General features: G+C 59.7%; 94 protein-coding genes, 1 tRNA gene and 2 pseudogenes (1 of these 97 cut by a window edge). 50 read left to right on the plus strand and 47 right to left on the minus strand.

The features are described 5' to 3' along the window. Nucleotides 1–106: 106 nt before the first annotated feature. A complete protein-coding gene (locus tag IHQ43_RS13580; protein ID WP_192564779.1) occupies nucleotides 107–481 on the minus strand; it encodes a response regulator transcription factor in 375 nt (124 codons plus the stop codon). Nucleotides 482–629: 148 nt separating this feature from the next. Further along, complete coding sequence (locus tag IHQ43_RS13585) at nucleotides 630–1,649, minus strand: GlxA family transcriptional regulator (protein ID WP_192564780.1); 1,020 nt, start codon at nucleotides 1,647–1,649, stop codon at nucleotides 630–632. 266 nt (nucleotides 1,650–1,915) lie between these two features. Here IHQ43_RS13585 and IHQ43_RS13590 point away from each other — a divergent pair, with 266 nt between their 5' ends. Beyond that, complete coding sequence (locus IHQ43_RS13590) at nucleotides 1,916–2,866, plus strand: MBL fold metallo-hydrolase (protein WP_192564781.1); 951 nt, start codon at nucleotides 1,916–1,918, stop codon at nucleotides 2,864–2,866. Nucleotides 2,867–3,013: 147 nt separating this feature from the next. On the opposite strand, the gene IHQ43_RS13595 is transcribed toward IHQ43_RS13590, so the two are convergent. From IHQ43_RS13595 to IHQ43_RS13615, 5 genes are all read right to left on the minus strand, one after another. Continuing rightward, nucleotides 3,014–3,388 carry a response regulator gene (locus IHQ43_RS13595; protein ID WP_192564782.1) on the minus strand — a complete coding sequence of 125 codons (375 nt, stop codon included), beginning with the start codon at nucleotides 3,386–3,388 and terminating at the stop codon, nucleotides 3,014–3,016. A gap of 127 nt (nucleotides 3,389–3,515) precedes the next feature. After that, the gene (locus IHQ43_RS13600; protein ID WP_192564783.1) at nucleotides 3,516–4,040 is read right to left on the minus strand and encodes a hypothetical protein; all 525 of its coding nucleotides are present in this window, start codon (nucleotides 4,038–4,040) and stop codon (nucleotides 3,516–3,518) included. A 15-nt stretch (nucleotides 4,041–4,055) separates the two neighbouring features. Further along, nucleotides 4,056–4,766 carry a DJ-1/PfpI family protein gene (locus tag IHQ43_RS13605; RefSeq protein ID WP_192564784.1) on the minus strand — a complete coding sequence of 237 codons (711 nt, stop codon included), beginning with the start codon at nucleotides 4,764–4,766 and terminating at the stop codon, nucleotides 4,056–4,058. 47 nt (nucleotides 4,767–4,813) lie between these two features. Further along, complete coding sequence (locus IHQ43_RS13610; RefSeq protein ID WP_192564785.1) at nucleotides 4,814–6,274, minus strand: sensor histidine kinase; 1,461 nt, start codon at nucleotides 6,272–6,274, stop codon at nucleotides 4,814–4,816. A 353-nt stretch (nucleotides 6,275–6,627) separates the two neighbouring features. Continuing rightward, complete coding sequence (locus IHQ43_RS13615; RefSeq protein WP_192564786.1) at nucleotides 6,628–7,275, minus strand: response regulator transcription factor; 648 nt, start codon at nucleotides 7,273–7,275, stop codon at nucleotides 6,628–6,630. A 417-nt stretch (nucleotides 7,276–7,692) separates the two neighbouring features. Between IHQ43_RS13615 and IHQ43_RS13620 the strand changes: the two genes are divergently transcribed. After that, a complete protein-coding gene (locus tag IHQ43_RS13620; protein ID WP_085605160.1) occupies nucleotides 7,693–8,667 on the plus strand; it encodes a LysR family transcriptional regulator in 975 nt (324 codons plus the stop codon). A 110-nt stretch (nucleotides 8,668–8,777) separates the two neighbouring features. Here the strand turns inward: IHQ43_RS13620 and IHQ43_RS13625 are convergent, their stop codons facing one another. Beyond that, complete coding sequence (locus IHQ43_RS13625) at nucleotides 8,778–9,596, minus strand: alpha/beta fold hydrolase (protein ID WP_208492438.1); 819 nt, start codon at nucleotides 9,594–9,596, stop codon at nucleotides 8,778–8,780. A 620-nt stretch (nucleotides 9,597–10,216) separates the two neighbouring features. On the opposite strand from IHQ43_RS13625, the gene IHQ43_RS13630 reads away from it, so the two are divergent. The 4 genes from IHQ43_RS13630 to IHQ43_RS13645 are packed head-to-tail and all read left to right on the plus strand — an operon-like array spanning nucleotide 10,217 to nucleotide 13,995. Next, nucleotides 10,217–11,200 carry a hypothetical protein gene (locus IHQ43_RS13630; RefSeq protein WP_192564788.1) on the plus strand — a complete coding sequence of 328 codons (984 nt, stop codon included), beginning with the start codon at nucleotides 10,217–10,219 and terminating at the stop codon, nucleotides 11,198–11,200. Nucleotides 11,201–11,202: 2 nt separating this feature from the next. Continuing rightward, on the plus strand, nucleotides 11,203–11,835 hold the full coding sequence (locus IHQ43_RS13635) for a DUF2997 domain-containing protein (RefSeq protein WP_192564789.1): 633 nt from the start codon (nucleotides 11,203–11,205) through the stop codon (nucleotides 11,833–11,835). After that, nucleotides 11,836–12,357: a 4Fe-4S single cluster domain-containing protein gene (locus tag IHQ43_RS13640; RefSeq protein ID WP_192564790.1), complete on the plus strand. Its 522-nt coding sequence runs from the start codon at nucleotides 11,836–11,838 to the stop codon at nucleotides 12,355–12,357. A gap of 27 nt (nucleotides 12,358–12,384) precedes the next feature. After that, a complete protein-coding gene (locus IHQ43_RS13645; protein ID WP_192564791.1) occupies nucleotides 12,385–13,995 on the plus strand; it encodes an AAA family ATPase in 1,611 nt (536 codons plus the stop codon). Nucleotides 13,996–14,074: 79 nt separating this feature from the next. On the opposite strand, the gene IHQ43_RS13650 is transcribed toward IHQ43_RS13645, so the two are convergent. From IHQ43_RS13650 to IHQ43_RS13665, 4 genes are all read right to left on the minus strand, one after another. After that, on the minus strand, nucleotides 14,075–15,427 hold the full coding sequence (locus tag IHQ43_RS13650; RefSeq protein WP_192564792.1) for a cytochrome c: 1,353 nt from the start codon (nucleotides 15,425–15,427) through the stop codon (nucleotides 14,075–14,077). 17 nt (nucleotides 15,428–15,444) lie between these two features. Further along, nucleotides 15,445–17,694, minus strand: coding sequence for a xanthine dehydrogenase family protein molybdopterin-binding subunit (locus tag IHQ43_RS13655; protein WP_192564793.1), 2,250 nt, complete (start codon nucleotides 17,692–17,694; stop codon nucleotides 15,445–15,447). Beyond that, nucleotides 17,694–18,149, minus strand: a complete 456-nt coding sequence (locus IHQ43_RS13660) for a (2Fe-2S)-binding protein (protein WP_192564794.1) — start codon at nucleotides 18,147–18,149, stop codon at nucleotides 17,694–17,696. The genes IHQ43_RS13655 and IHQ43_RS13660 overlap by 1 nt, the downstream gene beginning before the upstream one ends. A gap of 78 nt (nucleotides 18,150–18,227) precedes the next feature. Then, nucleotides 18,228–19,160, minus strand: a complete 933-nt coding sequence (locus IHQ43_RS13665; protein WP_192564795.1) for an AraC family transcriptional regulator — start codon at nucleotides 19,158–19,160, stop codon at nucleotides 18,228–18,230. Between the two features lie 229 nt (nucleotides 19,161–19,389). On the opposite strand from IHQ43_RS13665, the gene IHQ43_RS13670 reads away from it, so the two are divergent. Further along, nucleotides 19,390–20,598, plus strand: coding sequence for an MFS transporter (locus IHQ43_RS13670; RefSeq protein ID WP_192564796.1), 1,209 nt, complete (start codon nucleotides 19,390–19,392; stop codon nucleotides 20,596–20,598). 193 nt (nucleotides 20,599–20,791) lie between these two features. Here IHQ43_RS13670 and IHQ43_RS13675 read toward each other — a convergent pair whose 3' ends face one another. The 4 genes from IHQ43_RS13675 to IHQ43_RS13690 form a co-directional block, all read right to left on the minus strand. Continuing rightward, nucleotides 20,792–21,790, minus strand: coding sequence for an NADP-dependent oxidoreductase (locus IHQ43_RS13675; RefSeq protein ID WP_192564797.1), 999 nt, complete (start codon nucleotides 21,788–21,790; stop codon nucleotides 20,792–20,794). A gap of 67 nt (nucleotides 21,791–21,857) precedes the next feature. Then, nucleotides 21,858–22,727, minus strand: coding sequence for an alpha/beta fold hydrolase (locus IHQ43_RS13680; RefSeq protein WP_192564798.1), 870 nt, complete (start codon nucleotides 22,725–22,727; stop codon nucleotides 21,858–21,860). 82 nt (nucleotides 22,728–22,809) lie between these two features. After that, nucleotides 22,810–23,598: an SDR family NAD(P)-dependent oxidoreductase gene (locus IHQ43_RS13685; protein WP_192564799.1), complete on the minus strand. Its 789-nt coding sequence runs from the start codon at nucleotides 23,596–23,598 to the stop codon at nucleotides 22,810–22,812. Nucleotides 23,599–23,637: 39 nt separating this feature from the next. After that, the gene (locus tag IHQ43_RS13690) at nucleotides 23,638–24,738 is read right to left on the minus strand and encodes an alkene reductase (RefSeq protein ID WP_192564800.1); all 1,101 of its coding nucleotides are present in this window, start codon (nucleotides 24,736–24,738) and stop codon (nucleotides 23,638–23,640) included. 149 nt (nucleotides 24,739–24,887) lie between these two features. On the opposite strand from IHQ43_RS13690, the gene IHQ43_RS13695 reads away from it, so the two are divergent. Together IHQ43_RS13695 and IHQ43_RS13700 are read left to right on the plus strand one after the other, a co-directional pair. Beyond that, nucleotides 24,888–25,484, plus strand: coding sequence for a TetR/AcrR family transcriptional regulator (locus IHQ43_RS13695; protein WP_192564994.1), 597 nt, complete (start codon nucleotides 24,888–24,890; stop codon nucleotides 25,482–25,484). A 123-nt stretch (nucleotides 25,485–25,607) separates the two neighbouring features. Then, nucleotides 25,608–26,228, plus strand: a complete 621-nt coding sequence (locus tag IHQ43_RS13700; RefSeq protein WP_192564801.1) for a TetR/AcrR family transcriptional regulator — start codon at nucleotides 25,608–25,610, stop codon at nucleotides 26,226–26,228. 72 nt (nucleotides 26,229–26,300) lie between these two features. Here the strand turns inward: IHQ43_RS13700 and IHQ43_RS13705 are convergent, their stop codons facing one another. Further along, nucleotides 26,301–27,758 (minus strand): efflux transporter outer membrane subunit, encoded by a 1,458-nt coding sequence (locus IHQ43_RS13705; RefSeq protein ID WP_192564802.1) that lies wholly within the window; start codon nucleotides 27,756–27,758, stop codon nucleotides 26,301–26,303. A gap of 213 nt (nucleotides 27,759–27,971) precedes the next feature. Here IHQ43_RS13705 and IHQ43_RS13710 point away from each other — a divergent pair, with 213 nt between their 5' ends. Together IHQ43_RS13710 and IHQ43_RS13715 are read left to right on the plus strand one after the other, a co-directional pair. After that, nucleotides 27,972–29,081 carry an efflux RND transporter periplasmic adaptor subunit gene (locus IHQ43_RS13710; protein WP_192564803.1) on the plus strand — a complete coding sequence of 370 codons (1,110 nt, stop codon included), beginning with the start codon at nucleotides 27,972–27,974 and terminating at the stop codon, nucleotides 29,079–29,081. Beyond that, on the plus strand, nucleotides 29,078–32,167 hold the full coding sequence (locus IHQ43_RS13715; RefSeq protein ID WP_192564804.1) for an efflux RND transporter permease subunit: 3,090 nt from the start codon (nucleotides 29,078–29,080) through the stop codon (nucleotides 32,165–32,167). The genes IHQ43_RS13710 and IHQ43_RS13715 overlap by 4 nt, the downstream gene beginning before the upstream one ends. A 152-nt stretch (nucleotides 32,168–32,319) precedes the next feature. Here the strand turns inward: IHQ43_RS13715 and IHQ43_RS13720 are convergent, their stop codons facing one another. Next, nucleotides 32,320–32,787: a hypothetical protein gene (locus IHQ43_RS13720; RefSeq protein WP_192564805.1), complete on the minus strand. Its 468-nt coding sequence runs from the start codon at nucleotides 32,785–32,787 to the stop codon at nucleotides 32,320–32,322. 180 nt (nucleotides 32,788–32,967) lie between these two features. Here IHQ43_RS13720 and IHQ43_RS13725 point away from each other — a divergent pair. Next, a pseudogene (locus tag IHQ43_RS13725) lies at nucleotides 32,968–33,066 on the plus strand (phage holin family protein); the annotation flags it as partial. Between the two features lie 487 nt (nucleotides 33,067–33,553). Beyond that, a pseudogene (locus tag IHQ43_RS29580) lies at nucleotides 33,554–33,691 on the plus strand (terminase small subunit); the annotation flags it as partial. Nucleotides 33,692–33,770: 79 nt separating this feature from the next. Here the strand turns inward: IHQ43_RS29580 and IHQ43_RS13730 are convergent. Beyond that, nucleotides 33,771–34,151, minus strand: coding sequence for a type 1 fimbrial protein (locus tag IHQ43_RS13730; RefSeq protein WP_192564806.1), 381 nt, complete (start codon nucleotides 34,149–34,151; stop codon nucleotides 33,771–33,773). 212 nt (nucleotides 34,152–34,363) lie between these two features. On the opposite strand from IHQ43_RS13730, the gene IHQ43_RS13735 reads away from it, so the two are divergent. The 8 genes from IHQ43_RS13735 to IHQ43_RS13770 all read left to right on the plus strand — a co-directional run bounded on the left by IHQ43_RS13735 (nucleotide 34,364) and on the right by IHQ43_RS13770 (nucleotide 47,514). Next, the gene (locus IHQ43_RS13735) at nucleotides 34,364–35,341 is read left to right on the plus strand and encodes a fimbrial protein (RefSeq protein ID WP_244142268.1); all 978 of its coding nucleotides are present in this window, start codon (nucleotides 34,364–34,366) and stop codon (nucleotides 35,339–35,341) included. 54 nt (nucleotides 35,342–35,395) lie between these two features. Then, nucleotides 35,396–38,218 carry an ATP-binding protein gene (locus IHQ43_RS13740; RefSeq protein WP_192564807.1) on the plus strand — a complete coding sequence of 941 codons (2,823 nt, stop codon included), beginning with the start codon at nucleotides 35,396–35,398 and terminating at the stop codon, nucleotides 38,216–38,218. Then, on the plus strand, nucleotides 38,205–39,392 hold the full coding sequence (pvrR, locus tag IHQ43_RS13745) for a response regulator cyclic di-GMP phosphodiesterase PvrR (RefSeq protein WP_192564808.1): 1,188 nt from the start codon (nucleotides 38,205–38,207) through the stop codon (nucleotides 39,390–39,392). The genes IHQ43_RS13740 and pvrR overlap by 14 nt, the downstream gene beginning before the upstream one ends. Nucleotides 39,393–39,466: 74 nt before the next feature. Continuing rightward, the gene (locus IHQ43_RS13750; RefSeq protein WP_192564809.1) at nucleotides 39,467–42,676 is read left to right on the plus strand and encodes a hybrid sensor histidine kinase/response regulator; all 3,210 of its coding nucleotides are present in this window, start codon (nucleotides 39,467–39,469) and stop codon (nucleotides 42,674–42,676) included. A gap of 26 nt (nucleotides 42,677–42,702) precedes the next feature. Next, complete coding sequence (locus IHQ43_RS13755; protein ID WP_192564810.1) at nucleotides 42,703–43,350, plus strand: response regulator; 648 nt, start codon at nucleotides 42,703–42,705, stop codon at nucleotides 43,348–43,350. Between the two features lie 121 nt (nucleotides 43,351–43,471). Then, on the plus strand, nucleotides 43,472–44,056 hold the full coding sequence (locus IHQ43_RS13760; protein WP_244142269.1) for a fimbrial protein: 585 nt from the start codon (nucleotides 43,472–43,474) through the stop codon (nucleotides 44,054–44,056). A 72-nt stretch (nucleotides 44,057–44,128) separates the two neighbouring features. After that, nucleotides 44,129–44,878, plus strand: coding sequence for a fimbrial biogenesis chaperone (locus IHQ43_RS13765; protein ID WP_192564811.1), 750 nt, complete (start codon nucleotides 44,129–44,131; stop codon nucleotides 44,876–44,878). A 197-nt stretch (nucleotides 44,879–45,075) separates the two neighbouring features. Further along, nucleotides 45,076–47,514, plus strand: a complete 2,439-nt coding sequence (locus IHQ43_RS13770) for a fimbria/pilus outer membrane usher protein (protein ID WP_244142290.1) — start codon at nucleotides 45,076–45,078, stop codon at nucleotides 47,512–47,514. Between the two features lie 906 nt (nucleotides 47,515–48,420). Here the strand turns inward: IHQ43_RS13770 and IHQ43_RS13775 are convergent. Further along, on the minus strand, nucleotides 48,421–49,314 hold the full coding sequence (locus tag IHQ43_RS13775; RefSeq protein WP_192564813.1) for a LysR substrate-binding domain-containing protein: 894 nt from the start codon (nucleotides 49,312–49,314) through the stop codon (nucleotides 48,421–48,423). A 94-nt stretch (nucleotides 49,315–49,408) separates the two neighbouring features. Between IHQ43_RS13775 and IHQ43_RS13780 the strand changes: the two genes are divergently transcribed. After that, a complete protein-coding gene (locus IHQ43_RS13780) occupies nucleotides 49,409–50,575 on the plus strand; it encodes an MFS transporter (protein ID WP_192564814.1) in 1,167 nt (388 codons plus the stop codon). A 285-nt stretch (nucleotides 50,576–50,860) separates the two neighbouring features. Here IHQ43_RS13780 and IHQ43_RS13785 read toward each other — a convergent pair. Further along, nucleotides 50,861–50,948: transfer RNA gene (locus IHQ43_RS13785), tRNA-Ser, on the minus strand. Between the two features lie 122 nt (nucleotides 50,949–51,070). Here IHQ43_RS13785 and IHQ43_RS13790 point away from each other — a divergent pair. Beyond that, the gene (locus IHQ43_RS13790) at nucleotides 51,071–51,742 is read left to right on the plus strand and encodes a Bax inhibitor-1/YccA family protein (RefSeq protein WP_007955123.1); all 672 of its coding nucleotides are present in this window, start codon (nucleotides 51,071–51,073) and stop codon (nucleotides 51,740–51,742) included. 72 nt (nucleotides 51,743–51,814) lie between these two features. Here the strand turns inward: IHQ43_RS13790 and IHQ43_RS13795 are convergent, their stop codons facing one another. Then, the gene (locus IHQ43_RS13795) at nucleotides 51,815–52,141 is read right to left on the minus strand and encodes a YceK/YidQ family lipoprotein (protein WP_192564815.1); all 327 of its coding nucleotides are present in this window, start codon (nucleotides 52,139–52,141) and stop codon (nucleotides 51,815–51,817) included. A 40-nt stretch (nucleotides 52,142–52,181) separates the two neighbouring features. Then, nucleotides 52,182–52,619, minus strand: a complete 438-nt coding sequence (locus tag IHQ43_RS13800; protein WP_064381847.1) for an Lrp/AsnC family transcriptional regulator — start codon at nucleotides 52,617–52,619, stop codon at nucleotides 52,182–52,184. A gap of 138 nt (nucleotides 52,620–52,757) precedes the next feature. On the opposite strand from IHQ43_RS13800, the gene IHQ43_RS13805 reads away from it, so the two are divergent. Continuing rightward, on the plus strand, nucleotides 52,758–53,651 hold the full coding sequence (locus IHQ43_RS13805) for a DMT family transporter (protein ID WP_192564816.1): 894 nt from the start codon (nucleotides 52,758–52,760) through the stop codon (nucleotides 53,649–53,651). Between the two features lie 3 nt (nucleotides 53,652–53,654). On the opposite strand, the gene IHQ43_RS13810 is transcribed toward IHQ43_RS13805, so the two are convergent. Both IHQ43_RS13810 and IHQ43_RS13815 read right to left on the minus strand, forming a co-directional pair. Beyond that, complete coding sequence (locus IHQ43_RS13810; RefSeq protein WP_192564997.1) at nucleotides 53,655–54,695, minus strand: FUSC family protein; 1,041 nt, start codon at nucleotides 54,693–54,695, stop codon at nucleotides 53,655–53,657. A 46-nt stretch (nucleotides 54,696–54,741) separates the two neighbouring features. Beyond that, a complete protein-coding gene (locus IHQ43_RS13815; RefSeq protein WP_192564817.1) occupies nucleotides 54,742–56,367 on the minus strand; it encodes an NADP-dependent glyceraldehyde-3-phosphate dehydrogenase in 1,626 nt (541 codons plus the stop codon). A 395-nt stretch (nucleotides 56,368–56,762) separates the two neighbouring features. On the opposite strand from IHQ43_RS13815, the gene IHQ43_RS13820 reads away from it, so the two are divergent. From IHQ43_RS13820 to IHQ43_RS13885, 14 genes are all read left to right on the plus strand, one after another. Next, nucleotides 56,763–57,116 (plus strand): c-type cytochrome, encoded by a 354-nt coding sequence (locus IHQ43_RS13820; protein WP_192564818.1) that lies wholly within the window; start codon nucleotides 56,763–56,765, stop codon nucleotides 57,114–57,116. 76 nt (nucleotides 57,117–57,192) lie between these two features. After that, a complete protein-coding gene (locus IHQ43_RS13825) occupies nucleotides 57,193–58,521 on the plus strand; it encodes a D-arabinono-1,4-lactone oxidase (protein ID WP_192564998.1) in 1,329 nt (442 codons plus the stop codon). 74 nt (nucleotides 58,522–58,595) lie between these two features. Next, nucleotides 58,596–59,804 carry a DSD1 family PLP-dependent enzyme gene (locus tag IHQ43_RS13830; RefSeq protein ID WP_192564999.1) on the plus strand — a complete coding sequence of 403 codons (1,209 nt, stop codon included), beginning with the start codon at nucleotides 58,596–58,598 and terminating at the stop codon, nucleotides 59,802–59,804. Between the two features lie 172 nt (nucleotides 59,805–59,976). After that, on the plus strand, nucleotides 59,977–60,375 hold the full coding sequence (locus tag IHQ43_RS13835; RefSeq protein ID WP_192564819.1) for a hypothetical protein: 399 nt from the start codon (nucleotides 59,977–59,979) through the stop codon (nucleotides 60,373–60,375). A 213-nt stretch (nucleotides 60,376–60,588) separates the two neighbouring features. Beyond that, nucleotides 60,589–61,200, plus strand: a complete 612-nt coding sequence (locus tag IHQ43_RS13840; protein ID WP_080511013.1) for a transposase — start codon at nucleotides 60,589–60,591, stop codon at nucleotides 61,198–61,200. A 71-nt stretch (nucleotides 61,201–61,271) separates the two neighbouring features. Beyond that, on the plus strand, nucleotides 61,272–62,867 hold the full coding sequence (locus tag IHQ43_RS13845; RefSeq protein WP_192564820.1) for a ShlB/FhaC/HecB family hemolysin secretion/activation protein: 1,596 nt from the start codon (nucleotides 61,272–61,274) through the stop codon (nucleotides 62,865–62,867). A 14-nt stretch (nucleotides 62,868–62,881) separates the two neighbouring features. Continuing rightward, on the plus strand, nucleotides 62,882–64,681 hold the full coding sequence (locus IHQ43_RS13850) for a DUF2341 domain-containing protein (protein ID WP_192564821.1): 1,800 nt from the start codon (nucleotides 62,882–62,884) through the stop codon (nucleotides 64,679–64,681). A gap of 11 nt (nucleotides 64,682–64,692) precedes the next feature. Beyond that, nucleotides 64,693–65,118, plus strand: coding sequence for an ExbD/TolR family protein (locus IHQ43_RS13855; RefSeq protein WP_007955109.1), 426 nt, complete (start codon nucleotides 64,693–64,695; stop codon nucleotides 65,116–65,118). A 3-nt stretch (nucleotides 65,119–65,121) separates the two neighbouring features. Beyond that, nucleotides 65,122–65,826 carry an energy transducer TonB family protein gene (locus IHQ43_RS13860; RefSeq protein ID WP_103386885.1) on the plus strand — a complete coding sequence of 235 codons (705 nt, stop codon included), beginning with the start codon at nucleotides 65,122–65,124 and terminating at the stop codon, nucleotides 65,824–65,826. Between the two features lie 39 nt (nucleotides 65,827–65,865). Then, a complete protein-coding gene (locus IHQ43_RS13865) occupies nucleotides 65,866–67,563 on the plus strand; it encodes a putative porin (protein WP_007955107.1) in 1,698 nt (565 codons plus the stop codon). A gap of 17 nt (nucleotides 67,564–67,580) precedes the next feature. Then, a complete protein-coding gene (locus IHQ43_RS13870) occupies nucleotides 67,581–68,210 on the plus strand; it encodes a DNA repair protein (protein WP_192564822.1) in 630 nt (209 codons plus the stop codon). Between the two features lie 29 nt (nucleotides 68,211–68,239). Beyond that, nucleotides 68,240–68,707 carry a YbjN domain-containing protein gene (locus IHQ43_RS13875; RefSeq protein WP_085683839.1) on the plus strand — a complete coding sequence of 156 codons (468 nt, stop codon included), beginning with the start codon at nucleotides 68,240–68,242 and terminating at the stop codon, nucleotides 68,705–68,707. A gap of 11 nt (nucleotides 68,708–68,718) precedes the next feature. Continuing rightward, entirely contained in the window at nucleotides 68,719–69,651 is a 933-nt protein-coding gene (locus IHQ43_RS13880; RefSeq protein WP_425220304.1) for a peptidylprolyl isomerase, read from the plus strand. A gap of 227 nt (nucleotides 69,652–69,878) precedes the next feature. Beyond that, nucleotides 69,879–70,856, plus strand: coding sequence for a LysR family transcriptional regulator (locus IHQ43_RS13885; protein ID WP_192564824.1), 978 nt, complete (start codon nucleotides 69,879–69,881; stop codon nucleotides 70,854–70,856). A 109-nt stretch (nucleotides 70,857–70,965) separates the two neighbouring features. Here the strand turns inward: IHQ43_RS13885 and IHQ43_RS13890 are convergent, their stop codons facing one another. Beyond that, complete coding sequence (locus IHQ43_RS13890) at nucleotides 70,966–72,783, minus strand: hypothetical protein (RefSeq protein WP_192564825.1); 1,818 nt, start codon at nucleotides 72,781–72,783, stop codon at nucleotides 70,966–70,968. 183 nt (nucleotides 72,784–72,966) lie between these two features. Beyond that, complete coding sequence (locus tag IHQ43_RS13895; RefSeq protein WP_192564826.1) at nucleotides 72,967–73,338, minus strand: DUF6124 family protein; 372 nt, start codon at nucleotides 73,336–73,338, stop codon at nucleotides 72,967–72,969. 409 nt (nucleotides 73,339–73,747) lie between these two features. Here IHQ43_RS13895 and IHQ43_RS13900 point away from each other — a divergent pair, with 409 nt between their 5' ends. Beyond that, nucleotides 73,748–74,263 carry a GNAT family N-acetyltransferase gene (locus tag IHQ43_RS13900; protein ID WP_192564827.1) on the plus strand — a complete coding sequence of 172 codons (516 nt, stop codon included), beginning with the start codon at nucleotides 73,748–73,750 and terminating at the stop codon, nucleotides 74,261–74,263. On the opposite strand, the gene IHQ43_RS13905 is transcribed toward IHQ43_RS13900, so the two are convergent. From IHQ43_RS13905 to IHQ43_RS13915, 3 genes are all read right to left on the minus strand, one after another. Continuing rightward, the gene (locus tag IHQ43_RS13905) at nucleotides 74,253–75,209 is read right to left on the minus strand and encodes a halovibrin HvnC (RefSeq protein WP_244142270.1); all 957 of its coding nucleotides are present in this window, start codon (nucleotides 75,207–75,209) and stop codon (nucleotides 74,253–74,255) included. The genes IHQ43_RS13900 and IHQ43_RS13905 overlap by 11 nt on opposite strands. 20 nt (nucleotides 75,210–75,229) lie before the next feature. After that, the gene (locus IHQ43_RS13910; protein ID WP_192564828.1) at nucleotides 75,230–75,676 is read right to left on the minus strand and encodes a DUF2599 domain-containing protein; all 447 of its coding nucleotides are present in this window, start codon (nucleotides 75,674–75,676) and stop codon (nucleotides 75,230–75,232) included. Nucleotides 75,677–75,740: 64 nt separating this feature from the next. Then, the gene (locus IHQ43_RS13915; protein ID WP_192564829.1) at nucleotides 75,741–77,120 is read right to left on the minus strand and encodes a hypothetical protein; all 1,380 of its coding nucleotides are present in this window, start codon (nucleotides 77,118–77,120) and stop codon (nucleotides 75,741–75,743) included. A 238-nt stretch (nucleotides 77,121–77,358) separates the two neighbouring features. Here IHQ43_RS13915 and IHQ43_RS13920 point away from each other — a divergent pair, with 238 nt between their 5' ends. Then, nucleotides 77,359–77,850, plus strand: coding sequence for a hypothetical protein (locus tag IHQ43_RS13920; RefSeq protein WP_192564830.1), 492 nt, complete (start codon nucleotides 77,359–77,361; stop codon nucleotides 77,848–77,850). A gap of 152 nt (nucleotides 77,851–78,002) precedes the next feature. On the opposite strand, the gene IHQ43_RS13925 is transcribed toward IHQ43_RS13920, so the two are convergent. Beyond that, on the minus strand, nucleotides 78,003–78,224 hold the full coding sequence (locus IHQ43_RS13925) for a cbb3-type cytochrome c oxidase subunit 3 (RefSeq protein WP_192564831.1): 222 nt from the start codon (nucleotides 78,222–78,224) through the stop codon (nucleotides 78,003–78,005). 15 nt (nucleotides 78,225–78,239) lie between these two features. Beyond that, nucleotides 78,240–79,667 carry a cytochrome-c oxidase, cbb3-type subunit I gene (gene ccoN / locus IHQ43_RS13930; RefSeq protein WP_192564832.1) on the minus strand — a complete coding sequence of 476 codons (1,428 nt, stop codon included), beginning with the start codon at nucleotides 79,665–79,667 and terminating at the stop codon, nucleotides 78,240–78,242. A gap of 342 nt (nucleotides 79,668–80,009) precedes the next feature. Between ccoN and IHQ43_RS13935 the strand changes: the two genes are divergently transcribed. The 3 genes from IHQ43_RS13935 (at nucleotide 80,010) to IHQ43_RS13945 (ending at nucleotide 83,263) form a co-directional block, all read left to right on the plus strand. Beyond that, nucleotides 80,010–81,683, plus strand: a complete 1,674-nt coding sequence (locus tag IHQ43_RS13935; RefSeq protein WP_192564833.1) for a nitrite/sulfite reductase — start codon at nucleotides 80,010–80,012, stop codon at nucleotides 81,681–81,683. Beyond that, entirely contained in the window at nucleotides 81,680–82,159 is a 480-nt protein-coding gene (locus tag IHQ43_RS13940; RefSeq protein WP_192564834.1) for a DUF934 domain-containing protein, read from the plus strand. The genes IHQ43_RS13935 and IHQ43_RS13940 overlap by 4 nt, the downstream gene beginning before the upstream one ends. Before the next feature lie 129 nt (nucleotides 82,160–82,288). Further along, nucleotides 82,289–83,263, plus strand: coding sequence for a hypothetical protein (locus IHQ43_RS13945; protein ID WP_064381826.1), 975 nt, complete (start codon nucleotides 82,289–82,291; stop codon nucleotides 83,261–83,263). A gap of 42 nt (nucleotides 83,264–83,305) precedes the next feature. Here the strand turns inward: IHQ43_RS13945 and IHQ43_RS13950 are convergent, their stop codons facing one another. Beyond that, nucleotides 83,306–85,663 carry a tetratricopeptide repeat protein gene (locus IHQ43_RS13950; protein ID WP_192564835.1) on the minus strand — a complete coding sequence of 786 codons (2,358 nt, stop codon included), beginning with the start codon at nucleotides 85,661–85,663 and terminating at the stop codon, nucleotides 83,306–83,308. Between the two features lie 201 nt (nucleotides 85,664–85,864). On the opposite strand from IHQ43_RS13950, the gene IHQ43_RS13955 reads away from it, so the two are divergent. Then, nucleotides 85,865–86,536, plus strand: a complete 672-nt coding sequence (locus tag IHQ43_RS13955; RefSeq protein WP_085604143.1) for a DUF3313 domain-containing protein — start codon at nucleotides 85,865–85,867, stop codon at nucleotides 86,534–86,536. Nucleotides 86,537–86,582: 46 nt separating this feature from the next. Here IHQ43_RS13955 and IHQ43_RS13960 read toward each other — a convergent pair whose 3' ends face one another. From IHQ43_RS13960 to IHQ43_RS14025, 14 genes are all read right to left on the minus strand, one after another. Next, the gene (locus tag IHQ43_RS13960; RefSeq protein WP_192564836.1) at nucleotides 86,583–87,578 is read right to left on the minus strand and encodes a DUF3829 domain-containing protein; all 996 of its coding nucleotides are present in this window, start codon (nucleotides 87,576–87,578) and stop codon (nucleotides 86,583–86,585) included. Beyond that, a complete protein-coding gene (locus tag IHQ43_RS13965; RefSeq protein ID WP_192564837.1) occupies nucleotides 87,575–89,209 on the minus strand; it encodes a J domain-containing protein in 1,635 nt (544 codons plus the stop codon). Before IHQ43_RS13965 ends, IHQ43_RS13960 begins: the two co-directional genes overlap by 4 nt. Nucleotides 89,210–89,308: 99 nt before the next feature. Beyond that, nucleotides 89,309–91,813: a fused MFS/spermidine synthase gene (locus IHQ43_RS13970; protein WP_192564838.1), complete on the minus strand. Its 2,505-nt coding sequence runs from the start codon at nucleotides 91,811–91,813 to the stop codon at nucleotides 89,309–89,311. Between the two features lie 209 nt (nucleotides 91,814–92,022). Next, nucleotides 92,023–93,597 carry an arylsulfatase gene (locus IHQ43_RS13975; RefSeq protein ID WP_192564839.1) on the minus strand — a complete coding sequence of 525 codons (1,575 nt, stop codon included), beginning with the start codon at nucleotides 93,595–93,597 and terminating at the stop codon, nucleotides 92,023–92,025. A gap of 53 nt (nucleotides 93,598–93,650) precedes the next feature. Then, on the minus strand, nucleotides 93,651–94,673 hold the full coding sequence (locus tag IHQ43_RS13980) for an HAD family hydrolase (RefSeq protein WP_192564840.1): 1,023 nt from the start codon (nucleotides 94,671–94,673) through the stop codon (nucleotides 93,651–93,653). Further along, nucleotides 94,670–96,115 (minus strand): BatD family protein, encoded by a 1,446-nt coding sequence (locus IHQ43_RS13985; protein ID WP_192564841.1) that lies wholly within the window; start codon nucleotides 96,113–96,115, stop codon nucleotides 94,670–94,672. The genes IHQ43_RS13980 and IHQ43_RS13985 overlap by 4 nt, the downstream gene beginning before the upstream one ends. Continuing rightward, nucleotides 96,112–97,692 (minus strand): VWA domain-containing protein, encoded by a 1,581-nt coding sequence (locus IHQ43_RS13990; RefSeq protein WP_192564842.1) that lies wholly within the window; start codon nucleotides 97,690–97,692, stop codon nucleotides 96,112–96,114. Before IHQ43_RS13990 ends, IHQ43_RS13985 begins: the two co-directional genes overlap by 4 nt. 1 nt (nucleotide 97,693) lies before the next feature. Next, nucleotides 97,694–98,686: a vWA domain-containing protein gene (locus IHQ43_RS13995; RefSeq protein ID WP_192564843.1), complete on the minus strand. Its 993-nt coding sequence runs from the start codon at nucleotides 98,684–98,686 to the stop codon at nucleotides 97,694–97,696. Continuing rightward, entirely contained in the window at nucleotides 98,673–99,260 is a 588-nt protein-coding gene (locus IHQ43_RS14000; protein WP_192564844.1) for a DUF4381 domain-containing protein, read from the minus strand. The genes IHQ43_RS13995 and IHQ43_RS14000 overlap by 14 nt, the downstream gene beginning before the upstream one ends. Beyond that, nucleotides 99,257–100,195 carry a DUF58 domain-containing protein gene (locus IHQ43_RS14005; protein ID WP_192564845.1) on the minus strand — a complete coding sequence of 313 codons (939 nt, stop codon included), beginning with the start codon at nucleotides 100,193–100,195 and terminating at the stop codon, nucleotides 99,257–99,259. Before IHQ43_RS14005 ends, IHQ43_RS14000 begins: the two co-directional genes overlap by 4 nt. Before the next feature lie 8 nt (nucleotides 100,196–100,203). Next, nucleotides 100,204–101,184 (minus strand): AAA family ATPase, encoded by a 981-nt coding sequence (locus IHQ43_RS14010; RefSeq protein WP_192564846.1) that lies wholly within the window; start codon nucleotides 101,182–101,184, stop codon nucleotides 100,204–100,206. A gap of 62 nt (nucleotides 101,185–101,246) precedes the next feature. Continuing rightward, a complete protein-coding gene (locus IHQ43_RS14015; RefSeq protein WP_192564847.1) occupies nucleotides 101,247–102,197 on the minus strand; it encodes a SphA family protein in 951 nt (316 codons plus the stop codon). A gap of 12 nt (nucleotides 102,198–102,209) precedes the next feature. Next, a complete protein-coding gene (locus IHQ43_RS14020) occupies nucleotides 102,210–103,586 on the minus strand; it encodes a DUF1254 domain-containing protein (RefSeq protein WP_192565001.1) in 1,377 nt (458 codons plus the stop codon). A 315-nt stretch (nucleotides 103,587–103,901) separates the two neighbouring features. Continuing rightward, nucleotides 103,902–104,327: a YciI family protein gene (locus IHQ43_RS14025; protein ID WP_127797992.1), complete on the minus strand. Its 426-nt coding sequence runs from the start codon at nucleotides 104,325–104,327 to the stop codon at nucleotides 103,902–103,904. A 270-nt stretch (nucleotides 104,328–104,597) separates the two neighbouring features. Here IHQ43_RS14025 and tpx point away from each other — a divergent pair, with 270 nt between their 5' ends. From tpx to IHQ43_RS14055, 6 genes are all read left to right on the plus strand, one after another. Beyond that, nucleotides 104,598–105,098, plus strand: a complete 501-nt coding sequence (gene tpx / locus IHQ43_RS14030; protein WP_007955056.1) for a thiol peroxidase — start codon at nucleotides 104,598–104,600, stop codon at nucleotides 105,096–105,098. A gap of 175 nt (nucleotides 105,099–105,273) precedes the next feature. After that, nucleotides 105,274–106,581, plus strand: a complete 1,308-nt coding sequence (locus IHQ43_RS14035) for an MdtA/MuxA family multidrug efflux RND transporter periplasmic adaptor subunit (RefSeq protein WP_102686275.1) — start codon at nucleotides 105,274–105,276, stop codon at nucleotides 106,579–106,581. Beyond that, a complete protein-coding gene (locus tag IHQ43_RS14040; RefSeq protein WP_192564848.1) occupies nucleotides 106,578–109,673 on the plus strand; it encodes an MdtB/MuxB family multidrug efflux RND transporter permease subunit in 3,096 nt (1,031 codons plus the stop codon). Before IHQ43_RS14035 ends, IHQ43_RS14040 begins: the two co-directional genes overlap by 4 nt. 142 nt (nucleotides 109,674–109,815) lie before the next feature. Beyond that, on the plus strand, nucleotides 109,816–112,923 hold the full coding sequence (locus IHQ43_RS14045; RefSeq protein WP_192564849.1) for an efflux RND transporter permease subunit: 3,108 nt from the start codon (nucleotides 109,816–109,818) through the stop codon (nucleotides 112,921–112,923). After that, a complete protein-coding gene (locus tag IHQ43_RS14050; RefSeq protein ID WP_192564850.1) occupies nucleotides 112,920–114,389 on the plus strand; it encodes an efflux transporter outer membrane subunit in 1,470 nt (489 codons plus the stop codon). Before IHQ43_RS14045 ends, IHQ43_RS14050 begins: the two co-directional genes overlap by 4 nt. A 322-nt stretch (nucleotides 114,390–114,711) precedes the next feature. After that, nucleotides 114,712–115,343, plus strand: the 5' portion of a protein-coding gene (locus IHQ43_RS14055; RefSeq protein WP_192564851.1) for a putative bifunctional diguanylate cyclase/phosphodiesterase. Its footprint extends 1,450 nt past the window's final position; the window shows 632 of its 2,082 coding nt (coding positions 1–632); it begins with the start codon at nucleotides 114,712–114,714; its stop codon lies beyond the right edge, outside the window.

Genomic DNA, 115,343 nt, shown 5'->3' on the forward strand with positions numbered 1-115,343 from the left:
GGAGAAGATGCTATCGGGGAAGGCGCGGCGGGACACTTCTACATAGGGTCAGTGCCGATATGCTTAGGTGTGAGGTGGGGTATACACAGGTATAGGAAGAGGGCGGTCAAACGGCGCGATTGAACGCGCTTTCGATGCAGGTGATGAGTTCGCCGCAAGGGAAGGGTTTGGGGAAGTAGGCGAGGGGCTCGGGAAATGCAGCGTCGACCTGTGGCGGTGGCCCTTGGTAGCCGGTGATGAAAATGATCGGGATGCGAATGCCGCGTGCGCACAGCGCGTCGTACATCTGGATGCCGGACAGGCCGGGCATCTGGATGTCCGAGATGATGCAGCCGGGGCGGGGCGACGCAGTCATTGCCAGAAAAGCCTCCGCGTCCGGGTACAACTGCACGGTGTAGCCGTGGGAGCGCAACAGGCTGTCCAGCGCCATGCGCACGGACTCATCATCATCGACAACCGAAACAACAGCGGTGTGGGACATTGCTTTACCAGGGCTGATCTCGGGTAGCCCGTCGAGGACGCCCGCCATTCCCGCACGATACGCCGCTCGGTCCGACGGCGTACTTATACGTGTGTATAGCGACAGTATTTGAACGTCTGCGGGCCCGGTGCCATTGCGCCGCCTGGCGTCAGCGCGAGAACCGGCTGCGGTATTCCCGGGGCGAAACCGACAGGTGACGATAGAAGGTATCGCGCATGCGTTCCTCGTCGCCAAACCCGCACAGCAGAGCGATCTGGTCGATGTTGCGCTGGGAGTCCTCGAGCATCCGTCGCGCGGCCTCCAGGCGAAACAGCTCCAGTGCCTTGGCCGGCGTGCGACCGACCTTGCGTTTGTAGACTCGGGCGAAGTTGCGCGGACTCATCTGCGCCTGCCGGGCCAGGGACTCGACGTTCAGGCGCGTGTCGCCGAGGTTTTCGCTGATCCACAGGTGCAGTTCGTCGAAGGCGCCTCTGTCGTCGATCTGCGCTTGCAGCAACTGGCTGAACTGCGCCTGACCGCCGGGACGCTTGAGAAAAACCACCAGTTCCCGCGCCACCTGCAACGCCACCGCCCGGCCGCAATCGACCTCGACCAGCGCCAGCGCCATGTCGATCCCGGTGGTGACCCCGGCGGAAGTCCAGACCTTGCCTTGCTGGATGTAGATCGCATCGAGGTCGACCTCGACACTCGGAAAACCACCCTTGAGCATCTCGCACATTCCCCAGTGGGTGGTCGCGCGCAATCCGTCGAGCAGCCCGGCCTGGGCCAGCAGAAAGGTGCCGCTGCACACCGAGGCGGTACGTCTGGCCTTGACCGATGCGGCGCGCAGCCAATCCACCAGCGCCACGTTGTCGAGCATGGCCTGCCGGATGTTCGGCGCACCGGGCACGATCAGCGTATCGATAGTGGTTTCGTCAAAGATGTGGAGGGACACGGTGTCGACCGAAAGCCCTTCGGCGGTAGCGATCAATCCGCCGTCGAGGCTTGCGGTGTGCAACGCGTAGCCAGGCAAACCGCGTTCGGCCATGGCTTTGGACGCTGCCCAGAACACGGTCTGTGCGCCGGTCAGATCCAGCAAACCCATTTGCGGATACGCCAGGAACACCAGGGGGCGCGGTTGCGCGAGCAAACAGGTGAGCGGGTCGGGTTTAAGAAGAATCGAATTCATGACTGCTTTGAGGGCTGAGTGACCGCCAGTTTTCGACGATCCGGTGTGCCGTAGTGTCCGCGTTTGCGGGCAGGCGCGCGAATATACATTGGTATGGGGCACAGCCACTTCAGCGCCGGTCGTACTCGCTCAATCCGGCTCAACCCCTATACCCGCGTATGGTGTTGGTCGTCGTGGTCGCGATGCACACTCGATGTCAAGGAGCGCTATTTCGCTCTTGCGGCATTCCTCCGAGAAATCCTGACTCAGCCAAAAGGAAAGCGACCATGTCTACCTATCTGAATCACTCCCAACACACCAGCACAGCCACCAGCCTGCCGTTCACGTCGAACTTCGGTCAGGCCCAGGAGCTGGTGCCTTCACGCTACGCACTGCAGGTCGGCGACATCGACGTGGTGGTGATCAGCGATGGCGTGCTGCCGCTGCCGACCTCGACCATGTCGACCAATGCCGACCCACAGGCTCGCGCCGCGTGGTTCAAGGACATGTTCCTGGGACCGGACGCGTTCGACTGGGCACTCAACGTGCTGGTGGTGCGCAGCGGCGAGCAGATCATTCTGGTCGACGCCGGACTGGGCGGGCAGTTTCCCGGCTTCCCTCGGGCCGGCCAGTTGCCGAAACGGCTGGAAGCGGCGGGCATCGATCTGGCCAGCGTGACCGACATCGTGATCACCCACATGCACATGGACCATGTCGGCGGTCTGCTGGTGGACGAAGTGAAGAGCCGACTGCGTCCGGACGTGCGCATCCACGTGTCGGCTAAAGAGGTCGAGTTCTGGGAAAACCCGGATTTCACCCAGACCGTGATGCCGGCGCCGGTGCCTGACGTTCTGCGCGCGACGGCCAATCAGTTCATCAACGATTACCGCCGCCAGGTGCGTACTTTCGAGGATGAATACGAAGTGGCGCCGGGTGTAGTGGTGAAACTCACCGGCGGCCATACGCCGGGGCACAGTATCGTCTACGTCAATTCGGGCGGCGAACGCCTGACCTTTGCCGGCGACGCCTTGTTTCCGGTGGCCTTCGAGCACCCGGAATGGCACAACGGCTTCGAGCATGACCCTGAAGAATCGGTGCGTGTCCGCGTACGCCTGATGCGAGAGGCGGCGGCGAGTGGTGAGTGGTTTGTCGCGACCCACTTGCCGTTCCCGTCGGTGGGCCGAGTGGCGGTCGAGGGTGAGGCGTTCCGCTGGATTGCGGCGTTCTGGGATTACTGATCGGATATTGGCGGCCCGGCTGCATTCGGCCGGGCTTCATAAAGACAAGGCCCCGCAAGTGATGAACTTGCGGGGCCTTTTTTTGTTTTGAGGTTTATCGCTTGGGCAGAGGCGGCGGCTCTGCATCAAGTTGTTCGAGAGGGCCGCTCAACGTCGGCGCGTCAGCGCCTGCTCGATGCAGGCCAGCAGTGCCTCGGTATGGAACGGTTTGGAAAAATAGCCTTCCGGCGTCTTCACGCGGGCACTGAACTCGGGGGGCAGGCCCGGCTTGCCGGTGATGAAGATCGTCGGTATGTGGATCTCCCTGGCCGCCAGCGCCTCGTACATTTCGACCCCGCACATGCCGGGCATCTGAATGTCCGAGATCAGACACCCGGTCTGCTCTGGCGCGCTCGATTCAAGAAAGGCAAAAGCGCTGGTGAACGTCTTGACTGTATAACCGCAAGACCGTAACAAGCTGTCCAGTGAAACCAGAACAAGTTCGTCATCATCGACAACTGAAATAATAGCTGAGTTGAACATGGGGAAACCTTGCGTGTTTTGCGGGTGGCTGTAGCGCCCGCCATACTTGCAAGATACGCTTTCAAAAATTGTGGAATAGTATACGTGGGTATGTTTGGTTGGTTTTTTTGTTAGTTGCGACAGTTAATCAATATTCATGAAACAAGTGGTTGTTTATTAACGAAAGAAAATAACCGTTATGCCGATTGCAGGCTTCGAAAAGTTGCCGGCTGGCGTAGTCGTTGTTGGCCATTGCGCTGGCGCGACAGTCGCGGAACAAGGCATCGGCGGCCCGTAGCGTTCTGAGGGCGCGATCGATACCTTTCAGGCAGTCGGCGAAACACAAAGGCTCTGCGGCGTCATTCAGGCGATAGAGCGCGTCGCGCTGGGCATGGCCGCCCAGATCCGTGATGACGGTGACGAGAAAGTCGGTGTATCGGGTATTGGCATTCAGCAATCTGCGCAACAGTGTCTGCATCGGTAAAAAGCTGATGGCTTGCAGTGTCTGCTGGCTGTGTCTGAGTCGCGCCAGAATGCTCAGCGTAGCGCCCAGGGTCTGGGTCAATGCGTCGATGATCTCCACGCGCTCAGCGGTGGACAGCGACGTGTGCGTGCCATAGCGGCTGACGCAGGGCGGATGACTGACCAGATACAGTTTGTGCGGTGCGTTCATGACCACCGTCTCCGGCTAGCGCTCGGGCGCGATTGAATATTGCGATTGCAGTAACGGACTCCAGTGTTCGTGGTTGTCCGGGCGTCGGTAGTACACCACCATGCGCCGGGCGACCTGCATGGCCACATCGCGGCCGTTGTCGGCCTCGACCAGCGCCAGCGCCAGATCGATCCCCGCGCTGACGCCGGCAGAAGTCCACACCGAAGCCTGGCGGACGAAGATGGCTTCGCGATCCAGTTCGACCTTGGGGAACAGCCGCTCGAACATGTCGGCCATCAACCAATGGGTCGCCACGCGCAGGCCGTCGAGCAATCCGGCCTGAGCCAGGAAAAAAGCACCGCTGCATACCGACGTGGTACGTCTGGCCGTGGCTGCCGTGACGCGCAACCAGTCCACCAGCGGCGCGTTGTCGAGCATGGCCTGACGAATGGACGCAGAGCCCGGAACGATCAGCGTATTGATCGGCTCGTTGCTTAGCTCATCAAGTCGTCGGGTTTGCACCACCAGGCCTTCGCCGGTCCGCACCGGCCCGCCATGCAGGCTCGCGGTGTGCAGGGCATAACCGGGCAAACCGAGTTGCGCCAGTCTGCAGGTCGCCGCCCAGAACACGGTCTGCGCACCGGTCAGATCCAGCAGGCCCATTTGCGGGTACGCGACGAAAACGACGGTACGGCTTGATTGCGGGGTTTCGGGTCCAGCGCCAGGGTTTGTACTTTCGATAGACAATGCTGATCTCCATATCGCCACGGGGCGACATCAGGGGTGGATGACGGTCATCGATCGTGTTCGAGGGCAGCCAATGGAATTGCAAACACAAACTGCGTGCCGACGCCCTCGGTGCTGTTGACCCAGATGCGCCCGCCGTGGAACTCAATGATCGAGCGGCAAATCGAGAGCCCCATGCCCAGGCCCGTTGGCTTGGTCGTGAAGAACGGATCGAACAGCGAGGGCAGGATGTCTTCGGCAATGCCGATGCCGGAGTCGGCGATTTCAAGCATGGCCTCGTTGTGCAGGATCGAGCTGTTGATCCGCAGCGTCCGGGCCCGGTCATGCACGTTGGCCATGGCCTGGCAGGCGTTGATGATCAGATTGATGATGACCTGCTGCAGCTGCACCCGGTCGCCCTTGATCAGTGCGCCGCGGCTGCCCAGTTGGGCGTACGGGCGAACCTCATGAAAGCAGATGTCATGTTGCATCAGCGTCAGCGAGTCACTGACGATGTCGTCGAACACTTCGACATTGCGCTGCACTTCGCTGTGACGCGACAGGGCCCGAATGCAGGCGATGACGTCGGAGACCCTGACGGAGTTTTGAATGATCCGGTCCAGCGAACGGCGTGCTTCTTCAAGATTGGGCTCCGGACGGTTGATCCAGCGTTTGCAGGATTCGCCGCTGGTGATGACCGCCGCCAGCGGCTGATTGATTTCGTGGGCGATGGAGGCGGCCAGTTCGCCCATGGAGGTCAGGCGCGTGACATGGGCGAGGGTGGCTTGCGAGTGAAACAGTGCCTCTTCGGACTGTTTGCTGAGGGTGATGTCCATGAGCGCCCCGGCGTATTCCGTGCGCCCGCGATACCTGGGCAAGGGGCTGGCGATCATCTGCACATGCTTGATCCGCCCATCGGGCATGAGCAGCCGGTGCTCTGCTTCGATCAGTTCCTGCCGGCGCGCAAATTGGTCCAGCACCTGATCGATCACCGGCAGATCATCGGGATGGGTGCGTGACTTGACCAAGGCGAGTGTCGGGGCGACGTTCGACGGGTACTCGAAAATGCGCGAGGACTCTTCCGACCATGACAAGGACACGCTGACTTTTTTATCGATGATGAAACCGATACTGCCGGTGTGACTGAGCTTCTGTGCGCCGAGAAAGAACGCTTCCTTGCGGCGCAGCGTTTCAGTGGCGCGCTTGCTGCGCAGTGCCAGCAGGGAAATGGTCGTCAGCGCGATCACGCACCTGACGAATCCGGCAATGCCCCGGTGATCGCGGTAGCCTTCGTCGACCAGGAAGTCGGCCGTCAGCAGCGTAAGGCAACCCAGCGCGACGGCGAGGAATACCGGAACCGGGAAGATGTTCGCGGACATGAACACCAGCGTGATGTAGAACAGCGTCGGCGCAACGTCCAGATCAAGGTACGCGTTGGTGATATAGATCATGCTGCCGACCGCAATGGCGGCCAGCCAGGCGAAGGCGTCTGAGCAAAGAAGTTGTGCGCGACGTTTGATGATAGACATTTATTCTTCCAGATTTTTGCTATCGGACGGCAGTTCGTGTTCTCTCGATGAAGCATGCAAACGCTATGAAAGGCGTATTAATGAGGAGGATGAAAAGTCTTGAGTTGTTTTTCAGGCATGACGGTTGTTGGCGACTGTCTGTTATTCACCAATCGTTGTATTGAGAAATGTTTGTTTGAATAAAGATGTTATTCGAAGACTTGTTCTCTGGCACCGCTGCATTGGGTCAATCGAAGTATGACTATGTATGAAAGGGATATACCTAAGTGTTAGTTGTGCCGAGTCTGTCGATGTCTTGCCTGATGGCGCAAACATGCGCCATCAGGCAAGACATTGCGCCCGGTGTCGTGCCGTCACCGATTGACAGGCTGCGCCGCGATGACCTCGGCCATGCGCACCAGGTCGGCAAAGGACCGCGCGCCCATCTTGCGCATGGCCTGGCCCCGGTGGATCTTCACGGTGATTTCACTGAGGCCGATTTCCCCGGCGATCTGCTTGTTCATCAAGCCCGAGGCCGCCAGCGCCATGACCGTCTGCTCACGGGGTGTCAGCGTTCCATGACGCGCGCGCAGTTCATCGGCATGTCGACCGGACTCCCGGCGCTGTTTGTCTCGCGAATGCGCGGCACACACGGCATCGATCAGGTCCTGTTCGCGAAACGGTTTGGTCAGGAAGTCAACTGCGCCGGCTTTCATGGCGCGTACCGTCATGGCGATATCGCCGTGCCCGGTGATGAACACGATCGGCACGTTGATGCCGGCGGTGGCCAGTTCACTCTGGAAATCCAGCCCGCTGCTGCCTTGCAGGCGCACATCGAGTACCAGGCAACTGACGGTGTCGGGACGTTGATACTTCATGAACTCCGCGACCGACCCGAACAGTTCGACCTTCAGGCCAATGGAGCGCAACAGGCTGCCGAGGGATTCGCGCAGCGCTGCATCGTCGTCGACAATGAATACCACCGGCTCGCCGGGGTTGTTGCTGATGGGATTGTTGTTCATTGCTTTTTTCCCAAGAGTTGTGACGGGTCGGGCCACGCCTTGGTACTGGCGAGGCCCCATCAAGAATATGCGAATCCCTCGGCACGGGTGCCTGTGTTTGCCCGTTCGAGTTTATGCCCGACCGAAGGCACGGTCACGCTGCTGGTGTGGGCGGGGGAGCAGATAAACGGTTCAGCATCGTAGTGGCGGAGCACTGCCTCAGCTAGGACAAAAAACCCGAAAAAACGGCCATCGAAGCAGTTGTTTCTCAGCCCGATGCAGGTATCCGGGTGAGGCGGGTTCATACAAAAGTATCAAAACACTCTCCTAACGCATGATCTCGCTGACCCCAAGTACCACAGACGTCCGCCAGGCACGCCCTTAACCTTAATGAGCTCTCCGTCGATCTCAATGGCCGCGTGCCGGGTGGTGAACTTCATGAACAGAAATGATCTCCGTCGTGTCGACATCCATCTGCTGGTGGTCTTCGAGACGCTGATGCATGAGCGCAACGTCAGCCGTGTCGGCGAGAAGCTGTTTCTCGGCCAGCCGACCATCAGTGCGGCGCTGGGGCGTTTGCGCGTGCTGTTCGACGATCCGTTGTTCGTTCGCGCGGGAAGGGTGATGGAGCCGACGGCTCGGGCCGAGGAAATCTTCGCCAACCTGACCCCGGCGCTGGATGGCGTTGTCGCGGCGTTGAGTCGTTGCCAGCCCTTCGAGCCGGGCACCAGCGAGGCGACCTTTCAGGTGGGCCTGTCCGACGATGTCGAATACGCGTTGCTCCCGCGACTGCTGCGTCAGCTGCGTATCGAGGCGCCGAACATTGCCTTGGTAGTGCTGCGGGTCGATCAGCAGCAGATGTCGCAGCGGCTGTTCAATGGCGAGATTTCTCTGGGAATCAGCCCGACGCTCGATCTGCCGGCCAACGCCCGGCGCAAGAGCCTGCGGTCGATCCGGCCGATGCTTTTGCGCTCGGACATGCGCCCGGGTCTGCTGGCGCTTGATGAGTTCTGCGAGCGACCGCACGCCATCGTGTCATCCATGGGCAAGGCCAGGGACGACACCGACCACGCGCTGGACCTGCTCGGGCGTCGGCGCAAAGTGGTGCTGGCGGTGCCGCAATTCAGTGCCTTGCCAAGGTTGTTGGCGCAGAGCGACATGCTTGTCATCGTTCCGGATTACGTGGCCAGGGCCATGGCCTCGGTGGAGGGCATCAGGGCCGAACCGGCCCCTCTGTTGCTGCCATCGCGGGAGCTTTCCATGGTCTGGCGCGCCGCTGCGCATAACGATTGTGCTCAGCGTTGGCTGCGTTCGCGTTGTCAGGCGTTTTTCGGCACGCCGATTGAATTGCAGGTAGTGCCCAAGCTGCGCCCGGCGTTGCCGGTTGATCAGACGTTGATGATGGCTCGGTAGAAAGCCACAACGAGTGTGTGATTCGCCCAATAAAAAAGCTCCGACTTGATCGGAGCTTTTCTTTTTACGGGGTTTTACGCGGCTTGCCGTGGGGGCGCGGACCCGGCACATCACGCATTGATGAACGCCAGAAGGTCCGCATTGATGGTGTCGCCGTTCGTGGTGCACATGCCATGGGGCAGGCCGGGGTAGGTTTTCAGCGTGCCGTGCTTGAGCAGTTTGATGGACAGATGGGCCGAATCCGCGATCGGCACGATCTGATCGTCTTCGCCGTGCAACACCAGGGTCGGCACATCGATGTTTTTCAGGTCATCGGTGAAGTCGGTTTCGGAGAACGCGCTGATGCAGTCGTATTGCGCCTTGATCCCTCCGTTCATGCCCTGACGCCACCAGTTTTCGACGATCGCCTCTGATACTTTCGCGCCGGGGCGGTTGAAGCCGTAGAACGGCCCGCTCGGGAAGTCACGATAGAACTGGCTGCGGTTCTGCGCGAGAGCCTTGCGCAAACCGTCAAACACGTCCATCGGCAGGCCGCCGGGATTTTTTGCGGTGCGCAACATGATCGGCGGCACGGCGCCGATCAGCACGGCTTTGGCCACCCGGCCGCGCCCGTACCGCGCCACGTAGCGCGCCACTTCACCGCCGCCGGTGGAGTGGCCGATGTGCACGGCATTGCGGATGTTCAGGTGCGCCATCAGCTCGGCAACGTCGGCGGCGTAGGTGTCCATTTCGTTGCCCATGGCAGTTTGCGAAGAGCGACCATGGCCACGTCGATCATGGGCAATGACGCGAAAGCCCTTGCTGAGGAAAAACAGCATTTGCGCATCCCAGTCATCACCGGAAAGGGGCCATCCGTGGTGGAAAACGATCGGTTGGCCCTGGCCCCAGTCCTTGTAGAAAATCTGCGTGCCATCCTTGACCGTGAGCATTCCCGAGCGGCTGCCGCTGCCGGCGTTTTTGCTGGCCTCTGACGCGGATGCCGGTGTCTGCTGTGTCGCCAGCGCCGGCAATGCCACTGCCAGGGTTGCGGCCATGGCCCCCGTCGTGATCAAGCCACGACGGGTGGTTCCGTTTTTCTCGTCAGTCATTTTGAACACCCATTGAGTTAGATAAATCGCACAGGCGGCGCAAGGTTGCTGCCCTGGCCGAAGGCAATCTTTGGGCAAAGGAGTACGACTGACCACCAGACATGGGTTTTCGAAATTAACGCTTTGGTATGTAGGGCGAGCCGGTAGGAATGTTGGGGGGATGGCGTATCCCTGCGCCTCCCGGTTGGGTCGATGGCTGTTCGGGTATGTCCATTGCCAGCCTGATGGTCGGCTCGGGCTTATCCCGACGGGCAGGACTTTCAGAACGCCAGAAACGACAAAGCCCCGACTTATCGGGGCTTTGTCGTACTTGGCTGATCGAATTCAGACCCAAACGCACGGCTACTTCAGACCATCTAGTGCGCGTGATAAAGCAAAGGACGTCATGTAGCATAGGGCCATGACTCGTTCTACAGTCATCCCTCACTACGCGCTTGTACACCAACTTGGAAGGTTCGTGAATGATAAAGACTATCCCACTGTGGAAAATGATGGTTGCCACCAAAGGCAAGATAATTGGAATTATAGTACTGGCATTCCTACCTGTTTTTATCGTCGGCGGCGCTTGGATGTTTCTTGAAGGGCTGCAAAGTGGGCAATATCGTCAAGCTGCAATGGGGGCTATCTGTTTTGTTTTTTTTGGTGCGGGCGGTGTGCTGTTTATACCTGCAACAAAATATATCCCCGGTAAAACATTCAAGCTTTACAGGGATAAAAAATTCATTACGCAAAAGGCCGTAAATTATGGTTACGGCATCTGTGTTCTTGTTTTTGCAGGTCTTGCGGCTCTTGCGCCGGAAGATGCGGTGAAATCAATCGGTTATGGATTGATAGCCATCTACGGCCTTTACATTTTTTCAAAAAGCCTGAAATTTCACGAAGATGTCGATTTCTCGACAAATGAATATTTGGCAACCGCTTTGGGGTTCCCGGCGGGGGAGAAAATTCTGGTCAGTTACCAGAACTTTGATTCTGACGACATTAAAACAGGTAGTAACGCTTTTGCCGCAACGGCGACAAAGTTGGTTGTGGCGTCGTTTGATGGGCAAAGTTGGGTAAAGCTGTCGCGGGAACTGAATCAGATCTCGGGTATTGGTATCTGTGGCAGCGAGAGTCAAAGTTACTTTGTCAAGTTGCAGTTTGGTGATGGAGCAGATGTGTTGTTGTGCATTGGCCTATATGAGAAGCTCACCTCCAATCCGATACTTGTAGTCAGAAAGCTGTTGGAAACGATAGATGCAAGCCTTCTTTCGGGTAGTGGAGCGCCACAGCCAGCACAACGACGTCGGGTGGTTGTCAACTCTGGCACACCAGCCTCGATTTCAAAAGATACTGCGCCTGAGGCTGAGATGGCACCTGTGCGCAATCTTGAGGTTGCCCCTGCCGTATTGGCAGCTATCCAGAACGCCGAAGAAGTTGTTCCCGGCCGCCGGCTGGAGCTTTAACAATGTCCCATTGTACAAAGTTTGAATTTTCTTATGCCAATGAAGAAGCTATTGCCAAAGCTTTCGGCAAGATGGGCCTTAGCCCAACAACCGGTTTGGTTTCCATGTTTGCCAGCGACTTCAGTAAAAAGGTTCTGAGCAAAATCGGTTATATGGGCACACAGCAATTTAGAGCGATTTGCGCTGAAACGGCTGATAACTTCAATCTGTTCGTTTGTAAAGTCGAGGAGGGTTCCTACAAACTCCTTATCGAACGGGACACTGTCTCCGCCGGTGATGAAGCGGTAATGGCTGATTTGGCTTTAGGTTTTCAGAAAGCGTATATCAGCGTAGCCGTCGATGAAACCGTCCGGCGCATAGACGCATCAGGTGTTCCATCAAAAGTAAAAGAAACGCTTCAAGGGTTCGAGATTGAGTTTGGACCCCACTACGAATACAGCATTCACGTCACTGTCACGGGCGATGAAATTACGGAAGAAGTGCGTGGCGTAAAAGGTGATATTTGCACACGGCTGACTGAAGAGCTTGAATCTCTGCTATCCAGCCCTACTGCGGAACTTGTGACTGAGTGGAAGCCGGAATATACCGTCGTCCATGAAGAACAAACCCTTAAAATCTTCAGTGCGAATTTCTGAATGCAAATCAACGTACACCATATGGAGTTGAGCAGCGTTAACGGGCCTGGGTTGCGCTTGACATTATGGGTGCAGGGTTGTGCGCTGAATTGCAAGGGATGCTTCAATCAAAGTACCCACGCTCGCAAAGCAAGTACGCTGATGTCGGTTGATGAATTGGCACAGAAGATAAATGCACTGGACGTCGCCGGGGTTACGCTGTCCGGGGGGGAACCACTCGATCAGGCGCTAGCCCTGGAGCAATTAATACATGCCGTCGATGGCGAGAAAAACTGGATACTTTATACCGGCTATACGCCAAAAGAGATATTCCAGAACGAAGCCATGATTCGTGTTGTTAAAGCTGTAGATTTGACGCTGGCGGGTCGGTATCGGCATAACGCGCAACATCCCTATCAGCACAAGCAGATTATTCAAAGCAGCGACAGAGTCGACATGGATTTTTTCCGTGCCAAACGAGTAGTCGAGTTTGTTGTTTCAAATTCTGGCGTTACCAAAACCGGTTTTCCGATTCATCTATAACTCAGTTCAAGCGCAGGGATAACAGGCATGAACCGCACCAAGCAGATCACAGATTACCTCAAGGCGCGTTATGCGATTTTGGTCATTGAGACCTTCGAGGAAGAACGTGCACTCAATGAGATTTCTGAAATTGCCAAGACGCTGAGCCATCGTTTATTCGTCTGGAACTCGACGATGGGCGTCCAGATAAATGGCGTCGTGGCCGGAGATAAAACCTTTGATTTGAAAATGGCCCTGGATTTTTGCGAAGAAAAGGCGAAGGAGGAGGGCAGCAAGAATATTTTTGTTTTTTGTGATGCTCATAACTACCTTGGCTCAAGCTGCAATCCGGTTTATCGCCGCCGACTTCGAGATTTGGCCATCAATATCCGTTCACGTGGGTATCGAAGTAATTGCATTGTCGTAGCGCCCAGCTTTGAAATTGCCAATGATCTTCAAAAGGAAATCACGCTGATTGATTTTCCTTTGCCATCAAGAGACGAGGTCAAGGGTCAGATAAATAACTTTGTCAATTCCTGGCAAGGTAATGACAGCGTCAAGATTGACCTTTCCAGTGAAGTCAACGACAAACTCATTGATGCTGCATTGGGGCTCACGGGATTGGAGATTGACAATAGTCTGTCTCGTTCATTGGTATCCAGTCTGAGTTTGAATGAAAACACCGTAAACGATCTGCTTTCCGAGAAAAAACAAATCATACGAAAGACAGGGATCCTTGAATACATCGACTCAAAGCTGAATCTTGAGGATGTTGGGGGGCTGGCAACGCTCAAGAAGTGGCTCCATTTGCGCAGCCAGTGTTTTGGGCAGCTTGCCAAGGAGTTCGGTGTCGGAACTCCGAAAGGTTTGCTCTTGACTGGCGTTCCTGGTTGCGGCAAGTCGCTGACGGCGAAATGCGTAGCGTCGTCATGGAACATGCCTTTACTGCGATTGGACATGGGCAAGATATTCCAGGGGGTGGTTGGCTCTTCAGAATCCAATATTCGTTCCGCCCTGCGTACCGCAGAAGCTGTTTCCCCCTGCATCCTGTGGATCGATGAAATTGAAAAAGGTCTTTCCGGTTCTTCCGGAGGAGCATCGGACGGTGGCACGGCTACACGGGTATTCGGCACGCTGTTGACCTGGATGCAAGAAAAAACGGCGCCTGTTTTTGTGTTTGCTACCGCCAACAACATCAATAGCCTGCCGCCGGAGTTGTTGAGAAAGGGGCGGTTCGACGAAATATTTTTCGTTGATTTCCCGTCGACACTGGAAAGAAAGAAGATTCTTGAAATACACCTGAAGAAATTGAAGCGTGACCCTGAAAAGTTCGATCTGGATCGATTGTCTGCTTTAGGAGGCGAGTCGAATTTTGGTCAGGACATTGTGCTGTCTGGTGCTGAAATCGAAGCCTGGGTCGGGGATTCGCTGATTGAAGCGTTCTCACGGCGCATGAGTGGTTCTGATGATGCAAGCGATCTGTCGATGGCTGATTTCGAAACGACTATTTCGCGCTTGGTACCCATGAGCAAAATGCGCAAGGACGAGTTTACAAGGCTTCGTGATTGGGCGAATCAAAACGCGATCAGTGCTTCGGCCATGGTTGCCGGCCTGAATGACACGGAAACTCAAATCGGTGGCAGGCAGATCGATTTTTAATGCCGCACGTCAGCAGGCGACTTGCTGGTCTTGCGCCGTGCGCAGGACCAGCAAGTCGATGCTTTCCATCAAGCTCTCCCTAGCGCATCTGCAGGATGATCGGGCTGCTGCTGGCCGGGTCGGTGTGTTCACGCAGTTTGCCGACCGTCTGCGCATCAACGGCGCTGCCCTGATTGCCCCAGGTGCTGCGCATGAACGTCAGCACTTCGGCGATCTGTTGATCCGACAGCTGCTCACGGAAGGCCGGCATGCGATAGGCATCCGGCACGCCGGCCGCCACGACACGCTGCGAACCATTGAGCGTGATGTTGATTGCCGAGGCACTTTCCCTGGCCAGTGCGGAAGTGGCGCCGGCCAGCGGCGGCATCCATTGCGATTGACCCTTGCCGTCCAGGCCGTGGCACGACGCACAGCGCGTCACGTAGGTATGAGCACCTGGCGAGTCCAGGCGTTCGGCTGCCGAAACCGCCTGATACTGCCAGGGTGCGCCATCCCGCTCGCGATCCCCGGGAAGCGACTTCAGGTAGTGGGCAATCGCGGTCAGATCGTCATCGCTCATGAACTGCGTGGAGTTGTTGAACGCCTCGGTCATCGAGCCGTAGACCACCGCGTGTTGGTTGCGCCCGCTCTTGAGGAACTGCACGATCTCCGGCTCGCTCCAGCGGCCCAGGCCGGTGTTGTGGTCATCGCGCAGGCTCGGCGCGTACCAGCCATCGAGCAAGGCGCCGGCAAGGTACGGCTTGCCGGAGTCATCCAGTGCCTTCTCGTTGAACGCCAGGCCGCGGGGCGTATGGCAACTGCCACAGTGCCCGGCGCCCTGAACGAGGTAAGCGCCACGGTTCCACTGTTCATCCTGCGACGGTTTGGTCACGTAAGGTTCGGCGTCGACAAACACGCCGTTCCACAGTGCAATCGGCCAGCGCAGGTTCAGCGGAAACGGAATGGCACTCGGGATGTTCGCCTGTTTCACCGGCGCCACGCCTTTCATGAAGAAGGCATACAGCGCTCGAACATCTTCATCACTGAGCTTGGCGTAGGACGGGTAGGGCATCGCCGGATACAGACGGCGACTGTCCGGCGCCACGCCGTGACGCACGGCACGGTCGAAGTCCGCCAGGCTGTAGTGGCCGATGCCGGTTTCGGTGTCCGGGGTGATATTGGTCGCATGGATTGAGCCCAGCGGCGTGGCCATTTCCAGGCCGCCGGCGAATGGTGCGCCACCCGGCACGCTGTGACAGGCCACGCAATCGCTGAGCCTGGCAACGTATTCGCCACGGGCGACCAGCGCCGGGTCGATATCGGCCGCGGCGATCTGATGGGTTTCCAGGCGCGAGACAGGCTCGCGAGTGACATACCAGGCCAGCAGGCCTGCCGCGACCAGGCACGGCACGGCCAGCCAGCCAGCGGTTCTTGCGAATCGGCTGTTGTTCATAAACGCTCCGGCGCGGATCAAGTGAAGGTGTGTCGGCTCAGGGGCAGGCTGCGTACCCGTTGCCCGGTCAGCGTTGCCACCGCATTGGCGACGGCGGGCGCGACGGCCGGCAACGGCGGTTCACCGATGCCCCCCATTTTTTCCCCGCTCTCGACCACACGCACATGAACCCGGGCCATCCGTGCAGGCGGCAGGATCGGATACAAGTCGTAGTTGCGCGCCCGGGGTTTGCCATCGATCCACACGGCTTCTTCCACCAACGTCTGCGACAGTCCCAGTGCCACGGCGCCATTGACCTGAGCCTCGACAATCGCCGGGTTGACGATGCTGCCGGGGTCAATCGCCTGCCAGATGTCGTGCACCTTGACCTGGCCATTCTCGAGGGAGACCTCGGCGATCACCGCAGTCTCTGTACCGAACGGTGAAGCCATGGCCACGCCGCGGGCACGTCGGCTGCCATCCTCGGCGGTAAACGGGCCACGCTTCCAGCCGCCCGACAGTTCACCCACCGCTTGCAGCAGCGTGGTCAGGCGTTTGTTGTCACGCAGCAAATGCAGGCGCAGGTCGAATGGGTCTTTGCCGCCCTTGTCGGCCAGTTCATCAAGGAACGATTCATAGAAGAAGTCGTTGAGGGAATTGCCCACCGAACGCCAGTAACCCAACATCGCCGGACCTTTGACGTAGATCTGCGCGATGCGCTTGTTGGGGATTGCGTAGGATTTGCCGGACAAACCTTCGAGCGCCGTCGGGTCAAGTTTTTCGCCCTGCTTGCCGGCAAGTGCCTCGGTCGGGCCTTCGGTGGCACTGATCGCTTCGATTGCCAGCGGCCAGCCGTCGGTGTCCAGTGCGGCACGGAAATTCACGGCGGCAACGGGGCGGAGCACGTCGCGCAGGAACTCTTCCTCGCGACTCCAGATCAGTTTGACCGGGCGACCCACCGCTTTGGACAGCGCGATCGCCTGAGGGTAGGGACTGGCCGAGTCATAGAGAAAATGCCGGCCGAAGAACCCGCCCAGCAGCGGCGAATGCAAGGTGATGCGCGACGGATCCAGCCCTGTGCGTTTGGCGATGTCGGCACGAAACATGTCCGGCGCCTGATTCGGCAACCAGACTTCCAGCGAGCCGTCCGGATTGAACCGGGCCAGTGCTGAAGGTGGCTCCAGTTGCCCATGGTTCAGGTACTGGTTGTGGTAAGTGGCGTCGATCCGGGTCTTGGTCTCCTTGAGAATCGAAGCCACATCGCCTTCATGTTCATCATCTTTGGCGGGGCTTTTATCTTCAGCGAGACGCTTGAACCAGGCATCGCTGGAAAAGTCGGCGGGCATCGGCCGCACTTTGCTGTCGGCCGTGGGCTCTTGCCAGTCGACCTGAATCGCCTCGACGGCACGTCTGGCGTGCCACCAGCGCTCGGCGACCACCGCCACGGCCCCCGGCAGACGGTGCACGGAATGCACGCCCTTCATCGCCTTGACCTGGTCTTCGTTGCGCAGGTTGCCGACCGTCATCCCCAGGCGCGGGGCATGTTGAACCGCGGCATGCAGCATGTCGTCGACCTTCAGATCGATGCTGTAAAGCGCCTTGCCCGTGGACTTGTCGTAGGCATCGAGGCGCTTCACCGGTTTGCCGATCCAGCGGAACTGGCTCGGGTCACGCAGTTTCACAGAGGCCGGATCGGGAACCGGCAGATCCATCGCGCGCTCGGCCAGTTCACCGTAGGCCAGCGAGCGGCCCGACTTCGCATGCACCACCTTGCCAGGCTCGGTGCTCAACTCGCTCACCGGCACGCCCAGTTGCTGCGCACCCGCCTGCAGCAGCATGGCGCGGGCGAGGGCACCGAGGCGGCGCATGACCGGGTAACTCATGCGTACCGACATGCTGCCGCCGGTGATGCGCATGCCGTTTTCCAACACCACATAGGCTTCGCCGGGCGGTGCCGCTTCGACCAGAAAGGTCGCCGGGTCGGCATCCAGTTCTTCACCGACGATCTGTGCCATGGCGGTGAAGGTCCCTTGTCCGCCTTCCATGAACGGGCAGAGCAGACGCACGCGGTTGTCCGGGCGGATCTCGAGAAACGCCGGGACTTGGGTGCCGCGCTCGGCCGTCGCTGCAACGGCAGCCTGCACGCGTGTCGCACCGAGCGGCAGACCGAAGCCGAGCACCAGCGCGCCGACGGCGGTGCCGGTCAGAAAACGCCTGCGCGAAACATTGACCGGTTCATGCAGATCCAGTACTGACGCGTGCTGTGAAGGGTCGATACGAACGTTCATCACGCTTCTCCCTTGCCGGCAAGCTCATGCACGGCGGCATGAATGGCGTTGTAAGTACCGCAGCGGCACAGGTTGACCATCGCTGCCTCGATTTGCGCATCACTGGGCTTGGGGTTTTGTTTGAGCAGGGCCGTGGCGGCCATCACTTGCCCGGACTGGCAGTACCCGCACTGGGCGACCTGCAGATCGACCCAGGTCGAGACCACCCGTTTGCCTACGTCATCGGCTTCGATGGCCTCGATTGTGGTGACCTCGCGGCCTACCACACCCGCCACCGGCGTGACGCACGAGCGCACCACATTGCCGTCCACCAGCACCGAGCAGGCGCCGCATTGCGCCAGTCCGCAGCCGTACTTGGTCCCGGTCATGCCCAGATCATCGCGGATCACCCACAGCAAGGGCGTGTCGGCGTCGGCATCGACCTGGTAAGTCTTCTGGTTGATTCGTAGTTCCATGGTTCACCCGCTTGATCATCGGTTGACGTGCATTGTTATGAGCGGTGACACGCGTCGAGGCGCATCACCGGTTTTCGTTCAGTTCGCAATTGTGCCGAGCGCTTCTGCCTCGAATGGCTGTCCGCGCAAAAGGGCTATGTCACGACTCGGCGCGGTGCCGAAGAGCCGGCCGTACTCGCGGCTGAACTGCGAAGGACTTTCATAGCCGACCGCAAACGCCGCGCGCGAAACGTCCAGGCGCTCGACCAGCATCAGTCGGCGGGCTTCGTTCAGCCGCAGCCATTTCTGGTACTGCAACGGACTCATGCCGGTGAGCTGGCGGAAATGATGGTGAAAGGTCGGCGCGCTCATCTGCACCCGCGCGGCCAGATCGTCGATGCGCAGGGCATCGGTGTAGTTGACCTTGAGCCAGTCGATGGCCTTGGCGATGCGATAACCCTGGCCATCGACGGCAGTGATCTGCCGCAGTCGCGGGCCTTGGTCGGTGTGCAGCAGCCGATAGTGGATCTCTCGCAGAATCAGCGGTGCCAGCACGGGGATCGCCTCGGGCTCATCGAGCAACGCCAGCAGGCGATCGAGCGCGTCCTCCAGCGCTGACGACAGGTTGCCAATCGCGGCGCCCGTACCCGTTGATGGCTGACGTTTCGCGGGTAAACCGCTCTTGGTGATGACCTCGGCAAGCATGCTGACATCCAGTTTCAGTACGAGGCCGACACAGGGCTGCTCGGGACTGGCGAGCATCACTTCGGAGTTGGCGGGCAGATCCAGCGAGGTGACCAGAAACCGCGAAGGATCATAGCTGTAGCCCTCACCACCGACCCACAAGCGCTTTTCGCCGCGGCCCACGAGAATCAGGCTGGGTTCGATCATGCACACAACGGGGGGCGCCGGCTGGTCGCGACGAAACAGCGTCAGGCCGGGTATGGCCGTGGAGAAGTCACCCGGTGCGCTCATGCGCGGGTCGATGTGCAAGGCCAAAGGCGATTCCTGGGGCAGGGACGTTGGGATCATGCGGGCTCACTCCTGTTGACCGAACTCTAATCCGCGCGCGAGACGTTTCCTATCCGTCACCCTGCATCGCCAGAGGATCAGGCAAGCATTCAAGAGGAATGCGCTAGGGAAGCCCCGGATTGACCGGGAGAATGTGTCTATCTGTTTCAGGGGCAGTGACCGGACGGGCGACAAACTGCTTGCCCCTGCGCATCACATCCACACGTTTTTCGCACCACAGGTAGTTTTCATGACGTTACCCTCTACAGATCCTTCCAAAAGAGCAGGCGGCTGGAGCGCCGTGCTGGCCATGTCGCTGGCCGCGTTCGCCCTGGTCGCTTCAGAGTTCATGCCCGTCAGCCTGCTGACGCCCATCGCAGCAGACCTGCACATCACCGAAGGCCAGGCAGGACAGGGGATTTCCGTGTCCGGTGCCTTTGCATTGATCACCAGTTTGTTGATTGCTTCAGTCGCTGCTCGCGTCGAACGCAAGAAGCTTCTGCTGGGCCTGACCTTGCTGATGATCGTCTCCGGAACGGTCGTCGCGCTTGCCCCGGGCTACCCGTCATTCATGTTTGGGCGTGCCTTGATCGGGATAGCGATTGGTGGTTTCTGGTCGCTGTCGGCGGCGACTGCAATGCGACTGGTGAAGCCGGCACAGGTTTCCCGTGCGCTGGCTATCGTCAATGGCGGTAATGCTTTGGCTACGGTCATTGCCGCTCCGGCGGGGAGCTTTCTTGGCTCGTTGATCGGCTGGCGTGGCGCATTCTTCTGTGTGGTTCCGGTCGCTGTGCTTGCCGCTGTGTGGCTGCTGGTGAGCCTGCCGTCCTTCAAGGCCGAACGCCAGGCAAGCAGCGGCAATGTCCTGCGGCTGATGAAGCAGTTGCCAGTGGCCTTGGGCATGGTTGCCGTCAGCGCATTTTTCATGGGCCAGTTCATGCTGTTCACCTACCTGCGGCCATTTCTTGAGGGTGTGACTGGCGTCAGTGTCTCAACCTTGTCGTTCATGTTGCTGGGGTTGGGACTGGCAGGTTTTATCGGCACTTTTCTGATCGAACGGTTTATGGGGCGCGGCCTCTATCGCACGCTGACCATCATCCCGCTGATCATGGCGGCCATCGCGCTGGCGTTGGTCAGCTTCGGCAAATCACCGCTGCTGACCGCCGTGCTGCTTGGACTCTGGGGGCTGGTTGCCACGGCCGCGCCGGTCGGCTGGTGGACGTGGCTGGCGCAAACGCTCCCGGATGACGCGGAAGCCGGAGGCGGCTTGCTCGTAGCGATTGTCCAACTGGCAATCGCCGGCGGCGCAATCATTGGTGGTCTGGCCTTTGATCTGAGTGGTTACAAAGCCACTTTCGAGCTGAGTGCCGCTGTCTTGGTCGCCGCGTCTGTGCTGGCCTGGCTGGCCGGGCGCAATGCCACGGAAATTCATCTTGTCGAGTCGATCGCGACGGCCTGACGAGTTCACATACAACCCGTTTCGCCCTAGGGCTCAAGCATCAAACTGCGCCAAACGATAACGGGCGGTTCAACCTGCGCAACATCCGGTTGAGGCACTTGCTGCTCCTCTGGCGAAATCACCTCGGCTGATGTCCGCTCAAGCAATAAAAGCCGTGCAGTTTCTACGGTCGATTCATGAGTCGGCGGCGTGGTCATTTGAGTAAAACAACCACCTTGCCCTTGGCGCGACCCTGCTCAACGTACTTCAATGCCTCGGCCGTTGATTCAAAGGGGAAGGAGCGATCAACCACAGGTTCGATGACCCCTTCCTCAACCAGCGCGGTGATGCGTTGCAGTTGAGCGCCATTGGCCCGCATGAACACGAACGAGTAACTGACGTCCTGCTTGCGCGCTTTGCGACGAATACCAAGGCTCAGCAGGCGCATCACTTGCCGCAATGACCAGGACAATCCTTGCTCCTGCGCGAACTGTGCAGTGGGTGGCCCCGAGATGGAAATGAGCTGGCCACCGGGCTTGAGGACCTTGAGCGATTTTTCCAGCACGTCGCCGCCGAGACTGTTCAGCACCACGTCGTAATCATGCAGCACATTTTCGAAGTGCTGCTGTGTGTAGTCGATCACCAGATCGGCCCCCAGGGCCTTGACCCATTCGACATTGGCGGTGCTGGTGGTTGTGGCAACAAACGCACCAAGGTGTCTGGCAAGCTGAATGGCAACGGTGCCGACGCCGCCGGAACCGGCGTGAATCAGGACTTTCTGGCCCCTTTGCAGCCGAGCGGTTTCGACCAGTACTTGCCAGGCGGTCAGTGCAACCAGGGGCAGGGACGCGGCTTGCGCCATGTTGGTGTTGGCAGGTTTCAGGGCGACCACGTTTTCATTCACGGCGATCAATTGAGCGAACGTCCCGATCCGCGCTTCGGGCGGGCGAGCGTATACCTCGTCTCCCGGTTTGAAGCGTGTCACCTGCGGGCCGACTTCAACCACGACGCCCGCCAGGTCATTGCCCAAAATCAACGGAAAGGAGTAGGGCAGGATCAGCTTGAAGTCGCCTTTGCTGATCTTTGAATCCAGCACGTTGACACTGCTCGCCTGTACCTCGATCAAGACGTCGTTGGCACCGACCGTGGGGGTGGGCACTTCGCCAATGCGTCCGGGATTCTTGCCATAGCCATCAATCAGAAATGCTTTCATCGGGGTGCGGCTCTTGCTGGTTGTACGGAGGGTAGTCGGTGGATTGCAGTGTTGCTGCGCGACGTGGTCACGCATCGAGAAACGCCTGCGCCTTGGCCACAAAATCGGCGTGATGCTGGAAAATCCCGCCGTGTCCGGCGTCCACATAAATCACCAACTGTGCATTGGGGATAAGCCTGGCCAGCTCGAACGAGTTAACGCTGGGCACCATGATGTCGTTGTCGCCGTTGACGATCAGCGTCGGCGTGCGCAAGCGTTCGAGCGCTTGCCGCGGTTGTCTGCCCCACGCCGTGATGGCTTTCAATTGCCGCAGGAAGGCGCGGGGCGTCGGGCCCTTGTCGCGATTGTTCTTGCGTGCCTTGAGGCGTCGTAAATACTGCGAGGCAGACCGTCGCCCATTGGCTGACGACGTGAAGAAAAGGTAGAACTTGGGGTCGCGCAGGGTCAGCAAGCCTTTGAGGATCAATGGCCACGACACTGTGCCGACCTTGTCGATGCCGGTGCCGCCCGCCGGTCCGGTGCCGGTCAGTATCAAACGGCGCACCCGATCAGGTGCCTTCAGGGCGATGTCCTGAGCGACGAAACCGCCGAGGGAGAAACCGAGCACATCAGCGTTTTTCAGCCCCAGCGCCTGGATCAACTGGATGGCATCGTCGGCCATTTCACCCACCGTCAGTGGCGCGGTTCCACCCGAGTTGCCGATGCCGCGATAGTCGGTGGTGATGACGCGTCTGGTTTGCGCCAGGCCATCAATGATCGCAGGGTCGAAGTTATCCAGCACAGCGCCCCAATGGTTGAATACTACGAGGGGCACACCCGTTGCGGGCCCGGTGTCGCGGTAGGCGAAGGGAATGCCGTTGACCGTGATCGACTGGTTTGCCGCGTCGACGAATGACGCCGGCGAACCCGTACGGGAAGTTGTCTGCATTGAATTCATTGTCACTCCGGACAGCGGGCTGGATTCGATGCAGTGCCATGCACCTGCATCGAATCCTGCGCGCATGCTCGCTAGCAAAAAATCACTGTGGCGTCTGGTAGCGCTGGGCAACCGCAGACTGGCGGATTTGCCCCAGCAGCCCCTGACGTGCGCCCTGCAGGTCATCCCAGCGCTCGGCTTCTTGCAGCGGCGGGATGGTCACAGGTTCGCGGCGATCGAAACCGACCAGTGCGGCATCCACCAGATCACCCACTTCCATGATTTCGCTCAAGGTGTTGACGTCGATGCCGGAGCGATCCCAGATCTCCGTGCGAGTGGCGGCGGGCAGCACGGCTTGCACGTAGACGCCCTGAGGCGACAGTTCCAGGCTCAGGCCCTGGGACAGGAACAGCACGAAGGCCTTGGTCGCACCGTAGACCGTCATGCCGAACTCCGGCGCCAGACCCACCACCGAACCGATGTTGATGATCGCTCCTTCACCGGCCTTGGCCAGGCGTGGAGCAATGGCGCTGGCGAGCCGCACCAGCGCCGTGGTGTTGAGGGCGACCAGTTGCGCAACGCTGTCGGTGCTTTGATCGACGAAGTGACCGGACAGTGCGGCGCCGGCGTTATTGACGAGGATGCCGATGCGGGCGTCGTCGCGCAGGCGGCTTTCAATGGTGGTCAGGTCGCCGAGTTGGGTCAGGTCTGCCGGGATGATATCGACGGCGACGTCGTGCTCGCTGCGCAAACGAGTTGCAAGTGTGTCCAGGCGGGCCTTGTCGCGGGCGACCAGTACCAGATCGTGGCCACGTTGCGCGAAGCGTTCGGCGTAGACGGCGCCAATGCCGGTGGAGGCGCCGGTGATGAGAACAGTAGGGCGAGTGCTCATGGGGTATCTCTCTTTCAGGAGGTGAGAAACAGAACGCGCTCAGCTTGCGCTGACGCTCGATTCAGCAAGAGTCGGGTAGTCGATGTAACCCGCCGCGCCGCCGCCATACAGGGTGGCGGGATTGAACGCAGACAGCGGCGCGCCACGCTCGAGGCGCTCCACCAGATCCGGGTTGCCAATGAACGGGCGACCAAAGGCGATCAGGTCGACCTGGTCTTCGGCGAGTCGCGCATTCGCCAGGTCCAGGTCATAGCCGTTGTTGGCGATATAGGTGTTTTTGAAACGCTGGCGCAGGGCGCCGAAATCGAAGGGGGCCACGTCACGCGGGCCGCCGGTCGCGCCTTCGACCACGTGCAGGTAAACCACGTCGAGGGCGTCGAGTTGTTCGACGACGTAATCGTATTGCGCCTGCGGATCGCTGCTGGATACGCCGTTGGCCGGCGACACGGGAGACAGGCGCACACCGGTGCGATCCGCCCCGATCTCATTGACGACAGCCGCCGTCACTTCGAGCAACAGACGCGCACGATTTTCAATCGAGCCGCCGTAGTCATCGGTCCGCAGATTGGCGTTGTCCTTGAGAAACTGATCCAGCAAATAGCCGTTTGCACCGTGAATCTCTACGCCATCGAACCCGGCAGCGACTGCGTTGGCCGCAGCCTGGCGGAAATCGGAGACGATCCCCGGCAGTTCACTGAGTTCCAGCGCTCGGGGTTCGGAAACGTCTTCGAAGCGGTTGTTGACGAACACTTTGGTAGCAGCACGCAGTGCAGAAGGGGCCACCGGTGCGGCGCCGTTTTCTTGCAGGTCTGCGTGTGAGACGCGGCCAACATGCCACAGCTGCAAGAAGATTTTGCCGCCCTTGGCGTGGACGGCATCGGTGACTGTACGCCAACCGTCTATCTGCGCCTGGGTGTAGATCCCGGGGGTGTCCTGATAACCCTGGCCCTGTCGGGAAATCTGAGTAGCTTCGCTGATCAGCAAACCGGCGCTGGCGCGCTGGCTGTAATAGGTCGCCGCGAATTCGCTGGGGACAAAGCCCTGGCCTGCGCGGTTACGTGTGAGCGGTGCGAGAACGACGCGGTTCGACAGCGTGAGACTGCCTAGCGTGTAAGGGGTAAACAGAGTCTGCTTGGTCATCTGATGAATCTTCCGTGCCCATTGATGGAGATCGGTGGGGTGCGAAATTAGGATGATGATCGAAATCTAAACTGTCAACAGTTTTGATTATGGCCAACATCTATGTATCATCGGACGCAGAAATTCCCGCTGAACACGAGGTATTGCACGTGAGAGTGACCAAGGCCCAGGCGCAGGCCAATCGAGAACACATCGTTGAAACGGCCTCAGAGCTGTTCCGTGAACGTGGCTTTGATGGCGTCGGTGTGGCGGATCTCATGGCGGCTGCCGGTTTCACCCATGGAGGCTTCTACAAGCACTTCGGGTCGAAGGCCGACCTGATGGCCGAAGCCTCGGCCTGCAGTCTTGGTAAATCGTTGACAGGTGCCCAGGCGCTTGATGTTCCCGGTTTCATCAACGTCTATGTGAACAGAGAACATCGTGACGGACGCGGCACCGGCTGCACGATGGCCGCGCTGTGTGGCGACGCGGCGCGTCAGACGGACGATGTGAAAGCGACGTTTGCCGAAGGCATTGAACGCACCCTGCAAACCCTGGGGGAAAAATATCCGACAGGGCCGGGTGCCGCGGAGGGTGAGGGGAGACAGAAAATGATCGACTTGCTGTCGCGGGCGGTTGGCGCAATTGTCTTGTCACGCGCCTGCCCGGATGATTCCGCATTGGCGGATGAGATCCTTGAGGTATGCCGCGCCGAAATGTTTGCTTCGTTGCCGGTGTTGCCGGTCGATGAAGTGGAAACGCCGTAGACGGGCCGATCCGCCCTGTTCGATGACTTGAATGTCAGCCCGTTTCAGACAGCCGTTTTTCGTGAATATGTACTCTATTGGTCACGATTTGTAAGACCTCGACAGGGTGAGTAAGCTACGTCCATGAACCAGCCATCCATATCTTCGCCAGGCCCACGTGGCCCAGTCGATCACGACATTCGTGATCAGATTGTCGCGGCAGCCAATGAACACTTCAGCCAATACGGCTATGGCAAAACCACGGTTTCCGACTTGGCCAGGGCCATCGGTTTTTCCAAGGCGTACATCTATAAGTTCTTTGATTCCAAACAGGCGATCGGCGAAGCGATCTGCACAAACTGTCTGGGGCAAATCGTTGCAGCGGTAGAACAGGCTGTTAACGCAGAGGCGATTTCGCCAACCGAGCGTTTGCGCCGACTCGTGAAAACCGTGATAGCTACGGGTGTCGACCTGTTCTTCAATGACCGCAAGCTCTACGACATCGCGGCATTCTCCGCGGGGGAGCGCTGGCCCAGTGCCCAGATGTATGAAGACCAGATCAAGCGCTTTATCTTCGACATCGTGCGTGAAGGGCGGGAGCTCGGAGAGTTCGAGCGCAAGACCCCGCTGGACGAGACCGTCGAGGCGATTCATCTGGCCCTGCGTCCCTTCGTCAACCCGTTGTTGCTGCAGCACAATCTGGATTTTATCGAGGTAGCGCCCACGCTGACCTCCAACCTCATTCTGCGTAGCCTGATGCCCTGAGCCAACCCGGATCACCTGTTCAGGTGAACTGGGCCAGAGCGCCACGTCCCCCAACCAGGTTTCCTGTTCCCGCTATATGCGTGCCGCAACGGATTTCCCGGGTTTCCATCCTCCACCCAGCGACTTGAATACCGCCACCGCTGCACGGGCCGATTCCGTCCGCGCTTGCGCTCTGGCGTCGGATGCCTGCAGCAGTGTTTCGTCGGCGTGCAGGACATCGATCAGGCTGGCCGTACCTTTTTCATAGGCGGTGAACGAGGACTGGCGAGCTTGAGTCAGCGCCGCCTCGCCGCCGGTAAGGGTGGTGGTCTGGGCTTGCCGGTTCACCAGTGAGGACAGCGCGTTCTCTACATCTTCGGTGGCGCGCAGTACCGATTGGCGATACGCGGCCAATGCTTCAGCTTCCTGTCCCTTCGCCTGATCGATTTGGGCATTGATGCGTCCGAAGTCGAATAGCCGCCAGCGCAAACCCAGGACACCGGCCGACTGGCTTGCGCCGCCAGTGAAAAGATTGCCCCCGGACACGGCTGTCGCGCTGCCCAGCAAGGCGCTGAGAGAAAATTTCGGGTAGTACTCGGCAATCGCTTCACCGATGCGCGCGTTGGAGGATGCAAGACGGCGTTCGGCCACGATCAGGTCCGGTCTGCGCCGCAGCAGATCTGCCGGAGTACCCAGTGCAGTCAACGACGGCACATCGGGAATTTCGCCCTCACGTGCCAGTTGCGTGCGGTGAGTGCCGGGAGGCGTGCCGAGCAGCACGTCCATCGCATTCAGGGCCGCCTCCAGACCGCTTTGCAGTACCGGAACGGTTGCCTGGACTTGCGACAATTCCCCCTCGGCCTGACGCACCTGGTAATCCGCGGCCAGACCCTTGCCGTAAAGCAACCGAACTTTCTCCAGCAACCCGCGCCGGGTATCGACTTGCCGGTTGGCGATATCCAGCCGTGCCTGTAATCCGCGCAGAGTGATGTAGACATCGGCCGTTTGCGCGGCGATTGCCAGTCGTGTAGCGGTCAGACCCGCTGCTGAGGCCTGGTACTCAGCCAGTGCTGCCTCACGCCCGCGGCGCAGTCCGCCAAAGACATCGACTTCCCAGCCCGCCTCGAGGTTGGCCTCGTAAGCATTGCCATAACGGTCATGGCCCGGTGTTGAATTCAACACCTGGCCCAGTGGCGTCTCGACGGACTGATAAGCGCGTGCCGCCTGTGCGCTGATGTTCGCCGAGGGCAGCAGTGCTGCATTTGCGGCGCCCAGGCCGGCCCTTGCCTGGGTGACGCGCGCTGACGCCTGCGCCAGGTCCAGATTCTGCTGCAGCGCCTGATTGATGAAGTTGGTCAGCAGCGGATCATTAAAGCTTTCCCACCAGGTGACAAGGCTGTCCGGAGTCGATCCGGACCGCGATTCGACAGCAGACTGGCCCAGGTAATGGTCCGAAAGCGGGGCATCCGGACGGTGGTAATCCGGACCCACTGCACAACCTGCCGTGAGGCTGGCGGTAACCAAAAGAGCAATCGGGCGGAGGGGAGGCATCGGCGTTCCTTAACGAGATTTTCGTGACCATATTACGTAATGGTCACATCGTGTCAATTGAGGATAACTGATCTGATCGAGCCTTATCCCAAAGGAATAACTGCGCGAATGATGAAGAACTGGAGCATCGAATACTTCACGAAAAGTGACTGTTGACGATAACGGTCACGAGCATGAGAATATGATGATCATCCTATTCCAGTAAGGGAACCTATGCGCCGGCTCCGAACTATCCCCATTGCCGCATGCCTGTTGCCACTCGCGCTGGTGGCGTGCGGTGATTCTTCCTCCGTCACCGACCCGCGTACGCAGGCGCCTTTGGTCCGGGCCACCACCGTTCAGGCTGCGGCTGACGGTTCTCGATCCTTTACGGGGGTTGTGACGGCGCGCATTCAGGGCGACCTGGGGTTTCGCGTGTCGGGCAAGGTGCTCGAGCGTCTGGTTGACACGGGGCAAACCGTCAAACGCGGTCAGCCGCTGATGCGGCTTGACCCCATCGACCTGGGACTGCAGGCACGTGCGCAGCAGGAGTCGGTCACCGCCGCCCGGGCCCGCGCCAGGCAGACGGCCGATGACGAAGCCCGCTATCGCACCCTGGTCAGCGCCGGCGCCATTTCCGCATCGGCCTACGATCAGATCAAAGCCGCCGCAGATACTGCCAAGGCGCAACTAAGCGCCGCTGAAGCGCAAGCGGACGTTGCCCGCAATGCTTCCGGTTATGCGGTGCTGGTTGCCGATGCCGACGGCGTTGTGGTGGAAACACTCGCCGAACCCGGACAAGTCGTCAGCCCTGGACAACCGGTGGTTCGACTGGCGCGGGCAGGGCAGCGCGAGGCCATCGTGCACTTGCCCGAGACGTTGCGTCCCTCAGCAGGGTCCACCGCGCAAGCCACGCTCTATGGCGACGCCTCGGGTGCTGTTAAGGCGAAATTGAGATTGCTTTCGGATTCGGCCGACCGCACGACGCGTACGTTCGAGGCGCGCTATGTACTGGAAGGCGCACTGGCCAATGCGCCGATAGGTTCGACAGTCACCCTCAGAATCGCCAAGGGCTCGACACCTGCCGCGTCGTTGCAGGTGCCCGTCGCTGCGGTTTACGACGCAGGTGAAGGCCCTGGGGTGTGGGTCATCGCGGGCTCCCCGCCAACCGTGACCTGGCGACCGGTTCAGGTGCAGGGGTTGAGCGACGATTCTGCGCGAGTGGCTGGCGATCTGCGCGTCGGCGAACAGATTGTGGCGCTGGGCGCTCATCTGTTGCACGAAGGTGAGCCAGTAAGAGTACCCGGGCCTGATGCGGCGACCGTTGCCGGGAGTCGTCCATGAGCGAAGGACGATTCAACATTTCCGCCATCGCCGTTCGCGAGCGCGCGATCACGGTCTTTCTGATTTTTCTGATCGCCGTTGCAGGCATCCTGGCGTTCTTCCAGTTGGGGCGTGCCGAAGATCCTCCGTTCACGGTCAAGCAGTTGACCGTCATCACGGCGTGGCCGGGGGCGACTGCACAAGAGATGCAGGATCAGGTCGCCGAACCCCTGGAAAAACGCCTGCAAGAACTCAAATGGTACGACCGCTCGGAAACCTATACGCGGCCAGGGCTCGCTTTCACGATGGTCTCGTTGCTCGATAGCACGCCGCCTGCGCAAGTGCAGGAGGAGTTCTATCAGGCACGTAAAAAACTCGACGATGAAGCCGTCAAGTTGCCGGCCGGAGTCATCGGGCCGATGGTCAACGACGAGTATTCGGACGTGACCTTTGCGCTGTTCGCCCTGAAAGCCAAAGGCGAGCCCCAGCGTCTTCTGGTCCGCGATGCGGAGTCCATGCGGCAGCGCTTGTTGCATGTGCCGGGGGTGAAGAAGGTCAACATCATCGGCGAACAGGCCGAACGGATATTTGTTTCGTTCTCCCATGACCGGTTGGCGACCTTGGGCTTGTCACCGCTGGACATCTTCGCCGCGCTTAACAGTCAGAACGTACTGACCCCGGCCGGATCAATCGACACCAGCGGGCCACAGGTTTTTCTGCGTCTCGATGGTGCGTTCGACAAGCTGCAGAAAATCCGCGACACCCCTGTGATCGTCCAGGGGCGGGCACTCAAGCTGTCTGATGTGGCGACGGTCGAACGCGGTTACGAAGACCCGGCCACCTATCTTGTGCGCAATAACGGCGAAGATGCGCTGTTGCTCGGCGTTGTGATGCGTGAAGGCTGGAACGGTCTTGATCTGGGCAAGGCGCTGGATGCCGAGACCGCAAGGATCAATGTGGAAATGCCCTTGGGAATGAGCCTCTCGAAGGTCACCGATCAGGCAGTGAATATCGACTCCGCCGTCGGCGAGTTCATGGTCAAGTTCTTTGTCGCGTTGCTGGTGGTCATGCTCGTTTGCTTTCTGAGCATGGGCTGGCGTGTTGGCGTGGTGGTCGCCGCTGCCGTGCCGTTGACCCTGGCGATCGTGTTTGTGGTGATGGCAGCCACCGGCAAGAACTTCGACCGTATTACCCTCGGATCACTGATCCTGGCGCTCGGTTTGCTGGTCGATGACGCGATCATTGCCATTGAAATGATGGTGGTGAAAATGGAGGAGGGCTACGATCGCATCAAGGCGTCTGCCTATGCCTGGAGCCACACGGCGGCGCCGATGCTGTCCGGAACACTGGTCACTGCGATCGGTTTTTTGCCGAACGGTTTCGCTCAGTCAACCGCCGGCGAATACACCAGTAACATGTTCTGGATCGTGGGCATCGCTCTGATCGCTTCGTGGGTCGTCGCCGTGGCGTTCACTCCTTATCTGGGTGTGAAACTGTTGCCGGACATCAAGGCTGTCGAGGGTGGACACGCGGCGATCTACAACACGGCGCGATACAACCGATTCCGCCGGGTTCTGACCCGGGTCATTGCGCGCAAGTGGTGGGTCGCGGGCATGGTTATCGCGCTGTTCTTCGTGGCCGCTGCGGGCATGGGCCTGGTGAAGAAACAGTTCTTCCCGACCTCTGACCGTCCTGAAGTCATGATCGAGGTGCAAATGCCCTACGGCACGTCCATCGAGCAGACCAGCGCCACGGCCGCCAAGGTCGAAGTCTGGCTGCAACAGCAAGACGAGGCAAAAATCGTCACGGCCTATATCGGTCAGGGTGCACCGCGTTTCTTCCTGGCCATGGCGCCGGAACTGCCCGATCCGTCGTTCGCCAAGATCGTGGTGCTGACCGACAGTCAGGAGGCACGGGAAACCCTCAAATTGCGTTTTCGTGAAGCAGTCGCTCAAGGGCTCGCCCCGGAAGCGCGCCTCAGGGCATCGCAAATCGTGTTTGGTCCTTATTCGCCATTCCCGGTGGCCTACCGGGTGATGGGGCCTGATCCTGCGAAGTTGCGCGTGATCGCGGAGCAGGTGCGGGGCGTGATGCAGGACAGCCCGATGATGAGAACCGTGAACACTGATTGGGGCCCGCTGACGCCGTCGTTGCATTTCAACCTGGATCAGGACCGTCTGCAGGCAGTGGGACTGACATCGACTGCCGTTGCACAGCAATTGCAGTTCCTGCTGAGCGGAGTACCGATCACGGCGGTGCGCGAGGATATTCGTTCAGTGCAGGTCATGGGGCGGGCAGCGGGCGATATCCGGCTCGATCCGCAGCAAATCGAAGGCTTCACCTTGGTCGGTGCGTCGGGGCAGCGAATCCCGTTGTCGCAGATAGGCGAAGTCGATGTGCGCATGGAGGATCCGATCCTGCGCCGACGTGATCGCACCCCGACCATCACCGTGCGCGGCGATATCGCCGAAGATTTGCAGCCACCGGATGTTTCCAGTGCGCTGCTGATGCAACTGCAGCCGATCATCGAGAAACTGCCTTCCGGTTACCGGATCGAGCAAGCGGGTGCGATCGAAGAGTCCGGCAAGGCCGGCAAGGCGATCCTGCCGTTGTTGCCGATCATGATCGCCATGACGCTGGTCATCATCATTGTGCAGGTGCGTTCGGTCTCGGCGATGATCATGGTGTTCCTCACCTCACCGTTAGGCTTGATTGGTGTGGTGCCGACACTGCTCATCTTCAATCAGCCGTTTGGCATCAATGCGCTGGTCGGGTTGATTGCACTGTCGGGGATCCTGATGCGTAATACGCTGATTCTGATCGGTCAGATTCATCACAACGCGCAAGAAGGGCTTGATCCGTTTCACGCTGTCGTCGAAGCCACGGTACAACGTGCGCGACCAGTACTGTTGACGGCCCTGGCGGCGATCCTGGCGTTTATTCCCCTGACACACTCGGTGTTCTGGGGGACGCTGGCCTATACCCTGATTGGCGGCACGCTCGTCGGCACCATCATGACGCTGGTGTTCCTGCCCGCGATGTACTCGATCTGGTTCAAGATCGATCCTGAGGCCAGGCCGCCGACTGCAATAGTCAAACCGGTATAGCGATAAATGCTGGAAATCGAGGCCCGCTCTGGCGGGCCTCTTTGCGCGCGCAAGTGAACAGCCTGGCGTGATAGTTTGGGCTGGCATGCGTGGGCAAGGGGCAAAACTTCCGGATCCCGGAAACGTCCGCGTTCAGCCCTTGGTGGCAGAGCTTATGAAATCGTGTACCAATGGAAATGGATGTACTCGTCGTCATACTCCGCGAACAGTGAAACGATGAAATCCGTCTTCATTGAGTACATCAACAACGCTCCGACAAAACCTGTCCGCTCATGCAGCGGTTGCTTGAGCGGAGCAATCAAATCAATCGTCCGATCCACAATCATCTGATTGAAAAAAGCTTCCGGGATTGTCTCGAACTTGGCGTCGGATATGTATTGTGGGAAACGGCTGTCACTTTCAGGTCGCCAATCCAGGTACTCCGCCTGGAGCCAGAATTGCAGTCCGTTTTCACCATGCCGTTTGGGTGCGCGAGTTATTCTGATGGTCTCCTGCGACTCAGAAAATCGAAAGGCGTCGTTTGGATAGGTGACGTAGTAGAGACCGCGACATTCACTTCGTGCAGCACTACAAATCTGCTGTTCACTCGATAGTTGATCGAAATCGCTTCTGTCGAACATGTAATTACCTGAGGTTTACTTCGTGCAATTGGGCTATAGCGCGATAGTAGCAAAATCGTCTTGCTGATTTTTTCAGGAGGTGTCTTCATCCCGATTTGGCCAGGCTCAAAGCAAGTCCTCAGGCTGCATCGTCAAAATGATTTTCCCGACGTTCTCGGAAGACTCCATTCGGCGGTGAGCATTGGCGGTGTGTCGGGCGAGATGTGGCGCGTCGACAAGGGTGGGGCACGAGGCTGGGCGTTACTGCGGCGCCTCGCACTTCGGTCAGGTGCCTGCATTGGGAGGTTTCATGCATGACTTTAGGATCAGTCTGATAGGAAGGATTCCTACGTGCCCTGAAAATCGGGAGTTAAACAATCGTTAACTCGCATGACTAAGGACAAGCATATGAAGTCTCTGCGTGACATTCAGAATTTACAGCTGAGACTGGTTGAGTCCGCGTCGGTGAATGAAAACTGCGCTGCTGACCTGTTAAGCATTCTCCGCAAACTCACCGCTGCGGAGGCCAGCAGCGTCGTCGAAATAATCGGCTTGCTGCAACATGAGGCTGCAATGCTTTGCGAGCTTTCCAGAGACTTAACGGTTCAACGGTATGCGGCAATTTTCGATAAGGCTGCTTGTTGGCCCGGTCATCGAACGAAACACTTGTCGATAGCGACCGCTACTTTCGCTGGGACTGCCAAAAAGCGCCGGGGACCCTGAGGACTTTCAAAGGACACGGGGTCGGAAACCCGCGGGATGTTGTCAGTAGGAGGCCTTCCAGCTTATCGACGTATTGGCCACTGAAGCGCTGATCCGCGATACCGCCGACTCTAGCAAGGCCGCCGTTGCTGCTCGCCACCATCAGGAGCGGCTTCAGCGTGATGTGTACAGCCACGTTTCAGCCCAATCCGAGTCGACTAACCGTTGAGGAAGCGGACTTTGTCGCCATATTTGAGTACATCGGCTGTCGGCTCGGTATTGATCGTTTTCTGCAATTCACTTCAAGGCGAAGTCAACGTAATCAGATAAGCGCCTGAGTTCAGCGGTTTGCCGGCGGCATCAACCAGGGCGTATTGCTGATCGTAGTAACGGCCATCCTTATTCCCGGCCACGACCAACTTCACGTCTACTCGCGAATGATCGAGCGCGCTGACCGAGGGAACCGGTGCAACGCTACGCACACTGACCGAGTCGCCGCTGACCTTGTTCGGGCAACCGGTGAACTCAAACGTCGAACGAGTCCCCACATGGGAGCTACAACCCGATTCGACAATACTGCCGTGAAACTGGATGACGCCCTGGCCTGACGGCGTTGCTGCCAGGCACGCACCGCTCAGCGCGAAGAACAGGCTGATACCGACCGACACACGTTTACCGTTCATGGTGATGCTCCTTAGGGTTGTAAGGACTGCATCGACAGGTCTGGCTGGGATCTTGAGTTTTTAAGGAATGTTTATTTCCTGAAGTTGCCAACGGCGTATCAGGGCTCATCCGTCAGAATGAGGCTGCTGACAAACTAAGAATTGCCTGATGTTCGCCGCTTTTCACGGTCGCTAAGGTACGGGGCCCATTATCTCCAGGTATCGCTGTCAGCATGATTTTTTCTAACAAACAAACACTAATGTGCGCCGTGCTTAAAATCGCTTGTGTGATGGCGTTTGCCTACGGCCCCGGCGCAATGGCTGCGAATTGCAGTTATTGGAGTGGCAAAGCGGTCACCCTGAATTTCGGAGCCCGTTTGACCGCTGACAGCCTGGCGATCCCCCAGGACGCCCCCATAGGTACAGTCATATACGAGGAAACTCTTCAACTAGAAGGAGTTTGGTATAAATGCGAGTCATGGCATCTTTACGGATTTTACATGACGCCAGCGCTCGGTGTACCTTCCGGCAATACTTATCCTCTGGGCAAGACCGGACTCTCTTTCCGTGTAAAGCGAAGTGTCTCTCTCGGGGACTTGTCACCGCCCATCTCTCGCCCCAGCAGTCTCGGTGATCTTTGGTCAACCGGCAGTGGCGCGCACACGCTTCAAATTTTCAAGTCCGCCGAACTGTCATTGCAGAGCAGGGTCGACGCTGGCGAATTGGGCCAATTCAAGGCCGGCGAATTGCTGCTTGTCACGTACAACCTGGTCAATCCAATCAACCTGAATACTGCCTCCTGCCAGACCCCTGCAGTGTCCGTCCAAATGGGCGTGGACTATCAGCTGAACGAGTTCGAAAAGAGTGGCTATACCCCTCGAATGATCAAGTACAACATCGCGTTGAAGGAGTGCCAGCGTGGCATCCAGAAAGTGACCTATCAGCTCAAAGCCAATACACCGGTGATTGATCAGCAAAAGGGCATTGTTTCACTGAGTTCCGGATCATCAGCCAAAGGCATCGGCTTACAGCTGATGAACGAGGCAGGAGAGCCCATCGCCCTGGACACTCCTTACCCGTTCAGCGGTTTCAACCCAACGGGCACAGACTTCAAAATTCCTTTATCCGCCTCTTACATCCGCTTGGCCGATAGCGAACTTGAAGCCGGCACTGCCGATACCGACGTCACGTTCATCATGAATTATCTGTAACAAACTAAGGATCGTCTGATTTTTCCTGCTTTCTGCCCCACCTAAAGTGGCGGTATGAAACTGAAAACGTATCTCCACCAGTTCAATCCGATCCTTTCCACGCCCGACGCGGCGCGGCGATTGCTGCGTATTTTTGCCTTGGTGCTGCTGGTCGGTATCCTCGGCGGCGTTTATAACTTTCTGCTGTTCACCTTCAACAATGAAGTCTCCCAGCGGCGCGGCTATATGAGCAGTGCGATTGCCGAAGCCCATACCTTTTTCACTACCCGTGAAGCGCTGCTCGAAAGCCTCGGCTTGTCAGCCACGCGCTACGACGGGCAGGCCGAAACGGCAGCGTCCGACGAAGAAATTCATCTGCTGCTGGGCGATACGCCCGGCACGCAATGGAGCATCTGGCTAACCCAGCGCATGCGCGATTATTTGAAAGCGCAACAGGTCAACCTGATCTACGTCGGCAGTGATATCGAGACCACGGTGTCGCGCCTTTATAACGCTACGCCGGCAGTTGGGGATTTCTCCGAAACCATGCTGAATGAACTTCAAGTTCTTAAGCGTGACAACGGCCTTGCCCTGCGAGAGTTGTGGCTGACGCATAAGTCGGCAGGGCATTCACAGCTGTACATATTCATTCGTCTGGACGAACGCGATATGAACTCGGGTTGGTTGGGCCTGGAAATGGATGATCGGGAAGTCTCCAGAGCCTTGAGCGATCACAGCGCAGGCGAGTTCACGATGTTCAACGCTCAAGGCATGCCGCTTTTCAGCAACAGCCGCAATCCGCATTCAGGTCAGAATCTGCCAGACCTTCAGCAGCAAGATTTCTTTGGCTTTGTCGGCGACGGCTGGCTGCCCGACCACATCGTGTTGCGCAAGCAGTTGAAGTCTTCAGATCGGCAACTCGCGTACTCCCTCGACTTGCGCGCCGTGCTGTTGGGGCTGTGGCCGCAATTGGGTGCCGCGCTGTTGTTTTGCCTGTTCAGCATCAGCCTGGTGTGGCTGTTGACCTATCGTTTGGAGCGCCGCTTCATCAACCCTGCAATCATGCGGATTCAGGCCCTGATCGAAAGTGAGCGGTTCAGTCGCGACGTTATCCAGACTGCACCGGTAGCACTGTGCGTATTGCGGCGCACCGACGGTCAGGTGGTGCTGGAAAATACGCTGTCCCAACATTGGCTAGGGCAGGGGGGCGAGCGCGAACATTTGTGCCCTGGCTGGATCCGCCAAGCCTTCGATACGCTCGAGCCCAGCCTGAGCGACTACTTCGAAACCAGTGAAGGCAGGCACCTTTATCTGAGTTGCGCGCCCACCCGTTACAAAGGCGAAGACGTCTTGCTCTGTGCCTTCAGCGACATCAGTGCACGCACTGAAATCGAAGTTGCACTGGATGAGGCCCGGCAGTTGGCCGATGCAGCCAACGAAGCCAAGACCTTGTTTCTGGCGACCATGAGCCATGAAATTCGCACTCCGTTATATGGCGTGCTGGGTACCTTGGAATTGCTGGCGCGCACCAATCTGGACGCCCAGCAAAAAAATTATCTCCAGGCCATCGAAGGCTCCTCGGCGACATTGCTGCAGTTGATCTGCGATGTGCTGGATGTGTCGAAAATCGAGGCTGGGCAACTGGCTTTGGAGTTGAGCGAGTTTTCTGCACTGGAACTGGTACGAGAAGTGATTCAGGGATATGCGGCGGCGGCCCAGAGCAAGGGCCTGCAGCTGTATGCCTGCCTGGACCCGCAGTTGCCGGATCGAGTTATCGGTGACGTCAGTCGCATTCGTCAAATCCTCAACAATCTGTTGAGCAACGCCGTCAAGTTCACTGACTCAGGGAGGGTAGTGTTGCGGGTCAAGTTGCTCAGCCGCGATGGCGAACGCGCCAGTCTGCAATGGCAGGTCTCGGACACCGGCAAGGGCATCGCTCATGACGATCAGCCATTCATTTTTGAACCGTTCTACCAGACCGGAGGCAACACCAATGTAATCGCCGGTACAGGCCTTGGCCTGCCTATTTGCCTGCGTTTGACAAACCTGATGAACGGCAATATCCGCTTGGTCAGCGAACTGGGTTTGGGAAGCAGTTTTTCCCTGACCTTGCCACTGGAAGAACCAACGATCGGCTCACTTTCGACAACCATGACAGGTCTGTTGCCCGAAGTGGTTTACGTAGTCTCGCCGATCCGTGAGGTGGCCGAGGCCATCAGCGGCTGGTTGCGGCGCTGGGGTGCCCGCCCGCAAATCGGGTGTCCGGCGCACCAGCATTTTGGTCAGGAGTGCGTGTTGATCGAGCTGCACCCCGGCATCCTCGAACAGCGCTTGGTGCGCGAATGGGGTGGCCCGTTGGTGCTGGCCACCAGCGATGGTTCCAACGAGCCGCAGGCAATGTGCGGTGGCTGGAAGGTCAACTTCAATGATCTGTTCGCGATTTATCAGGCAGTGAGCCGGGCCCAGGGATTGCGTATGGCCAAGCCTCAGGCGCGGATAGACCAGCGCGACCTGCACAAACTTAATCTGCACATCCTGGTAGCCGAAGACAACGTGATCAATCAGCTGATCCTGCGCGACCAACTTGAGGAGCTTGGATGCACCGTGGAGCTGACTTGCGACGGTGAAGAGGCGTTAGCGCTCTGGCGCAGCACACCATTCGACATTGTCCTTAGCGATGTGAACATGCCGAGACTCAACGGTTACGAATTGGCCCGTGAGCTGCGTCGCCAGGGTTGTACTACGCCGATCATTGGCGCGACAGCCAACGCCATGCATGGAGAGGAAGCGTTGTGTCTAGCGGCCGGCATGAATCACTGCCTGGTCAAACCTTTTACGTTGCGAGCCTTGTTTAATTACCTGGCTCCTTATGAACGAGCAGCCCATGAAGCCGTGTAACATTTTGATAGTCGAAGACCATCCCTTCCAGCAGTTGTACTTGCAGCATCTGTTCAGTGAACTGGGGGATTTCTATCTGGAGTCTGCTTGCGACGGCGAAGAAGCGCTGGACTGCTTGAAACGGCGCGATTTCGATCTGGTACTCACCGACCTGCTGATGCCCGGCATGGATGGCGTGCAATTCATTCAGGGGCTGGCGGCGTTACGTTCGCGGCCAGTGCTGGCGATCATGAGTGCAGCTTCGCGCCGAATGCTGATGGGGGCAAGCCTGGTGGCCAGCAACCTGCAAGTGAAGGTCATAGGATTGATCTCTAAACCGGTGAATGCTGTTGCCCTGCGCTGTCTGATCGATCAATTGCAGGGACTACGACAGATCGCTCAGCCTTTGCCCCTGGCCGGTATTGACCGTCAAGCAATCCTTGATGCGTTGGATAACGGTGAATTACAAGCCTGGTTTCAACCCAAGAAAGCCTTGGTCAATGCACGTATCGTCGCTGCTGAAGCGCTGATTCGCTGGGTTCACCCCGAGTACGGCGTGCTCCTGCCGGGGATGTTTCTGCCCGCACTCATTTCGTTTGATCTGGAAGAGCGCCTGTTATGGCTGGTTCTGGAACAGGCAATAGAGGCCCAGGCCCAATGGCGCCAGCAGGGTTATGACATTCCTGTGTCGATCAACTTGCCCACGCACCTGCTCAACAGGCACGACTTGCCTGACCGAATTCTAGAGTTTGTCCTCAGGCATGAAGGCATTCCAGGGAGGATTTGCTTCGAGTTGATGGAGTGCTCGGTCCCAGACGATATAAGCAACTTTTACGCTGGAGCCTGTCGTTTGCGGATCAAAGGCTTTGGTCTGTCACAGGATGATTTTGGTAAGGGCTACAGCTCCTACATGAACTTGGTGTCAGCGCCGTTTACCGAATTGAAGATTGATCGGTCACTCGTACAGGGCTGTAATGACAACGAAGAGCTGGCGCAAGCTTTGACCAGTATTGTCGGCCTGGGGCGACAGTTAGGATTGACCGTGGTGGCTGAGGGTGTCGAAACCGCGCAAGAACTTGCTCTGTTGCGTAAGATCGACTGCACTCAGGTCCAGGGTTTCCTGATCTCCCATGCGGTCTCCCCGGATCAGTTCCAGCAGTTGTTGAGCCATGATGGTCCGGCAAACATGTACTGATCCACCCTAACGTCTCTTGCTTTTGAGGTCATTGTGTCCAACGGCTATAGGCTCGTCGCCGGCGGAGCTGTGCGATGAATCATCCCAACGCTTTACTGGAGAAACTGGCCAGTAGCTCCCTGCGTCTGAACAAGGGGTTCATAGTGCTCGGCGCGCTGGTATTGATTTTAATCGGTATCAGCTACCTGGGCATACAGCGCACGCTGGAAGAGCAGCGCGACACCATGGGCTTTCATTTTGCCCGGTTGATGGAAAACATCCGCGAACAGGAAGCTTTCCTCAAGGCCGTCCAGCGGTACAGCGCCAAAGGCCCTGTCCTGGACGCCCGGGTTTCGCCTTTGTTTCAGCAAAAAAACCTGCCTGATCAAGGACCGGATGTTTATGAAGGTCGGCAGTTTTCGTTTTCGATGCCTTTCAGCGTGAAAATCGCCTCCGATAAAATCGCGGTCGGCGAACAGCCAAAAGTATTTGCCTTGGCCGCACACCTGAGCGATTACTACAGCGCTTTCTGGTCCGCGTCACACTATCAGTCACCGCAGGTTTTTCTGTTCAACGTCCCGGACAACTTCGATATCACGGTACCGGCCACCGGGCACATACGCCGTGATGGGCAGATTCAGGGCGGCATATTTGGCGATGTCGTGGCGCAGGTCAGGAAGCAACTGCATGATCAGTCGCTGGACAATCAGGTTCATTGGAATCTGTACAGTGCAGCAACTGATGATGTGATGGCGCCGACACTCGTTGCCTACATCAATATTGATCTCGCTTCGAGCACGTTGAATATTCAAGGCGCCAGCCCTCGGGTAGCGCTCGCGACCTTGCTGAACCTTTCTCAGGTCAACAACATTGAGCGAATCATGCAGTGGTCGATCTACGACCAATTCACCCTGATTTCGCCGTCCGGTAAGGTATTGGTTGGCGCATTCGACCCGCAACGTATGTTGCAGGACGGCACGAATTTCAACCGTGACGGCCTGGTCTTTAAACTGACCAGCCATGATGAGCATCCATGGACGGCGATCTACACCATCAGCTTCAAAAGTTTTTTGGATTACGCCTTGTGGCCGTTGCTCTGCCTGGCTGCGCTAGTCCTGACCGGACTGGGTTGCGGATGGGCATTCAATCGCTGGTATAAAAGCAGAGTCGTACTCCCTGCACATCAGGCCCACCTGAGCATCGCCGAAAGTGAAGCGTTCAACCGTGCCGTGATCGACACCGCGCCAGCCGGCCTGTATGTGGTGCGCTGCAGCGACCATAAAGTGTTACTGGAAAACCAACGTGCCCAGCAATGGCAAGACACTACCCAAGTGATCAGCGCCCTCAGCCAACAGCACGGGCTCACCGAGCCTGGCCAGGCTGAACTCGAGGTTGATGGGCGCCATTTGCATGTCGCGTTTGTTTCCACTCGTTATCAAGGCCAGGATGCCTGGCTCTGCGTCTTTCATGATGTGACCCGGCATATCGAGGACGCAGCAGCCCTTGAAGAAGCACGCCGGGCGGCCGACTCGGCCAACGAGGCCAAGACACTCTTTTTGGCCACCATGAGCCATGAAATTCGTACACCGCTGTACGGCGTACTCGGCACCCTCGAGTTGCTGGGCCTGACCGAGCTTGAGCCGCGTCAACAGGCTTACCTGCACACGATCCAACGCTCTTCCGCGACTTTGTTCCAATTGATCAGCGACGTGCTGGATGTGTCGAAGATCGAGTCAGGACAGATGATCATCGAGTCTCAGGAGTTCTGCCCACTGGAGCTGACGGAAGACACCCTGCGTACCTACAGCGCATTCGCCCAAACCAAGGGTTTGCAACTCTATGCCTGTATCGACGCAACGCTGCCGAACCGTGTGCGGGGTGATCCGCAACGCATCCGGCAGATTCTCAATAATCTGCTAAGCAACGCCATCAAGTTCACCGACTATGGCCGGGTAGTGCTGCGGGTTCGGGTGCTGCAAACCGATGGCTCACACGTCAGTCTGCAATGGCAAGTCAGCGACACGGGGAGCGGTATCTCCCAGACTCAGCAGGCGCAACTATTCAATCCTTTCTATCAGGTTCGCGATGGCGTCAACGGCTCCGGAGCGGGGTTGGGCCTGGCGATTTGCCGGTGGCTGTGTGAGCTGATGGCAGGGCAGTTGAAAGTGGTCAGCGAACCGGGTCTGGGCAGCAGCTTTTCTTTGCAATTGTCACTTGAGAATGTGCCGGGGGAACTGGCCGATTGTCCTGAGTTCAAGCCGGGAGCGTCGGCTGTGTATGTTCGGGCGCCAGTCCAGGAGTTGACGCACCATCTCTGCGCCTGGCTCAACCGGCTGGGTATAGAGGCGCGCTCACTCAGCCCTGATCTGCTGCATGCGGAGCCGTCGACATTGCTGGTGGACATGCTGCCGTCCGGCAACGAACTACCCTGGCTGGGAGCAAGTATCATTGCCACTGCTGACGGGCATAATCCTCCGGAGTATTTGGGCAGTGGCTGGAACGTCGACGCCTATGATGTTCGTGCTATTGCCTGGAGCATCTACCTGGCGGATCAGGGTGTCGACGAGTCTGACCGGCAGGTGCTGCCGGGAAAAAGCCGAAGCCTGAACTTGCACATTCTGGTGGCCGAAGACAACCCGATCAATTCACAGATCATAAAGGAACAGCTGGAAGCCCTGGGTTGTTCGGTAGTACTTGCGGGTAACGGCGAACAGGCCCTTGCACAGTGGTCGCCCGGTCTGTTCGATCTGGTACTGAGCGACATCAACATGCCCATCATGAATGGCTATGAATTTGCTGCGACCCTGCGCCAACATGATGTGAATCTACCCATTATCGGAGTGACCGCCAACGCTCTGCGCGAGGAGGGTGAACGCTGCGCCGCAGTGGGTATGAACGCCTGGATGGTCAAACCGCTGAATCTGAAAACCTTGCGAACGAAATTGTTGGAATGCTGCGTGAAGCCAGTATCCCCGAATGCCTCGGTCGCCGATGACAGCCTTGCGCATGAGGTCCCCGCTGACTCGGTGCAGCTCTCACCGAAAATGCGCGAGCTGTTCATCTGTACGATGAAACAGGACAGGCAGACTACGCTTGCAGCGCTGGACAGTGGTGACAGCAACACCGTTGCAAGACAACTGCACAGCATGGCCGGGGCTTTGGGCGCCGTACAGGCTGGCTCCATGGCCATTGCCTTTGCCGAACTGGAGTCTCGACTGATGGCGGGCTCGATCACGCCGACCCTGATTCTGGAGGTCAACACTCAACTTGATCGGCTGAATGCTTTGTTGAATAGTCTTGAATAACCTCGATTTTACTGTGGAAAACTGACATGAAAAAATTACACGTTGTCATCGCTGACGATCATCCCATTGTGCTGCTCGGGGTTCGTGAGCTGATTGAACGTGACGAACGCTTTTGTGTGGTGGGGGAGGCCGTCTGCTCCAACGAGCTGATCAACCTGCTTGAACGTCATTCTGTCGATCTGGTGATCACCGATTTCAACATGCCTGCGGACTCTCCTTACGGCGATGGTCTCAAGCTTGTGGAGTATCTGAAACGGCATTTCCCGACAGTGAAAGTCCTGGTCCTGACTATGATCTCCAGCCCCTTGATCCTGACCCGGCTGCATGAACTGGGCGTTGTCGGGGTCATTCAGAAAAGTCAGCTGCACAACGAAATTCAAGTTGCCCTCAAGGCCATCGCCAGAGGCAATCCGTTCCAAAGTGCCCGACCTGTCTCCAGCTCAGTGATGGAGTCCAACGCTGTTTTGGACGATCGGTTCGCCAGCCTGTCCCCTAAAGAACACGAAATATTACGTCTGTTCGTGTCTGGACAAAGTGTCAGTGATATAGCTCGGAACCAGAGTAGAAGTGCCAAGACTATCAGTACGCAAAAAAAGTCTGCGATGCGTAAACTGGAAGTTAACAGTGATCAGGATTTATTGACTTACTGCTTTGAGCGCAAACTTTTCAGCTAGTGCTTATCTGTATTCCACTGTCTGTCCTCCTTTAAGAATCGTCTGATGTTCCTGTATGGGTGGGATCTATATCGTGCTTCTGCACCACTTAGAACCTTCAACCCAAACAATGGTAATCAGAATGAACACGCTACCTCTGGCTCTATTAACCTTGGCATTGTCTGTATCTGCTGGCAGCGCTTTAGCAGCAGAACCGCCAACTAAAGCCGGCACCGGCACCATCAACTTCACTGGCATCATCAACAACGATGCATGCTCCGTTGATGGCGCTGATTTGAACAAGACCATCTCGGTTGCGATGGGTGATGTCTCGATCAAGGATATGGGAACTGCTGCGTCTCCGACGGGCTCTGGCAAACTGAGCGCCGAAAACTTCGGCATGAAAATCAGCTGCAACGCGGGCACCAAAGTGTCGATGATCTTCGAACCTAAAAAGGGTGCCGGTTCTGGCATCGTTGAAGGAACCAAGGTGCTTAATGTGATCGGTGGTCTAGGTGCTGCGAAAAACGTTGGTATTGCGCTGTTCGATGCCAACAACAATCAGATCGATCTAAGCTCTCCCGCCACGGCAAAAATCGAAGATACCCTGCAAGATGGCAGCAGTACGCTGAAATTCTCCGCTGCCTATGTCACCACTGGTGCTGCGGGCACCGCAATCGCCGGTCGCGCTGACGCCACCCTGCCGTTCACCCTGCAATACGAATAATCACCGGGAATTAACGGATCCAGCGTGGGGCTTATCGGCCCTGCGCACCCTTTGAACCAAACGGTACTTTTTATGTTTCGTCGTACATCCCTGTCTTTCGGCCTGGGACTCCTCGGTCTGCTCGTGGCGTCGCAAGCCAGCGCCGGCATCTCACTGAGCGCTACCCGTCTGGTCTTTGACGGAAAACACAAGGAAGCCGGCATCACTGTGCGCAATAGCGGTGAAAACGTGTTGATCCAGTCTTGGGTCGATACAGATACACCCGGCGTTAACTCGGTGCCCTTCGCCGTAACCCCACCGCTGGCACGGGTGATGGGCAAGGAGCAGCAGTTGTTGCGGGTGATCTATGAGGGCGCCGGAATGCCGTCCGACAAGGAGTCGGTGGTCTGGCTCAATGTCCAGGAAATTCCTCAGGCTTCAAAAGAGAAAAACACATTACAGCTCGCTGTGCGCCAACGCATCAAGGTGTTTTTCCGACCGGCCGGACTGAGTTCTGATGCCTATCTGGCGCCAACCCAACTGTTATGGCGCCTGGAGAATCGGGCTGGTAAATCAGTGTTGGTGATGAATAATCCTGGACTCTTTCATGTCTCTATGGCGGACATAAAACTTCAATCCGGAACATTGACCGAACAAATCTTTGATTCAACGATGATCGCTCCGGGTGAAAGCAAAGAGTTCACCATCAAGTCATTTAGCAATGCAACTACACCCCATGTACTCTTTACCAGTATCAACGACTACGGTGCGCAAGATCACTACATCGTAAAGCTCGCCAATGGCACTTCAAGCCAAGCCAGCTTGAACAAGGAATTGCCTTAACGTACCTGCCTGAAAGGCAGTCGTACTTCTTGCCGTATTTATCTTCGCTCCGTTGAGTCGTTCGTATCGGAGGTGATATAGGTTTTTTCATGTCTTTATTTCCAAGCGAAATATCGGGTTTCTTTGCGTGCGCGCGACGCCCGGATGCCAGTACTCTGTCAAGTCCGCTTTTTATCGCTGTTGCCAGCGCGCTCCCCCTGTTTGTCGCAGCGGCGGAAATAGAATCTGATCAACTTGAACAGTTCAATACCTCGTTTCTGCAAGGCGCCCAGTCATCGGTTGATCTGCAGTTGCTGTTGTCCGCAAACAGCGTGCTGCCGGGTAACTATCGGGTCGACCTCTACAGCAACGAAGTGCTGGTGGGGCGTCGTGATATCGACTTCCAACGCAACCCGAAAAACGGCGTGATCGAAGCCTGTCTGAACTTGAGCATGCTGCAGCAATTGGGCATCGACATGAACAAGCTGCAGGCGGCCGGAAAATTCAACCCCAATGAGCCGCAAGCCTGCTATGACCTGCCTGCGCTGATTGATAAGGCCACCTTGCGCTACGACGCCAGTCGTCTGCGGCTGTTGGCCAGTGTGCCGCAGATCGCCATGCAGCGAGGCATGCGCGGTTATGTCGATCCTGCCTTATGGGATAGTGGCGTCTCGGCCGCTTTTATCAATTATCAGCTGAGCAGCAACCGTAACAGCACGGACTCCGCCACCACGCTCTCCAACAATCTGGGTCTGCGTAACGGCCTAAACCTGGGCGGCTGGCGCTTGCGTAATGAATCGAACTTCAGGAGCAGTACTGGTCAGCCCTCTACGTTCAAGAGCAACCGCAGTTATTTGCAACATGACGTGACCGCGTTGAAAGGCCAATTCAGTGCCGGTGATATTTTCTCCGACACTGACCTGTTCGACAGTGTTCGTTATCGCGGTCTGAAACTGGCTTCTGACGAAGGTATGCGCGCTGACAGCGAGCGTGGGTATGCGCCGATCATTCGCGGTGTGGCGCAAACGAGTGCCATAGTGGAGATCCGGCAGAACGATTACATCCTCTACACGGCCAACGTACCGCCAGGCCCGTTTGAAATCAGTGATATCTACCCCAGCGGCTCCAATGGCGACCTGCAAGTGACCATCATCGAAGCTGATGGCCGTCGGCGGGTAACCGTGCAAGCGTTTTCCAGCTTGCCGATCATGGTTCGCGAAGGCCAGGTGAAGTACAGCGTCTCGGCGGGCAAGTACAGCAGCAACAGCGATGGCCTGGCGTTGCCACAGTTTGTCAGCAGTACCCTGGCCTACGGCATCAATAGCAACCTCACCGGGATCGTCGGTGTCCAGGCCTCGGAGAACTTCAAGGCGCTGTCAGTCGGTGCGGGGCGCAACACTTCGATAGGCGCAGTCTCGGTCGACCTGACTCGCTCATCCAGCCTTACTGCGGGTGAGACCGTTCAGGGTAATAGCCTGCGGGCGTTGTATGCCAAGACGTTCACCGGTACCGACACCAACTTCACTTTGGCGGCCTATCGCTATTCGACCGAAGGCTACCGGACCCTGACCAACCACGTCGAGGCGCTCAGCAACAACGGCCAGAAACCCACCGGCAACTCGAAAACCCGTACCGACCTGACCATTAACCAAAGCCTGGGCCGCAACCAGCAATATGGCAGCGTTTACCTGAACGCCAGCGACCAGCGCTACTGGGGACGCGGTGGTTCCCAAAGCCTGTCTACCGGTTACAGCAATTACTGGGGGGAGGTCAGTTACAACGTCGGCGTGACCTATACCAAGGATGTCGGGGATGTCGGGTCTTCAAACAATGACACGTTGATCAACCTGTCCCTGTCGTTTCCCTTGGGCTCCAAGCCTCGAGCGCCACGAGTCTTTGTTTCGGCGAACACACAGAAGAACAGCGACAGTACTCAAGTCGGTATCAACGGGTATTTGTCGGAAACCAGCGATACCTATTACTCATTGCAAGGCGGTACCAGCAGCACAGGTTACAGCTCGGGCTCGGCCAACATCAGTACCCGAACTTCAGTGGCGGATATCAGCGCAGGTTATAGCCAGGGGCGCGGCTACGCTTCGCAGAACGTTAATCTGGCCGGTTCCGTGGTCGCTCATGCGGGAGGCGTCAATCTGGGGCAGACCGTGGGCGAAACCTTTGCCCTGGCCGAAGTGCCGGGTGTCTCCGGGGCCAGGATCGGCAGCTACAGCGGTGCGGAAACCGGCGCGAATGGCTTTGCCGTAGTCCCCAATACCCAGCCCTATCGAGTGAATTGGATCAGCCTGGATACCCGGGATCTAGGGGCGGACATTGAAATCGATAACGCAACTCAGCAAGTCGTGCCAAGGCGAGGCGCCGTGGTGTTGGCGCGATATGTTGGCAAGACCGGCCGCCGGGTGCAGTTCGAGCTGTTTGATGCGCAGAACAAGGCCATTCCATTTGGCGCTGCGCTGGAAGATGCTACCGGTAAACAACTGGCTATTTCCGATCCGAACGGTAAAGCCCTGGCGCTGGTAGAAGAGGATTCAGGCACGCTCACCATCAAATGGGCGGGAGAACATTGCCGAGCACCCTACACATTACCTGAGCGCAACAAAGCCCTGAACTACGATCGCGTGCTGTTGAGGTGTGCCCCATGACCCAAACCTTGGCCAGGGGGGAGGGGAACATAAATGGCGATACACATGGCTGGCGTCAAAGTCCGCTATTGGCCGTTAGCGGCCGTACCGAGTGACAATTGCACACAATCAAAGCGGAATGCTTTTTGCCATAACTCATTGAAATTACTTATTTTTTGTTATGGACTTAAAAAACCGTCGACTGTAACAGGTCCATGAGTTCGAATCCCATCGCCTCCGCCATATTTGATACGACAAAGCCCTGATTATTCAGGGCTTTGTCGTTTTTGGGGCTCCGTGGTAGCCGCAGCCCCGGGCATCCTTTTGGGTGGCCGCCGTTCCAAGGTAGGCAATGCCATTGCTGGCCAGGTACATCGAAGCCCCTGCTACCACTGCCCCTTGCGCTTTCAAGACGTAGACTTTCAGACGTCCGTCGGGCACCACTGCAAAGGAAGCCTGATTCAGCAGCCGGTGCTCTGGCTTGGTATGAAAGCCGCCCGCATGCACCTCTGCGAATAGAGCCAGGGTCTTGGGCGTGACTTCTTCAATTTCGAATGGGTGCGAATCGAAACCACTTTTTCAATGGCACCAGCTAATTGCAAGTGAGTCCACCCCTTCAACCGCTCAAGCCGTGCTTCGCCCACAACAGCGTACTGCTCCAGTGCAGAAGATTTCTCGATAAGAGGGGTTACAGTCGATCAGCTCTGCTGACTCATTGAGCAATTTCAGCACTGGCTGGCTCAGTTTTACTGTCTGCTTTGAGTCGATAGCGGTCCTTCACCAGGGACCTTGACTTGCGGGCGGCCCATCACCACCAAGGTTCATTACTGGTTCAGTAACGAAAATGACGGACGTCTACTAGCGCCCCTGAAAAGCTCCAATCGCTTCAATATCACGAGTATTACAAAGATCAGCTTTCGCCTCCGCTTACATACGATGATGTTCCAGCAAGAAGTCCACGAACAATCGCACCCGTGCTGGCATTGTTGCCCCACCCACGAACACCGCGTGAATAGGTTCTTGGTCCCCAGGGTTCCAGGTTTCCAACAGCGCAACCAGGGCACCCCGATGTAGATCTTCGCTCACGGTGAACTCACCGATACGTGCAATGCCGGCGCCGACTCGCGCGAGTTGCGCCAGCGCTTCACCACTGCTGCATTCGATGTTGCCGCTGACTTTCAGGGAAAACTCTTTGCCGTCGCGGATGAACGGCCAGTTGGGTTCGGCACGCCGGAAGTTGAAGCGCAGGCAGTTGTGCTTTAGCAGGTCTTCGGGTTCCTGGGGCATGCCATGGCGATGCAGATACTCGGGCGATGCCACCACGACCTGACCGGTAACGCCGATCCTGCGCGCAGTCAGCGGGCTGTCGGGCAGATGGCCAAAGCGGATCGCGACATCAGCCTGTCCGCCGAGAATGTCGACCACTTCGTCACCGAGGGTGAGGTCGACGACGATGTGCGGGTAACGGGCGCTGAATGCTGCGACCAAGGGAACGATGGCCAGCCGGCCATGGCCAAGGGCGGCGCTGACGCGCAATCGCCCTTTGGGTACGCCTTGATCGGCGATGGCTTCCTCGACTTCGTCCATGTCGGCGAGGATACGCCGGGCGCCGCGCAGGAACGCTTCACCCTCCGCAGTGAAGGTGATCGCGCGTGTAGTGCGCAACAACAAGCGGGTGCCAAGGCGTTGCTCGGTCCGCGCGATGATCCGACTGACTGCCGAGGGTGTCAGACCAAGTGAACGCGCTGCAGCTGACAGGCTGCCTTCCTGCGCCACCGTGGTGAACACGCTCATTTCACCCGACCTGCCGTTGAAATCCACTTGTGCCCCCTGCGCAAAGGTGATTGCCAAATAGGCTAGCTACCGCTTGAAAGCACAGGATCGTAGCATCTGCGGCATAGATAAGGAGCCTTTCATGCGTATCAATCCACCACTTGTCGCGCTCGCTATCGGTGCCTTCGGCATCGGCGTAACAGAATTCGCCCCCATGGGCATGCTTCCGGGTATCGCTGCGGATCTGGGCGTTTCCATTCCCGCGGCCGGTTTGCTGGTCAGTGCTTATGCGCTGGGCGTATTGCTCGGTGCGCCGTTGATGACCCTGACCACCGGCAGGATTCCCCGGCGCTATCTGCTGATCGGGCTGATGGCGATTTTCACTCTGGGCAATTTGATGTCAGCCCTGGCCACGGATTACTACAGCCTGATGGTTGCCAGGGTGGTGACCTCACTGAACCATGGTGCATTTTTTGGTGTCGGCTCCATCGTAGCCGCCAGCGTGGTCGCCCCCGAAAAACGTGCCGGAGCGGTTGCGGCAATGTTCATGGGCCTGACATTGGCGACCATTGGCGGTGTGCCGCTGGCCGCCTGGTTTGGTGAACTGTTCGGTTGGCGAACCGCATTCTGGGGGATTACCGGCCTGGGCTTGGTGACCATGGCCGCGTTGTGGTTTGCGCTGCCTGACGTGCGGGCGACACCAAGCGTTGGAGCCATCGCGGAAATTCGTGTATTGGGGCGCGGCCAGGTGCTGGCTGCGCTGGCCTTGACCGTAGTCGGCTCGAGCGCCATGTTCACCGTTTTCACCTATATAGCACCGATCCTCAGCAGCGAGACCCATGCATCCAGTCCCTACATCACTGCCATGCTAATGCTTTACGGCGTCGGGTTGACGCTCGGCAACATGTGGGGCGGTAAGGCCGCGGACCGCTCGATAGATCGCACCCTGGTCGTTTCGCTGAGCGTGCTGATTCTGGTCTTGTTGGCGTTCACTGTGCTTATGCGCTGGCCACTGCCGGCCGCCGTGGCCATCCTGATTTGGGGGATCGCCAGTTTTGCCCTAGTGCCGCCGCTACAGATGCGCGTCATGGAAGCCGCTAGAGACGCGCCCAATCTTGCCTCGGCGGTGAATATCGGAGCCTTCAATTTTGGCAATGCGATTGGTGCGGCGCTGGGAGGAGCAGTGATCAACGCAGGGCTGGGTTATCCGGCGATTTCCCTGGCAGGGGCGACGATGGCAGGCTTGGGGTTGCTGATGGTGTTGGCTTTTGTCCGGCGTTCCAGAAGGGTTGAAGCAGTAGCGGTTTGACGACGGTGACGGGGGAGTGATTCGTTAACCTCGAGGTGTGGCGGCAGGAAGTAATTCGCTGCCGTTTCGGGCGGCGAATACGGCTGAAAGATGCAAGATGCCTAATCTCAAACGCTCACTTCATTTTTTGGTCGAGCTATCAGATTTCGCGGCAGAGGGGGAGAGTAGGTGCGGTTGCGGAAATGGCCGAAAACTTGCGGAAATGATCTATTAAGAGATGAGCAAAATTCCTGAAAGCCAGAAACGACAAAGCCCTGAATAATCAGGGCTTTGTCGTATCAAATATGGCGGAGGCGATGGGATTCGAACTCATGGACCTGTTACAGTCGACGGTTTTCAAGACCGTTGCCTTAAACCACTCGGCCACACCTCCGTTGCGTTGCGGGCGCCATAATACCTGAATGAAACACACTGTCAAACTCTGTGCATGGCTTGTTACAGAGCGTCTGTTATGATCTTTGCGACTGAACGTTTCAAACCAACAGGAGTGTCGCCATGCGCGAACAGGATTACGCAGTTCACAACAGCGTGCAGGCTGAGCAGCTAGAGGTTAGCCGCGTCCTGCGCAACACTTACGGTCTACTGGCGCTCACCCTCGCATTCAGCGGTGTGATGGCGTTCGTGGCTCAACAGATGCGGGTCGGCTACCCGAATATTTTCGTGGTGCTGATCGGTTTCTACGGGCTGTTCTTCCTCACCAACAAGCTCCGTGATTCCGCCTGGGGCCTGGTGTCGGCATTTGCCCTGACCGGTTTCATGGGTTTCCTGCTCGGCCCGATCCTCAACCGTTACCTGGGCATGCAGGGTGGCGCTGAAGTCGTCAGCTCCGCGTTCGCGATGACTGCACTGGTGTTCGGTGGTCTGTCGGCCTACGTGCTGATCACTCGCAAGGACATGAGCTTCCTCGGTGGCTTCATCACCGCCGGTTTCTTCGTCCTGCTGGGTGCGACGCTGGCGAGCATGTTCTTCCAGATCAGCGGCCTGCAACTGGCGATCAGCGCAGGTTTCGTGCTGTTCTCGTCGGTCTGCATCCTGTTCCAGACCAGCGCCATCATCCACGGCGGCGAGCGCAACTACATCATGGCAACCATCAGCCTGTATGTATCGATCTACAACCTGTTCGTCAGCCTGTTGCAGATCTTCGGCATCATGAGCCGCGACGACTGATCGCTGCACCGCTAAAAACAAGAAACCCGCGAAAGCGGGTTTTTTGTTGCCTGCGAAAAAGAGAGCCGGCAATCAATTGATCTCGATGCTGCCGTCGGCCTGTTGCTTGTAGATCGTGTAGGGCAACAGCAACGTATCGAGCACTCCCGACACGGCCGCATCGACGAGCAGACCCGGCGTCGCGTTCTTGTAGTTGAACGCATCGACATCATCCGGCTTTTCGGCGTGCAGCATGCAGAAGTCGTACGTCACGCCGCTGTAGATACGCGGTACAGCGCCGCAATAGGATTTGTTCGCTTTCAACTGCTCCGTGGAATGCTTGTCACTGAACGCCACGGTCTGCACCGTCCCGCACCCTGCCAGCATCAACGCTGCCAGCATCATTGCCTGAATTCTCATGCCGCCAATCCTTCGCCGGAAAAAACTCAATTTACGCCGCTCATGCCATCGGCGGCAATCGCCGTTTCACCGGGGTCTTCTTGACGATCGCGGTATTGGTTTCCGCCAGCGTGTTCAGGCGGTCGAGCAGGGTGTCCAGTTGCTCCATCGAGCGCACATGCAGACGGGCGATAAAACAATCCTCACCGGTAACCTTGTCGCACTCGGTGAACTCGGGAATCGACAAAATCTGCCGCTCCACCTCCTGCAACTGCCCCGGCAATGGTCGCACCCGGACAATCGCCTGCAACTGATAACCGAAGCATTTTGGATCGATTTCCACGGTGTAACCCTTGAGCACACCACGTTCCTCCAGACGCCGCAGGCGCTCGGCCACGCTGGGCGAGGACAACCCGCTGATCTGCGCCAGCGCCTTGAGCGAGCGTCGCGAATCCTCCATCAAGGCTCCGATCAGGATCTGGTCGATATCGTCGGTCATACAAAAACTCCCGCATTAGGCGAATGGCGCAAACCACCCTCGATAAAAAAGGCAGAAATCGAGTTTAGCCTGCTTTTTGCGCTGGAGAAGCCGCGGTCCCGCTTGGCATACTTTTGCCACACATTAAGGAGATTGATGATGGACAACACACTCCGTCGCGGCTCATTCGAAATGACCGCCGCCATGCTGATTTCCGGGACGATCGGCTGGTTCGTGCTGGTGTCCGGGCAACCGGTGCTGGACGTGGTGTTCTGGCGCTGCGTGTTCGGCGCCGGGACTTTGCTGCTGATCTGCGCCGCGTTCGGCTTTCTGCGCCCAGGCATTCTGACCCGCACCACCTTCCTGCTGGCGGTGCTCAGCGGGGTGGCAATCGTCGGCAACTGGGTGTTGCTGTTCGCCTCGTATTCGAGGGCTTCGATTGCCATCGGCACGGCGGTGTACAACGTCCAGCCGTTCATGCTGGTGGGTTTGGCGGCGCTGTTCCTGGGCGAGAAGATCACCCTGCAAAAGCTGTTCTGGCTGGCGATTTCTTTCATGGGAATGCTGGCCATCGTCAGTGCCCACGGCGGGCAGGGCGAGGGTGGCAATAATTACCTGACAGGGATCGCGCTGGCGCTGGGGGCGGCGTTTTTGTACGCCATCGCAGCGTTGATCATCAAGCGCCTGACTGGCACACCGCCGCACTTGATTGCGCTAATCCAGGTTTGCACCGGCGTGTTGTTGCTCGCGCCGTTCGCCCATTTCTCAGCAATGCCCGAGGCGCCGAGTGCCTGGGCCAGCCTGGTGACGCTGGGCATCGTCCACACCGGTCTGATGTACGTATTGCTCTACGGCGCGATCCAGAAACTGCCGACCGCATTGACCGGCGCCCTGTCGTTCATCTACCCGATTGCGGCGATTTTCGTCGACTGGTTTGCCTTCGGCCATCAATTGCAAACCCTGCAATGGATCGGCGTGGCGGCTATTTTGCTGGCCGCTGCCGGCATGCAACAGGGTTGGGGCCTGAAGACGCGGCGCCTGGCCGCGCAGTAAAACTCAGATGTTCCAGCGCGGCGCAGTCTTCGCCAGGCGCTGGCGCATCTCGCCGACGTTGGCGGCCAGTTGCCGGGTCAACAAACGGTAGCCATCGAGTGGGCTGTAGACCGGCGTGTCGAGGCTGGCGTCCGGCAACTCCACCGGGCGTCCCAATCGGCCGGACGCACCGGTTTTCAACGCCCGGGCCATGCCGATCAATTGCACGCGAATATGCCGGTGCTCAGCCTTGAGCGCTGCTTGCAGGTGCGCCATGGCGTCGGGGTCGTTGGCGTCCGGGCGGATGTTGCCGAGGATTTCCAGGGTGCTGATGCACATGCGCAGGTTGCGCTGGATCGCGTCCAGTTCGGTCATTGACACCTTGACCTCCTTGGACACCGACGGCATCAGCGAACGCAACTGCACCATCACCGCGTTCAGTCGACTCATCAATTTCAAGTGTTCGTCGGCAGTCACCGGTTGGCCGCCGATGATCCGCCCGTACACCGTTGCGCAATCGCGCAGCGCATCGGCCAGGTTGTAGCGCCACGAGTACACCGCGTACAGCGGCAGGGCGAAGGAGAAGGCCAGGGCCAAAGCGATACCGATCAGGATATCGACCCCGCGCCACAGCCCGTCGGTGATCGGGTTGTCGCCATGCCCGGCGACAATGAACACGGTGATGGCCGAGAGCAGGGCCGTATAACCGCCCTTGCCGATGGCGTGGTACGAGAAGAATCCGCACACCACCGCCATCGCAAAATAGGTCAGCCACGGCATGCCCAGCCATGCCTGCTGCGCCACTATCAATAAACCGACGCCGGCACCGATCAAGGTGCCGGTGGCGCGTTCGGCGGCTTTCTTGCCGATGTTGCCGTGATGCTGCAAGCCGCCGATGACTACCAGCATGGTCACCGACGCCCATTCGCCGTGGGGCAGGTTGATGCCGGTGGTCAGCAAGATCGTCGCCAGCAATCCCAGCGCGACGCGCACCGCGTGGATCGTTCGTGCATGGCGGTAACGCCGGTACGGGTCGAGCAACGGCCGCAGGATCCGCCGCAACAGCGGCGGCCAGCGGTGGGGGCTGAAAGTGCTCAGCGCTGATTCCTCCTCAGAAGATGTAGTCGGTGGCGATGAAGTTCGAATCGCGCCCGCGAATGATTTCGCTGATCAGGTCCTTGTTGGGTTCCTGGAACTTGGTCGCCACCAGGGTACGGATCGAAAACACCCGCAGCGCATCGTGTACCGACAGCGTGCCCTCGGCGGAGTTCTTGCGACCGTTGAACGGGTAGGTGTCCGGGCCGCGCTGGCACTGGGCATTGAGGTTGATCCGCCCGACCTGGTTGGCGAAGGTGTCGACCAGACGACCGACCGCCACCGGGTTGGTGCCGAAGATGCTCAGTTGCTGGCCGAAATCCGACTCCAGCACGTAGTCGATCACGGTATCGAGATGACGGTACGGCACGATCGGCACCACCGGGCCGAACTGCTCTTCCTGATAGACACGCATCTGTGGTGTCACCGGGTACAGCACCGCCGGGTAGAAGAACGAGGCTCGCGCTTCGCCGCCATTCGGGTTGACCACTTGGGCGCCTTTGCTTTGCGCATCGGCCACCAGCCCGTGCAGGTAATCGACCTTGCCCGACTCCGGCAGCGGCGTCAGCGAAACCCCGCTGTCCCACGGCATGCCCGGTTTGAGGCTGGCCAGTTTGGCGTTGAATTTCTCGATGAAGCTATCGACCACATCTTCATGCACGAACAGAATCTTCAGCGCGGTGCAGCGCTGGCCGTTGAACGACAGGGAACCGGTAACCGCTTCACTCACCGCGTTATCCAGATCGACTTCTGGCAGGACGATGCCGGGGTTCTTCGCATCCAGCCCCAATGCTGCGCGCAAACGATGCGGTTTCGGGTGCAGTTTCTTCAGGTCGCTGGCGGCCTTGTTGGTGCCGATGAAGGCGAAGATATCGATCTTGCCGCTGGCCATCAGCGCGCTGACGGTCTCGCGGCCGCTGCCGTAGATCACGTTGATCACGCCGGTCGGGAAGCTGTCGCGGAAGGCTTCGAGCAGCGGACGGATCAGCAGCACGCCGAGCTTCGCCGGTTTGAACACCACGGTGTTGCCCATGATCAGCGCCGGAATCAACGTGGTGAACGTCTCGTTCAGCGGATAGTTGTAAGGCCCCATGCACAGTGCCACGCCGAGTGGTACGCGGCGGATCTGGCCGAGGGTGTCCTGCTCCAGTTCGAAGCGGCTGGAGCGACGGTCGAGTTCTTTCAACGCATTGATGGTGTCGACGATGTAGTCGCAGGTGCGGTCGAACTCTTTTTCCGAGTCCTTGAGGTTCTTGCCGATTTCCCACATCAGCAGTTTCACCACGGCGTCGCGCTGCTGGCGCATGCGCCCGAGGAAGGCTTCGACGTGCTGGATGCGTTCGGCCACGCGCATGGTCGGCCACAGGCCCTGGCCCCGGTCGTAGGCACGGACGGCGGCGTCGAGGGCGGTGAGGGCGGTGTCGGCGTCCAGCAGCGGCGTGCTGCCGAGGATCACCTGTTCGTCGCCATTGTCACCGTGCAGATAGACCGGGCTGCGCACGGTGGCGAGCGGGCCGTCCCAGCGGCGCAACTGGCCATCGACCAGGTATTCGCGTTGCTCGACCTGACCGTCGAGGCGGTATTTTTCCGGGATGTCGCTGACAGAAGGGAACAGGTTGCCAAGAATGTTTGCTGTGGTCATGTCGCTACCCCGTAGAAGATGTCGGCGGGCCGATTGGAAAAGGCTTTACAGGTTATACGCCTGAATTCACTGAAATTTAAACCCGCAAATGTCACGCGAATGTCACGCAAAGGCGCAGGGCAGAGGGGGGAGCAACACCGCGAACTCTGTGGGAGCTGCGGTGCGACGATTCGACTTGCCAGCGATGAGGCCGCAACTTTCACCGGCTTCATCGACTGACACTCCGCTATCGCTGGCAAGCCAGCTCCCACAGGTTTTCAGGAATGCCCGATTCTTCAGGGAACCCGACTGGCCCAGGATGCTCCCTTCGCTGTCCCGCAATGCCCTCAACGCGCTGGCTTCGCTGGCTTAAGGTGAGATCACAACAATAAGTGATGCCACACGCGAGGATTGTCATGCGGGCAAGCCGATTCACTTTACTGCTGCCATTGTTCCTGACGCTGTCAGGCTGTGGCGAAGACCCCAAACCCCCGGCCAGCACCAACAACAGCATTCCCAAAGACCCGGCCCTGGCGCAGATCTACGCCAACAGCTGCCAGCTCTGCCACGCCAATCCCGCCGCCAATGCGCCGCTGACCGGTGACCGCAAGGCCTGGGAATCGCGCATCCAGCAGGGCGCCGACACGCTGCTCGACCACGCCATCAACGGCTACAACGGCATGCCGCCGATGGGCCAGTGCGTTGAGTGCTCGGAAGAACAATTCCTTCAGTTGATCGGCTTCATGGCCGACCAGCCGCTCCCACAATAAGGACCCTGGCATGCCGATAGATCTGACACGCCGGCAGTTGTTGCAACGGGCAAGCATCGTCGGCGCGTTCAGCGCGCTGGCTTCCAATCCGGCGCTGGGCCAGTTGATGCGCGCGCCGCGACTGATTCCCTGGCGCAACTGGTCGGGCGGGCAGAGTTGCCTGCCGGCGGCGCGGGTGGCGCCGAAAAATCTGGATGAACTGACGGCGCTGATTCAGCAGGCACCGGGCAAGATTCGCCCGGTCGGCTCGGCGCACTCCTTCAGCGCGCTGGTGCCCACCGACGGCACTCTGCTGTCGCTGAGCTACTTCAACGGCTTGCTCGATCACGATCCGAAAACCCTGCAAGCCGAATTCGCTGCCGGTACGCCGATGTCGCGCATGGGCACGCCACTCAAGGACATTGGCCAGGCCCTGCAAAACATGGCCGACATCGACTACCAGACCCTCGCCGGGGCAATCTCCACCTCGACCCACGGCACCGGCAAAACCTTCCAGTCCTACTCGGCCCACGTCTGCGGGATGCAACTGGTGACGGCCAGCGGCGAGGTGCTGGATTGCGACAGTCAGCGTCACCCTGAAGTGTTCAATGCTGCCCGCGTATCCCTCGGTGCGTTGGGTGTCGCGACAAAAATTCGCCTGCAAAACCGCCCGGCCTATCGCCTGCGGGAAACCCAGTGGATCGCCAAGACCGAAGAACTGCTGGAAGACATCGACAAGAACACCCGCGAAAACCAGCACTGGGAAATGCTCGTCGTCACCCATTCCGACTACGCCTTGTCGATCGCCCTCAACGAAACTATCGACCCGCCCACGCCGCCGATTCCGCCCGAAGAGGAGGGCGGCAACGAGTTCGTGACCCTGATCGAGAAGATCGACAAGTACGGCAGCGATTTCCCGGGCCTGCGCAGTTCGCTGCTCAACAGCCTGCGGCACCTGGCGAGTTTCGATGACCGGGTCGGCGACTCGTTCGACATCTACGCCAACGTGCGCACCGTGCGCTTCAACGAAATGGAATATTCGGTGCCCGCCGAGCACGGGCCGGCCTGCCTGCGCGAGATTCTCAAACTGATCCGCGACAAGGACCTGCGCACCTGGTTTCCCATCGAGTACCGCTACGTGAAGGCCGACGACATTCCGCTGAGCATGTTCGAGGGCCGCGACAGTTGTTCGATCTCGGTCCACCAGCATTACCAGATGGACCACCACAACTTCTTTGCCGCCGTCGAGCCGATTTTCTGGAAGTACAACGGCCGCCCGCACTGGGGCAAGTTGCACACGCTCAACGCCCGTACGTTGCAAACGCTTTATCCGCGCTGGCAGGAATTCATTCAGGTACGCCAGGCGCTGGACCCGAGCGGCAAGTTTCTCAACGGGCATCTGTCGTCGATTCTGGGGGTGAGCTGATGGCGGTCAATCGACGTAATTTCGTGCTCGGGACTTTGGGTGTCGGCGCTTTGCTGGTGGGTGTTGGCGCATGGCTGCGGCCTGGGGATCGCGGCGGGCCTTACAGTGAATATTTCCGGGCGCTGAACAACGAACTCAAGACCAAAGGCCCGATGCGCCCGGTGTTGCTGATCGATCTGGATCGCCTCGACCACAACATAGAGGTGGTGATGCGCTCGGTCAAACGCGCGGGCAAGCAGTTGCGGCTGGTGGAGAAATCCCTGCCGTCACCTGGCCTGCTCAGTTACATCAGCCAAAGGGCAGGAACGCAGAGGCTGATGTCGTTTCATCAGCCGTTTCTCAATCACGATGCGGTGACGTTTCCGCAGTCCGACATCCTGCTCGGCAAGCCATTGCCGGTTCGTTCTGCCGAGCTGTTCTATCAGACCCACAAAGGCCCGTTCGACCCGGCGAAGCAACTGCAATGGCTGATCGACAACCCCGAACGCCTGCAGCAATACCTCGCGCTGGCCCAAGGCCTGGGCACCCGAATGCGGATCAACATCGAGCTGGACGTCGGCCTGCACCGGGGTGGTGTCAGCGACCTGAACGTGCTCGGACAGATGCTCGCGCTGATCGCCGCCAACCCGCAGCACCTGGAGTTTGCCGGGTTCATGGGCTACGACCCGTTCGTGGGCATGGGCGTGCCGGGGATTCTCGGCTCGCCCGAGGAACTGTTCGCCAGGGTGATGGTGATTTATCAGCGCTGCGTCGACTTCACCCGGCAGCAATATCCGGCGCTGTGGCATGACGGCTTGTGCCTGAACACCGCCGGCAGCCCGAGTTATCGCATTCATGAAAACGAAAGTCTGAGCAGTGAAGTGTCGGTGGGCACGGCGATGCTCAAGCCGACTCATTACGATCTGCCGTCGCTGGTCGAACATGAACCCGCCGCGTACATCGCCACCCCGGTGTTGAAAAGCACCGGGGCCGTGAACATTCCGGCGCTGGATGACAAGTCGAAGCTGTTTTCGTGGTGGGACACCAATCAACGTCAGACCTTCTTTATCTACGGCGGCAACTGGATGGCCGAATTCGAATCACCGCCCGGATTGCAGAGCAATGGCGTTTACGGGCGGAGTTCGAATCAGGAAATGGTCAATGGTTCGAATGCCGTGGGGCTGAACGTAGAAGATCAGGTCTTTCTACGACCAACCCAGACAGAAGCCGTTCTGCTGCAGTTCGGTGATCTGCTGGCGATGCGGGGGGGAAAGATTGTTGATGTGTGGCCGGTTTACACCTGAAGACGAAATTACGCAGCGTGCTACCAATAGCAGACCGCGTCTACTGTCAGGTCTGACAGTAGACGCGGTGTCTTTGGTGCGCGCAATAATTTGCGTCAGAACGTCGTCTTTGAAGGGGCGAGTATTACCTTAAGACGTTCTTTATTAACCCTTTCATAAACAGGTGATGCAAATGGCGACTACAGGTAGTTTTATTTTCCAAGCTAGTGCACTTGGTAACTTCAGGGCAAACAAATTTTCGCTCAGCGAAGTAGGAAATGTGATTAAAGTCGATGTGTCCGATTATATTGGCCCCAGGGGTTATAGTACGCTGACGATGGAGTTTGAAAGGTTTAAGGGTACAAAGACCTTTAAAGATGAGCAGTTGCCCAAAATCATATATCACGTCCTGACTGACAGTTACAATTTTTCCTATACCCAGAAATCTGGCTCTCTGACTGTCACCATCGAGGAATATGTGTTGAGAGTCCATGGAGTATTCAATCTCGAAATGGCTGCTTCACCCGACAGCGATACGGCAGGGCCTAAAAAAATAGACCTCACCAACGGCGTATTTGATATGAAAAGCTGACTCTCAGCGTTTCTCTGCACTATCTAAGGCGTGGGAGCGAACAGGCTCGCCCCACGCTTTTTACGTCTTCAGGGCCTGCTCCAATTCATTAATGAAGCTTTCATGACAAAAGTTCGGTAGCACATCGCCAGTCCGGTCATGCCTATGTAACGCGCTTGAGGGGCCCTTCGGGGCGCTTTTCACAAGCCGAGGCGGGACGCCGGGAGTGAGGCAATGGGGACTATGGAACGCTACTCGAAAGTGGGCATGCAGGAACTCGATCAACGCCTGTCGAAGATCGTCGAGGCCGCGCGCAAGAAGCCGGTTTCGGTGTATCGCTACGGCGCGCCGTGGGTCTGGATCGTGTCGCAGGATGACTGGCAGGGCGCCTTGAAAGAGGTCTCCAGCTACATTCCGCCGGGCCATTCGCTGGTGCTGCTGCGCCCGCAGATCGACGACCTGCTCGATGCCCACCGCGACCTCCTGCACGACCTCAATGCCCAACCCGGCATGCTGATCGCCCCGCAGACGGTCATGCACATCCTGCTCCTGCAACTGCTGTATTCGGTGCCCAGCGAGCAGCAGCTCTATGAACAGCTCAATTACAACCTGCTGTTCCGCTGGTTCGTCGGCCTGGGCCTGAACCAGAAAGTCTGGAGCTTCAACGTCCTCAGTCGCGACATCGCCACGCTGCTCAACGAGCCGCGCGCGGTGCAGCTCATCCAGAAAATCATCGGTGAAGTGTTCTGCGGCGCGCTGCTGCAAATGCCCGAGTTCTCGCTGAACTTCGCGCTGCTGCACACCTGGCTGGGCAAGCACACCGGGGCCTCGCACGTCAGCAATTAACAACGCCAGTCATTGACGCACACGCAAGGCGCATGAGCGCCAACAGGTCATCGCGAATTTCAGGGGGTAGTGTGGATCAGATTTTCACGTCACGGCTGGCGCTGTGGGGCTGGCTGCTGGTGACGGCCGGCGCGCAGCCGGCGTTCGCCGAGGAGGCCGAGAACGCAGCGGCGCAGCGTCTGGTGGACGTCAACGAATACTTCGTGCGCGGCAACACCGTGCTCGATGCGCGGGCGATCGAAGAAGCGGTGTACCCGTTCCTCGGCCCGCAAAAAGCCTTGAGCGACATCGAAGGTGCGCGGGATGCCTTGCAGAAGGCCTATCAGGAACGCGGCTACCAATCGGTGTTCGTCGAGTTGCCGGAGCAAGCGGTGGCCGACGGCATCGTCTACCTGCAAGTCAGCGAAACCAAGGTCGGCCGCGTGCGGGTGGTCGGCGCCAAACACTATTCGCCGCTGGACATCCGCGACAACGTCCCGGCGCTGAAAGAAGGCGAGGTGCCGGACTTCGCCAAGGTCCAGGGCGAACTGGCGCAGCTCAACAAGACCCCGGGCCGCCAGGTGATGCCGCTGGTGCGCGAAGGTCAGCGCCCCGGCACCATGGACGTGGACTTGCAGGTCGAAGACCAGAACCCGTGGACCGCCAGCGTGGGGCTGAACAACGACTACAGTGCCGACACCGAAAAACTGCGCACCGTCACCAGCCTCGGCTACAACAACCTTTGGCAGTTGGGGCACAGCGTCAACCTGACGTTCTTTACCGCACCGCAAGAGACCGACAACGCCAAGGTCTGGTCCGGTTCCTACACCGCGCCGCTGACCGAGCGCTGGAGCGTGCAGTTCTCCGGTTACCAGTCCGACAGCAACGTCGCCACCATCGGCGGCAGCAACGTGCTCGGCAAGGGCCATTCCTATGGCGTAGCGGCGATCTACACGATCCCGTCCAGCGGCAACTGGTCGAACTCGCTGTCGGCCGGCATCGATTTCAAGGACTTCGACGAACGCCTGACCCTGTCCGGCGAAAGCGACAAGGTGCCGCTCAAATACGCGCCGTTCACCTTCGCCTACAACGGCTATCGCTACAGCGAAAAGAGCCAGCTCGGCCTCGGCCTGAGCCTGGTCGCGGCCACTCGCAGCATCTTCGGCTACGGCAGCTCCGACGAAGACTTCGACTACAAACGCTACCGCGCCAACCCGAGTTTCGCCGTACTCAAGGGCGATACCAATTTCACCTGGACCTTCGACAGCGACTGGCAGAGTGCAAGCAAAGCCGCGTTCCAGCTGGCGTCGGGACCGCTGGTTTCCAACGAACAATTCTCTGCTGGCGGCGCGACTTCGGTACGCGGCTATCTGGCCGCCGAACGCACCGCCGATGACGGCTTCCTGCTGAGCGAAGAACTGCGCACACCGTCGCTGGCCAAGTACGTCGGCGGCTGGATGCAGGACTGGCGCTTCTACGCCTTCGCCGAAGGCGCGCAACTCTATCTGCGCGACGAACTGCCGGACCAGGATGCCAATTACGCCCTGGCCAGCGTCGGCCTCGGCACCCGCGCCAGCCTGAGCAAATGGCTGTCCGGCAGCCTCGACTGGGGCTACCCGCTACTCGAAGGGCCGAACACCTCGAAACAGGAATCGCGCCTGCACTTCAACCTTCAGGCCACTTTCTAACAAGGAGCACTTCCATGCAGCGCCTTTTCCTTTCGTTGTTGATCTGCCTGGGCTTCGTGCTCCCGGCCACGGCTCAGGCCTGGTGGCAGGACGACTGGCATTACCGCAAACAGATCGCCGTCGACACCACGCCGCAAGGGGCGGGGATCAATCAGGCTCTGGGCCGCACCGCGCTGCTGGTGCGCCTGCACACCGGCAACTTCACCTTCGACGGCGTGAAAGAGGACGGCTCGGACCTGCGTTTCGTCGCCGCCGATGACAAGACCGTGCTCAACCACCAGATCGAAAGCTTCGACGCGCTGATGGGCATGGCGCTGATCTGGGTCGATGTGCCGAATGTCGAGGGCGGTCAGCGTCAGGACATCTGGATGTATTACGGCAACCAGAAAGCCCCAGCCACCGGCAACGGTCAGCTCACATTCGATCCGAATTACACCGCGCTCTATCACTTCGACGGCGCCACCGGCACCCCGGCGAAAGACACCACCGCCTACGGCAACACCGCGCAGAGCGCGACCGGCGCGGCCATTGACGGCGTAGTAGGGCGGGCCTTGCAGTTCAGCGGTCAGCCGTTGCTGCTGCCGGCCAGTCCGTCGTTGCAGCACAACGCTGGCAGCGCGTTCACCTTCAGCGCCTGGCTGCGTCTGGATCAGGCCAATGGCGAACAACTGATTCTGGCTCGCCGCGAAGGCACCCACAGCTTGCTGGTCGGGGTGAATCAGGGCGTGCCGTTTGTGGAAATCGACGGCCAGCGCGCCGTGGCCACGCAACCGCTGAATCCAGGTCAATGGCAGCACGTCGCACTGACTGCCGAAGGCGCGAAAGTGACGCTGTACATCAACGGTCGCGAAGGTGCGGTACTGGCTCAGGCGATGCCGGCGTTCAACTCGGTCATGGCCATCGGTGCCGATCTGCACGAAGGTCCTTTCCAGCCGTTCGTGGGCGCCATCGATGAACTGCGCCTGTCGAAAGTCGCCCGTCCGGCGCCGCTGTTGCTGGCCGACGCCACCTCCCAGGGCGCCGAGTCGAAACTGGTCGCCTATGGCGTCGATGAAGAACAGTCCGGCTTCGGTTTCGGTAGCCTTGGCTTCCTGCTCAACGCCGTACCGGTGGACGCCTGGGTCATCATCGCGGTGCTGGTGCTGATGATGTTCCAGTCGTGGATCATCATGCTGCGCAAGAACCGCACCTTGAGCCGTGTCACTGCCGCCAACGAAGATTTCCGCGTGCAATTCGCCAAGGTCGGCACTCGCCTGGAGATGTTCGCCGACGACACCCAACTCGCCCAGCGTTTGCAGCACTCGCCGCTGTGGCGCCTGTATCAGGTGGCGGTGAAAGAGATCCGCACCCGCCGCGAGCAGGGCGCCGATACCTCGTCGGTTTCGGCGGCGACCATCGAAGCCATCCGCTGCTCGATGGACGGCGTGCGCACCCGGGAAAACCAGCAGCTGAGTTCGAAACTCTCGACCCTGTCCAACGCCATCGCCGGCGGCCCGTACATCGGCCTGCTCGGCACCGTGCTGGGGATCATGGTGGTGTTCCTCGGCACGGCCATGGCCGGCGACGTCAACATCAACGCCATCGCGCCGGGTATGGCGGCAGCCTTGCTGGCCACGGCCATGGGCCTGTTCGTCGCGATCCCGGCGCTGTTTGGCTACAACCGCCTGATCACCCGCAACAAGGAAGTCAGCGCCGACATGCGCGTGTTCGTCGACGAGTTCATCACCCGTCTGGCGGAGATGCACGGCGAAGGCCAGTCCAGTGAAGCGGCGCATCAGCGCGGCCATCACGCCAACCACTCCGTACCGGCCTGAGGAGCACTGACATGGCGTCCGTAAATGCCTCCCACGACGATGACGAAGATGCCGCAGTGGACAGCATCAACATCACGCCACTGGTGGACGTGCTGATGGTGGTGCTGGTGATGTTCATCCTCACCGCTACCGCGCAGGTCTCCGGGATCCAGATCAACCTGCCCAAGGCCAGCGCCGCGGTGTCGCTGTCCGAGGCCAAGACCAAGGCGATTTCGGTCAACGACGGCGGCCAGGTGTTCCTCGACGCCTACCCGGTGACGTTGCCGGAGCTGGAAGAACGCCTGCGCATCGAGAAGGCGCAGAACCCGGACTTCCCGGTGATCGTGCGCGGCGACGCCACGGTGCAGTACCAGAAGGTCATCGAAGTGCTGGATCTGCTGCGCCGGCTCGAACTGTCCCAGGTCGGTCTCGTCACCGGCAAACCGACGCAGGGCTGAGTGATGACTGCACAACTGCCAATCGAGCCTTTGCCGGTGAAGAAGTCGCCACTGCGTTACGTGAAGTGGGGCGCCGGGCTGCTGCTGGGCGCCGTCGCGGCATTCCTGTTGTGGCAGTGGGCCAATGACATGAGCGGCATCCGCCGGGAAGCGCCGAAGGTGCCGACGATCATTCCGTTGCCGCCACCGCCACCTCCGCCGCCGGAAAAACCGCCGGAGCCGGAAACACCGGTGGAAGAAAAAATCGTCGAGCCCGAGCCAACGCCCGAGCCGCAAGAGGTCAAGCCCGAGGAAGAAGCACCGCCATCACCGGCGGACGACCTGGCCAACCCGATGCAAATGGACGGCGACGCCCAGAGCGGCAGCGACGCCTTCAACATCGGCGCGGGCAAGGGCGGCGGCATGGCCGGTTCCGGCGGTGGGCGACTGGGCAACGGCACGTACAGCCAGTTCCTTGCGTTCACCTTCCAGAAACTGCTGCGCGAGAACCCCGACCTGCGCAACCTCGCGTTTTCGCTGCAGGCCGATGTGTGGCTGAGCAGCGTCGGCGAGATCACCCGGGTCGAGCTGATCAAGTCCAGCGGCAACCCCGAGATCGACAGTCAGGTGCTGGCCGCATTGCGTAACGCGCCCCATCTGAGCGAGCGGCCACCGGCCTCCATCACCTTGCCTGTGCGCATGTCCCTGCAAGGGCGGCGTCCGGGTTAACCGAATTCATAAAGCTGTATGAAAAGGAGTTGTGTGCAGATGATTTCCAACGTGAATCGATTGTCCCTGGCGGTCGGCATGGTCATCGCGACCCTGGTCGGTCAGGCCGCGGCAGCGCCTGCGCCCTCGGAGAACGCCACGATCAATCTGATCCGCTTGCTGGTCGAGCAGGGCATTCTGAAACAGGACAAGGCCGACGCACTGATCGCCCAGGCCCAGAACGAAGCGGCCCAGGCCAAGCAGGCCGCCGCGTCCACCGCTGTGGCGGCCGGGCCGGTCGCCGCACCAGGCGATGTGCGGGTGCAATACGTGCCGGCCGCGGTGCGCGACCAGATCCGCGATCAGGTCAAGGCTGAGGTCATGGCCACCGCCAAACAGGAAAACTGGGCCGCGCCCAACACTTTCCCGGACTGGGCGTCGCGCATCAGCTTCGACGGCGACATTCGCCTGCGTGACGAGTCGCGCTACTACTCGGGCAGCAACAGCAACGAAATCGTCGACTTCGCCAAGCTCAACAACAACGGCCCGTACGACGTGAACCCCAACAGCAGCACCGCGTTGCCGCCGTTGCTCAACACCCGCGAAGACCGCGAAAACCTGTTCCGCCTGCGCGCCCGGCTGGGCATGAAAGCAGTGATCTCGCCGGAATGGACCGCCGGCATCCGCATCGGTACCGGCTCGGACAACAACCCGGTGTCGACCACCCAGAACCTCGGCGGCGGCTTCTCGAAAAAGGACATCTGGCTCGATCAGGGTTACCTGACCTGGAAGCCGTCGGATGAGCTGACCCTGACCGGTGGCCGCTTCGCCAACCCGTTCATGTCCACCGACATGCTGTACTCCAACGACCTGAACTTCGACGGCGTGGCGGCGATTTTCGACCACAAGCTCAGCCGCGACTGGGGCGTGTTCGGCACCGTCGGCGCGTTTCCGGTGGACTACACCAACGACACCACCACCAGCAACGGCTTCGACAAGGAAGAAAGCGACAACAAATGGCTGTACGGCGCGCAGATCGGCGCCAAGTGGGCGATCAACAGCAACAACCGCTTGAAAGGCGCGCTGGCCTACTACCGCTTCGACGACATCGAAGGCCAGCGCTCCAGCCCCTGCGAGCCCTGGGCCGGCGCGCCGGGCTGCGACAGCGACGGCACCCGCGCGGCGTTCATGCAGAAGGGCAACAGCGTGTTCCTGCTGCGTGACATCACGCCGAACCCGCTCAATCCGACCACCACGCCGCAACCGCAATTCGTTGGCCTGGCGTCCGAATTCAACCTGCTGGACCTCAACGTGGTGTGGGACGCCGACCTGCCGGAAGACTTCAAACTGCGCAGCCAGGGCAACTACATCCACAACCTCGGCTACGACGAAGGCGACATGCGCAAGCGTTCGGCGGGGCAACTGGTCAACAACCTCGACAGCAACGGCAACATCGAAAGCGGCGCCAATGCGTGGATGGTCCAGTTCACCCTTGGTAACGCGCTGGAGTTGAAGAAGCAGGGCGACTGGAACCTGTTCGCCGGCTACAAGTACATCCAGCCGGATGCCTTGCCGGACGGCTTCAACGACTCGTCGTTCCACCTCGGCGGCACCAACGCCAAGGGCTACTTCCTGGGCGGCAATTACGGTCTGGCGAAGAACGTCTACGCCACCGGCCGCTGGCTGAGTTCGGAGGCGGTGTATGGCGCGCCGTTCGACATCGACGTCATGCAGCTTGAGATCAATACGCGCTTCTAAAGCGCCGGGAGAGGGTTATGAAAATCCGCTTTTTATGGCTTGGGCTCGGGATGTTGATCGCCACCGGGGCGAGCGCTGAAGGCATGGAGGAACGCCTGCGCACCCAGTTGCGCAGCACCACCCAGCAGCTGCAAGCCCTGCAAAGCCAGCAGGCCCAGGCCAGCGCCGCACAACTGGCGGCGCAGAACGAAGCCAAGGCTGCCCAGGCGCAAATCAAGCAATTGACCGCCGAACTGGCCAAGGCCAAAGGCCTCGCCGAGCAACTGGCCGGGCAGCAGCAAAGCCTGCACAGCCAGGCCCAGGCGCAAGTGGCGGCCAGCAACGAGCAGACCGGCAAGTTCAAGAAAGCCTATGACGAGTTGTTGGTCATGGCCCGTGCCAAAGAGGCAGAACGGTCTAAGCTTCAAGCGCAATTGACCGAACGTGACACACAAGTGCAGCAATGTTCGGTCAAGAATCAGCAGATGTACGGCGTGGCCAAGCAGATTCTCACCGCCTACGAAAACATCGATGTGGCCGAGGTGATGAAGATCCGCCAGCCCTTCGCCGGCAGCGCCCGGGTCAAGTTCGATGAACTGGCTCAGGGCTTCGGCGATGAACTGTACAAGACTCAATTCGATGCGCCGCAAGCCGCGATCGCGCACTGATTAAAAGACTCATGGACAAGGAAGAAGTAATGACTCAATTGATCTCCCACGTATCCCCGCAATCCCTGACCGACGTACTGCAAGCCGCCGGTTACCGCGTCAACCAGACCGAGCAGAACGGCATCGTCCAGTTGCTCAGCGCCAGCCAGGGCATCGGTTATGCCGTGCGTTTCGGCAACCCGGCGGTGGCGGAGCAGGGTAGCTACGTCGACTTCACCTTCAGCTGCGCCTTGCGCGTGCAGGGTGAGTTGCCGGCCGGTGTGGCCGAGCAGTGGAACGCGACCCGCCGGTTTGCCCGGTTGTCGTTGCAGGGCGAGTTTCTGGTGATGGAGATGGATGTGGTGGTGGCCGCGGGCGTCAGCAATGACCACTTGCGCGGCAACCTGGAATTGTGGGATCGCCTGCTTCAGGAGTTCATCGTTTACCTGCGTGATTTCACTCAAAGCGCTGCCGTTGCCCAGGCACCAAAAGTTGAGCAAGAGGAAGTCGCGCTGTGACAAAGCCTGCCATGGTAATCAGCGCCGCTGCGGTGGCGCTGTTGGTGGTGGCCGTGGCGCTGGTGGTGCGGCCGGGTAATGACCCGGTCGCCGCCCAGCAAGCGGCGCCGGTGATTGCAGCGAATGCCGGCCCAGCGGTGGCGCGGTTGGGTAATCAGCAGGTCTCGCCGGAGGAGTTGCAGGCATTGCTGGCGGCTGTTCCACCGCAAACCCGCGAGCAACTGCGTGGCAATCGTGAGGCGTTGGAGCGCTGGATTCGTTCACGCCTGGCAGAGAAAGCCGTGCTGGAACAGGCTGATGCTCAAGGCTGGGCGCAGCGTCCGGACGTGGTGCGGCAAACCCGCGCCGCCACCGAGCAGATCGTGTTCCGCGACTATTTGCAGTCGGTCAGCAAAGTGCCGGCGGACTATCCGAGCGCCGCCGAATTGCAGCAGGCCTATGACGCGGGCAAGGCCAATTGGCAGACCCCGGCATTGTATCGGGTCAGCCAGATTTTCCTCGGGGTGAACGAACCGCAGAATCTTGAGGCCGTGCGCAAGCAGGCGACGGAGTTGAGCAAGAAAGCGCAGTCGACCCCGTCGGAATTCGCGGCGTTGGCCAAGGAGTTTTCCCAGGATCGCCTCACTGCCGAACGCGGCGGCGATACCGGCCTGCAACCGTTGCAGCAACTGGTACCGGAAGTACGCGGTGCGGTGGCGCGACTCAAGGTTGGCGCGGTCTCCGATCCCGTTCAAAGCAGCGCCGGCTTCCACGTGATCAAACTCACCGAACAACAACCGGCCCGCACCGCGACCCTCGACGAGCTGCGCGACCAACTGACCCAGGCCTTGCGTGCGCAACGTCAGGAGCAGATCGCCCAGGCCTATCTGGACGGCATGCTCAATACCGCGACGCTGAGCATCGACGGGGCCGAGCTCAACAAGGTGCTGGAGGAAAAACTGTAATTCAGATCCACCACTGAACCCTGTGGGAGCTGAACAAAGTTATTGAGATCACCCAATAATCCTGTGGGAGCTGGCTTGCCAGCGATGGCGTAGTGTCAGGCAACAGATTTTCTGAATGTGACTACCTCATCGCTGGCAAGCCAGCTCCCACGGGTATCCATTGGGTTCAGAAGACCTCTCATAGCGCTGGAAGCCGATAAAAAACAAAGATCGACAGGGAGTCATCGATGTCATTCACCGAACCCGCAACACGACAGAGCAACGCCGATTTTCGCTGGCCCCGGGACAAGGAAGAGCCCTGGCTGGCGCAAGCGGCGAACCTCGACGGCGACGTCGCGCAATACTTTCTGGTCAGCGCCCGTTGCGGCTGCTTCATGCAGGCCGCCCGCAGCCTCAACGTGCGCTCGACCCTGCTGCGCAAACAACTGGCGCAGCTCGAACAGCAACTGCAATGCGCGCTGTTCAGCTTTCAGGGCAGCGCCTTGAGCCTGACCCGCGAAGGCCAGCAATTGCAGGCGCAACTGATTGCATTGGCCCATGAGCGCAAACTGCCGGTGATCGAGCAGCCCCTGATAAGACTGGCCGTCGCCGAATCGATCCTGCACGACATCCTCGGCCGCGACCTGATCGCACTGCTGCGCCGCAACGCCAGCGTACGCCTCGAGATCATCGCCCTCGACAGCGAACTGGCCCTGCGCGCGGTCAGTGCCGACATCGTGCTGTGGCTGGCCCACGGCGACACTCCTCACCCGGGCCCGACCTTCGCCACCAGCGAACCGCAACGCCTTGCACAACTGGAATACCAGCCACACATCGCCAAACGTTACTCCCGTATCACTGCGCGGCCAGAGAGTCCGGATGACCTCGCCGATTTCATGCTGGTGCAATGGCAGCATGACCGGCAGATCGACAGCTTCCGGCCGTGGAATGAACTGGTAGAACAGCGCCTGGCCGGGGTGGTGCAGATGCAGTCCTATGAGCTGATGCTGGAGATGATCCGGTGCAGCGCGTGCATTGGTTTGCTGCCGATGTACATGAGCCGGTTTGATCGCGGATTGGTGGCGTTGCCGGGGTTGTTTGAAGAAACGATGCGGTTGCAGGCGTGGCTGGCGGTGAACACTGAATCGCAGGGGGGCGGGGAGGTGCAGGTTTTGGTTGAGTTGATCAGACGTACGTTCAGTGACCGGGGGGAGTGGTTTGAGTAACGGCATCAAGAAGGACGGATGTGTTTAATTAAATTTATCCGTCCTTCTTGCTCCTTGTGGTTTCAAAGTGGTGAGTTTAAATGTACGCGCCCTTTGAGCATTGCTGATTTCATATCCATTTTATGCTTTTGATCCAGCAGCCTTGGTCTGTTTCGTTCTTGGCGTCCCACTCAAAGGAGCCAATAAAACGCCCGGCAGGTGCGTTGTACCGCAAGAGAGTAATGCCGTCATTGGAAACTGGAATGAATACGGCTGACAGGGGTTGCCCGTTGATGTCATAAAACCTCACCGAGTTGCTGGAAGACGAGTTATAGAGGTGGTATAGCTCAACGCTGGATGACTGCCCGTACTCCCAGCTAAACCTGATTGAGCAATTGTAGTGGATATTCATAGTGGTTTTGCCCAATCCTGGATATCCCACTGCTGCATACAGGCCACTCACTCCACCGTTGGTTGCCGCTCTGATTGTGGTAACGGTCAAACCACTTTTCAGGGTCACGGGCGATCCTGTTGGAAACTCAGTTCCGGGTAATGCTTGTTCCCAGTCCTCATAGCCAGAAATAATGACCCGATAATTTTTCTGGGGAAAGAGCACGGCTTCTGAGTAGTTTGGGATATCGGAGAAATTTAATTTGAATGAGAGGTTGAGGTTGCTGCCAGCGAGAAGCGAGTTCAACCAACTTACCGGCGCGGAGCGAATCAGTCCCGGCCCTGAGCTCAGAGGTTCTCCTTTCAAATCGTCATAAACAACCGTCGCTCCATTTTTATCGATTCCCGTATATTTCAGCCATCCCGTCTGCCCTGACTGCTGATGTGGCCACGCAGCCAACCGAAATTGGGATGTTGGGAGCAGCTTCGCAAGATCCAGATCCGGCGACTCGATCTCGTCGATCCTCCCCACTGGGAGTGCCGAGTCGGAATCCGTAATTCTGTCCACCGAACCGTCGAGTTTCTCCGACTCATACGAATTGCCATTGCGAAAGAACTGATAAAAAAACGTGATCGGTTTACCCATGTTCGCGGCAATGAACGCACTGTCCAGCGCGAAATTGGCGCGTTTGTTGGTATTGAAAGGGATCGCAGTGAAGGTCGGAGAACCGACGCCGGGAGCGCCCTGGACGATCATTTTCGCGGTGTCACCTGGAAGGGCATCGAGCACTTCCGCCTGGGCGTTGGCACCCTGGAGGTTGGCCGGGTCCAGTGGGTCTAGCTTCCCGGCAATCGACTTCTGAAACCGTGGCGCAAAAAGATCGGGCAGAGGGACACCGATCACTTGCGCTGTGGCAGTGTCCGAGTCGCCCACCGGTGTTGTTCCTCTGAGCAATTTGTAGTCGATCAGCACCGTGGCCCCGGTCGAGAAAAGGTTGTTCGCCGCCTGCAGGACAAGTGGTTGTTTCTGCCCGAACTGATCAGTGGCGACAGTTCCGCTGAGCGGAACCACCACGTCCGGCACGTTCGGCATTTTGACCGTGACGGTGGCATTGACCGTGTCACCCGCCTCGAAGCGGTTGTCAGCGGTCAGCACGATCACCTGCAGCGGGTTCTTGCCGAGCAACGCCAGATCAATAAAACGAGGATCGTCAGTCGGGTCGTCCTGCCGCTCGCGGGGGATTGGTGCGGGCAGCTTGTTCACGTCGGTTACCGTCAGGATCCATGAGTCTGTAGCAGGCAAACTCGTATTTGCCCGCAACTCGAGCCTGTACGAGCCGGGAGCCGGATTGAGGATCGTCTCGATGAACTCGCCACTGGCGTTATACGTTTTACCTGTGATCAGAGGCACACTGTTGTTGGTAATTACGTAAGGCCCACCCGGCGGGCCACCCATCCCTCCGATTCGAAATCCTGCAGTCGGTGCGCTGCCCGGGTTCGGTATGGGGGTTCCGCCCAGCGTCTCGCAAAATTTAAACGTCGGAATCGGGGTGCTCATGGACAACGCTCCTTCGCAGGTTCAGCGGCAACCATTGCAAGTTGCAGCGGGAATAAGCTATCGAGCACCAAACGGTCGGAGCGGCGCCACTGTCAACTTTGACAGTAGCGATGAGCGGTCATGATGGGTTCATCCGCTTTTTCTAAACAAACGGCCCGCAGGCCGTTTGTTTGTTTCAGCGGATCAAGCCGCCGAATCCGTAGCCACCTCCAGGTTATCCAGCACCCGATTCACCGCCAGTTCGCCCAGCATGATCAGTTGTGCGATCCCCAAAAGTACATGCCGGTGCGAGCCGTCCACCAGCCCGGCGAAGTCGTTGGCCATGGTTTTGGCCGAGGTCAGGGTTTCGCAGGCGTCGGCCAGCAGTTCTTCGCTGTCGATACCGGGGGCGATGAGGTAGCGGGTGCCGGGTTTGAGCAGCGGTTTTCGGGGGAGCAGCGGATTGAGGTAATGGTCGAGGGCGCGTTCGGCGGCTTCGTGGAATTTCTTGGAATCGAGGGTTTCGTAGGGTGAGGTTGGATCGGTTTCGGGTGGGTTTGGCGTTGGTTTGATCATGGTAAAACTCCCTGATTGATGGAGCTGCCACGGTTCGCTGCGAAACGAAGGGAGGTGGCAGTTGTACGCGGGTTCGCAGACCGGGAATCAAGGAACCCGGCATACCCGAGGGTATCCCGCGCACAACCGCCATTACGCGTTCAGCCAAAATGCTGAACGGAAACGACACGCTGGGCGCCTTGATTGATCCGGGCTGCGAAACCCGATCGCTGATTCATCAGCGACCCGGAAACGATAGAGCCCGCCCTCAAGGCGCACAAGCCGGCGGATTCTGGCGGATGCGTAGGCAATGGCGCAAGGCGTTGTGGCTTGCCGGACGTTTCGGGCAACGGCTTTAAACAGTCATGGCGAATCCGTGAAAAAGCGGTTTACAGTGACCGGCCACGCACTGATCCAGGAGGGATCTTTCATGCCTGAGCACAACCCCGCCATTCACCTCGAACGCTTCAACGAATCCCACGTCGAAGGCGTCACCGCGCTTTACAACGACCCGGCCGTGACCCGGCAGGTGTTGCAGATGCCGTTTCAGTCTGCCGAGATCTGGCGCCAGCGGCTGATGCCCGAGAACGAACGGATGGTGAAACTGGTGGCGCTGCATCAAGGTGCGGTGATCGGGCATCTCGGGCTGGAGGCTTTTTCGCGAATTCGTCGCAGCCATGCCGGCAGTGTCGGCATGGCCGTTGCGGTGGCGTGGCAGGGCAAGGGCGTGGGTTCGAAGCTGTTGTCGGCGGCGCTCGACGTCGCCGACAACTGGATGAACCTGCACCGGGTCGAGCTTTCGGTGTACGCCGACAACGAGGCGGCGATCGGTCTTTACCGCAAGTTCGGCTTCGAGACCGAGGGCCTGTTTCGCGACTACGCCGTACGCGACGGGCAATGGGTCGATACGTTGAGCATGGCGCGGCTGCGTCGGGTTACGGCTTGACCAGTTGATCCGCGTCGACGTATTGGAACGTCGCCTCGTTGGCCGGTGTGGCCGGTGGGAACAGGCGGATCACGGGTACCCAGATCTTCGGGTTTGTGGAGTCGTAAAAATCCTTCTGGTTGCCCTGCGCTTCGGCCAACCCGGCATTGGTGCCGCCGGCTATGAAGAAGAACGCCATGAGCGGGAGTGTGTTCTGCAGGTTCTGTGGCCAGGTCTTGATCACGATTTCATTCTGTTCGGTGAAATGCGCGGGGATCTGGCTCAACATTCCCCGCGCCCGTATGGATTGATAGAAGGGCACTCCCGCCGGTTTGCCGGTGGCTTCGGAAACGTCAAACCCGCATTGGCGCAGGTTATGACTGTTGGGTGAGGTGTCCCATACTTTTTTCCATTGTTCGGCCGTGGCCACCCCGGCACTCTGACAGCGCTGGCTCGTTGCCGGGAACGAGGCATAAGGGCCGCAGGGCGGTTTTCGGTTCCAGGTCCAGCCATCGATCGGGAAGGCACAGAGTACATCGAGGTCGACCTTGTCGACGGGCGCACCGAAGATCGGGTACAGCATGAAACCGTTGCCTTTGCCCCATGCCAGCCGCCCGAATTTCGAGTCGGCCCTGAGGTAGGAAAACGAAACCCCTCCGCTATTGATCGAGGTCGGGCTTGGGTTCCAGACGTGGTGCGTGTCGCCGGGGTTCTTGTCAGTCACTCGCAAAACGATGCCGGAACAGAGAAAGGCAGGTCGGTTATCGTTCTTGTCACAGTTTGGAAATTGGCGGTTATAGAGCGTGTTCAACAACTCGACGACCTGAGGTCCGGTCAATTCGGCGTGCGGGTTGTTGCTCACTACCGGCAATGGTGAATCGGTGTCGACTTGAGTACAACCCAAAACGGTTGCAGTCAGAATACTCAGGACGATGTTCTTCAGATTCATTGCGCCCTTGCTGTTCATCTTGATGTCCTTGCTTGCGCTCAGGGTGCAGCTTCAGGTAACGGCTTTTCGTGGTTACAGCCTTCTGCCACTGTTTTTGAAAGCCCTACGTCAGGACGCCAGGGCTCCAGGTTCCATTCCGGTTTGTCCCGGGCAACCATCAGATGACAGATCAACTGGTGGCGCAGGCCATGGGTGTTTGTCCAGTAACGGCTGTTGGAATAATCACGGGTGAGCTCGTCCCATAAATAGGCCGTGCCCTCCGGAGGTGTCCGTCTGGCACAGTCGGTTGGCTTGATGGAAAGCGTCCACTCGTAGCTCCGGTAGATCCATTGCGCGCTGGCGACGTAACTCGTGCAGCGCTCCACCGTCTGGATGTAGCTGTCCGCGTCTGTGCGCATGGATGCGCGCATGTCGGGCGGTGTCTTCGCCACTTGCGAACAACCGGCAAGCAGCGCTATCGCAAGTGCGTAGATCATTTTTTGCATGATTTGCCCTCACTTTGGTGTAACCGGTCGCCAAGTCATTGGTCTTGTTTAGTCAAAAAAATGCTTAAAGCTGTACCTTCAAATACGGCGAAAAAATGATGGGGTCCGTGCTATTCGTGCGTCTGATGGTGTAGTTGAAGTAGGCTGTCTTGCCTCGGTTGTTGCTTACCCAGCCTGTCGGAATCCTGAAGTCCATATAGGCACCTTGGACGTAAGGGATCTCGTTGCTGTCGAGACGTGTCTGACCATCAATGGTTAATGAGATGCGTACCGTATAAGGTGCTTCGAGGGGGTTTGGGGCGTAAAGCCTGAGGTTGTCTCTGGCAGCATTGATCGTGGGGACGCCACAGAGGTGCATCTGTCGGGTGATGTGGACGTCCAGGTCGTTAGAGGGGCGCTCGATCACTGTGTCCGGCAGAATGACGGTGTAAGAAAATTGGATCTTGTTGGCGATGGAGTCGACAATCACTCGACGAGGGATCAGAAACGTCAATTTCTGCCCGGCAGAAGAAATTTCCTGGGTAGTGCTGCCGTAGGTTTCAGCGCGTCCGATGCAATAAACTCTGACTTTTTGCCTAGGAGCAGACCCTTTGTATTCCACTTCGACCGTGGCATGTTCCTTGTCGTAAAAGTGTGCGTTGAAATCCATGACTGTGCCGTTAGATAGCCGGGCCTCCAGTACTTTGGGCTTTAACAGATCAAGGTCGGGCTGTTTCACATGCACATCGATCTCGGTGGCTTTTGACCAGATCGCCAGCGGGCCTGAGGAGTCGCCGAGACTGGTTTCCGCACGGAATCGAATGGCGAATTGTTTATTGTCCTGCCAGAGGTCCTGAGCGAAGAGCTTAATCTGCACATAGCCAAGTTGAACGTCTGCTGCAGTCACTCTATGCGTTTTAAACCTTCCGTCGAGATCCAGAGTGACGACGTCACCTGTTCGCATGTAGGTGTAGCGCATCGTGACATCAACCCCTTTTGCCGCCTCTGTGGGACCTACGCTCGTGGGGGACACTGTTAAAGTAAGGTTCGGATTGGGCCCGGAACCCACTACTTCTCCTCCCGCGCGCGGAATGTGGACGAGCGTCACCAGATCAATTGAATCCGTTCCTCCGGGCTGGATTGTGTTCGTTGCCCGCACCACCAGCGTGTTGGGGCCGTCACTGAAAAGAGCTTTAGGCACGTCATAGTAGAAAGCCTTGCCTTCTTCCCCCGTTTGAATGGTTTTCATGAATAGGGGAGTGCCTTTGTTGATGATCAGCCATCCACTGTCGTTCACCGTCTGTTGATCCCAGGGATCAATCAAAAGTCGGAGCCAGTCACCGGGGACGGTGAAGAGTGCGAGCGGTATGCCGAAGTGAACGTTCAAGGTGAGGTCGGGGTAGTAAGTCGGGTTTAGAACTCCCCCAACCACTTTGGCGGGATAAACCACAAACGGACTGTTCATCTTCTGCACTCCAGAGTTCATGACGGTGATTGCGTGAGCCGCAACGGCTACCGTCATCAAACACCGCCCATCCGTGTCTGCCTACTGTCAGATCTGACAGGTGAACCCTGAAAAAACCAACCGTTCGTCGTTATCTACGCAGAGCAGGCGGTGAACGCGTCGCGCTTTGTCGTACGTCAAGTCGTTGAACCTGCCATGATCGACCTTCGCGGTATCGCTACTCTCCGAGGGCAATCAGATGGACGATGTACAGCAACTGGGCGAGATGCTTCGCCACTATGCCGACAGCGAAGCGCACAAAAAGCAGGTGTTCGAGACACAGTCGGCGACCTGGGCTGAGCGGATTACCGAATTGTTCGGGCAGATCCAGCAATGGCTGGCACCGGTGCAGTCGCCGGGTTTGCTGGAGGTGAGTCGGGAACCGTATGTGGCGTTCGGGCCGAGCACCCCGGTGGAAACCTCAACCTTCAAGACTGAAAAGCTGAGTATCGTGATTGCCGGCAAGCCGGTGGAGTTCGTGCCGGATGTGATGGGCAGTGGCGGGCAGATTTCGCTGGCGGTGATGGGGCTGACGGCGGCGCGTTACGGGAGTGTTTCGCTGGTGGGGTTGCCCAATGGTGATTGGCAGTGGCGCAAGACCAATGGGTTGAAGGATCCGGATACGTTTGCTTTCGATGCGAATTTCCTCGCGCAACAGTTACAGAGCCTCATCCCTCGCGACCGCACCTAAGATCAAAAGCAACCCACTAGCTGATCGTTCCCACGCTCTGCGTGGGAATGCAGCCCGGGACGCTCCGCGTCCCTTCCTGAGCTGGAACGCGGAGCGTCCCTTGAGGCATTCCCACGCGGAGCGTGGGAACGATCAATATCAACGGCAGTAACTCACATTTCGAGGTTGATCCAGCCAGGTTTGGCTATCTCCGGCGCCACGGCTTTCACGGCTTTACCGGTGGCCAACTCCACCCGCCGAGCCACCTCCGGATCATCCGCAAACGGCGTCAGACTCGCCTCATCCAGGCTCTCGGCTGTCTCATGCCGCAAGCAGTACTCAACCGCCAGCCACAGAAACACCACGCCCAACACATTCAAGAAAATATCGAACATGACCGGCTCCCTTGATCAGGCGATCTGCGCTTCACGGTGGGCAATCGCAACATCCGCCACCCGCACCGTGCGCCACACGTTATAGGCCATCAGCAACATGCCGCTGAGGAAAAACACCCCGCCGACAAAACGTACGACAAACCCCGGATGGCTGGCCTGCAGCGCTTCGACGAACGAGTAGGTCAGCGTGCCGTCCTCGTTGATCGCCCGCCACATCAGGCCTTGGGTGATGCCATTGACCCACATCGACGCGATGTACAACACGGTGCCGATGGTCGCCAGCCAGAAGTGCAGGTTGATCAGCGGTGTGCTGTGCATGCGCTCGCGGCCGAAGACTTTGGGCACCATGTGATAGGTCGCGCCGAAGGTGATCATCGCCACCCAGCCGAGGGCCCCGGCGTGAACGTGGCCGATGGTCCAGTCGGTGTAGTGGGAGAGGGCGTTGACGGTCTTGATCGCCATCATCGGGCCTTCGAAGGTCGACATGCCATAGAACGCCAGCGACAGCACGAGGAAGCGCAGGATCGGGTCGGTGCGCAATTTATGCCAGGCGCCCGACAGTGTCATCATGCCGTTGATCATTCCGCCCCAGCTCGGGGCCAGCAGGATCAGCGACATCGCCATGCCCAGCGACTGCGCCCAGTCCGGCAGCGCGGTGTAATGCAAGTGGTGCGGGCCGGCCCAGATGTACAGGGTGATCAGTGCCCAGAAATGCACGATCGACAACCGGTACGAATACACCGGCCGATTCACTTGCTTGGGCACGAAGTAATACATCATCCCGAGGAACCCGGTAGTCAGGAAAAACCCCACCGCGTTGTGCCCGTACCACCACTGCACCATCGCATCGGTGGCCCCGGCATACACCGGATAGGACTTGAACCAGTCCACCGGGATCGACAGGTGATTGACCACGTGCAGCATGGCGATCACCAGAATGAACGCGCCGAAGAACCAGTTGCCGACGTAAATGTGCCTGGTCTTGCGCTGCACCACGGTGGTGAAGAACATCACGGCGTACGCGACCCATACCACGGCCATCCACACTGCGCCGGAGAATTCGATCTCGGCGTATTCCTTGGTCGTGGTGTAGCCCATCGGCAGGGTGACCAGCATGATCACGATCACCGATTGCCAGCCCCAGAAAGTGAACGCGGCGAGTTTGTCCGAGTACAGCCGAACCTGGCAGGTGCGCTGCACCGCGTAGTAGCTGGCGGCGAATTGCGCGCTGCCGGCGAAACCGAAAATCACCAGGCTGGTGTGCAACGGTCGCAAGCGGCCGAAGGTGGTCCACGGCAGGTCCAGATTCATGTCCGGCCATACCAGTTGCGAGGCGATCCATACCCCCATCGCCATGCCCACGACACCCCAGAAAACAGTCGCGATGACGAATTGGCGGACGACCTTGTAGTTATAAGCCTGTCCGATTGTTGCTGTGCTCATGGTCAGTTCATCCACGGTTGCAAAGTCTTGCCAGGCCACCCGGTCTGGCACGAGCTGCACTGTAGAAACCCCACCGGAAACAAAACAGGCTCAGGAATTGTTGATTTATGCGGATCAGATCCAGGCGCTGTGTGCGGCCATCTGCCGCGCCCTGATACGGTTTTTATGCGTTCAGGTGAATCTGTAACGGGCTGCGCTGCAACGTCATAGTGCTTTTACAAAAACTGTGGGAGCGAGCTTGCTCGCGATTGCGGTGTGTCAGCCAACATTGCCGTTGCCTGACACACCGCAATCGCGAGCAAGCTCGCTCCCACAGGAAATTCCTGACGAGGTAGTAGGCCGATGTACCAATACGATGATTACGACCGGGCGCTGGTGTTCGAGCGCGTTGCGCAGTTTCGCGATCAGGTCGAGCGCTTCATGGCCGGGGAGTTGAGCGAAGAAGAGTTCCTGCCGCTGCGCCTGCAGAATGGCCTGTACATGCAAAAGCACGCCTACATGCTGCGGGTGGCGATTCCCTACGGCACGCTGAGCGCCGAACAGATGCGCACACTGGCGAGCATTGCCCGGGATTACGACCGTGGTTACGGCCACTTCACCACCCGGCAGAACATGCAGTTCAACTGGATCGAGCTGCACGAAGTGCCGGACATCCTCGAACGTCTGGCGCAGGTCAACATGCATGCGATCCAGACCTCCGGCAATTGCGTACGCAACATCACCACCGAAGCCTTCGCCGGGGTCGCGGCGGACGAGTTGATCGACCCACGCCCGCTGGCGGAAATTCTGCGGCAATGGTCGACGATCAACCCGGAATTCCTGTTTCTGCCGCGCAAGTTCAAGATTGCCATCTGCTCGGCGAAGCAGGATCGCGCGGCGATCATGATGCACGACATTGGCCTCTACCTTTATCCCGGTCGCGACGGCCAGATGCTGCTGCGAGTGATCGTCGGCGGTGGTCTGGGGCGCACGCCGATTCTCGGTCTGCAGATCCGCGATGGCTTGCCGTGGCAGCATTTGCTGTCTTACGTCGAGGCGGTGCTGCGGGTCTACAACCGCCACGGCCGACGCGACAACAAGTACAAGGCGCGGATCAAGATTCTGGTCAAGGCGCTGGGCATCGAGGCGTTCGCCAAGGAAGTCGAAGAGGAATGGCAACACCTCAAGGACGGCCCGGCGCAACTGACCGAGGATGAATACCAGCGGGTCGCCAGTGCTTTTGTGCCGCCGAGCTATCGCACGCTGGCGGGCACCGATCTGGATTTCGGCACGCACCTGGCCGACAACCCGGCGTTCGCCCGTTGGGTCGCACGCAACGTTCAGCCGCACAAAGTGCCGGGCTACACCAGCGTGGTGCTGTCGACCAAACCGGGTCTGGCCTCGCCGCCGGGGGATGTCACCGATGCGCAGATGCAGGCCGTGGCTGACTGGTCCGAGCACTTCGGTTTCGGCGAAATCCGCATCGCCCACGAGCAGAACATCGTCCTGCCGGACGTGCCCAAGTCCGAGCTGTTCGCGCTGTGGCAACTGGCGAAAGAGCAGGGACTGGGCGCCGCCAACGTCGGTCTGCTGACCGACATCATTGCCTGCCCCGGCGGTGATTTCTGTGCGCTGGCCAACGCCAAGTCGATCCCGATTGCCCAGGCGATTCAGGCGCGTTTCGACAACCTCGACTACCTGCACGATCTGGGCGACATCAGCCTGAACATCTCCGGCTGCATGAACGCCTGCGGCCATCACCACATCGGCAACATCGGGATTCTCGGCGTCGATAAAAACGGCAGCGAGTGGTACCAGATCACCCTCGGCGGGGCCCAGGGCAAGAACAGCGCACTGGGCAAAGTCATCGGCCCGTCGTTCAGCGCCGCCGAAGTGCCGCAGGTGATCGAACGGATCATCGGCACTTTCGTGCGCTATCGCGAGGCCGAAGAACTGTTCGTCGATACCGTGGCACGCATCGGTCTGGAGCCGTTCAAGGAGCGGGTTTACCCGAAAGCGCTGGAGGCTTCGGTATGAACAATCTGCTGAGGATGGAGGCGAGCGGGGCGCGGATCGTGCTCGACGATCCGTGGACGTTGATTCGCTCGCCTGAAACGGCTGACAGCACTGAAATGCTGATTCTGCCCCTGGCCCACTGGCTCGAATCGCCCTCGACCCACGCGGTCTGGCTGGGCCCTGACGACGGCGTCGAAAGCCTGTTGCCATGGCTGACCTCACTGCCACTGATCGCCCTCGACTTCCCGAGCTTTCGCGACGGCCGCGCCTACAGCCAGGCCTATCTGCTGCGCAGCCGTTTCGGCTGGAAAGGCGAGTTGCGGGCGATTGGCGATGTACTGCGCGACCAGCTCAGCCACATGCGCCAGTGCGGTTTCGACAGCTTCGCCGTGCGCGAGGACAAATCCGCCGAGGATGCGCTCAAGGGCCTGGCCGGGATGAGCGTGTTGTACGGGCGCTCGGTGATTGAGCCGCGACCGCTGTTCCGGCGCAGGTGATGCAGGGGAAACCCTTAGAACCCTGATGAATCGGGGATTTTTCCTTGGGTCGATGGTGGCCTTTTGGTAGAGTCCCCGTCGCCAGCGGGTTTTCGGCTGGACGACGGAACGAAGAAGGGAGTCTGATCAGTGAGTCCGGGCAAAAAAATTCTGGGCATCACCGCGTTGCTGTTGATGGTGACGCTGTGGGCCGGTTACATCTATGTGTTCAATGAAAACCGTGGCGGTCAGCTCGGCGGCGTCGGCGAAAGCACCGCCTGGTGCGGCACGCCGCCGAACACCGAAGCGGCGCTGCTGGGCAAGGATCAGCTGACCCTGCGCATCACCAACAACCTGCGCGGCGAGTTCATGCTCAGCGGCGCGGTGGTGGTCTCCGAGCGCACCTTCAACCGCTATGACCTGGGCCGCAACGAGCTGCGTCTGCGCCTGGAACCGTTGCAGTGGTCGTTTGGTGTCACGCCGATCTTCCTCGAACAGGTGAAAGTCCTGCCCCTGAGCCGCAACCTCGCCTCGACCGACAAGAGCGCCTTCGCCGAACTCGAATCGCGCCCGATCAGCGTTCAGGGCCGGGTTACCGAATTTCCTTTCGACACCTATCGCTACGGCTACAAACCGGTGCTGTATTACCTCAAGGGCAGCGAGCGCATCGACCTGCGTTTCAAGAACATCACCACGCTGATGGAGATGTCCAACACCTTCACGCCGATCCAGAAGTACAACCGCGCCGACTACATCAACGAGAAAAACTCGATGATCCGCGACGAGGACTACAAAGCCTACGGCCCCCACGAATGCGCGTTCAGCGTCGAGCGCAAAGGCTCGTTCAAGGTTGTGGTGCTGTTGATGCTGCTGGTGCTGTGCCTGCCGTTGCTGCTGGTGTTCTACCGTGATGAGCCGGGGATCGACTTCCTCGCCACGCTCGTGGGGATCGGCGTGGTGCGCACGGTGCTGGTGGGGCCGGTGCAGGATTTCCAGCTGTACAACATTGATTTTCTGTTCGGTGCGGCGATTTTGCTGGTGGGGACGGTGTCGCTGATCAAGGCGATGCGGGCGAACAGCCGGCGGGAGATGGCGTTGCGCAGCGGAGAGACTTCGAGCTGGTGACGCAATCAGGCGGGAGCAGCAGAGTGCTGCTCCCGCCTGTTTTCATTTCAACGCCGGATCCCCCATATTCAGCTTCTTCCACCCCTGCAACACCACCTGCGCCTTCGGCTCCTGCCCGCTGTCGAGATACCACTGAATCAGCGACAACCGCGCATTACGGTTCGCCGGTTGCCGCTTGAGCTGTGCCTCCAGCAGCGCGCATGCCTCATCCACCTTGCCACTTTCGTGCAGCGCCACCGCCAGCACATAACCGTACTGCGCGTTCTGCGGTTCCAATTGCGCGGCCTTGCGCAGGGGCGACATGGCTTCGGCCGGTTTGCCGGCGCGGATCAGCGACAGCCCCCGGGTGTGCTGCAACAGGGCGGCATCCGGATGCTCCTTGAGGTTTTCATCCAGCAGTTGCCGGGCCTCGGGAACACGACCATTGGCCTCCAGCCATTGCACCAGCGTGACCAATGCCGGGTAGAAATCCGGGTCGCGCTTCAGGGCTGTGCGCAACAGGCCTTCAACCTCCGAACTGCGACCGCTGGCCTGATAGAGCATTGCCAGATTCAGGTTGGCCTCGGCGCGTTCGGCCAGGCTTTTCTGCACCGCTTCGTACTCGGCAATCGCCGCTTCCCAATTGGCCTGCGCCGAGCCCAAACCATTGCGGGCCAGACTCAGCAAATCCCTCGCCGCCGCGATTCTTACCGCTTTCACCGGATCGCCCAGCAACGGCGCCAACAGCGATAAACGTTCCGGTGGCGGCAGAAACGCGCTGATCGCCCGCACGGCGTTTTCACGAACCTGGGGCGCCAGGTTTTTCAGGTCTGTCGTCGCCAGTTTCAGGGCTTGTTCGCTCGGATAAAGCGGCAATTCCGCCAGCAACGTCGCCCGCTGGATCGCCGGCAAATCGCTGCGCTGCAATTGCTCATACAACGCCTGCGCCGCACCCGGCTGGCCGTTGCGAATCAGCCACAGGCTCTCGTCGTAACGAGGCGCTTGAGGCGTGGTCGAGGCATTCCACAATTTGAATTGCGCAGTGACCTTGTCGCCGGCCTTGCCCTGATGGCAGGTCAGGCAGGCATCAGGCGTACCGAGTTTTTGCGCGCGTTCGGGGTTGGGGATGCTGAAGCTGTGGTCATGCCGGAAGTCGTTACCCATGTAGAACTTGCCGGGCATGTGGCAATCCACGCATTGCGAGCCGGGTTGGCCCAGGGTGTGGCGGGTGTGTTCGAGGCTGTCGTAGTTCTTCGCTTGCAAGCCCTTGCCGTCTACGCCTTCGACGGAGGTCTTGCCGGCGGTGTTGTGGCATTGCAGGCACACTGCGTTGCCCGGTGCCTTGAGCTCGGTGCTGTGGGGGTTGTGACAGTTGCTGCAACGCACACCCTTGTCGAACATTTTGCTTTGGGCGAAGGAGCCGTGTTCGAACACTTCGTCCTTGATCTTGCCGTCCAGCGCATACAGTTCGCGGGTGAGAATGCTGGGCAGGTAATCGTCCATCAAGCGTTTGCCGACGGTGTAGCCATCGCCCAACGGTGCGCGGCGGGCGTGGCAGCGGGCGCAGGTTTCGATTTCGACGGTGGCGTTCTTGTCCTTGAGATCGACGGCGAATCCAGCGTGGATCAGGTCGGTTTTCTTCGCCGTCCATTCCAGGTGATTCGACGCCGGGCCGTGGCAGGCCTGGCAGCCGACGCCGAGGCTGTTCCAGTGGCTGGCGAAAGTGTTGCTGGCCGCATCGAAGTTGCGCTTGAAACCTGTGGTGTGGCACTCGACGCACATGAAATTGGCGTTCTGGCTCGGCTTGCTCCAGTGCAGTGGATTCTTGAAGTTCACGCCTTGGCCGGGGTAGAGGTGAAACCAGCGGTTTTTCTCGGTATCCCAGGCGACGCCCAGCGCCTGCAATCGGCCTTCGCCGACTTCGATCAGGTATTGCTGGAGTGGGGTGATGCCGAAGGTATAAGCAACTTTGAAGTCGGCGTTCTTGCCGTCGATACCCGGCGTGTTGACCCAGAAATCATCACCCTTGCGCGAGAAACGGGTGGTCTCGTTTTCGCCCTTGAAGGTGACGTTGTTGAAGTCGCCGAGCATGGTTTCAGCGTTTGCCGGTTGCATCGCCAGTTGATGGTGCGAGCCTTGCCAATCCTTGACCTGCTCGCTGTGACAACCCTGGCATTGCTGCTCGTCAACCATGCTCGCAGGCGCCGCCGCCACGGTGGGGGCAGGTTTGGCCGGCGCCACAAGCGGGGCGCTCACGGGAACCGGTTTGACCGGCACCGGCGCCGGGCTGAACAGAAACCAGCCGATCCCCGCCACGGCGGCCAGCAGCACGCCGATGGAGACAGGAAACAGGTAACGTGAAATCGAGGTCGGTGAAGCATCAGGCTGAAGCGGTGCAGCTTTATTCTTATGCTTGGGCATTGCGACTTCCGTAGTCCAGGTGCATTTGCCGTCGGGCGCGCGTTCAAGCTTGATGCAGCTTTGCCGCCTCATCCCTATCTGTCAAATGAGCGGGGGCGATGTGGTGTGAATATTGTGTTTTTGGATCGCAATCGGCGCGGTATTAGCTATACCTGTAACTCCCCAATGCAATAAATCCGGCCTTCCGACAGGAGTTACAGCATGAAGCTAGCCGTAATGATGAGCACCCTGTGCATTGCCACGCTGGGCGTGGTGGGCTGCTCCAGCAAAACCGTCGCACCCGACGAGTACTCAGGCTTCCTCAAGGACTACAGCCAGTTGAGGGAGGCCAAATCCCCGTCGGGGGCTGAGGTGATGCGCTGGATTGACCCGAAAATCGATATCAGCAAATTCACCAGCGTCTACGTCGAACCGACCCAGCTCTATCCCAAACCGCAACCCACCGTGAAGATTCCGCAGCAGACCCTCAATGGCATCACCAGCTACTACGATCAGGCGCTCAAGCGTGAACTGGGCAAATCCCTGCCGCTGGCCTCAGGCCCAGGGCCAGGTGTGATCGTGGTACGCGCGGCGATCACCGCCGTCAGCAGCAAGACCGAAGGCCTGCATGCCTATGAAGTGATTCCGATTGCCCTGGTAGCCGCAGCGGTCAGCACCGCCAGCGGCATTCGTGATCAGGAAACCACGCTGGCGACCGAGGCGGTGTTCCTCGATGGCGGCACCAACAAGGTGGCCGCGCAGGTGGTGCGCAAGGGCACCGGCAAACCGCTGGAAAACGATTCGCAGGTGATGAAGGCCGATGACGTGAAAAGCGTGATCGACGGCTGGGCGGCGGATCTGCATCAGTCCTACCTCAAGCTCAAGGCCAAGTAAGACGGGCACGCCGGGTCGCCCCTGAGGGCGATCCGGCAGGCTGTCATCAGAACTCGGCTCGGGCGCGGCGGTTGTAATGGCTGAGCAGACCGTCGTAGCTGCGGGTCACGGCATAGAAGTCATCGCTCAGGCGCTGCGGCTCTGCATGGTTCTGCCAGTCTTTTTGCAGGGTGTTCAACGCTTCGAGATATTCAGTTCCGGGTACACCGATGTGCAGCCACAAATCCTGCGCGGCATCGGTCTTTGACTGGAAAACGGTGTAGGGCGATCTCAGAAAGGGCTCCCGACGATCCCATGCCTGTTGCAGTTTCGCGGTGGTGTCGGCGAGCAATTGCGGGGTGAGTGTGCGGTTTCTCATGGCCTGGTCGAGCACGTCGACGGTTTCCCGCGCCTGGATCATGTAGGCCAGCAGATACCAATGGATGTCCTTGCCCAGTCGTGTTTCCAGCCGCTTCAGCTGTTCGGGGCGTTGTGCCGCGTCCAGCGGCAGCAGCGCCTGTCGAAGGGCCGTCGAGGCGCGGTTGTAGTCTTCCGATGCCCGTCTGATGGCTTCGCTTTCTTCCTTTGACGGTTGCTGCGACGCCGAAAAGAAGCTCGCTTCTCTGTCGTACCGAGAGGGCGGTATCACGGTCGTGGCATATTCCAGCGTCCGGACATACTCATCGGCTTTTTGTGCCAGAACGGGTTGATGGTTCAGCAGCTCGAGTTTTCGGGTAATGCCTCGAAAGCAGGCATCCCGCTGTATGTCCCGCACACTGAACGCGTCGCTGTCGTCGAAAGCCTTGAGACTGGCGAACCATTGCGGGGTTCGTGGCTGAGGTGACTGCGGGTTCATGTAGCGGTCGTAGGCCACCCGCCATTGCACATCGACCCGGTTGATGCAGTTGATGACCGGGCTCAGGGCATTGGCTTGTGCCGTGATCGGCGCGTCAAGCTCATCCAGCCAAAGGTCGATCTGGAGCAACGGTCGGGTCGCGCCCGTCAGACCCATCACGACGAGTGCGATCACCACACCGAACGGAAACAGCATTTTCGCGTTCATGGTCGTGCCGCCTTGCCATACCACTGTTCAACGGTGGCCGGTGCGCTGCATTCGGTCGTGGTGATCGGCAGGCGACTGCACAAGCGTTCGGTCCACGGTTGCAACCCTTGGTTGCGATTGACCGTGCCCTGGCTGGCGATCTGGTTGAACACGCCAAGGACAATCGCCAGAGCCACAATGCCAAGTATCGACATGCAGACTTTCACAGGCGTGCGGGTGTCCTCCCAGGAGGTGTGTGGTTTGACCTGGCGTCGGCGTATCAGGCCGAAAATCGCCAAAGTGCCAGCGTACACGGCGCCGGCAATCGGACCGAGAAACCAACTGAGCCCGGCGACCATCAGCGCACAGGGGACAAGATCGCGCAGCACCCCGAACGGTGGCGAATCCTTGAGGAACGCCGGGCACAGGCGCGCGCTGAGCCAGTCGTCCAGCCACCACGCGCGATGGGCAAAGTCGTGCACCAGCCAATTCAGTCCGGCCACGACCACCCCGAACGCCACCGTTGTGAGCATGACAATGTTGATCAATCCGCTGAAGCGCACGCCCAGGGGAATGTAATGGGTGAACGAGCCGATCAGGCAGGCCAGCACCACGCCCACATACGTCGGCCAGTCATTGAAGCTCAGTTCCCAGCTTTGCCAGAAAAACGCGGTGCCGCCGGGCATCTGCGCGCAGACATTTGGGTGATTGGCGTACAGCTCGGAGCTCAACTTGCGGCACTGCGCCCAGTCGTCCTCGCGCAGGCGCCGGGCCAGTGCGCGGCGGGCGCTGAACGAGCCGGTGCCCAGCAGCAGGCGGGCGGCGCGGTGTTCGGGGGTGGCGGGCGGTTCCATGGCCAGCTGTTGCTGGCTCGCCAGGTAAAGCGGCGCATTTTTTCGCGCCAGCAGGCGTTGCCATTCACCGTCGGGGCAGGGATTGCCCGTGCTGCCGTGCCAGCCTTGATGGGTGCGCACCCGTTCGAAAACTTCGGGATACCAGACCGGCGCATCCAGCAGCAAATGGCTCAGGGTATGGTCGAACCATTTCTGATGTTGTTCGATTGTCAGCCATTTGAAATGTGCACACCGGGCGTAGGCCTGGAGAAATCCGTCAACGTCTTCCTGTTCGAGGGCTTCACGCATCGGTTGCGTGATACGCGTGCGCTGCCGGGCCAGCAACAGCTCGATCGATTCCTCATCCAGCTCCAGGCGCTGCCAGGCGCTGAACCAGAAAAAGGTCGGCACCGCCCAGTCCACCAGCGTGTCGGAGGATTCGGGGTGCTCGATGCAGTGATGCAGCAGCGTGTCCTCGAAGATGTGCGCACAGCCTTGTTCGAGGGCGACGGTATGGCGACGTTTCAGCTCTTCAACACTGAGCCCGTCCAGCGAGCGGGTCGCCAGTTGCAGCGCATCGACCTCGACCACGGTGAGGCCGCTCAGGTCCCAGGATTGTTCGATGTCCTGCTCTTCATCCTGCTCGTGATACTGCTGCCATTCCTTGTAGGCGAGCGCCTGCTCATAGGCATCGCGCAGGCGCTGGAAACCCTCGGGGTCGTCGTCGGGGCGGGTCTGTTTGAGCAGGACGGCATATTGGCGTTTGATCGTGCGCACATCGGCGTCGGCCGACAGGCCAAGGACGGTCCAGCAACTCATTGCGATGACAACTCCATAAAAACTGCGACGCGATCCAGTGGTGGCATTGTGATGTTGCGCACCCTACCTGTTTCGCGTCGAAAAGTCCTCGAGTCTCGCTCAGTCGCCGACGAACCAGCGGAAATACGGATTACCGCCATCCCCGCGCATCACCTCGCGAATGTCCCGTCCCCAGGCATCGCGGTCGCCGTCGTAGGCATGCAGGCTGGCGCGGTAGAACTGCATCAGGCGCTGGCGGTGGGCTTGCATGCGCTCGTCGAACCCGGCATCGGCGTTGACCAGCGGCGGTGCGACGTACAGATCCAGCAGCGCCGGCAGCACGCGGGTGATTTCCTTGGTGCGAACCCACGGCGCGTACTCGATGCGCGGCTGGTCATCGGTCACTGCCGGTGCGTCGGCGGCAAAGCGCTCCAGCCCGGCGCGGTCTGTGACCCAGGTCGACAGCAGCGCTGCCGCCGAGCCGATGCCGACGTCCTGCAAGGCGCCGCGTACGCTGTCCTGTTGCAGGCGTTGGGTGATTTTCCCTGCGTCCAGTTCGATGGGCGCCAGTGAACCCACCAGCAGCATCTCGTGGAACTCGCTGGTCCACAGCGTCGCGTAGGGGAACACGTCGAGGAAGCTGCGCACCAGCGAGCGCGAGTCGTCGATGTTCTGGGTCGGCAGCGGCAGCCATTGCGCGACCAGGCCTTGTTTTTCCAGGCGGCTGGCGGCCAGTTGGTAGAAGTCGCGGGAATACAGATTCACCACGCCGGCGGCGGAGGGCGGTGGTGGTTCGAGGGTGATCAGGTCGTAAGTCTGCGGGCTGCGCAGCAGTTCCTGACGGCCGTCGCGCAGGCGCACGTCGACGCCGGGGTCACTGGCGGCGTTGAAGTTGCCCTTGAACAGTGGCGCCGCCTTGACCACCGCCGGCAGCAACTCGGCGACCACGCGGTGTTCCAGCCCCGGATAGCGCAGCAGCGCGCCGGCGGTGATGCCGGTGCCGAAACCGATGACCAGCGCCGAGTGCGGTTCGCCGTTGTGGATCAACAGCGGCAGCAGCGCCTGAATCCTCATGTAGCGCAGCGACGGCATGGCATCGCCGGTGTTCGACACGCCTTGAATGTACAAACGCTGGAAGGCATTGCGGCCTGTTCCCTGACTGACCACCGCCACGGTGCCGCCGCGTCCTTCCTCGTAAAACGCCAGCGTACCGTTGCGCGCACCGGGCAGCAGGCTGGCGAGTTTGTTCACGGGCGTCAGCACCGCCAGCGCAACCGACAACAGCCCGAGTGCCACTACCGCCTGACGCCGGCCTTTCTTCACGCCATGACCCTTGCGCACGGCGAACCAGCCGATGCCGGCGGCGATGATCGCCAGCAGGCCCAGCGTGCGCACCAGCCCCAGCAGCGGGATCAGCACGAAACCGCAAAGCATCACCCCGACAATCCCGCCCAGCGTGTTGAACGCCACCACCGCGCCAACGTCGCGACCGATACGCTCCTGCCCGACGCTCAAGCGCAGTGCCAACGGAAATGCCGCGCCCAGCAACAGAGTCGGGACAAATACGATGGCCAGCGCCGCCACGGCGAAACGCGCGCTCATGCCGGCCAGTTCACCGGCGCCCTGGGTCAGCAGCCAGATCTCCGCCTGGCTCTGGGCGATCACTAGCCAGCGGCCGAGCACGGCGATTTCCAGCAGGGCGATCAGTCCCGCGCCCGCGATCAGCAGGCCGAACACGCCCCACGGATCGCGGATCCGTTCGACCCGTCGGGCGAGCAGGGCGCTGCCCAGAAAGAGCCCGGCCAGATACGTTGCCAGCACCACGGCGAAGGCGTAGGTGCGGGTACTCATGAATTGCACGATCGACTGCGACCACACCACTTCGTAGCCGAGGGCCACGCCGCCGGCGATGGAATACAGCCACAGGGCGGTGCGATCCGGGGCCTTTTCGATGTGATGTTTGACCGGCGCTTCGACCGGCATCGGACGCAGGCGCTGCCAGCCCAAGGCTCCAGCGGCGGCCAGCAGGTTGAGCATCGCGGCCGCCAGCGCGCTGCCACGCACGCCGAGGGTGGCGATCAGCAGGAACGCCGCGAGCAACGTGCCGGCAATCGCGCCCAGGGTGTTTGCCGCATACAACTGACCACCGGCCTTGCCCGGACTGGCCGCCAGCGAACGCACCAGCACCGGCAACGTGCCGCCCATCAGCACGGCCGGCGCGCCCACCAGAAGGAACGGCAACAGCCAGGCCAGCAGACCGACATGGTTCTGTAACCAGGCAAACGGGCTGGCCGCCACGCTCATGGCAAAGGTCGCGCCGACGCCCAGCACCGCCACCAGCACTTCCAGCCCGGCATACAGCAACACCGGTTGTTTCAGCCGATCCGCCCAGCGCCCGAACAGCCAGCCACCCAGTGCGAGCCCGGCAAAGAAGGCGCTGATCCCGGTGGTGATCGCATAGACCTCGACCCCGACCACCAGCGACAGCTGCTTGATCCACAGCACCTGGTAAACCAGCGCCGCAGCGCCGGAGATGCACAAGAGCAGGGCGGGGATCAGCAACGCCGCGGTGGCGGTTTGCGGGACGGGGTGGGCCGGGGATTTGCTGGCGACACGTGAGGACATGCAGATGGCCTTGTTCCGGTTCAAGAATGGCTGCGACTGTGCGGGCCTCATCGCGGGCAAGCCCGCTCCCACAGGGATCTCTAGTGAACACAAATGTTGTGTACGACTGAAAACCCTGTGGGAGCTGGCTTGCCAGCGATAGGACCACCTCGGTCACAAGCCGAAAACAGTGCCGCTCGCCAACGACGGCGAGCGGCGGTCACGCAGGCTTACTTGGCCGCTTTCATTTTCTCCTCGATTTTCTTGTCCACTTCCTCGCGGATCTGGTCGATGCTGAAGCTCGCCGGACGTTGGCTTGGCGGGTAATCGACGAAGGTCTGCAGGAACTTGGCGGATCGGCTTATCCCTTGGAATATCAGGTAGTCGTTTTTCGCCAGCCAGTCGAAGTATTGGTCGGAGACCGTGTCGGCGCGTTCATACGGGTCCATGCGCAGATTGAAAATCTTCGGTACGCGCAGGCACGTGAACGGTTCGCTCCAGACCTTGAAGCCGCCCGGTGCACGCTGCTCGCAGAAGACGAACTTCCAGTCTTTGTAACGCATGCTCACCAGTTCACCGTCATCGTTGAAGTAGTAGAACTCGTCACGCGCGCTCTTGTCGGTCTTGCCGGTCAGGTAGTCCAACTGGTTGAAACCGTCCAGATGCACCTTGAAGTTCTTGCCGCCGACGTCCGCGCCTTTAAGCAAGCGATCCTTGATGTCGAGATCGCCCACGGCCGCGAGCAAGGTCGGGAACCAGTCCAGACCGGAGAACATCTGCGTCGACACTTCACCGGGCTTGATATGCCCTGGCCAACGAACCATGGCCGGCACCCGATAAGCACCTTCCCAGTTCGAGTTCTTCTCGTTACGGAACGGCGTGGTGGCCGCGTCCGGCCATGACCACTGGTTCGGGCCGTTGTCGGTGGTGTAGACCACGATCGTGTTGTCGGTGATTTTCAGGTCATCGAGGGTCTTGAGCAGCTTACCCACGTCGCCGTCGTGTTCGAGCATGCCGTCTGCATACTCGTTGCCGACCATCCCGCTCTGGCCCTGCATGGACTCACGCACATGCGTGAAGGCGTGCATGCGGGTGGTGTTCATCCAGACGAAGAACGGTTTGTCAGCCTTGGCTTGTTTCTCGATGAACGCCTGCGCGGCGGCAGTGGTTTCATCGTCGATGGTTTCCATGCGCTTTTTGTTCAAGGCGCCGGTGTCTTCGATCTTGCCGTCGGCAAAACTGTGGATCACGCCACGGGGCGAGGAAGCCTTGACGAACTCGGCATCATCCTTGGGCCAGTAAGGGCGTTCCGGCTCTTCTTCGGCATTGAGGTGATAAAGATTGCCGAAGAATTCATCGAAGCCATGGTTGGTGGGAAGGTACTCGTCCCTGTCGCCGAGGTGATTCTTGCCGAACTGACCGGTGGCATAACCGTGGGCCTTCAGCGCCTGGGCGATGGTGACGTCACGGGCCTGCAAGCCGACCGGTACGCCCGGCATCCCGACCTTGGACAGGCCGGTGCGCAGCGCTGTCTGGCCGGTGATGAAGGTGGATCGCCCAGCAGTGCAACTGTTCTCCGCATAGTAGTCGGTGAACATCATGCCTTCCTTGGCGATCCGGTCGATGTTCGGCGTCTTGTAGCCGACCACGCCCATCGAGTAGGCACTGATGTTGGTCTGGCCGATATCGTCGCCGAAGATCACCAGAATGTTGGGTTTTTCGGCCGCTGAGGCGGTTGCCGACAGGGCCATGACTGAAGTCGCCACCAGGGCTAGCCTGGGTATCCACTTGCGTATGCGAGTCATCTGACTTGCTCCTTTAGCGCGGGGGTGGGGTGCACGACAAACGTTTTTTGCTGCTACTTCACTTGCTCGGGTACGGGCGGATCGAACGGGTAGATCCGGCGCCAGTCGCTCGCCATGTCAACCACGGTCCAGCCTCGGGAATTCGCTTCGTCGAGGGCCTTGTCCAGGCGCCCGATATCGGATTGGCGGTCATAGGCCCATTCGCGTTTGGCGTCGGTGTGATGCACCAGGCCCATGAAGCGTTTGCCGGGACCGGCGGCGGTCCACTGGAGCATCTGCAGGTCGCCGTCGGAGTTGCCGAAGGCGAGGATCGGCCGGCGACCGATCACCGAATCGATGCTCACCGGTTTGCCCGGGCCGTCGTCGTTGTGCGCCAGTTTGGCGGTGCGCACGATCGAGGCCTTGCCGTCCTTGTATTCGAACGCGGTCACGAAGGTGGTGCCGATCACCTGTTCTGGCGGGATGCCGTAGACCTTCTCGGCGAAGGCGCGCATGAAGCCGGTGTCGCCACCGGAAACGATGTAGGTCTTGAAGTCCTGGCTGCGCAGGTAGTCGAGCATTTCCAGCATCGGCTGGAAGATCATTTCGGTGTACGGCTTGCCGGTTTTCGGATGGCGGGCCTGGGCCAGCCAGGTTTTCGCGTAATCATCGAAGGCTTCCGTGGTCATGCCGGTGTGGGTCGCGGCGACGATTTTCAGCAGGCCGTCCATGCCGGCTTCGCCCAGTGCCTTGTGATCGTTTTCCAGAACAGCCTTGAACGGCTGCGTGGTCTTCCATTCCGGGTGCTGCGCGGCGGTGCGCTTGACCTCGTCGAAAGCGAACAGCAACTCGAAATACGCCGGTTGCTCGCTCCACAACGTGCCGTCGTTGTCGAACACGGCGATACGTTCGGCGGGTTTGACGAAGTCCTTGCCGGCCTGATCAGTGATTGCCTCGACAAACTCGATGATGTGTTTTTTCGCCGGGCTGTCGTTCCACGACGGCAGCGGTTCACTGGCCTGTGCCAGTAGCGGCAAGGCGAGGCCGAACAACAGGGCCAGACCGAATCGTTGGCGGTGCAGCATCGGGTTCGTCATGGGAAATCCTTCTCGTGAGCGGGGTTGAGCGGGCGCAGGGCCGGGACCGGGCGGGCCTGCTGCTGTTCGGCCTGACTGTGAAGCGTAGACAACGATTGACGCAGCTGACCCAGTGCCTGCCCAGCGGCCGGGTCGCGCCCGTAAAGGCTGCGCAACAGCCCTTGCAGGCGCGGCCCGGCGTGGGTCAGTTTCAGGCCCAGACCACAGCGCCGCAGCCACAGGTACAGAGCCGTCAACTGCGGCGGTTGTCCGGCCAGTTGCCCGGCGACCTGTTGCCACGCGTAGTCGGCTGATTGCTGACGGGCCTGTTGCCGCGCTAGCTGGCGCTGTTGCCATTGACGGTGCGCTCGGCTGAGTGCAGGCCGGCCCAGATAACCGGCGATGACCAGTCCCGCGAGCGCGGCCAGCCAGACCAGCCAGTGGCCGGAAAGATGCAGGCGACTGTTCTGGCCTAGTTGGCGCAAGTCTTCGGTGATCGAGAACACCGGTTTGTAGGCGCTGTTGGCAATGGCCTCGAAAGTGACCGCCGGGACTTGTGCGGTGCGGATCTGTTGGGTGCGTGAATCCCACCATTTCACGTCGATGGCCGGCAGGCTGTGGGTCCCGGCGGAGTCGATGCGGTAGCTGACGCTGTCGATGCGCTGACCGCCCAGAATATTGCCGCGCCCGTCATCGAGGCTACTGACCTGTGGCGTCTTCACATAACGGCTCAGGTCTTTGACTTCGCTCAGCGCAGGCACCGGAAGCGCCATGGCCAGTGCTCCGTCGGCTTGCAGGGTCAGTTGGCGGGTGAGGCTGTCGCCGACTTTCAGCGGGGTGGCTGACTGGGTGACGGTTTGACTGAAGCGCAGCCCGGTGGCTACCAGCGGCGTTTCTCCGGGGTTGAAGCCCGGTGGCAGGGTGGCGCTGAATTGCATCGGCTGGCTGCGGGCGCTGATTTCAGCGGTGGCCTGGCCGGGGGTAGCGCGCACCGTGAGCGCAGGAATGTCGAAGGTCCGGGCGGCATTGGGCGTGATCAGGTAGCTGTAGCGCAGACCGCTGAAGGCCTGGCCGTCGATGGTCTGATTCAGATGCTGGGCCTGACCGTCCGGTGGCATCACCAGCGCGCCGTCGAGCTTCAGCTCGGGCAGGGTGGCGGCGCTGGTGAACCAGGTGTCGGTGAGGACATCGAGTTGCAGCTCCACCAGACCGCCGACCTTGATGCCGTCGGCGGGTTGCAGGTGGGCCTGGACTTTGAGTTGGGGTTCAGCTGCAAAGGCGTTCAAGTTGATCAAACTGAACAGGAGCAATGCATTGATTATTGTATTGACTGGTCGTGCCTCATCGCGGGCAAGCCCGCTCCCACAGAGATCAACTGTGTTCACTTCACTTGTGTTCGCACCACAAAGCCCTGTGGGAGCGGGCTTGCCCGCGATGGCGGCAGCGAGCGTTAGAAAATTCATGGCCGGGCCTCCGCCTGATCCTGCAGGCTGAATTTCTGCCGGAGGAATTTCGCCGGTGAGGTGGTGAGGTTCTGCAGCCACAACGCATCCGACGTCGCCTGTTCTGTGGTCACGGCTTTGCTCTGACCCTTGCCCGGTGTCTTGTCGAACTTGACCTCGTCCGGCTTGGTTTCGGGGGCATTCTGTTCGGCGCTTTCGGTGTCTTTTTGCAGGGCGACGGCCAGTGCCAGGTTGGCCGTGGCTTCGGGGAATTGTGGTTGCAGCTTCAACGCCTGCTGATAAGCCGCGATGGCCTGATCGAACTTGAAGCGGCGCACGTAGATGTTGCCCAGATAGAAATACGCTTGGGGCGTGTCGAGCCGGGCGAAGGTCGCCAGCGCCAGATCGAAGTCGGCGGCGTGATAGGCCGCGACGCCTTTCCAGTACGGATCGACAAACAGCGCCGCCGCTTGCGGGAAATGCTCATGCTCGAAAGCCCAGCGCCCTTGCTGGTCGCGGGTGAAGAATGCGTCGGTCAGCGCATTGGCCTGCGCTGGCGCTGACGGCCAGCCGAGGCCCACGGCCAGAGCGAGCGCCGGCATCCAGTTCACGCTCCAGCCCTTGCGCACGCTGAACAATGCCAGCAGCAATAACGGCCAGCACAGCCAGTAACCGGCGTCTTTCCAGTGCAATTGCTGCTGCTCGGCGCTGACGCTCTGGAAGTGCTGCTGCGCGTGCAGTTCGACCCAGTCCAGATCGTCGTTCGTCAGCGTCAGGCTGCCCAGCGGCGCATCGAGTGCCGAGGCCAGTTGCTTGATCGCCGCCGGGTCGAAGCTGCCCAGTACCGGGCGACCGTTACTGTCGGTGCGCGGCTGGCCGTCCGCATTCTGTATCAACCCGCCGTCCTGATTGCCCACCGCGAGCACCAGCACCTGCAACCCGGTGCCCTGCAACTGTTTGCCCAGTCCATCGAGCTGCGCGGTGTCGGCGCCGTCAGTGATCAACAGCAGACTGCCCGGGGTTTTCTCGGCCTCCAGCAGGCGCCTGGCCTGATCGATCACGGCGCCGACATTCTTGCCCGGTTTGTCGATCAGCCCGGTGCCCAAGGCCTGAATGAAACTGTCGAGCAACGCCGGGTCATCGGTCGCCGGCAACACCAGATGCGCGCTGCCGGCGTAGGCGATCAGCGCGGTGCGCGCACCGGCGCGGCGCCGAATCAGGTCGTGCAGTGTGTGTTTGGCGGCTTCGAGGCGAGTCGGCGGAACATCGCTGGCGTCCATCGACGGCGACAGGTCGACGGCCACGATCAGCGGCGCACGATTCTCCAGAAAGTCTGGCCGGTCCTGCTCCCAGGTCGGCCCGGCTGCCGCCACGGCGCCCAGCACCAGCAACGCACACAGCAGATGCACCGGGCGCAGGCGCTGGTTGTCCTGCGGGGTGACCAGCAGGTGCGGCAGCAGATGCTCGGCGATGTTGCCGCGCAGGCGTCGCTGCAAGTCGCGACTGCGGCGCCAGATCAACGGCAGCAGCGCCGCGAACAGCGCAAGCAGCAACCACAGCGGACGCAAGAAGTGGAAGTCGCCGAGATTGATCTCCATCTCAGGCCTCCTGCCGCTGACGGGCAACCGCCAGCCTTGGGCGCAGCAGGGCGCCGAGGTGATACAGGGTCAGCAGCACCAGCGCCGCGCCCAGCGGCCAGTAAAACAATTCGCGCCGGGGTTGATGGCTGAGGGTCTTCACTTGATGGGGCGTGAGCCGGTCGAGAGTGCTGTAAACCTGATCCAGCGCGGTGCGGTCTTCGGCGCGGAAGAACTGGCCGCCGGTGGCCTGGGCGATCTGTTGCAGGCTTTGCAGATTGACCTTGGCCTCACCGGAAGCAGTGGGGTCGCCGATGCCGATGGTATGAATCACCACGCCTTTGGCGGCGGCCATGTCGGCGGCATGGTCGGGGGTGATGGCGCTGCTGGTGTCGTTGCCGTCGGTGAGCAGGATCAGGACTTTTTCCTGTTCATGGGCCTTGTCCAGGAGCTTGAGGCTCAGACCGATGGCATCGCCGATGGCGGTGTTGGGGCCGGCCATGCCGATGCCGGTGTCTTCCAGCAGCAAGGACAGGCTGGCGTGATCGAGGGTCAGCGGCGCCTGCGGATAAGCGCCACTGCCGAACACGATCAGGCCGAGGCGATCATCCTTGCGCTTGTCGATAAAGCCTTGCACCACTTCTTTGACGGCGGCCAGACGATTGATTTTCTGGCCGGCGGCGTTGGTGAAATCCTCGGTCTCCATCGATTGCGAGAGGTCGATGGCGAGTATCAGGTCGCGCACCGGTTGTTGGCGTTCGATGGGTTTTTCGACGAACACCGGGCGGGCGGCGGCCAGAAGCAACAGGGCCCACACCAGCACATTCAGCCACAGCTGCCAGCGATTGCTGCGGGTGCCCGCACTGGCCGGTGTTTCGCCAACGGCGCGGCTCATGGCGCCGAAGAACGGCACCCGCACGGCGCTGCGCGCTTCCTGGTAGACGGGCAGGTAATGGAAGGCCAGCCAGGGCAGCGGCAGCAGGAGCAACAGCCAGGGGTAATCAAGCTGCCACATGATGACGCTCCACCCAGTGCTGGCAGGTATCGAACAGCGCCTGACGCTGCGGCGCGGGCAGGGCGCGCAACGCGTCGTCGGGGGCGTAGGCGAGTAGCGCGAGTTGTTCGCTCAAATCCGCCGGCAGCGGCTTTTTGCAGTGCCGCTGCAAGAAGGCTTGCCAATCCAGTCCCTCCAGCGCCGCAACCCCTTGTGGGAGCGAGCTTGCTCGCGAAGAGGTCCTCATAGTCAAAGGAAATGTCGACTGGAATGGCCCCTTCGCGAGCAAGCTCGCTCCCACAGGAGGCGGATTGCAGCTCGGCATCGAGAGGGCGACGCGCTTGAGCAATTCCGGCAATTCGCGCAACGCATTCAGGTCATCGCTGCGCTCACGCAATTGCGCCAACCGCACCAGCGCTTCACGCCGATATTGATCCCGTCGCCATTGCCGATAACGCCGCACACCGATCAGCAACGCGGCCAGCACCAACACCGCCAGCAACACCCACCAGCCCCAGGTCTGCGGTGCGTAGCTTACCGGCGCAGGCAGGCCCAGCTCCTTGAGCTGTCCGATGTCCGGAACGTTCGGATTCATCGCCTCGAACCGTTGGATTTACCGAGTTCGGCGCGTAATTGCTGATGCGCTTCTTCGGCGGTGCTGAACATCATCAACGGCACCTGACTGCGGCGCAGCAGGGTGGCGACGTCCTTGAGCCGACCACCGAGGAAATCTCCCAATGGCTGGTGCACGCTGCGTTTCTCGACTGCCAGCTCCACTTGCAACTGGCCCTGGGTCACCAACAGCCGGCCGTCGCTCGGCAATTTCAGCGCCATAGGGTCGTAGACTTGCAGGGCGATCACGTCGTTGTGCGCCGCCAGTTGCCGCATCAACTGCAAGGTGCGTTCGCCGGCTCCGGCGAAATCACTGACGATGCAGATCAGATGGTCATGCCCGGCCACCGCAAGGCAGCGCTGCAAGGCCTTGTCCAGTTGATCTTCGTCTTCGGCGTCCGGGTTGCCGGCGTTCAGCGCCTGATTCTGTTGGGCGATTCGACTCAGCAGCGCTTCGACCCGTTTGCGGCTGCGCAACGGCGCGATGCTGTCGATGCGTTGATCGTTGAACACCAGTCCGCCGACCCGATCGCCGGCATGGAACACCATCCACGCCGCCAGTGCTCCGAGTTCGGCAGCGACGGCGGATTTGAAGCTGCGTTGCGAGCCGAAGAACATCGACATGCGCTGGTCGACCACGATCAGCGCCGGGCGGTCGCGCTCTTCGGTAAAGGTTCGCACCACCGGTTTGCCGGTGCGCAGCGAGGCGCGCCAGTCGAGGTGGCGCAGGTCGTCACCGGGTTGATAGCGGCGCAACTCATCGAAGTTCAAACCCCGCCCACGCAGGCGCGAAGCATGATTGCCGGCGAGGATGCTGCCCTGGGGCTGGCGGGCGAGAAAACTCAGGTCGCGGGCCTTGAACTCCAGCGCCATCAATTGCGCGAGTGAGACATAGACCAGTCCGTCGACGGCTTCCATGGCAGACCTCAGGCCGGAATGGCAACTTTGTCGAGGATCCGGTCCAGCACCTGATCGGCGCTGACGCCATCGGCCACCGCGTCGTAGCTCAGTTGCAGGCGATGACGCAGCACCGGGTGCACCACGGCGCGTACGTTGTCCGGCGAAACGAAATCCTGGCCCTGCAGCCACGCATCGGCGCGGGCGCAGCGGTCCAGGCCGATACCACCGCGCGGGCTGGCGCCGATGGCAATCCAGCGGGCCAGGTCTTCGTCGTAGTCAGCCGGATGGCGAGTGGCGTTGATCAGGTCGATCAGGTAGCGGTCGATGGCGGGGGAGACGTGCACTGCGCTGACCTCCTTGCGCGCGGCGAAGATCACGTCCTGCGCCAGCTCGAAACCCTTGGTAGGCGCGGTGCTGGCGCCCTGGGCAAACTCCTCGGCGCGCAACAGCCGCAGCACCTGGCTTTCGTTGTCGGCACTGGGGTAATCCAGCAGGACTTTCATCAGGAACCGGTCCATCTGCGCTTCGGGCAGCGGGTAGGTGCCTTCCTGTTCGATCGGGTTTTGCGTCGCCACCACAATGAACAATTCCGGCAGCGCATGGCTGTTGCCGGCTACAGTGATTTGCCGTTCTTCCATGGCTTCGAGCAGCGCGGCCTGCACCTTGGCCGGCGCACGGTTGATCTCGTCGGCGAGGATCAGGTTGCCGAACAGCGGGCCGGGCTGGAAGCGGATCTCGTTCTTGCCATCGACCTGATGCAGCACCTCGGCGCCGGTGATGTCCGAGGGCAGCAGGTCGGGGGTGAACTGGATACGGCTCATCTTCGCGTCCAGATGTTTGGCGAGCGCCTTGACCGTGCGGGTCTTGGCCAGCCCCGGCAGGCTTTCCAGCAACAGGTGCCCGTTGGCCAGCAGGCCGAGCAGAATCTGCCGGATCACCTGATCCTGGCCGAGCACCGCTTCGGCGATGCTGGCTTGCAGGGCGTTGAGGTCGGTGAGTGCAGTCATGAAGCTTCCCTTCTCGACAGGTGAAGATCGAATGGCCGGCTATAAAGGTAGCCGGCCGCGGTCTAGAAAAACGCCAGGGTCATGTTCACGGCGACGCCGTTGCCTTCAGGCCGGTTCTTGGTGTCGAACTCCGGCACCCAACGTGCGCTGACACTGGCCTGGGCATCGGCGAACTTACCGCTCCAGCCGACGGTCGGGCCGGCGCCCACCGAGCGCCCGCGAAAGCCGTTGAGGATGTCGGCGGTGTCGCCCTTGTCATCGCTGATCTGCTGGACGTAACCGGCGACCAGCCCGGCGTTCCAACCATTGCCAAACCCATGGGTCCACAGGGCTTCGAGGGTGAAGATGTCGCCGGTGCGGTAATCGGTGGCCTTGTTCTCGGTGTAGAACTGCAGGTTGCCGGAGAGAGTGAGTTCGCCGCCCTTGCCGTCCAGATGAGAGAACGCCACGGTGGGCATGAACGTGTAGTTGTTCTGCCCGGGGTTGGCCAGACGATCATCGTTATAGGCCCCGGTCGGGATGTAGATCGGCAGCGAAAACGCGATGTGGTTGAGCTCGTCAAAGTGGTAACCGGCAGCAATCGGCGTGATCAGCGCATCGGCAAACTGGGTGCCGGAATCGCTGTTGCCCAGGGTGCGGCCACGTACGCCGGTGAAAGCGGCATCGATGTCGGTGTACTGCACAGGTACGCCAATGGCCGAGGCGTAATTCCATTGCCCCTTTCCGGTGTCCCAGACGTGGGTGAGGTTGGTCATGGTGTAGGAGACTTTCATCTTGATCCCGGCGCTGACTTCACCGGAAATCGGCGCGCCGCCACTGCCCTTGATCTCGCCGTCGTACCAGATGCTGGTCACTGACATCACCCAGCCCGGTGCCGGCGGAATCACACCGGCATTGGAGAAAACCTGCTGGCCGGTGATCGGCCGACCGACGCCACCTTCGGCCGCGTACACCAGCGGACTGCCGATCATGCACAGCGCCAGCAACGGGCGGACAACGCAAGGCTTGACCATGAAGCACTCCGTTTATTGTTGTGGGTCGGATGGGGTCAAGAGCGGCATTTTCCATTCGCCGCTGGCCACTTCCGGTTTCGGCAGGTACAGGCGCAACACGCCGTAGAACGGCCCGTTCGGTGCCGGCAGCCAGTTGGCCTGTTTGCCCTTGCCCGGATTCTTGTGCTGTACGTACAGGGTCAGGCCGCCGTCGGCGTCGAGTTTGAGGTCCGGGAGCATGCGCGAGTTGATCAGGTAACGGTTGAGCGGGTTGGCTACCAGCAATTTGCTCTGACCGTCGTACATCGTCAGCGACCAGAACGCGTCGGCCGGGGGCAGGGCGCCCTTGGCGAAATGCAGGGTGTAGTCGTGTTTCGAGGCATCGGCCGGCTGGCCGTCCTTGTCGACGAAATAGCCGATGTAATCCGCTTCTTCGGCGGAGTTGCCGAAGATCCCCATATTGGCTCCGGCGTAGCGATACAGGTAGTTGCCCTTGAGGTGATCGCGAGTGCCGAAGAAGTCGCCGCTGCTGACTTCATGGGTTTCGACCTTTTCTTTCTTGAAGGCGGCGAATTCGGCTTTTGCATCAGCAATGCCGTCCTCCAGCGCCTTGCGCTGTTCGGGGCTGAGTGTCTTCGGGTCAAACGGCTTTGCGGCGCCAATACCGATTTTGGCGAAGCGGCCGAGCAGGTCCTTCTCGACATCCTGCGGCGGGGTGAAGGCCAGCATGAAATTCAGGTAGCGAAACAGGTCCGGGGTTTCGCTCATGGTCGGCGTCGGTTTCGGCCAGTTGACCTTCGGTGCCGGTGAGGGGGCTTTCTGTTTCAAGTACTGGCTAAGGGTTTCGACCTTGTAGCCTTTCTGGATCTGTTTGACCTTGGTCAGGTCCTTGTCGTCGAACAACTGCGTGCGGTACAGCGCGTAGGTGATGTTGCTTTCGCTGCGCAACAGCCGGTCGATATTGACCGGTTGCTGACCCTGCCAGTCCGGCCCGGCGATCATGAAGTGGCCGCCGTTGTTGCCGGTGCTGCGGGTGCCCAGGTAAGCGAAGTTTTGCGTGTAGGCGTCGATCAGTTGCACCGAGTAATAACGGTGCTCCTCGATGGGGGGCAGGGTGAGAATCAGCGGTTCGGCACGTAGGTCCATCCAGACAAACGAGTAGGGCGTGTCGGCGTTCGGCGTAACGAAAGCAGTGTCTTTCGCAGTGAAGGCCTTGGCCGTGTTGCCGATCTTGTTCAGCGGCGCCTTGTAGTTCGGGCTCTTGGTGTCGATGGCCTGGGTGTACAGGGTCTTGTACATCTCCACCACCGGAAACCCGTACAGATAGGCTTCCTTGGCGATGGCCCGGGCTTCTTCGGGGCTGGCGGTGAAATCCTGAGCACCGACGCCGCAACTGACGAACATGCTCATCACGCCGTAACCGGCGGCCTTGATCAGCGTTTTCGAACGGCCGCTGAAGACCGACGTCAGCACGCTCGCTGACCACAAGACGTTGACTCTGTTGTTCTTGGACATGATTCCCCGGTTCCCTGGTGGCTTAGTGGACGACTCGGCACTTTCTAGGCCGTTACGACGTAATCCCTTTCTTATCAAGCCTGTAGGACATGTCTGTTGACGCTAGCAGTTAATCGGGGGTTAGCCAGTCTAAGGGGTTAATTCTTTGGTTTTGTGCGCAGGTTCACGTTGCTTTGTGCACGAAAGCGAACCTGCGCAAATTTTCGGTACTCAGTGTTTTTTGGCTTGCTCACGTATGCGTTCTTCCTGTTCGCGCAGTTCCGGCGTGAACTCGGCACCGAAATCCTCTGGACTGAACACCTGACGAATCTCGATTTCCGATTCAGTGCCCGGCATGGGGTTCGGGCAGCGCTTGACCCATTCGATAGCCTCTTCTTTCGACTTCACGTCCCAGATCCAGTAACCGGCGATCAGCTCCTTGGTCTCGGCGAACGGGCCGTCGATCACGCTGCGGTTTTCGCCACTGAAGCGCACGCGGGCGCCTTTGCTGCTGGGGTGCAGGCCGTCGGCAGAAACCAGGATGCCGGCCTTGGCCAGCTCTTCGTTGTAGTTGCCCATGTCGGTCAGCAGTTGCTCGCTGGGCATCACGCCGGCTTCGGAGTCGTGGCTGGCTTTGACAATGATCATGAAGCGCATGGTGTTTCTCCAAAGGTAAGTGAGGGATTCATGGCTTAGTCGAACGGCTTGGGACTGAATCGACAGGTCGTTAAAGAAAAGATGCAGACTCGCGTTTTAACAAGCATCACCCTCTTTGAGAGCAGGAAGGTGGGGAGACTGGAGAATGTGTATCCAGTTTCAGGCGCCAGCACATGACAATTTCGGTTCAGGCATAGGTCGTCGGACAATTTCGTGGTTAACTTCCGCCTCTTGCATGCTTTCCCAACAACGTTAAGAAGGACTCCGTTCATGGCTCAAGTCACGCTCAAAGGCAACCCGGTTCAAGTCAACGGCCAACTGCCACAAGCCGGTTCCAAGGCGCCAGCCTTTTCCCTGGTAGCCGGCAATCTGTCCGACGTCACCCTGAAAGACTTCGCCGGCAAGCGCAAAGTGCTGAACATCTTCCCAAGCGTCGACACTCCGACCTGCGCCACTTCCGTGCGCAAGTTCAACGCTCAGGCCAACGACATCAGCAACACCGTGGTGCTGTGCATCTCGGCTGACCTGCCGTTCGCCCAGGCGCGTTTCTGCGGCGCCGAAGGCCTGGAAAACGTACAGAACCTGTCGACCCTGCGCGGCGCCGAGTTCATCGAGAACTACGGTGTGGCCATCGCTGACGGCCCGCTGAAAGGCCTGACCGCCCGTGCGGTGGTTGTTCTGGACGAAAACGACAACGTCCTGCACAGCGAACTGGTCAAGGAAATTGCAGAAGAGCCTAACTATGAAGCGGCATTGTCCGTTCTGAAATAAGCGCTTTTACAATTGTTAACGGCCTGGCTCTGTCCAGGCCGTTTTCATTTGTGTATCAGTGTTTTGCCTCACACCTTGAAACGTAAGTTGAAGGTAAATTGCCGGTAAAGCTGCTTTGCTAAATCCCGGCCAGTGCTTATCGTTCAGCCTCCCGTAAAAGAAGCCCACGCGCCCAATGGTTAATCACTCCATGCAATCGTCTTCCCGAAACTCCCGTCGCTGGCTGTTGAGCCTGCTTGTCCTGCTGGTCATTGCCGGTCTGTGCTGGAAATTCTGGCCCGCCGGTTCGACCCACAAGGAGGGCGGCGAGAAGGCGCAGGCCGGCCACACCGGCCGTTCGGGGATGATGCGTCCGGGCTTCGGCGGCGCGGCGGGGCCGATTCCGGTGCGCGTAGCGCCGGCGGTCACTGGCGACTTCCCGCTGTACTACAAGGCGCTGGGCACGGTAACGGCGCTCAACACCATCAATGTGCGCAGCCGGGTCGGCGGTGAACTGGTGAAGATCTATTTCGAGGAAGGGCAAATGGTCAAGGCCGGCGACCTGCTGGCGGAGATCGACCCGCGCCCGTACCAGAACGCCTTGCTCCAGGCTGAAGGCACCTTGCTGCAGAACCAGGCGCAGTTGAAGAACGCCCAGGTCGATGTCGAGCGCTATCGCGGCCTGTACAAGGAAGACAGCATCGCCAAGCAGACGCTGGACACCGCCGAAGCCCTGGTCGGCCAATACCTCGGCACCGTGAAAACCAATCAGGCGGCGGTCAACGACGCCAAGCTAAATCTCGAATTCACCAAGATTCGCGCACCGATTGCCGGTCGCGTCGGCCTGCGTCAGCTCGACGTCGGCAACCTCGTGGCGGCCAACGACACCACGTTCCTGGCTGTCATCACCCAGACGCAGCCGATCAGCGTGGCCTTCACCCTGCCGGAAAACAGCCTGGAAACCGTGCTCGCCCGTTATCGCAGCGGCGCCAAACTGCCGGCCGAGGCCTGGGATCGTGGCGACACCAAACTGCAAGCCACCGGTGTACTGCAAAGTCTCGACAACCAGATCGACGTGACCACCGGCACCCTGAAATTCAAGGCGCGATACGAGAACCGCGATCAGTCGCTGTTCCCCAACCAGTTCGTCAACGTTCACTTGCTGGCTGACACCCTGAAAGGTGTAGTGCTGGCTCCGTCGGCGGCCATCCAGTTCGGCACTAACGGCACCTTCGTCTACGCGCTGGACGGCGACAAGAAAGTCACCATCCGCCAATTGAAGATCGGCGCCAGCGATGGTGAAAACACCGTGATCACCGAAGGCCTGGCCGCCGGCGACCGCGTGGTGCTGGAAGGCACTGACCGTCTGAAGGAAGGCAGCGAAGTGGAAGTGGTCAACGACAGCAAGGATGTGCCGACCACCCCGACCGAACACCTGCAAGGCAAGTCCGCCGCCACCGCGCCTGACGCCACCGTCACTGACAAGGCCAAGAAGGGCGCATGAACATTTCGCGTCTGTTCATCCTCCGCCCGGTCGCCACCACGCTGAGCATGCTGGCCATCGTGCTGGCCGGTCTGATCGCCTATCGCCTGCTGCCGGTCTCGGCCTTGCCGCAGGTCGATTACCCGACCATCCGGGTCATGACCCTGTATCCGGGCGCCAGTCCGGACGTGATGACCAGTGCCGTTACCGCGCCGCTTGAGCGTCAGTTCGGACAGATGCCAGGCCTCACGCAAATGGCCTCGACCAGTTCCGGCGGCGCCTCGGTGCTGACCCTGCGTTTCAGCCTCGACATCAACATGGACGTCGCCGAACAGCAGGTGCAGGCCGCGATCAACGCCGCGACCAACCTGTTGCCGACCGACTTGCCGGCGCCTCCGGTGTACAACAAGGTCAACCCGGCGGACACCCCGGTGCTGACCCTGGCCATCACCTCGAAAACCATGCTGTTGCCCAAACTCAATGACCTGGTCGATACGCGCATGGCGCAGAAGATCGCCCAGATCAGCGGCGTCGGCATGGTCAGCATTGCCGGCGGCCAGCGTCAGGCCGTGCGGATCAAGGTCAACCCGGAGGCGCTCGCTGCCAACGGCCTGAACCTGTCGGACGTGCGCACACTGATCAGCGCGTCCAACGTCAACCAGCCCAAGGGCAACTTCGACGGCCCGACCCGGGTGTCGATGCTCGACGCCAATGACCAACTGACCTCGCCCAAGGATTACGCCAACCTGATCCTGGCCTACGCCAACGGCGCACCGCTGCGGCTCAAGGATGTCGCGCAGATTGTCGATGGTGCCGAGAACGAGCGTCTGGCGGCGTGGGCCAACCAGAATCAGGCCGTTCTGCTGAACATCCAGCGTCAGCCGGGTGCCAACGTGATCGAAGTGGTTGACCGGATCAAGGCGCTGCTGCCGAGCATCACCGACAACCTGCCGGCCGGCCTCGACGTCGTCGTGCTGACCGACCGGACCCAGACCATCCGCGCCTCCGTCACCGACGTGCAACATGAACTGCTGATCGCCATCGCGCTGGTGGTGATGGTGACGTTCCTGTTTCTGCGGCGTGCCAGTGCCACGATCATCCCTTCGGTGGCCGTGCCGCTGTCGCTGATCGGTACGTTCGGTGTGATGTACCTGGCCGGGTTCTCGGTCAACAACCTGACCTTGATGGCCCTGACCATCGCCACCGGTTTCGTGGTCGACGATGCGATCGTGATGCTGGAGAACATTGCGCGCTTTATCGAGGAGGGCGACAGCCCGATGCAGGCGGCGCTCAAGGGCGCGAAGCAGATCGGGTTCACCCTGATTTCCCTGACCCTGTCGCTGATTGCGGTACTGATTCCGCTGCTGTTCATGGCCGACGTAGTGGGGCGGTTGTTCCGCGAATTCGCCATTACCCTGGCGGTGGCGATCCTGATTTCCCTGGTGGTTTCGCTGACCCTGACGCCGATGATGTGCGCGCGCCTGCTCAAGCGTGAGCCGGAAGCACATGAGCAGGGCCGTTTCTACCGCGCCAGTGGTGCGTTCATCGACTGGATGATTGCCGCTTACGGGCGCAAATTGCAGTGGGTGCTCAAGCACCAGCCGCTGACCCTGCTGGTGGCCATCGGCACCCTGGCCCTGACCGTGTTCCTTTATATGGTGGTGCCCAAGGGCTTCTTCCCGGTGCAGGACACCGGGGTGATCCAGGGCATTTCCGAAGCGCCGCAGTCGATTTCCTTTGCCGCCATGGGCGAGCGCCAGCAGGCGCTGGCCAAGGTGATTCTCGAAGATCCGGCGGTGGAAAGCCTGTCGTCCTACATCGGTGTCGACGGTGACAACGCCACGCTCAACAGCGGCCGGTTGCTGATCAACCTCAAGCCCCATGGTCAGCGTGATCTGACGGCGACCGAAGTGATTGCCCGCCTGCAACCGCAGCTGGACAAGCTTGTCGGCATCCGCCTGTTCATGCAGCCGGTGCAGGACCTGACCATCGAAGACCGCGTCAGCCGTACGCAGTACCAGTTCAGCATGTCCTCGCCGGATTCCGAATTGCTCAGCCTTTGGAGCGGCCGTCTGGTCGAGGCCCTGGCTCAGCGTCCGGAGCTGACCGACGTCGCCAGCGACTTGCAGGACAAGGGCTTGCAGGTGTTCCTGGTGATTGACCGCGACGCCGCTTCACGGCTGGGCGTGTCGGTGTCGAACATCACCGATGCGTTGTACGACGCGTTCGGCCAGCGGCAGATCTCGACCATCTATACCCAGGCCAGCCAGTACCGCGTGGTGCTGCAGGCTCAGGCCGGGGAGAAGATCGGTCCGCAGGCGCTGGATCAGATTCACGTCAAGACCACCGATGGTGGGCAGGTGCGGTTGTCGAGTCTGGCCCATGTCGAGGAACGTCAGGCGCAACTGGCGATCACCCACATCGGCCAGTTCCCGGCGGTGATGATGTCGTTCAACCTCGCGCCCGGCGTGGCGCTGGGGCATGCGGTGGACATCATCGAGCAGGTGCAGAAGGACATCGGCATGCCGATCGGCGTGCAGACAGAGTTCCAGGGCGCAGCCGAAGCATTCCAGGCCTCGCTGTCGAGCACCTTGCTGCTGATTCTGGCGGCGGTGGTGACCATGTACATCGTGCTGGGCGTGCTTTACGAGAGCTACATTCACCCGATCACCATTCTGTCGACCTTGCCGTCGGCGGCGGTCGGGGCCTTGCTGGCGTTGCTGCTCAGTGGCAATGACCTGGGGATGATCGCGATCATCGGCATCATCCTGCTGATCGGTATCGTGAAGAAGAACGCGATCATGATGATCGACTTCGCCCTCGACGCCGAACGCACTCAGGGCATGGCGCCGGAGCAGGCGATCTATCAGGCGGCGCTGTTGCGTTTCCGGCCGATTCTGATGACCACGCTGGCTGCGCTGTTCGGTGCGGTGCCGTTGATGCTCGCTACTGGTTCCGGTGCTGAATTGCGTCAACCACTGGGTCTGGTGATGGTCGGCGGGTTGCTGGTGAGTCAGGTGCTGACGCTGTTCACCACGCCGGTGATCTACCTGTACTTCGATCGTCTCGGCCGGCGCTTCGGCAAAACCAATGCTGAAGAGGTTGCGGTATGACTGTCTTGGCACATAACCCCTGTGGGAGCGAGCTTGCTCGCGAAAGCGGTGGGTCATTTATCACCCGTGCTGGATGTGCCATCGTCTTCGCGAGCAAGCTCGCTCCCACAGGAAAACTGTGTGAAGGCGGGGATTGCGGTCGATGAACCTGTCCGGTCCTTTCATCAAGCGCCCGGTGGCGACCATGCTCCTGAGCCTGGCGATCATGTTGCTGGGCGGTGTGAGCTTCGGCCTGCTGCCGGTGTCGCCGCTGCCGCAAATGGACTTCCCGGTGATCGTGGTGCAGGCGAGCCTGCCCGGTGCCAGTCCGGAAGTCATGGCGTCCACCGTGGCCACGCCGCTGGAGCGCTCGTTCGGCGCCATCGCCGGCGTCAATACCATGAGCAGCCGCTCCAGCCAGGGCTCGACCCGGGTGATTCTGCAATTCGACCTCGACCGCGACATCAACGGCGCGGCGCGGGAAGTGCAGGCGGCAATCAACGCCTCACGCAATCTGCTGCCGAGCGGGATGCGCAGCATGCCGACCTACAAGAAGGTCAACCCGTCGCAGGCACCGATCATGGTGTTGTCGCTGACCTCGGATGTGCTGGAAAAAGGCCAGCTCTATGACCTGGCCTCGACCATCCTGTCCCAGAGCCTGTCCCAGGTGCAGGGCGTCGGTGAAGTGCAGATCGGCGGCAGCTCGTTGCCGGCGGTGCGCATCGAACTCGAACCCCAGGCGCTGAATCAGTACGGCGTGGCGCTGGACGATGTGCGCAAGACCATTGCCGAAGCCAACGTACGTCGGCCAAAGGGGTCGGTCGAAGATGATCAGCGCCTGTGGCAGATTCAGGCCAACGACCAGTTGGAGAAAGCCAAGGATTACGAATCGCTGATCATCCATTACAACGGCGGCGCGGCCCTGCGCCTGAAAGACGTGGCCAAAGTCAGCGACGGCGTGGAAGACCGCTACAACAGCGGTTTTTTCAACGATGACGCGGCGGTGCTGCTGGTGATCAACCGCCAGGCCGGCGCCAACATCATCGAGACGGTCAACGAGATCAAGGCGCAGTTGCCGGCGTTGCAGGCGGTGCTGCCGGCCAGCGTCAAACTGAACCTGGCGATGGACCGTTCGCCGGTGATCAAGGCCACCCTGCACGAAGCGGAAATGACCCTGCTGATCGCCGTGGCACTGGTGATCCTGGTGGTGTTCCTGTTCCTCGGCAATTTCCGCGCCTCCCTGATTCCGACCCTGGCAGTGCCAGTGTCGCTGGTCGGCACCTTTGCGGTGATGTACCTCTACGGATTTTCGCTCAACAACCTGTCGCTGATGGCGCTGATTCTCGCCACCGGGCTGGTGGTGGACGATGCCATCGTGGTGCTGGAGAACATTTCCCGGCACATCGACGAAGGCGTCAAACCGATGAAGGCCGCGTACCTCGGGGCCAAGGAAGTCGGTTTTACCCTGTTGTCGATGAACGTCTCGCTGGTGGCGGTGTTCCTGTCGATCCTGTTCATGGGCGGGATCATCGAAAGCCTGTTCCGTGAGTTCTCCATCACCCTGGCGGCGGCCATCGTGGTGTCGCTGGTGGTTTCCCTGACGCTGACTCCGATGCTCTGCGCCCGCTGGCTCAAACCCCATACGCCGGGCGAGGAAAACCGCCTGCAACGCTGGAGTCGCCGCACCAACGACTGGATGGTCGGCAAGTACGCCACCAGCCTCGATTGGGTCTTGCGCCATCGTCGCCTGACGTTGCTGAGCCTGATCATCACCGTCGGGGTGAACGTTGCCCTCTATGTAGTAGTGCCGAAAACCTTCATGCCGCAGCAGGACACCGGCCAGTTGATCGGTTTTGTGCGCGGTGACGACGGTCTGTCGTTCAGCGTGATGCAGCCGAAAATGGAAATCTTCCGCCGCGCCGTGCTCAAGGACGAAGCGGTCGAGAGTGTCGCCGGGTTCATTGGTGGCACCAACGGCACCAACAACGCCTTCATGCTGGTACGCCTGAAACCGATCAAGGAACGCAACCTGTCGGCGCAGAAAGTCATCGAACGCCTGCGCAAGGAAATGCCCAAGGTCGCCGGCGCGCAGTTGATGCTGATGGCCGACCAGGACCTGCAATTTGGCGGCGGTCGCGAGCAGACCACTTCGCAGTACAGCTACATCCTGCAAAGTGGCGATCTGGGAGCCTTGCGCGAGTGGTATCCGAAAGTGGTCACCGCGCTGCGGGCCTTGCCGGAACTGACCGCCATCGACGCCCGCGAGGGCGCGGGTGCGCAGCAGGTGACCTTGATCGTGGACCGCGATCAGGCCAAGCGCCTGGGCGTGGACATGGAAATGGTCACGGCGGTACTTAACAACGCCTACAGCCAGCGGCAGATTTCCACGATCTACGACAGCCTCAACCAGTATCAGGTGGTGATGGAGGTCAATCCGAAATACGCCCAGGATCCGGTGACGCTCAAGCAGGTTCAGGTGATCACGGCGGACGGTGCGCGAATTCCGCTGTCGACCTTCGCCCACTACGAAAACAGTCTGGAAGACGACCGGGTCAGCCACGAAGGCCAGTTCGCCTCCGAGGACATTTCCTTCGACATGGCCGAAGGCGTGACGGTGGAGCAGGGCAGCGCCGCCATCGAGCGGGCGATTGCCAAGCTCGGTCTGCCGGAAGACGTGATCGCGAAAATGGCCGGCACCGCCGATGCCTTTGCCGCCACGCAGAAGAGCCAGCCGTTCATGATCCTTGGTGCGCTGCTGGCGGTGTATCTGGTGCTGGGCGTGCTGTATGAGAGCTACGTTCACCCGCTGACGATTCTGTCGACGCTGCCGTCGGCCGGGGTCGGGGCCTTGCTGTCGATCTATGTGCTGGGCGGCGAATTCAGCCTGATCTCGTTGCTCGGACTGTTTCTGCTGATCGGCGTGGTGAAGAAGAACGCGATCCTGATGATCGACCTGGCGTTGCAGTTGGAGCGTCATCAGGGCATGGCGCCGCTGGAGTCGATTCGCAGCGCCTGTCTGCAACGCTTGCGACCGATCCTGATGACCACGCTGGCAGCGATCCTCGGCGCCTTGCCGTTGCTGCTGAGCCGGGCCGAAGGCGCGGAAATGCGCCAGCCGCTGGGTCTGACCATCATCGGCGGGCTGGTGTTCAGCCAGGTGCTGACCCTTTACACCACGCCTGTGGTTTACCTCTATCTCGACAAGCTGCGCCATCGTTTCAACAAATGGCGTGGCGTACGTACCGATGCCGCTCTGGAAACTCCGCTATGAATGACCGTTCGCTTATCCAACTGGCCAGTGTCCGCGGCTCGCGTCTGCTGAGCCTGTCACTGTGCGTGGCGATGCTCAGTGCTTGCGCCGTCGGCCCGGACTACCAGCGCCCGCAGACCGCCGAAATCGCCCAGTACAAGGAAGCCGAAGGCTGGCGTCAGGCCAGCCCGAGCGACTCCCTGGCGCGCGGTGCATGGTGGGAGCTGTATGGTGACCGTCAGTTGAACGAACTGATCGAGAAACTCAATAGCTCGAACCAGACCGTCGCCCAGTCCGAAGCCCAGTACCGTCAGGCCCAGGCCTTGGTGCGCAGCGCGCGCGGGGCGTTTTATCCGAGCGTTGATCTGAGCGCGGGCAAGACCCGCTCCAGCCAGGGCACCGGCAGCAGCAGTTCGAGCCTGAGCAGTTCCTCCAGCGGCATTCGTGACACCTACAACGCGCAACTGGGCGTGAGTTGGGAAGCGGATGTCTGGGGCAAATTGCGCCGTGGACTCGAGGCTAATGAAGCGAGCGCCCAGGCGAGCTACGCCGATCTGGCGGCGATGCGCTTGAGCCAGCAGTCGGAACTGGTGCAGAACTACCTGCAATTGCGGGTGATCGATCAGCAGAAACGCTTGCTTGAATCGACAGTGGCGGCTTACGAACGCTCGCTGAAAATGACCATGAACCAATACAACGCCGGGGTTTCCGGGCGTGATGCGGTGGCGCAGGCGCAGACCCAGCTGAAAACCACCCAGGGCGATCTGGTAGACCTGATCTGGCAACGGGCGCAGTTCGAAAACGCCATCGCGGTCCTGACCGGCCAGCCGCCCGCCGAATTCAACATTGCCGAGACCCAGGACATTCCCAAGCTGCCGCAGATCCCGCTGAGCCTGCCGTCGCAGTTGCTCGAGCGCCGCCCGGACATCGCCTCGGCGGAACGCTCGGTGATCGCCGCCAACGCGAACATCGGCGTGGCCAAGGCCGCGTACTACCCGGACTTCAGCCTGAGCCTGAGCGGCGGCTACAGCAGCAGTACTTCGCAGAACCTGATCAGCCTGCCGAACCGCTTCTGGTCGGTGGGGCCGAAAATGACCCTGCCGCTGTTCGACGGCGGCATCCGCTCCGCCGAAGTCGACCGCACCGAAGCCGCATACGACCAGACCGTGGCCAAGTACCGCCAGACTGTGCTCGATGGCTTCCGCGAGGTGGAGAATTATCTGGTGCAGTTGAAGGTGTACGAAGACGAAGCGGCCGTGCGCCAGGAAGCCCTTGATGCGGCACGGGATTCGTTGCGTCTTACCGAAAACCAGTACAAGGCCGGGGTGATCGCCTACCTCGACGTGGTGGTGGTACAGGCGACGGCGCTGAGTAATGAGCGCACTGTTCTGAATATCCTGCAGAGCCGCCTGATCGCCAGTGTGCAGCTGATTGCGGCGCTGGGCGGTGGCTGGGACGGGCAGCTGGAAACCACTGATAACCGCTGACGTGAAGCCATGATCGTTCCCACGCTCCGCGTGGGAATGCCTCAAGGGACGCTCCGCGTTCCAGCTCTGAAAGGGGCGCGGAGCGTCCCGGACTGCATTCCCACGCAGAGCGTGGGAACGATCTGTCGCTCTGCCGGGAGCGATCTGTTCCGTGTCTTGGCCACCGGGCCAGAGCCTTGTCAGACGATCAAACAAGCGTTTCATCGGGTTGATGGCCATTTGATTACTTTGTCAGTGCGTTCTTCTGAGCAATCAGTACAATCGGCGCATTTGGCCCCGCTGAGAACGGACGCAGTACGGCGGGGTGGTCACGAGAATTCTCATGCTCATCGGTAGCTATTCCTTCACGCTGGTTTTCATTTCGTTGTGTGTGGCGATCCTCGCTTCCTACACCGCGCTCGATCTCACCGGGCGCATTGCCACTGCCAAGGGCCGCGCCGTGCATTTATGGACGGCCGGCGGAGCATTTGCCATGGGCATCGGCGTCTGGTCGATGCATTTCATTGGCATGCTGGCGTTCAAGCTGCCGATCAGCCTGGGTTACGACATTTCAATCACGGCGCTTTCATTGCTGATCGCGGTGCTGTCCAGCGGTTTTGCCCTGTGGCTGGTCAGCCAGCCGAAACTGCCGGCCTGGCAACTGGCTTTCGGTGCCTTGATCATGGGCGCCGGCATCAGCGCCATGCATTACACCGGCATGGCCGCGATGCGCATGCAACCGGGCATCGACTACGATCCAACGCTGTTCGGCGCCTCGCTGTTGATTGCCGTTGGCGCGTCGGCGGCAGCGCTGTGGATCGCCTTCCGTCTGCGTCAGCAGTCGCCTTACGTGCGGCTGTTCCGTGCCGGGGCGGCGATTGTCATGGGCGTGGCGATTGTCGGCATGCACTACACCGGCATGGCGGCGGCGCGGTTTCCTGACGGCAGTTTCTGTGGCGCGGCACTCAGCGGCCT

Source organism: Pseudomonas gozinkensis, assembly GCF_014863585.1.
In the GTDB taxonomy this organism is placed as follows: Bacteria; Pseudomonadota; Gammaproteobacteria; order Pseudomonadales; family Pseudomonadaceae; genus Aquipseudomonas; species Aquipseudomonas gozinkensis.

Excerpts from the sequence above, each read along its gene's own strand:
- IHQ43_RS13580 (WP_192564779.1), bottom strand. The coding sequence starts at position 481 with ATGTCCCACACCGCTGTTGTTTCGGTTGTCGATGATGATGAGTCCGTG.
- IHQ43_RS13585 (WP_192564780.1), bottom strand. The coding sequence starts at position 1,649 with ATGAATTCGATTCTTCTTAAACCCGACCCGCTCACCTGTTTGCTCGCG.
- IHQ43_RS13590 (WP_192564781.1), top strand. The coding sequence starts at position 1,916 with ATGTCTACCTATCTGAATCACTCCCAACACACCAGCACAGCCACCAGC.
- IHQ43_RS13595 (WP_192564782.1), bottom strand. The coding sequence starts at position 3,388 with ATGTTCAACTCAGCTATTATTTCAGTTGTCGATGATGACGAACTTGTT.
- IHQ43_RS13600 (WP_192564783.1), bottom strand. The coding sequence starts at position 4,040 with ATGAACGCACCGCACAAACTGTATCTGGTCAGTCATCCGCCCTGCGTC.
- IHQ43_RS13610 (WP_192564785.1), bottom strand. The coding sequence starts at position 6,274 with ATGTCTATCATCAAACGTCGCGCACAACTTCTTTGCTCAGACGCCTTC.
- IHQ43_RS13615 (WP_192564786.1), bottom strand. The coding sequence starts at position 7,275 with ATGAACAACAATCCCATCAGCAACAACCCCGGCGAGCCGGTGGTATTC.
- IHQ43_RS13620 (WP_085605160.1), top strand. The coding sequence starts at position 7,693 with ATGAACAGAAATGATCTCCGTCGTGTCGACATCCATCTGCTGGTGGTC.
- IHQ43_RS13625 (WP_208492438.1), bottom strand. The coding sequence starts at position 9,596 with ATGCTCACGGTCAAGGATGGCACGCAGATTTTCTACAAGGACTGGGGC.
- IHQ43_RS13630 (WP_192564788.1), top strand. The coding sequence starts at position 10,217 with ATGATAAAGACTATCCCACTGTGGAAAATGATGGTTGCCACCAAAGGC.
- IHQ43_RS13635 (WP_192564789.1), top strand. The coding sequence starts at position 11,203 with ATGTCCCATTGTACAAAGTTTGAATTTTCTTATGCCAATGAAGAAGCT.
- IHQ43_RS13640 (WP_192564790.1), top strand. The coding sequence starts at position 11,836 with ATGCAAATCAACGTACACCATATGGAGTTGAGCAGCGTTAACGGGCCT.
- IHQ43_RS13645 (WP_192564791.1), top strand. The coding sequence starts at position 12,385 with ATGAACCGCACCAAGCAGATCACAGATTACCTCAAGGCGCGTTATGCG.
- IHQ43_RS13650 (WP_192564792.1), bottom strand. The coding sequence starts at position 15,427 with ATGAACAACAGCCGATTCGCAAGAACCGCTGGCTGGCTGGCCGTGCCG.
- IHQ43_RS13655 (WP_192564793.1), bottom strand. The coding sequence starts at position 17,694 with ATGAACGTTCGTATCGACCCTTCACAGCACGCGTCAGTACTGGATCTG.
- IHQ43_RS13660 (WP_192564794.1), bottom strand. The coding sequence starts at position 18,149 with ATGGAACTACGAATCAACCAGAAGACTTACCAGGTCGATGCCGACGCC.
- IHQ43_RS13665 (WP_192564795.1), bottom strand. The coding sequence starts at position 19,160 with ATGATCCCAACGTCCCTGCCCCAGGAATCGCCTTTGGCCTTGCACATC.
- IHQ43_RS13670 (WP_192564796.1), top strand. The coding sequence starts at position 19,390 with ATGACGTTACCCTCTACAGATCCTTCCAAAAGAGCAGGCGGCTGGAGC.
- IHQ43_RS13675 (WP_192564797.1), bottom strand. The coding sequence starts at position 21,790 with ATGAAAGCATTTCTGATTGATGGCTATGGCAAGAATCCCGGACGCATT.
- IHQ43_RS13680 (WP_192564798.1), bottom strand. The coding sequence starts at position 22,727 with ATGAATTCAATGCAGACAACTTCCCGTACGGGTTCGCCGGCGTCATTC.
- IHQ43_RS13685 (WP_192564799.1), bottom strand. The coding sequence starts at position 23,598 with ATGAGCACTCGCCCTACTGTTCTCATCACCGGCGCCTCCACCGGCATT.
- IHQ43_RS13690 (WP_192564800.1), bottom strand. The coding sequence starts at position 24,738 with ATGACCAAGCAGACTCTGTTTACCCCTTACACGCTAGGCAGTCTCACG.
- IHQ43_RS13700 (WP_192564801.1), top strand. The coding sequence starts at position 25,608 with ATGAACCAGCCATCCATATCTTCGCCAGGCCCACGTGGCCCAGTCGAT.
- IHQ43_RS13705 (WP_192564802.1), bottom strand. The coding sequence starts at position 27,758 with ATGCCTCCCCTCCGCCCGATTGCTCTTTTGGTTACCGCCAGCCTCACG.
- IHQ43_RS13710 (WP_192564803.1), top strand. The coding sequence starts at position 27,972 with ATGCGCCGGCTCCGAACTATCCCCATTGCCGCATGCCTGTTGCCACTC.
- IHQ43_RS13715 (WP_192564804.1), top strand. The coding sequence starts at position 29,078 with ATGAGCGAAGGACGATTCAACATTTCCGCCATCGCCGTTCGCGAGCGC.
- IHQ43_RS13720 (WP_192564805.1), bottom strand. The coding sequence starts at position 32,787 with ATGTTCGACAGAAGCGATTTCGATCAACTATCGAGTGAACAGCAGATT.
- IHQ43_RS13730 (WP_192564806.1), bottom strand. The coding sequence starts at position 34,151 with ATGAACGGTAAACGTGTGTCGGTCGGTATCAGCCTGTTCTTCGCGCTG.
- IHQ43_RS13735 (WP_244142268.1), top strand. The coding sequence starts at position 34,364 with ATGATTTTTTCTAACAAACAAACACTAATGTGCGCCGTGCTTAAAATC.
- IHQ43_RS13740 (WP_192564807.1), top strand. The coding sequence starts at position 35,396 with ATGAAACTGAAAACGTATCTCCACCAGTTCAATCCGATCCTTTCCACG.
- pvrR (WP_192564808.1), top strand. The coding sequence starts at position 38,205 with ATGAAGCCGTGTAACATTTTGATAGTCGAAGACCATCCCTTCCAGCAG.
- IHQ43_RS13750 (WP_192564809.1), top strand. The coding sequence starts at position 39,467 with ATGAATCATCCCAACGCTTTACTGGAGAAACTGGCCAGTAGCTCCCTG.
- IHQ43_RS13755 (WP_192564810.1), top strand. The coding sequence starts at position 42,703 with ATGAAAAAATTACACGTTGTCATCGCTGACGATCATCCCATTGTGCTG.
- IHQ43_RS13760 (WP_244142269.1), top strand. The coding sequence starts at position 43,472 with ATGAACACGCTACCTCTGGCTCTATTAACCTTGGCATTGTCTGTATCT.
- IHQ43_RS13765 (WP_192564811.1), top strand. The coding sequence starts at position 44,129 with ATGTTTCGTCGTACATCCCTGTCTTTCGGCCTGGGACTCCTCGGTCTG.
- IHQ43_RS13780 (WP_192564814.1), top strand. The coding sequence starts at position 49,409 with ATGCGTATCAATCCACCACTTGTCGCGCTCGCTATCGGTGCCTTCGGC.
- IHQ43_RS13790 (WP_007955123.1), top strand. The coding sequence starts at position 51,071 with ATGCGCGAACAGGATTACGCAGTTCACAACAGCGTGCAGGCTGAGCAG.
- IHQ43_RS13795 (WP_192564815.1), bottom strand. The coding sequence starts at position 52,141 with ATGAGAATTCAGGCAATGATGCTGGCAGCGTTGATGCTGGCAGGGTGC.
- IHQ43_RS13800 (WP_064381847.1), bottom strand. The coding sequence starts at position 52,619 with ATGACCGACGATATCGACCAGATCCTGATCGGAGCCTTGATGGAGGAT.
- IHQ43_RS13805 (WP_192564816.1), top strand. The coding sequence starts at position 52,758 with ATGGACAACACACTCCGTCGCGGCTCATTCGAAATGACCGCCGCCATG.
- IHQ43_RS13815 (WP_192564817.1), bottom strand. The coding sequence starts at position 56,367 with ATGACCACAGCAAACATTCTTGGCAACCTGTTCCCTTCTGTCAGCGAC.
- IHQ43_RS13820 (WP_192564818.1), top strand. The coding sequence starts at position 56,763 with ATGCGGGCAAGCCGATTCACTTTACTGCTGCCATTGTTCCTGACGCTG.
- IHQ43_RS13835 (WP_192564819.1), top strand. The coding sequence starts at position 59,977 with ATGGCGACTACAGGTAGTTTTATTTTCCAAGCTAGTGCACTTGGTAAC.
- IHQ43_RS13840 (WP_080511013.1), top strand. The coding sequence starts at position 60,589 with ATGGGGACTATGGAACGCTACTCGAAAGTGGGCATGCAGGAACTCGAT.
- IHQ43_RS13850 (WP_192564821.1), top strand. The coding sequence starts at position 62,882 with ATGCAGCGCCTTTTCCTTTCGTTGTTGATCTGCCTGGGCTTCGTGCTC.
- IHQ43_RS13855 (WP_007955109.1), top strand. The coding sequence starts at position 64,693 with ATGGCGTCCGTAAATGCCTCCCACGACGATGACGAAGATGCCGCAGTG.
- IHQ43_RS13860 (WP_103386885.1), top strand. The coding sequence starts at position 65,122 with ATGACTGCACAACTGCCAATCGAGCCTTTGCCGGTGAAGAAGTCGCCA.
- IHQ43_RS13865 (WP_007955107.1), top strand. The coding sequence starts at position 65,866 with ATGATTTCCAACGTGAATCGATTGTCCCTGGCGGTCGGCATGGTCATC.
- IHQ43_RS13870 (WP_192564822.1), top strand. The coding sequence starts at position 67,581 with ATGAAAATCCGCTTTTTATGGCTTGGGCTCGGGATGTTGATCGCCACC.
- IHQ43_RS13875 (WP_085683839.1), top strand. The coding sequence starts at position 68,240 with ATGACTCAATTGATCTCCCACGTATCCCCGCAATCCCTGACCGACGTA.
- IHQ43_RS13880 (WP_425220304.1), top strand. The coding sequence starts at position 68,719 with ATGGTAATCAGCGCCGCTGCGGTGGCGCTGTTGGTGGTGGCCGTGGCG.
- IHQ43_RS13885 (WP_192564824.1), top strand. The coding sequence starts at position 69,879 with ATGTCATTCACCGAACCCGCAACACGACAGAGCAACGCCGATTTTCGC.
- IHQ43_RS13890 (WP_192564825.1), bottom strand. The coding sequence starts at position 72,783 with ATGAGCACCCCGATTCCGACGTTTAAATTTTGCGAGACGCTGGGCGGA.
- IHQ43_RS13895 (WP_192564826.1), bottom strand. The coding sequence starts at position 73,338 with ATGATCAAACCAACGCCAAACCCACCCGAAACCGATCCAACCTCACCC.
- IHQ43_RS13900 (WP_192564827.1), top strand. The coding sequence starts at position 73,748 with ATGCCTGAGCACAACCCCGCCATTCACCTCGAACGCTTCAACGAATCC.
- IHQ43_RS13905 (WP_244142270.1), bottom strand. The coding sequence starts at position 75,209 with ATGAACAGCAAGGGCGCAATGAATCTGAAGAACATCGTCCTGAGTATT.
- IHQ43_RS13910 (WP_192564828.1), bottom strand. The coding sequence starts at position 75,676 with ATGCAAAAAATGATCTACGCACTTGCGATAGCGCTGCTTGCCGGTTGT.
- IHQ43_RS13915 (WP_192564829.1), bottom strand. The coding sequence starts at position 77,120 with ATGAACAGTCCGTTTGTGGTTTATCCCGCCAAAGTGGTTGGGGGAGTT.
- IHQ43_RS13920 (WP_192564830.1), top strand. The coding sequence starts at position 77,359 with ATGGACGATGTACAGCAACTGGGCGAGATGCTTCGCCACTATGCCGAC.
- IHQ43_RS13925 (WP_192564831.1), bottom strand. The coding sequence starts at position 78,224 with ATGTTCGATATTTTCTTGAATGTGTTGGGCGTGGTGTTTCTGTGGCTG.
- ccoN (WP_192564832.1), bottom strand. The coding sequence starts at position 79,667 with ATGAGCACAGCAACAATCGGACAGGCTTATAACTACAAGGTCGTCCGC.
- IHQ43_RS13935 (WP_192564833.1), top strand. The coding sequence starts at position 80,010 with ATGTACCAATACGATGATTACGACCGGGCGCTGGTGTTCGAGCGCGTT.
- IHQ43_RS13940 (WP_192564834.1), top strand. The coding sequence starts at position 81,680 with ATGAACAATCTGCTGAGGATGGAGGCGAGCGGGGCGCGGATCGTGCTC.
- IHQ43_RS13950 (WP_192564835.1), bottom strand. The coding sequence starts at position 85,663 with ATGCCCAAGCATAAGAATAAAGCTGCACCGCTTCAGCCTGATGCTTCA.
- IHQ43_RS13955 (WP_085604143.1), top strand. The coding sequence starts at position 85,865 with ATGAAGCTAGCCGTAATGATGAGCACCCTGTGCATTGCCACGCTGGGC.
- IHQ43_RS13960 (WP_192564836.1), bottom strand. The coding sequence starts at position 87,578 with ATGAACGCGAAAATGCTGTTTCCGTTCGGTGTGGTGATCGCACTCGTC.
- IHQ43_RS13965 (WP_192564837.1), bottom strand. The coding sequence starts at position 89,209 with ATGAGTTGCTGGACCGTCCTTGGCCTGTCGGCCGACGCCGATGTGCGC.
- IHQ43_RS13970 (WP_192564838.1), bottom strand. The coding sequence starts at position 91,813 with ATGTCCTCACGTGTCGCCAGCAAATCCCCGGCCCACCCCGTCCCGCAA.
- IHQ43_RS13975 (WP_192564839.1), bottom strand. The coding sequence starts at position 93,597 with ATGACTCGCATACGCAAGTGGATACCCAGGCTAGCCCTGGTGGCGACT.
- IHQ43_RS13980 (WP_192564840.1), bottom strand. The coding sequence starts at position 94,673 with ATGACGAACCCGATGCTGCACCGCCAACGATTCGGTCTGGCCCTGTTG.
- IHQ43_RS13985 (WP_192564841.1), bottom strand. The coding sequence starts at position 96,115 with ATGAATTTTCTAACGCTCGCTGCCGCCATCGCGGGCAAGCCCGCTCCC.
- IHQ43_RS13990 (WP_192564842.1), bottom strand. The coding sequence starts at position 97,692 with ATGGAGATCAATCTCGGCGACTTCCACTTCTTGCGTCCGCTGTGGTTG.
- IHQ43_RS13995 (WP_192564843.1), bottom strand. The coding sequence starts at position 98,686 with ATGTGGCAGCTTGATTACCCCTGGCTGTTGCTCCTGCTGCCGCTGCCC.
- IHQ43_RS14000 (WP_192564844.1), bottom strand. The coding sequence starts at position 99,260 with ATGAATCCGAACGTTCCGGACATCGGACAGCTCAAGGAGCTGGGCCTG.
- IHQ43_RS14005 (WP_192564845.1), bottom strand. The coding sequence starts at position 100,195 with ATGGAAGCCGTCGACGGACTGGTCTATGTCTCACTCGCGCAATTGATG.
- IHQ43_RS14010 (WP_192564846.1), bottom strand. The coding sequence starts at position 101,184 with ATGACTGCACTCACCGACCTCAACGCCCTGCAAGCCAGCATCGCCGAA.
- IHQ43_RS14015 (WP_192564847.1), bottom strand. The coding sequence starts at position 102,197 with ATGGTCAAGCCTTGCGTTGTCCGCCCGTTGCTGGCGCTGTGCATGATC.
- IHQ43_RS14020 (WP_192565001.1), bottom strand. The coding sequence starts at position 103,586 with ATGAGCATGTTCGTCAGTTGCGGCGTCGGTGCTCAGGATTTCACCGCC.
- IHQ43_RS14025 (WP_127797992.1), bottom strand. The coding sequence starts at position 104,327 with ATGCGCTTCATGATCATTGTCAAAGCCAGCCACGACTCCGAAGCCGGC.
- tpx (WP_007955056.1), top strand. The coding sequence starts at position 104,598 with ATGGCTCAAGTCACGCTCAAAGGCAACCCGGTTCAAGTCAACGGCCAA.
- IHQ43_RS14035 (WP_102686275.1), top strand. The coding sequence starts at position 105,274 with ATGGTTAATCACTCCATGCAATCGTCTTCCCGAAACTCCCGTCGCTGG.
- IHQ43_RS14040 (WP_192564848.1), top strand. The coding sequence starts at position 106,578 with ATGAACATTTCGCGTCTGTTCATCCTCCGCCCGGTCGCCACCACGCTG.
- IHQ43_RS14045 (WP_192564849.1), top strand. The coding sequence starts at position 109,816 with ATGAACCTGTCCGGTCCTTTCATCAAGCGCCCGGTGGCGACCATGCTC.
- IHQ43_RS14050 (WP_192564850.1), top strand. The coding sequence starts at position 112,920 with ATGAATGACCGTTCGCTTATCCAACTGGCCAGTGTCCGCGGCTCGCGT.